The organism is Tepidimonas aquatica (genome assembly GCF_007556585.1).
GTDB classification, from domain to species: domain Bacteria; phylum Pseudomonadota; class Gammaproteobacteria; order Burkholderiales; family Burkholderiaceae_C; genus Tepidimonas; species Tepidimonas aquatica.
Genome location: NZ_VJNA01000005.1, coordinates 1 through 110939 on the forward strand (window position 1 = coordinate 1; position 110939 = coordinate 110939).

Annotated in this window: 110 protein-coding genes and 3 pseudogenes (1 of these 113 running past the window's edge); 66 read left to right on the top strand and 47 right to left on the bottom strand. The window is 70.3% G+C overall.

Annotated features, from left to right (window positions below):
- The 4 genes from Taqua_RS02475 to lptC form a co-directional block, all read left to right on the top strand.
- The coding region (locus Taqua_RS02475; protein ID WP_185969538.1) for a PD-(D/E)XK nuclease domain-containing protein at positions 1 to 749 on the top strand (749 nt) is incomplete at its 5' end.
- A 26-nt stretch (positions 750 to 775) separates the two neighbouring features.
- Positions 776 to 1774, top strand: coding sequence for a KpsF/GutQ family sugar-phosphate isomerase (locus Taqua_RS02480; protein WP_144324435.1), 999 nt, complete (start codon positions 776 to 778; stop codon positions 1772 to 1774).
- Complete coding sequence (locus Taqua_RS02485; protein ID WP_144324436.1) at positions 1774 to 2322, top strand: KdsC family phosphatase; 549 nt, start codon at positions 1774 to 1776, stop codon at positions 2320 to 2322. The genes Taqua_RS02480 and Taqua_RS02485 overlap by 1 nt, the downstream gene beginning before the upstream one ends.
- Positions 2319 to 2987 carry an LPS export ABC transporter periplasmic protein LptC gene (gene lptC, locus Taqua_RS02490; protein ID WP_144324437.1) on the top strand — a complete coding sequence of 223 codons (669 nt, stop codon included), beginning with the start codon at positions 2319 to 2321 and terminating at the stop codon, positions 2985 to 2987. Before Taqua_RS02485 ends, lptC begins: the two co-directional genes overlap by 4 nt.
- 9 nt (positions 2988 to 2996) lie before the next feature.
- Here the strand turns inward: lptC and Taqua_RS02495 are convergent, their stop codons facing one another.
- Positions 2997 to 3383, bottom strand: coding sequence for an RNA recognition motif domain-containing protein (locus tag Taqua_RS02495; RefSeq protein WP_132962501.1), 387 nt, complete (start codon positions 3381 to 3383; stop codon positions 2997 to 2999).
- 249 nt (positions 3384 to 3632) lie between these two features.
- Positions 3633 to 4100 (bottom strand): formate/nitrite transporter family protein, encoded by a 468-nt coding sequence (locus Taqua_RS02500; RefSeq protein WP_144324438.1) that lies wholly within the window; start codon positions 4098 to 4100, stop codon positions 3633 to 3635.
- 27 nt (positions 4101 to 4127) lie between these two features.
- On the opposite strand from Taqua_RS02500, the gene metX reads away from it, so the two are divergent.
- The 3 genes from metX to Taqua_RS02515 all read left to right on the top strand — a co-directional run bounded on the left by metX (position 4128) and on the right by Taqua_RS02515 (position 6483).
- On the top strand, positions 4128 to 5327 hold the full coding sequence (metX, locus tag Taqua_RS02505) for a homoserine O-succinyltransferase MetX (RefSeq protein WP_144324439.1): 1200 nt from the start codon (positions 4128 to 4130) through the stop codon (positions 5325 to 5327).
- Positions 5324 to 5911, top strand: coding sequence for a methionine biosynthesis protein MetW (gene metW, locus Taqua_RS02510; protein ID WP_144324440.1), 588 nt, complete (start codon positions 5324 to 5326; stop codon positions 5909 to 5911). Before metX ends, metW begins: the two co-directional genes overlap by 4 nt.
- Before the next feature lie 119 nt (positions 5912 to 6030).
- Positions 6031 to 6483 (top strand): hypothetical protein, encoded by a 453-nt coding sequence (locus Taqua_RS02515; RefSeq protein ID WP_144324441.1) that lies wholly within the window; start codon positions 6031 to 6033, stop codon positions 6481 to 6483.
- A 31-nt stretch (positions 6484 to 6514) separates the two neighbouring features.
- Here the strand turns inward: Taqua_RS02515 and aptA are convergent, their stop codons facing one another.
- On the bottom strand, positions 6515 to 7906 hold the full coding sequence (aptA, locus tag Taqua_RS02520) for an omega-aminotransferase AptA (RefSeq protein WP_144324442.1): 1392 nt from the start codon (positions 7904 to 7906) through the stop codon (positions 6515 to 6517).
- Between the two features lie 91 nt (positions 7907 to 7997).
- Between aptA and Taqua_RS02525 the strand changes: the two genes are divergently transcribed.
- The 7 genes from Taqua_RS02525 to cobA all read left to right on the top strand — a co-directional run bounded on the left by Taqua_RS02525 (position 7998) and on the right by cobA (position 14746).
- Positions 7998 to 8423, top strand: coding sequence for a sirohydrochlorin chelatase (locus tag Taqua_RS02525; protein ID WP_144324443.1), 426 nt, complete (start codon positions 7998 to 8000; stop codon positions 8421 to 8423).
- Positions 8424 to 8675: 252 nt separating this feature from the next.
- A complete protein-coding gene (locus Taqua_RS02530; protein ID WP_144324444.1) occupies positions 8676 to 10415 on the top strand; it encodes a nitrite/sulfite reductase in 1740 nt (579 codons plus the stop codon).
- Between the two features lie 5 nt (positions 10416 to 10420).
- Positions 10421 to 10909 carry a DUF934 domain-containing protein gene (locus tag Taqua_RS02535; protein WP_144324445.1) on the top strand — a complete coding sequence of 163 codons (489 nt, stop codon included), beginning with the start codon at positions 10421 to 10423 and terminating at the stop codon, positions 10907 to 10909.
- Entirely contained in the window at positions 10902 to 11714 is an 813-nt protein-coding gene (locus Taqua_RS02540; RefSeq protein ID WP_144324446.1) for a phosphoadenylyl-sulfate reductase, read from the top strand. Before Taqua_RS02535 ends, Taqua_RS02540 begins: the two co-directional genes overlap by 8 nt.
- Positions 11711 to 12670, top strand: coding sequence for a sulfate adenylyltransferase subunit CysD (gene cysD / locus Taqua_RS02545; protein WP_144324448.1), 960 nt, complete (start codon positions 11711 to 11713; stop codon positions 12668 to 12670). Before Taqua_RS02540 ends, cysD begins: the two co-directional genes overlap by 4 nt.
- A gap of 2 nt (positions 12671 to 12672) precedes the next feature.
- Positions 12673 to 13971 (top strand): sulfate adenylyltransferase subunit 1, encoded by a 1299-nt coding sequence (locus tag Taqua_RS02550; protein WP_144324449.1) that lies wholly within the window; start codon positions 12673 to 12675, stop codon positions 13969 to 13971.
- A gap of 4 nt (positions 13972 to 13975) precedes the next feature.
- Complete coding sequence (gene cobA, locus Taqua_RS02555; protein ID WP_144324451.1) at positions 13976 to 14746, top strand: uroporphyrinogen-III C-methyltransferase; 771 nt, start codon at positions 13976 to 13978, stop codon at positions 14744 to 14746.
- On the opposite strand, the gene Taqua_RS02560 is transcribed toward cobA, so the two are convergent.
- The 5 genes from Taqua_RS02560 to Taqua_RS02580 form a co-directional block, all read right to left on the bottom strand.
- Positions 14665 to 15477, bottom strand: coding sequence for a sulfite exporter TauE/SafE family protein (locus Taqua_RS02560; RefSeq protein WP_144324453.1), 813 nt, complete (start codon positions 15475 to 15477; stop codon positions 14665 to 14667). The genes cobA and Taqua_RS02560 overlap by 82 nt on opposite strands.
- Positions 15478 to 15573: 96 nt before the next feature.
- Entirely contained in the window at positions 15574 to 16872 is a 1299-nt protein-coding gene (locus Taqua_RS02565; RefSeq protein ID WP_144324455.1) for a glycerate kinase type-2 family protein, read from the bottom strand.
- Entirely contained in the window at positions 16851 to 17627 is a 777-nt protein-coding gene (gene hyi, locus Taqua_RS02570) for a hydroxypyruvate isomerase (protein WP_144324457.1), read from the bottom strand. Before hyi ends, Taqua_RS02565 begins: the two co-directional genes overlap by 22 nt.
- 26 nt (positions 17628 to 17653) lie before the next feature.
- Positions 17654 to 19201, bottom strand: coding sequence for a glycerol kinase GlpK (glpK, locus tag Taqua_RS02575; RefSeq protein WP_144324459.1), 1548 nt, complete (start codon positions 19199 to 19201; stop codon positions 17654 to 17656).
- Between the two features lie 34 nt (positions 19202 to 19235).
- Positions 19236 to 20036, bottom strand: a complete 801-nt coding sequence (locus tag Taqua_RS02580) for a DeoR/GlpR family DNA-binding transcription regulator (RefSeq protein ID WP_144324461.1) — start codon at positions 20034 to 20036, stop codon at positions 19236 to 19238.
- A 147-nt stretch (positions 20037 to 20183) separates the two neighbouring features.
- Here Taqua_RS02580 and glpD point away from each other — a divergent pair, with 147 nt between their 5' ends.
- The 6 genes from glpD to ugpQ all read left to right on the top strand — a co-directional run bounded on the left by glpD (position 20184) and on the right by ugpQ (position 26770).
- Positions 20184 to 21776 (top strand): glycerol-3-phosphate dehydrogenase, encoded by a 1593-nt coding sequence (gene glpD, locus Taqua_RS02585; protein ID WP_144324463.1) that lies wholly within the window; start codon positions 20184 to 20186, stop codon positions 21774 to 21776.
- A gap of 81 nt (positions 21777 to 21857) precedes the next feature.
- Positions 21858 to 23177 (top strand): sn-glycerol-3-phosphate ABC transporter substrate-binding protein UgpB, encoded by a 1320-nt coding sequence (gene ugpB / locus Taqua_RS02590; protein ID WP_246094587.1) that lies wholly within the window; start codon positions 21858 to 21860, stop codon positions 23175 to 23177.
- Positions 23178 to 23186: 9 nt separating this feature from the next.
- Positions 23187 to 24068 (top strand): sn-glycerol-3-phosphate ABC transporter permease UgpA, encoded by an 882-nt coding sequence (gene ugpA / locus Taqua_RS02595; RefSeq protein WP_144324465.1) that lies wholly within the window; start codon positions 23187 to 23189, stop codon positions 24066 to 24068.
- 13 nt (positions 24069 to 24081) lie between these two features.
- The gene (gene ugpE, locus Taqua_RS02600) at positions 24082 to 24936 is read left to right on the top strand and encodes a sn-glycerol-3-phosphate ABC transporter permease UgpE (RefSeq protein WP_144324467.1); all 855 of its coding nucleotides are present in this window, start codon (positions 24082 to 24084) and stop codon (positions 24934 to 24936) included.
- Between the two features lie 11 nt (positions 24937 to 24947).
- Entirely contained in the window at positions 24948 to 25958 is a 1011-nt protein-coding gene (gene ugpC, locus Taqua_RS02605) for a sn-glycerol-3-phosphate ABC transporter ATP-binding protein UgpC (RefSeq protein ID WP_144324469.1), read from the top strand.
- Positions 25959 to 25963: 5 nt separating this feature from the next.
- Complete coding sequence (gene ugpQ / locus Taqua_RS02610; RefSeq protein ID WP_246094588.1) at positions 25964 to 26770, top strand: glycerophosphodiester phosphodiesterase; 807 nt, start codon at positions 25964 to 25966, stop codon at positions 26768 to 26770.
- Positions 26771 to 26785: 15 nt separating this feature from the next.
- Here the strand turns inward: ugpQ and mnmH are convergent, their stop codons facing one another.
- Positions 26786 to 27832, bottom strand: coding sequence for a tRNA 2-selenouridine(34) synthase MnmH (mnmH, locus tag Taqua_RS02615; RefSeq protein ID WP_144324471.1), 1047 nt, complete (start codon positions 27830 to 27832; stop codon positions 26786 to 26788).
- Positions 27833 to 27901: 69 nt separating this feature from the next.
- Between mnmH and selD the strand changes: the two genes are divergently transcribed.
- Positions 27902 to 28978: a selenide, water dikinase SelD gene (gene selD, locus Taqua_RS02620; protein ID WP_144324473.1), complete on the top strand. Its 1077-nt coding sequence runs from the start codon at positions 27902 to 27904 to the stop codon at positions 28976 to 28978.
- Positions 28979 to 28988: 10 nt separating this feature from the next.
- On the opposite strand, the gene Taqua_RS02625 is transcribed toward selD, so the two are convergent.
- Both Taqua_RS02625 and glmS read right to left on the bottom strand, forming a co-directional pair.
- Positions 28989 to 29939, bottom strand: coding sequence for a metal ABC transporter substrate-binding protein (locus Taqua_RS02625; protein ID WP_144324475.1), 951 nt, complete (start codon positions 29937 to 29939; stop codon positions 28989 to 28991).
- A 160-nt stretch (positions 29940 to 30099) separates the two neighbouring features.
- Complete coding sequence (gene glmS, locus Taqua_RS02630) at positions 30100 to 32016, bottom strand: glutamine--fructose-6-phosphate transaminase (isomerizing) (protein ID WP_144324477.1); 1917 nt, start codon at positions 32014 to 32016, stop codon at positions 30100 to 30102.
- A 140-nt stretch (positions 32017 to 32156) separates the two neighbouring features.
- Between glmS and Taqua_RS02635 the strand changes: the two genes are divergently transcribed.
- Both Taqua_RS02635 and Taqua_RS02640 read left to right on the top strand, forming a co-directional pair.
- Positions 32157 to 32660, top strand: a complete 504-nt coding sequence (locus Taqua_RS02635; RefSeq protein WP_185969539.1) for an Lrp/AsnC family transcriptional regulator — start codon at positions 32157 to 32159, stop codon at positions 32658 to 32660.
- A 34-nt stretch (positions 32661 to 32694) separates the two neighbouring features.
- Positions 32695 to 33150, top strand: a complete 456-nt coding sequence (locus tag Taqua_RS02640) for an SH3 domain-containing protein (RefSeq protein ID WP_144324481.1) — start codon at positions 32695 to 32697, stop codon at positions 33148 to 33150.
- A gap of 24 nt (positions 33151 to 33174) precedes the next feature.
- Here Taqua_RS02640 and glmU read toward each other — a convergent pair whose 3' ends face one another.
- Entirely contained in the window at positions 33175 to 34620 is a 1446-nt protein-coding gene (glmU, locus tag Taqua_RS02645; RefSeq protein WP_281287759.1) for a bifunctional UDP-N-acetylglucosamine diphosphorylase/glucosamine-1-phosphate N-acetyltransferase GlmU, read from the bottom strand.
- Positions 34621 to 34723: 103 nt separating this feature from the next.
- Between glmU and Taqua_RS02650 the strand changes: the two genes are divergently transcribed.
- The 3 genes from Taqua_RS02650 to Taqua_RS02660 are packed head-to-tail and all read left to right on the top strand — an operon-like array spanning position 34724 to position 37451.
- On the top strand, positions 34724 to 35668 hold the full coding sequence (locus tag Taqua_RS02650) for a ketopantoate reductase family protein (RefSeq protein ID WP_144324484.1): 945 nt from the start codon (positions 34724 to 34726) through the stop codon (positions 35666 to 35668).
- Between the two features lie 46 nt (positions 35669 to 35714).
- On the top strand, positions 35715 to 36563 hold the full coding sequence (gene purU, locus Taqua_RS02655) for a formyltetrahydrofolate deformylase (protein ID WP_144324486.1): 849 nt from the start codon (positions 35715 to 35717) through the stop codon (positions 36561 to 36563).
- 15 nt (positions 36564 to 36578) lie between these two features.
- On the top strand, positions 36579 to 37451 hold the full coding sequence (locus Taqua_RS02660; protein WP_144324488.1) for a LysR substrate-binding domain-containing protein: 873 nt from the start codon (positions 36579 to 36581) through the stop codon (positions 37449 to 37451).
- A gap of 48 nt (positions 37452 to 37499) precedes the next feature.
- Here the strand turns inward: Taqua_RS02660 and Taqua_RS02665 are convergent, their stop codons facing one another.
- The gene (locus Taqua_RS02665; protein WP_144324490.1) at positions 37500 to 37925 is read right to left on the bottom strand and encodes an Hsp20/alpha crystallin family protein; all 426 of its coding nucleotides are present in this window, start codon (positions 37923 to 37925) and stop codon (positions 37500 to 37502) included.
- A gap of 187 nt (positions 37926 to 38112) precedes the next feature.
- Between Taqua_RS02665 and Taqua_RS02670 the strand changes: the two genes are divergently transcribed.
- From Taqua_RS02670 to Taqua_RS02695, 6 genes are all read left to right on the top strand, one after another.
- Complete coding sequence (locus Taqua_RS02670) at positions 38113 to 39606, top strand: FAD-linked oxidase C-terminal domain-containing protein (protein WP_144324492.1); 1494 nt, start codon at positions 38113 to 38115, stop codon at positions 39604 to 39606.
- A gap of 18 nt (positions 39607 to 39624) precedes the next feature.
- The gene (locus Taqua_RS02675) at positions 39625 to 39972 is read left to right on the top strand and encodes a CidA/LrgA family protein (protein ID WP_144324494.1); all 348 of its coding nucleotides are present in this window, start codon (positions 39625 to 39627) and stop codon (positions 39970 to 39972) included.
- Positions 39973 to 39976: 4 nt separating this feature from the next.
- Complete coding sequence (locus Taqua_RS02680) at positions 39977 to 40702, top strand: LrgB family protein (protein WP_144324496.1); 726 nt, start codon at positions 39977 to 39979, stop codon at positions 40700 to 40702.
- A gap of 75 nt (positions 40703 to 40777) precedes the next feature.
- On the top strand, positions 40778 to 42508 hold the full coding sequence (locus tag Taqua_RS02685; protein WP_144324498.1) for a sensor histidine kinase: 1731 nt from the start codon (positions 40778 to 40780) through the stop codon (positions 42506 to 42508).
- Positions 42505 to 43455, top strand: a complete 951-nt coding sequence (locus Taqua_RS02690; RefSeq protein ID WP_144324500.1) for a delta(1)-pyrroline-2-carboxylate reductase family protein — start codon at positions 42505 to 42507, stop codon at positions 43453 to 43455. Before Taqua_RS02685 ends, Taqua_RS02690 begins: the two co-directional genes overlap by 4 nt.
- A 22-nt stretch (positions 43456 to 43477) precedes the next feature.
- Positions 43478 to 43822, top strand: coding sequence for a RidA family protein (locus Taqua_RS02695; protein ID WP_144324586.1), 345 nt, complete (start codon positions 43478 to 43480; stop codon positions 43820 to 43822).
- 52 nt (positions 43823 to 43874) lie between these two features.
- On the opposite strand, the gene Taqua_RS02700 is transcribed toward Taqua_RS02695, so the two are convergent.
- Positions 43875 to 44294: an Lrp/AsnC family transcriptional regulator gene (locus Taqua_RS02700; protein ID WP_144324502.1), complete on the bottom strand. Its 420-nt coding sequence runs from the start codon at positions 44292 to 44294 to the stop codon at positions 43875 to 43877.
- Between the two features lie 151 nt (positions 44295 to 44445).
- Between Taqua_RS02700 and Taqua_RS02705 the strand changes: the two are divergent.
- Positions 44446 to 45512, top strand: a pseudogene (locus Taqua_RS02705) (ornithine cyclodeaminase).
- A gap of 40 nt (positions 45513 to 45552) precedes the next feature.
- Here the strand turns inward: Taqua_RS02705 and Taqua_RS02710 are convergent.
- Positions 45553 to 46017: an Lrp/AsnC ligand binding domain-containing protein gene (locus tag Taqua_RS02710; protein ID WP_144324504.1), complete on the bottom strand. Its 465-nt coding sequence runs from the start codon at positions 46015 to 46017 to the stop codon at positions 45553 to 45555.
- Between the two features lie 96 nt (positions 46018 to 46113).
- On the opposite strand from Taqua_RS02710, the gene putA reads away from it, so the two are divergent.
- Positions 46114 to 49716, top strand: coding sequence for a bifunctional proline dehydrogenase/L-glutamate gamma-semialdehyde dehydrogenase PutA (putA, locus tag Taqua_RS02715; RefSeq protein ID WP_246094589.1), 3603 nt, complete (start codon positions 46114 to 46116; stop codon positions 49714 to 49716).
- A 48-nt stretch (positions 49717 to 49764) separates the two neighbouring features.
- Here putA and Taqua_RS02720 read toward each other — a convergent pair whose 3' ends face one another.
- Positions 49765 to 50481: a YggS family pyridoxal phosphate-dependent enzyme gene (locus Taqua_RS02720; RefSeq protein ID WP_144324507.1), complete on the bottom strand. Its 717-nt coding sequence runs from the start codon at positions 50479 to 50481 to the stop codon at positions 49765 to 49767.
- A 69-nt stretch (positions 50482 to 50550) separates the two neighbouring features.
- Here Taqua_RS02720 and Taqua_RS02725 point away from each other — a divergent pair, with 69 nt between their 5' ends.
- Genes Taqua_RS02725 through Taqua_RS02735 form a run of 3 tightly spaced genes read left to right on the top strand, consistent with a single transcriptional unit; the run spans position 50551 to position 53730 of the window.
- The gene (locus tag Taqua_RS02725; RefSeq protein WP_144324508.1) at positions 50551 to 51594 is read left to right on the top strand and encodes a type IV pilus twitching motility protein PilT; all 1044 of its coding nucleotides are present in this window, start codon (positions 50551 to 50553) and stop codon (positions 51592 to 51594) included.
- A 56-nt stretch (positions 51595 to 51650) separates the two neighbouring features.
- The gene (locus Taqua_RS02730) at positions 51651 to 52787 is read left to right on the top strand and encodes a PilT/PilU family type 4a pilus ATPase (protein ID WP_144324510.1); all 1137 of its coding nucleotides are present in this window, start codon (positions 51651 to 51653) and stop codon (positions 52785 to 52787) included.
- Between the two features lie 19 nt (positions 52788 to 52806).
- Positions 52807 to 53730, top strand: a complete 924-nt coding sequence (locus Taqua_RS02735) for an NAD(P)-dependent oxidoreductase (protein ID WP_144324512.1) — start codon at positions 52807 to 52809, stop codon at positions 53728 to 53730.
- 46 nt (positions 53731 to 53776) lie between these two features.
- On the opposite strand, the gene Taqua_RS02740 is transcribed toward Taqua_RS02735, so the two are convergent.
- The 3 genes from Taqua_RS02740 to Taqua_RS02750 are packed head-to-tail and all read right to left on the bottom strand — an operon-like array spanning position 53777 to position 55485.
- Positions 53777 to 54439, bottom strand: coding sequence for a BON domain-containing protein (locus tag Taqua_RS02740; protein ID WP_144324514.1), 663 nt, complete (start codon positions 54437 to 54439; stop codon positions 53777 to 53779).
- On the bottom strand, positions 54436 to 55044 hold the full coding sequence (locus Taqua_RS02745) for an SIS domain-containing protein (protein ID WP_144324516.1): 609 nt from the start codon (positions 55042 to 55044) through the stop codon (positions 54436 to 54438). The genes Taqua_RS02740 and Taqua_RS02745 overlap by 4 nt, the downstream gene beginning before the upstream one ends.
- Before the next feature lie 18 nt (positions 55045 to 55062).
- Positions 55063 to 55485 carry a YraN family protein gene (locus Taqua_RS02750; RefSeq protein ID WP_425472576.1) on the bottom strand — a complete coding sequence of 141 codons (423 nt, stop codon included), beginning with the start codon at positions 55483 to 55485 and terminating at the stop codon, positions 55063 to 55065.
- Between Taqua_RS02750 and rsmI the strand changes: the two genes are divergently transcribed.
- The 4 genes from rsmI (at position 55484) to Taqua_RS02770 (ending at position 60774) form a co-directional block, all read left to right on the top strand.
- Positions 55484 to 56407, top strand: a complete 924-nt coding sequence (gene rsmI / locus Taqua_RS02755; RefSeq protein WP_185969540.1) for a 16S rRNA (cytidine(1402)-2'-O)-methyltransferase — start codon at positions 55484 to 55486, stop codon at positions 56405 to 56407. The genes Taqua_RS02750 and rsmI overlap by 2 nt on opposite strands.
- A gap of 28 nt (positions 56408 to 56435) precedes the next feature.
- Positions 56436 to 59096: a bifunctional acetate--CoA ligase family protein/GNAT family N-acetyltransferase gene (locus tag Taqua_RS02760; RefSeq protein WP_144324518.1), complete on the top strand. Its 2661-nt coding sequence runs from the start codon at positions 56436 to 56438 to the stop codon at positions 59094 to 59096.
- A 142-nt stretch (positions 59097 to 59238) separates the two neighbouring features.
- A complete protein-coding gene (locus Taqua_RS02765; protein WP_144324520.1) occupies positions 59239 to 59790 on the top strand; it encodes a phasin family protein in 552 nt (183 codons plus the stop codon).
- 132 nt (positions 59791 to 59922) lie between these two features.
- On the top strand, positions 59923 to 60774 hold the full coding sequence (locus Taqua_RS02770; RefSeq protein WP_144324522.1) for a 3-hydroxybutyryl-CoA dehydrogenase: 852 nt from the start codon (positions 59923 to 59925) through the stop codon (positions 60772 to 60774).
- 50 nt (positions 60775 to 60824) lie between these two features.
- Here Taqua_RS02770 and moaC read toward each other — a convergent pair whose 3' ends face one another.
- On the bottom strand, positions 60825 to 61346 hold the full coding sequence (moaC, locus tag Taqua_RS02775; RefSeq protein ID WP_144324524.1) for a cyclic pyranopterin monophosphate synthase MoaC: 522 nt from the start codon (positions 61344 to 61346) through the stop codon (positions 60825 to 60827).
- A 52-nt stretch (positions 61347 to 61398) separates the two neighbouring features.
- Here moaC and Taqua_RS02780 point away from each other — a divergent pair, with 52 nt between their 5' ends.
- Both Taqua_RS02780 and Taqua_RS02785 read left to right on the top strand, forming a co-directional pair.
- Positions 61399 to 63036, top strand: a complete 1638-nt coding sequence (locus Taqua_RS02780; protein ID WP_144324526.1) for a M48 family metalloprotease — start codon at positions 61399 to 61401, stop codon at positions 63034 to 63036.
- 99 nt (positions 63037 to 63135) lie between these two features.
- Positions 63136 to 63600 (top strand): DUF3717 domain-containing protein, encoded by a 465-nt coding sequence (locus tag Taqua_RS02785; protein WP_132962594.1) that lies wholly within the window; start codon positions 63136 to 63138, stop codon positions 63598 to 63600.
- Positions 63601 to 63640: 40 nt separating this feature from the next.
- Here the strand turns inward: Taqua_RS02785 and purB are convergent, their stop codons facing one another.
- On the bottom strand, positions 63641 to 65098 hold the full coding sequence (purB, locus tag Taqua_RS02790; protein ID WP_144324528.1) for an adenylosuccinate lyase: 1458 nt from the start codon (positions 65096 to 65098) through the stop codon (positions 63641 to 63643).
- Between the two features lie 129 nt (positions 65099 to 65227).
- Here purB and Taqua_RS02795 point away from each other — a divergent pair, with 129 nt between their 5' ends.
- Entirely contained in the window at positions 65228 to 65854 is a 627-nt protein-coding gene (locus Taqua_RS02795) for a glutathione S-transferase N-terminal domain-containing protein (RefSeq protein WP_132962572.1), read from the top strand.
- Between the two features lie 261 nt (positions 65855 to 66115).
- Here the strand turns inward: Taqua_RS02795 and Taqua_RS02800 are convergent, their stop codons facing one another.
- Genes Taqua_RS02800 through Taqua_RS02810 form a run of 3 tightly spaced genes read right to left on the bottom strand, consistent with a single transcriptional unit; the run spans position 66116 to position 68558 of the window.
- Positions 66116 to 67507 (bottom strand): sensor histidine kinase, encoded by a 1392-nt coding sequence (locus tag Taqua_RS02800; RefSeq protein WP_144324530.1) that lies wholly within the window; start codon positions 67505 to 67507, stop codon positions 66116 to 66118.
- Positions 67504 to 68169: a response regulator gene (locus Taqua_RS02805; protein ID WP_068607291.1), complete on the bottom strand. Its 666-nt coding sequence runs from the start codon at positions 68167 to 68169 to the stop codon at positions 67504 to 67506. Before Taqua_RS02805 ends, Taqua_RS02800 begins: the two co-directional genes overlap by 4 nt.
- Entirely contained in the window at positions 68166 to 68558 is a 393-nt protein-coding gene (locus Taqua_RS02810; protein WP_144324532.1) for a PepSY domain-containing protein, read from the bottom strand. Before Taqua_RS02810 ends, Taqua_RS02805 begins: the two co-directional genes overlap by 4 nt.
- A 92-nt stretch (positions 68559 to 68650) precedes the next feature.
- Here Taqua_RS02810 and Taqua_RS13750 point away from each other — a divergent pair, with 92 nt between their 5' ends.
- The 4 genes from Taqua_RS13750 to Taqua_RS02830 all read left to right on the top strand — a co-directional run bounded on the left by Taqua_RS13750 (position 68651) and on the right by Taqua_RS02830 (position 72484).
- Positions 68651 to 69019: a PepSY domain-containing protein gene (locus Taqua_RS13750; protein ID WP_144324592.1), complete on the top strand. Its 369-nt coding sequence runs from the start codon at positions 68651 to 68653 to the stop codon at positions 69017 to 69019.
- Positions 69020 to 69040: 21 nt separating this feature from the next.
- A complete protein-coding gene (locus Taqua_RS02820) occupies positions 69041 to 69568 on the top strand; it encodes a cytochrome b/b6 domain-containing protein (RefSeq protein WP_144324534.1) in 528 nt (175 codons plus the stop codon).
- Positions 69569 to 69599: 31 nt separating this feature from the next.
- Positions 69600 to 70874: an HD-GYP domain-containing protein gene (locus Taqua_RS02825; RefSeq protein ID WP_246094590.1), complete on the top strand. Its 1275-nt coding sequence runs from the start codon at positions 69600 to 69602 to the stop codon at positions 70872 to 70874.
- A gap of 242 nt (positions 70875 to 71116) precedes the next feature.
- A complete protein-coding gene (locus tag Taqua_RS02830) occupies positions 71117 to 72484 on the top strand; it encodes a DUF5666 domain-containing protein (protein ID WP_144324536.1) in 1368 nt (455 codons plus the stop codon).
- Between the two features lie 43 nt (positions 72485 to 72527).
- Here the strand turns inward: Taqua_RS02830 and Taqua_RS02835 are convergent, their stop codons facing one another.
- The gene (locus Taqua_RS02835; protein ID WP_144324538.1) at positions 72528 to 73253 is read right to left on the bottom strand and encodes a hypothetical protein; all 726 of its coding nucleotides are present in this window, start codon (positions 73251 to 73253) and stop codon (positions 72528 to 72530) included.
- Between the two features lie 167 nt (positions 73254 to 73420).
- Here Taqua_RS02835 and Taqua_RS02840 point away from each other — a divergent pair, with 167 nt between their 5' ends.
- The 3 genes from Taqua_RS02840 to Taqua_RS02850 are packed head-to-tail and all read left to right on the top strand — an operon-like array spanning position 73421 to position 75241.
- Positions 73421 to 73852, top strand: a complete 432-nt coding sequence (locus tag Taqua_RS02840) for a DUF1924 domain-containing protein (protein ID WP_144324540.1) — start codon at positions 73421 to 73423, stop codon at positions 73850 to 73852.
- 31 nt (positions 73853 to 73883) lie between these two features.
- The gene (locus Taqua_RS02845) at positions 73884 to 74408 is read left to right on the top strand and encodes a diheme cytochrome c (protein ID WP_132962577.1); all 525 of its coding nucleotides are present in this window, start codon (positions 73884 to 73886) and stop codon (positions 74406 to 74408) included.
- Between the two features lie 23 nt (positions 74409 to 74431).
- On the top strand, positions 74432 to 75241 hold the full coding sequence (locus tag Taqua_RS02850; protein ID WP_144324542.1) for a cytochrome b/b6 domain-containing protein: 810 nt from the start codon (positions 74432 to 74434) through the stop codon (positions 75239 to 75241).
- A gap of 38 nt (positions 75242 to 75279) precedes the next feature.
- Here Taqua_RS02850 and Taqua_RS02855 read toward each other — a convergent pair whose 3' ends face one another.
- The 15 genes and pseudogenes from Taqua_RS02855 to dnaA all read right to left on the bottom strand — a co-directional run bounded on the left by Taqua_RS02855 (position 75280) and on the right by dnaA (position 88612).
- Positions 75280 to 75549 carry a CapA family protein gene (locus Taqua_RS02855; protein WP_068607298.1) on the bottom strand — a complete coding sequence of 90 codons (270 nt, stop codon included), beginning with the start codon at positions 75547 to 75549 and terminating at the stop codon, positions 75280 to 75282.
- A 16-nt stretch (positions 75550 to 75565) separates the two neighbouring features.
- A pseudogene (locus tag Taqua_RS13765) lies at positions 75566 to 75694 on the bottom strand (CapA family protein); the annotation flags it as partial.
- Between the two features lie 10 nt (positions 75695 to 75704).
- On the bottom strand, positions 75705 to 76667 hold the full coding sequence (locus Taqua_RS02860; protein ID WP_068607299.1) for a sodium-dependent bicarbonate transport family permease: 963 nt from the start codon (positions 76665 to 76667) through the stop codon (positions 75705 to 75707).
- A 122-nt stretch (positions 76668 to 76789) separates the two neighbouring features.
- Positions 76790 to 77827: an ACR3 family arsenite efflux transporter gene (arsB, locus tag Taqua_RS02865; RefSeq protein ID WP_144324596.1), complete on the bottom strand. Its 1038-nt coding sequence runs from the start codon at positions 77825 to 77827 to the stop codon at positions 76790 to 76792.
- A gap of 52 nt (positions 77828 to 77879) precedes the next feature.
- Entirely contained in the window at positions 77880 to 78380 is a 501-nt protein-coding gene (locus Taqua_RS02870) for an arsenate reductase ArsC (RefSeq protein ID WP_068607303.1), read from the bottom strand.
- 10 nt (positions 78381 to 78390) lie between these two features.
- On the bottom strand, positions 78391 to 78810 hold the full coding sequence (locus tag Taqua_RS02875) for an ArsI/CadI family heavy metal resistance metalloenzyme (RefSeq protein ID WP_132962580.1): 420 nt from the start codon (positions 78808 to 78810) through the stop codon (positions 78391 to 78393).
- A 25-nt stretch (positions 78811 to 78835) separates the two neighbouring features.
- Positions 78836 to 79162, bottom strand: a complete 327-nt coding sequence (locus Taqua_RS02880; RefSeq protein ID WP_425472577.1) for an ArsR/SmtB family transcription factor — start codon at positions 79160 to 79162, stop codon at positions 78836 to 78838.
- Between the two features lie 85 nt (positions 79163 to 79247).
- The gene (locus tag Taqua_RS02885) at positions 79248 to 80411 is read right to left on the bottom strand and encodes a lipocalin-like domain-containing protein (protein ID WP_144324544.1); all 1164 of its coding nucleotides are present in this window, start codon (positions 80409 to 80411) and stop codon (positions 79248 to 79250) included.
- A pseudogene (locus tag Taqua_RS13770) lies at positions 80411 to 80854 on the bottom strand (FtsX-like permease family protein); the annotation flags it as partial. The gene Taqua_RS02885 and the pseudogene Taqua_RS13770, both read right to left, overlap by 1 nt.
- Positions 80855 to 81486: 632 nt before the next feature.
- On the bottom strand, positions 81487 to 82167 hold the full coding sequence (locus Taqua_RS02895; RefSeq protein ID WP_144324602.1) for an ABC transporter ATP-binding protein: 681 nt from the start codon (positions 82165 to 82167) through the stop codon (positions 81487 to 81489).
- A 6-nt stretch (positions 82168 to 82173) separates the two neighbouring features.
- Complete coding sequence (locus tag Taqua_RS02900; protein WP_132963610.1) at positions 82174 to 82935, bottom strand: cation efflux transmembrane domain-containing protein; 762 nt, start codon at positions 82933 to 82935, stop codon at positions 82174 to 82176.
- 62 nt (positions 82936 to 82997) lie between these two features.
- Positions 82998 to 83183: a type II toxin-antitoxin system YafQ family toxin gene (locus Taqua_RS13440; protein WP_246094593.1), complete on the bottom strand. Its 186-nt coding sequence runs from the start codon at positions 83181 to 83183 to the stop codon at positions 82998 to 83000.
- Between the two features lie 275 nt (positions 83184 to 83458).
- Positions 83459 to 86041, bottom strand: coding sequence for a DNA topoisomerase (ATP-hydrolyzing) subunit B (gyrB, locus tag Taqua_RS02910; protein WP_144324546.1), 2583 nt, complete (start codon positions 86039 to 86041; stop codon positions 83459 to 83461).
- A gap of 23 nt (positions 86042 to 86064) precedes the next feature.
- A complete protein-coding gene (gene dnaN / locus Taqua_RS02915) occupies positions 86065 to 87171 on the bottom strand; it encodes a DNA polymerase III subunit beta (RefSeq protein ID WP_144324548.1) in 1107 nt (368 codons plus the stop codon).
- Between the two features lie 7 nt (positions 87172 to 87178).
- Positions 87179 to 88612, bottom strand: coding sequence for a chromosomal replication initiator protein DnaA (gene dnaA, locus Taqua_RS02920; protein ID WP_144324550.1), 1434 nt, complete (start codon positions 88610 to 88612; stop codon positions 87179 to 87181).
- Positions 88613 to 88808: 196 nt separating this feature from the next.
- Between dnaA and rpmH the strand changes: the two genes are divergently transcribed.
- From rpmH to Taqua_RS02950, 6 genes are read left to right on the top strand one after another with little or no spacing between them, the layout of a single operon-like run.
- A complete protein-coding gene (rpmH, locus tag Taqua_RS02925; RefSeq protein WP_047197195.1) occupies positions 88809 to 88943 on the top strand; it encodes a 50S ribosomal protein L34 in 135 nt (44 codons plus the stop codon).
- 13 nt (positions 88944 to 88956) lie between these two features.
- A complete protein-coding gene (locus Taqua_RS02930) occupies positions 88957 to 89424 on the top strand; it encodes a ribonuclease P protein component (protein ID WP_342780894.1) in 468 nt (155 codons plus the stop codon).
- Positions 89425 to 89450: 26 nt separating this feature from the next.
- Positions 89451 to 89726, top strand: coding sequence for a membrane protein insertion efficiency factor YidD (yidD, locus tag Taqua_RS02935; RefSeq protein ID WP_221933911.1), 276 nt, complete (start codon positions 89451 to 89453; stop codon positions 89724 to 89726).
- A complete protein-coding gene (gene yidC, locus Taqua_RS02940; protein ID WP_144324552.1) occupies positions 89723 to 91435 on the top strand; it encodes a membrane protein insertase YidC in 1713 nt (570 codons plus the stop codon). Before yidD ends, yidC begins: the two co-directional genes overlap by 4 nt.
- Positions 91436 to 91472: 37 nt before the next feature.
- Complete coding sequence (mnmE, locus tag Taqua_RS02945; protein WP_144324554.1) at positions 91473 to 92903, top strand: tRNA uridine-5-carboxymethylaminomethyl(34) synthesis GTPase MnmE; 1431 nt, start codon at positions 91473 to 91475, stop codon at positions 92901 to 92903.
- Positions 92900 to 94093: a pyridoxal phosphate-dependent aminotransferase gene (locus Taqua_RS02950; protein WP_144324556.1), complete on the top strand. Its 1194-nt coding sequence runs from the start codon at positions 92900 to 92902 to the stop codon at positions 94091 to 94093. The genes mnmE and Taqua_RS02950 overlap by 4 nt, the downstream gene beginning before the upstream one ends.
- Positions 94094 to 94150: 57 nt before the next feature.
- Here the strand turns inward: Taqua_RS02950 and Taqua_RS02955 are convergent, their stop codons facing one another.
- The 3 genes from Taqua_RS02955 to recA all read right to left on the bottom strand — a co-directional run bounded on the left by Taqua_RS02955 (position 94151) and on the right by recA (position 97892).
- Entirely contained in the window at positions 94151 to 96202 is a 2052-nt protein-coding gene (locus tag Taqua_RS02955) for a methyl-accepting chemotaxis protein (protein ID WP_144324558.1), read from the bottom strand.
- Positions 96203 to 96298: 96 nt separating this feature from the next.
- Entirely contained in the window at positions 96299 to 96838 is a 540-nt protein-coding gene (recX, locus tag Taqua_RS02960) for a recombination regulator RecX (protein WP_144324560.1), read from the bottom strand.
- Positions 96816 to 97892, bottom strand: coding sequence for a recombinase RecA (gene recA, locus Taqua_RS02965; RefSeq protein ID WP_144324562.1), 1077 nt, complete (start codon positions 97890 to 97892; stop codon positions 96816 to 96818). The genes recX and recA overlap by 23 nt, the downstream gene beginning before the upstream one ends.
- 139 nt (positions 97893 to 98031) lie before the next feature.
- On the opposite strand from recA, the gene Taqua_RS02970 reads away from it, so the two are divergent.
- From Taqua_RS02970 to Taqua_RS02980, 3 genes are all read left to right on the top strand, one after another.
- Entirely contained in the window at positions 98032 to 98574 is a 543-nt protein-coding gene (locus Taqua_RS02970; protein ID WP_132963621.1) for a MarR family winged helix-turn-helix transcriptional regulator, read from the top strand.
- A 44-nt stretch (positions 98575 to 98618) separates the two neighbouring features.
- Positions 98619 to 99293: a response regulator gene (locus tag Taqua_RS02975; RefSeq protein ID WP_144324564.1), complete on the top strand. Its 675-nt coding sequence runs from the start codon at positions 98619 to 98621 to the stop codon at positions 99291 to 99293.
- Positions 99294 to 99363: 70 nt separating this feature from the next.
- Positions 99364 to 100764 (top strand): sensor histidine kinase, encoded by a 1401-nt coding sequence (locus tag Taqua_RS02980; protein ID WP_144324608.1) that lies wholly within the window; start codon positions 99364 to 99366, stop codon positions 100762 to 100764.
- Here Taqua_RS02980 and Taqua_RS02985 read toward each other — a convergent pair.
- Positions 100743 to 101399: a glutathione S-transferase family protein gene (locus Taqua_RS02985; RefSeq protein WP_132963623.1), complete on the bottom strand. Its 657-nt coding sequence runs from the start codon at positions 101397 to 101399 to the stop codon at positions 100743 to 100745. The two genes, Taqua_RS02980 and Taqua_RS02985, sit on opposite strands and share 22 nt — an antisense overlap.
- Before the next feature lie 360 nt (positions 101400 to 101759).
- Between Taqua_RS02985 and Taqua_RS13175 the strand changes: the two genes are divergently transcribed.
- Positions 101760 to 101933, top strand: coding sequence for a hypothetical protein (locus tag Taqua_RS13175; RefSeq protein WP_185969543.1), 174 nt, complete (start codon positions 101760 to 101762; stop codon positions 101931 to 101933).
- Between the two features lie 15 nt (positions 101934 to 101948).
- Here Taqua_RS13175 and Taqua_RS02990 read toward each other — a convergent pair whose 3' ends face one another.
- Positions 101949 to 104615 carry a DNA topoisomerase III gene (locus tag Taqua_RS02990; protein ID WP_144324566.1) on the bottom strand — a complete coding sequence of 889 codons (2667 nt, stop codon included), beginning with the start codon at positions 104613 to 104615 and terminating at the stop codon, positions 101949 to 101951.
- Positions 104616 to 104760: 145 nt separating this feature from the next.
- On the opposite strand from Taqua_RS02990, the gene Taqua_RS02995 reads away from it, so the two are divergent.
- The 3 genes from Taqua_RS02995 to Taqua_RS03005 all read left to right on the top strand — a co-directional run bounded on the left by Taqua_RS02995 (position 104761) and on the right by Taqua_RS03005 (position 107207).
- Complete coding sequence (locus Taqua_RS02995) at positions 104761 to 105582, top strand: biotin--[acetyl-CoA-carboxylase] ligase (protein ID WP_144324568.1); 822 nt, start codon at positions 104761 to 104763, stop codon at positions 105580 to 105582.
- Positions 105576 to 106322 carry an SPOR domain-containing protein gene (locus Taqua_RS03000; protein WP_144324570.1) on the top strand — a complete coding sequence of 249 codons (747 nt, stop codon included), beginning with the start codon at positions 105576 to 105578 and terminating at the stop codon, positions 106320 to 106322. Before Taqua_RS02995 ends, Taqua_RS03000 begins: the two co-directional genes overlap by 7 nt.
- A 72-nt stretch (positions 106323 to 106394) precedes the next feature.
- The gene (locus Taqua_RS03005) at positions 106395 to 107207 is read left to right on the top strand and encodes a TIGR00266 family protein (RefSeq protein WP_144324572.1); all 813 of its coding nucleotides are present in this window, start codon (positions 106395 to 106397) and stop codon (positions 107205 to 107207) included.
- A gap of 23 nt (positions 107208 to 107230) precedes the next feature.
- On the opposite strand, the gene Taqua_RS03010 is transcribed toward Taqua_RS03005, so the two are convergent.
- Complete coding sequence (locus Taqua_RS03010) at positions 107231 to 108460, bottom strand: threonine ammonia-lyase (RefSeq protein WP_144324574.1); 1230 nt, start codon at positions 108458 to 108460, stop codon at positions 107231 to 107233.
- A gap of 116 nt (positions 108461 to 108576) precedes the next feature.
- Here Taqua_RS03010 and Taqua_RS03015 point away from each other — a divergent pair, with 116 nt between their 5' ends.
- Positions 108577 to 109923: a glutamine synthetase family protein gene (locus Taqua_RS03015; RefSeq protein ID WP_144324576.1), complete on the top strand. Its 1347-nt coding sequence runs from the start codon at positions 108577 to 108579 to the stop codon at positions 109921 to 109923.
- A gap of 9 nt (positions 109924 to 109932) precedes the next feature.
- Here Taqua_RS03015 and Taqua_RS03020 read toward each other — a convergent pair whose 3' ends face one another.
- Entirely contained in the window at positions 109933 to 110382 is a 450-nt protein-coding gene (locus Taqua_RS03020; RefSeq protein ID WP_144324578.1) for a hypothetical protein, read from the bottom strand.
- 232 nt (positions 110383 to 110614) lie between these two features.
- Here Taqua_RS03020 and Taqua_RS03025 point away from each other — a divergent pair, with 232 nt between their 5' ends.
- A protein-coding gene (locus Taqua_RS03025; protein WP_144324580.1) for an Mpo1 family 2-hydroxy fatty acid dioxygenase crosses the window boundary here: on the top strand, positions 110615 to 110939 show its 5' portion. Its footprint extends 215 nt past the window's final position; the window shows 325 of its 540 coding nt (coding positions 1-325); it begins with the start codon at positions 110615 to 110617; its stop codon lies off the right edge, out of view.

Here is a 110939-nt window from a genome sequence, read left to right on the forward strand (position 1 = left end):
TGCTGCTGGCTGAGCGGCAGTTTCGCGCGCACTGGTTCGAGACCGGCACGCCGACCTTTTTGGTGCAGTGGTTGCAGCGCAAGGGGTTTTTTACGCCGAAGCTGGAGCAGCTGTGGGCCAGCGAGGCACTGCTGGAGGCGTTCGATGTGGACCGCATCGAGCCCGAGGCGATGCTGTGGCAAACCGGCTACCTGACGATTCGGCGCAGCGTGCTGAAAGCCGCGCGGCGCGAGTATGAACTCAGCGTGCCCAACCTCGAGGTGCGCGCCGCCCTCAATGAGCACCTGCTCAGCGCCTGGTACCCGGACGCGGCGCTGGCCAGCGTTTTGACCAGCGCCTTGTACGATATTTTGTCCAGCGGTGACGCGGCGGCACTCAGGGCGCACTTCGAGCGGCTGTTTGCCTCCATCCCGCACGACTGGTACCGTGCCAACCCGATTGCGCAGTACGAGGGCTACTTTGCCAGCGTCTGCTACAGCCACCTGGCCAGCCTCGGGGTGGAGATCATCGCTGAAGATGTCAGCAACGAAGGCCAGTGCGACCTCACCGTCAAGCACGCCGGCACCGCGTGGGTGTTCGAGTTCAAGGTCGTGGATGGCGACCAAGGCACGGGCGAGGCGCTGCGGCAACTCCAGGCCAAGGACTACGCGGCCAAGCACCGCGGCGCGCCGGGCATCCAGCGTGTGATCGAAGTCGGCGTGGAGTTCAGCCGCAGCAAGCGGCAAATCGTGGGGTGGGACGTGCGGTGACACCACCCTTGCACACTCAGGATGTCATGACCAACGACCGATTGCCTTCAAGCGACGCCGACTGGATCGCGCTGGCGCGCCAGACACTGGCCATCGAAGCCGCCGGCCTGCAAGCGATGGCCGAGCGGCTGGATCAACGCTTCGCCGACGCGGTGCGCACGCTGCTGGCGTGCCGCGGCCGCGTCGTCGTCACCGGCATGGGCAAAAGCGGGCACATCGGCCGCAAGATCGCGGCGACGCTGGCCTCCACCGGCACGCCGGCGTTTTTTATGCACCCGGCCGAAGCCAGCCACGGTGACCTGGGAATGATCACCCCGGCCGACGCGGTGCTGGCCATCAGCAACAGCGGCGAAAGCGACGAGCTGACCACCATCCTGCCGCTGATCAAGCGCATGGGCGTGCCGCTGGTGGCCATGACCGGACGCAGCGACTCGACGCTGGCGCGGCATGCCGACGTCGTGCTGGACACCGGTGTGGCGCGCGAAGCCTGCCCGCACAACCTCGCCCCCACCGCCAGCACCACGGCGCAGCTGGCCATGGGCGACGCTCTGGCCGTGGCGCTGTTGAGCGCACGTGGGTTTCAGCCGGAGGACTTTGCGCGCTCCCACCCCGGCGGGGCGCTGGGCCGCCGCCTGTTGACGCTGGTGCGCGATGTCATGCGGCCACTGGACGTGACCCCGCGCGTGGCGCCGCACGCCACGCTGCCGGAGACGATGCGGGCCATGAGCGCCGGGAGCCTGGGCGCCGCCGCCGTCGTCGACGAGCAGGGGCGTCCCATCGGCATTTTCACCGACGGCGACCTGCGCCGCCTGATCGAGGCGCGCCCGGGCGCTGACCTGCGCACGCTGACCGCCGCCGAGGTCATGCACCCCAACCCGCGCAGCGTGCACCCCGGGATGCTGGCCGTCGAAGCGGCCGACCTGATGGAGCAGCACCGCATCCACAGCGTGCTGGTGGTCGATGACGACGGCCGGCTGGTTGGAGCGCTGAACTCGCACGACCTGATGCGTGCCAAGGTGATTTGATGGACCGCCCTGTGTTGACCTTTGTCCCCGAGCTGCTGCTGCGCGCCCAGGCCGTGCGCGTGGCGCTGCTCGACGTCGATGGGGTGCTGACCGACGGGGGCCTGTGGTACGGTCCGGACGGTGAGCAGCTCAAGCGCTTTCATACGCTGGATGGCCACGGCCTCAAGCTGCTGCGCCGCGCCGGCATCGAGCCCGCGGTGGTGACCGGGCGCGATTCGCCCGCACTGCGTGCGCGGCTGCAGGCGCTGGGTGTGCGCCACGTGCGCTACGGCACCGAAGACAAACGCCCCGCCGCTGAAAGCATCTTGGCTGAACTCGGCGTGGGGTGGGACGCAGCTGCGGCGATCGGCGACGACTGGCCGGACCTGCCGGTGCTGACGCGCTGCGCCCTGGCCGCGGCCCCACCCAGCGCGCACCCGGAGGTGCTGGCGCGTGTGCACCACGTCACCGCGGCGCCCGCCGGGGGCGGGGCGGCGCGTGAGTTCTGCGACCTGCTGCTGGTGGCGCGCGGCCACTACGTGACGTTGTTGAAGGAGGCGCTGGCGTGACCCCGCGTCCGGCCCTGCCGCCCCCCCGCCCTACGCGGCCAGCGCAGCCTTGGTGGGTACGCGCGTGGGATGTAGCCTCGCTGTACCTGCCGGTGGCGCTGATGGGAACTCTGGCCCTGCTGACTTGGGCGGTCGTGCAACGCGTGCCCGAAGACCGCCCCAGCCCCAGCCGTGCCCTGGGCCAGGGCGAGCCAGACTACACGCTGCACGGCTTCACCCTGCAGCGTTGGGGTGTGCCGGGCCAACCCGACCTGCAGCTGCGCGGCCGCCGCCTGGTCCACTACCCTGCCGATGCCCGTACCGATATCGAGCAGGCGCACCTGCAGCGGGTGTTGCCGGCCGATGGGGTACGCAGCACCGTCCAGGCGCAGTGGCTGCAAACAGACGACGGCCGTGTCCACTACACGTTGCGGGGGCAGGTGCGCTACGAGCGCACCCCGATGCGCCCCGGGGCCGCACCGCGCGTCACACTGGACGGCGAGGAACTGACCTGGGACAGCGAACGTCAGCTGTTGCAAAGTGCGCGGCCGGTGCGCATCACGCGCGAGGGGGACGTGATAACGGCCAACCGGCTGCGCTACGACGAGCGCCACGGGTTGGCCGAATTACGAGGTCAGGTACGCGCCACGCTGGTGGCACGCGCGGGGCGGCAGGCGCCCCGCTGAGGCCGACGGTCAGTACCCGCCGCCGTACCCACCACGGTCATCGCGGCGACGCGGTGCACCGTAGGGGCTACGGAATTGGCCATCGCCACCGCCGAAGCCGCCTTCACGACGGCCGCCGCCAAACCCACCGCTGCGCGGCGGGCGCGGCTCCATTGGCCGGGCTTCGTTGACCACCAGGTTGCGGCCGCCCATCGACTGGCCATGCAGACCGGCGATGGCCGCCTGGGCCTCGGCATCGCTGCCCATTTCGACAAAACCAAAACCCTTGGAGCGACCGGTGTCGCGCTCCATCATCACCTTGGCGCTGGCCACTTGGCCATACGCGCTGAACGCTTGCTGCAGATCGCCGTCGCGCACCGAATACGGAAGGTTGCCGACGTACAACTTGTTGCCCATGAAGGGACTCCTCGAAAAACACACTGACACAAACGAGCGACGGAGCCCCGACGGCAAACAAACCAACTGCTGCACGCGAAACCGACCGATCACCACTGACTGGGCCGACGCCGCGAACATCGACCCGGGTCGCATTATGCGCCGATTGCGCTGCCCGTGGGGATTTTTTGATCCATACACCCCAGCCGCCACGGGAATGATGCGCCAAAACAACACCGCGCCTATCGAAACACCGTGGCGGCCCGACGTTCACGACGCTGAACCACGGCGGTAGATCACGTGGTAGGTCAACCCCACCACCACACTGCCCCCCAGCAAATTGCCACCGATCACCGGCACCAGGTTGCCCAGCATGCCGCTGAACGTCACCGGGGGTGCCGCGGGCGCACCGCCCCCGGCCTGCACCAACACCGCCAGCCCCGCGGCGCCCAGCCCATTGGCCAAACACACCCACCCCCAGTTGCGCAGCACCTCGCGGGTGCTGATGCGGCCATCGGCCCAGGCCATGGCCAGCAGGTTGTTGCCCGTGAACAGTTCGGCGCCGGCCACCACCAGCAGCAGGCCCAGTGCAAACACCAGCCCGCCCAGCCACTGCGAGGGCGCAACACCCTTTATACTGTGGTCTGCGCCGATTTGGATCCCGCTTGCGGGCGCGTAACAAGTACCGCTAAAGAGGAAGCGTCGGCCAGGCCTTGCCGGCGTCGCCACCGCGGTCACGGCGCATCAGGCAAGGAAACAAACACCGTGATCGTCACCCCCCAACGCCTTCACGTCGACACCCCGCTGCCGCTGCGCAGCGGGGCGGTGCTACCCGCTTTCGAGCTGGTGTACGAGACCTACGGACAGCTCAACGCCGCGCGCGACAACGCGGTGCTGATCTGCCACGCGCTCAACGCCAGCCACCACGTCGCCGGCCACCACGCCGACGCCCAGGGGCAACCCATCCCCAAAAGCGAAGGCTGGTGGCACAACATGGTCGGACCGGGCAAACCGGTGGACACCGAGCGCTTCTTCGTCATCTGCGCCAACAACATCGGTTCGTGCTTTGGCTCCACCGGCCCCACGCACATCAACCCGGCGACGGGCCAGCCGTGGGGCGCCGACTTCCCCGTCGTCACGGTGGAGGATTGGGTCAACGCCCAGGCACAGCTGCTGGACGCGTTGGGCATCGAGCGGCTGGCCGCCGTCATGGGCGGCAGCTTGGGTGGGATGCAGGCGCTGTCATGGACGCTGCAGTACCCCGAGCGGGTGCGGCACGCGGTGGTGGTGGCCAGCGCCCCCAACCTGACGGCCGAAAATATCGCCTTCAACGAGGTGGCGCGCCGCGCCATCGTGACCGACCCGGATTTTCATGGCGGGCACTACCTGCGCCACGGCACCAAGCCGCGGCGGGGCTTGCGCATCGCGCGCATGATCGGTCACATCACGTACCTCAGCGACGACGTGATGAACGAGAAGTTTGGTCGTCGCCTGCGTCCGCTGGCCGAGGCGCTGCGCCACGGTGACGTGGCCACGGCCGAGCGGCTGGCCTACCGCTACACCACGCAGGACGTGGAGTTCGAAATCGAAAGCTACCTGCGCTACCAGGGCGACAAATTCAGCGAGTATTTCGACGCCAACACCTACTTGCTGATCACGCGGGCGCTGGATTACTTCGATCCAGCGCGTGAGTACGACGGCGACTTGAGCGCCGCACTGCGCCGTGCGCGGGCGGACTTTTTGGTGATTTCGTTTTCCACCGACTGGCGGTTTTCGCCGGCCCGCAGCCGCGAAATCGTCAAGGCGCTGCTGGACAACCAGCGCGCGGTGAGCTACGCCGAAATCGACGCCTCCCACGGGCACGATGCGTTTTTGCTCGACGACCCCCGCTACCACGCGGCGGTGCGCGCGTACTTCGAACACCGCGTCGGCGCCCACCTGAGCTTGCCCGGAGGCACGGCATGAGTGACCGCCTGATCCAACACCTGATTGCCGAGCTTGTGCCGCACGGCGCGCGCGTGCTCGACCTGGGCTGCGGCGACGGCGCGCTGCTGGCGCACCTGCGCGATGCACGTGGCTGCCACGGCTACGGCATCGAGATCGACGACGCGCTGGTGCACGCCTGCCTCAAGCGCGGGCTGGACGTGCTGCAGTTCAACCTCGAAGAGGGGCTGTCGATGTTCGCCGACGACAGCTTCGATGTGGTGCTGCAAATCGATACGCTGCAGCACCTGCGCAACGCCGAGACGATGCTGCGTGAGACGGCGCGGGTGGGGCGCAGCGCGATCGTGGCCTTCCCGAACTTCGCGCACTGGCCCAACCGGCTGCGTGTGCTGTCCGGGCGCATGCCAGTGACCCGGCGGCTGCCTTACCAGTGGTACGACACGCCCAACATCCGCGTCGGCACCTTCGCCGATTTCGAAGTCCTGGCCGAGCGCCTGGGGCTGCATATCGACGACGCCTTCGGCATCGACCACCGCGGCCGCGTGGTGCGCCGCTGGCCCAACCTGCTGGCCAGCACGGCGGTGTTCAAGCTTAGCCAGCGCTGACACCGCCGTGCAACCCTGAAATTGACGGCGGGTCGTGCCGCTGTTTGCACGATCAGCCTGCCGTTGGTGCTGCCATCATCGGCACACTGCCTCCACGTGGGGGCAGCAGGAGGGCGATCATGCGCATCCCGGCAACCCACCCCGCCCATGCCGCCTGGCCAGCGCCCCGGGCGTCGACGACCCGCGCCACCGCTGGGGACACAGCGCCCGCAGCGACGGACAGCCCCACGGCGACGTCCAAGGCCGACGGCGCCAGCAGCGGCCCGCCCGGCCTGCAACGGGTGTTGCAGCGGCTGCAAGCCCTGCCAGCCGACACCCGCTCGCCTGGCCAGCAGCAAGCGCTGACACGCATCGAGCGCAACTTGCAACGCTACCTGGAGCATCAGGGCCTGGCCGACGGCACGGTGCGGCCGGCCGAGCAACCGGCCCTGACCACCGAGGTTGACCCGGTGGCGGTCCCGGGCCCTACCCCTGAGCCCGACGAGGCGCAAGGGAACGTGGCCTTGGCCCCCGTCACCAACGGTGAGCCGCCCCTTCCAACGCAAGCGTTGTTGGAGGCTTTGCCCGGCTGAGTCGGGTCGGGCCACCGTGCGCGCAGAGGGGTCAGTCCAACGCCCGCAGCGTCTCGCCCAGCGCGTCCACCAGGCGGTCGATCTCGGCTTCGGTGCTGATGAAGGGCGGCGCCAGTTGCACGGTGTCGCCGCCGTAGCGCACGTAAAAGCCCTTGGCCCACATGCGCATGGCCACCTCGAAGGGGCGCTTGAGCGGCTCGCCCGGCGCCGGGGCCAACGTCAGCCCCGCCGCCAGCCCGTAGTTGCGGATGTCGAGCAGATGGGGGCTGGCGCCGCGCAGGCTGTGCACCTTGGCCTCGAACACCGGGGCCAGCGCCCGCACCCGCTCGGGGGCGTTGTCGCGCTGCAGCAGCGCCATCGACGCCAAGCCCGCCGCGCACGCCACCGGGTGCGCCGAGTAGGTGTAGCCGTGCGGGAACTCCAGCGCGTACGTAGGGCCGCCAGCGTCGATGAAGGCGTCGTAAATGCCTTGGCGCACCGCCACGCCACCCAGTGGCTGCACGCCGTTGGTCACTTGCTTGGCAAAGGTCAGCATGTCCGGCACGACACCGAACGCCTCGGACCCGGTCCACGCGCCGCAACGCCCAAAGCCGGTGATGACCTCATCAAAAATCAACAAGATGTCGTGCTGGGTGCAGATGTCGCGCAGGCGCTGCAGGTAGCCTTGCGGCGGCACCACCACGCCGGCCGAGCCGGACATCGGCTCGACGATGACCGCCGCGATCGTCGAGGCATCGTGCAGCTCGATCAGGCGCAGCAGCTCGTCGGCCAGCGCCGCGCCGGCGTACAGCCCGGCGCCGTCGGCCGGTGGCTGCCCCCGGAAAAACGCCCCCGCCGGCGGCTGGGTGTGTGGCAGGTGGTCGGCTTCGACGCCCTGGCCAAACAGCTTGCGGTTGCCGACGATGCCACCCACCGACACACCGCCGAAGTTGACGCCGTGGTAGCCCTTGGCACGGCCAATCAAGCGCGTTTTGCTCGCCTGGCCGCGCACGCGCCAGTAGGCGCGGGCGATCTTCAGCGCGGTGTCGGCCGCCTCCGAGCCCGAGGCGGTGAACATCACGCGGTTGAGCCCAGCAGGCAGGTGCTCGACGATGCGGTTGGCCAGCTCGAACGACAGCGGGTGGCCGAACTGGAACGCCGGCGCGTAGTCCAGCGTGGCGACCTGGCGGCTGACGGCTTCGACGATTTCGCGCCGGCCATGGCCCAGCCCCGTGCACCACAGGCCCGACAGGCCATCGAAGACGCGCCGACCGTCGGCGTCGATCAGGTACGCGCCGTCGGCCGCAACGATCAGGCGTGGGTCGGCCTTGAATTGGCGGTTGCCGGTGAACGGCATCCAGTGCGCGGCCAGCCACGCGGCGTCGCCGGGACGCAGTTCGGCGCTGGTGGGGATGGTGTGGGTGGGGGTGTCGGACAGGTTCATGGCGGGACAGGGCAGGTCAACGGCAACGACGGGGGCGGGGCCAAGCGGCGGCGGGCCACCCAGCAACCCAAACCATGCCATTATGCGCATCATGGCCTCCGATAACCAAGCCCTGCCCGCCCCCCGCCCCGCAGCGGATACCCCTGGCCTGATCTTGCTGGCGCACGGCGCACGCGACCCGGCGTGGGCCGCGCCGTTCGAGCGCGTCGCCGCGCAGGTGCGGGCGCAGCGCCCCGGGTGGCGGGTCAGCCTGGCGTACCTGGAGTTCATGACGCCTGACCTGTTGACCGCTGGCACCCTGCTGGCGGCGCAGGGGTGCACGCGGGTGACGGTGTTGCCGCTGTTTCTGGGGGTGGGTGGGCACGTGCGCCGTGACGTGCCAGCGCTGCTGGCGCAACTGCACACCGACCACCCTGGCGTGCGCTGGCAGCTAGCTCCCGCCATCGGCGACGACCCGCGGCTGCTGCAAGCGCTGGTCAGCATCGCGTTGGGGGCGGTGCCACCCCAACCAGGTTGAGGCTGCCGGGCACCGGTGACTGGCGCGCGCTGGTGGCGGCCGCCGCATAGCACCGGCGTGGCAAGCCCCTATGCGGCCGCAAACAGGCGGGAGCGACCACCACGCAACGCCGCAGATGGCCCGCTGCAGCAGTTTTTCAACGGCCTGCTATATGCGCCCAGGTTATAGATATAAAACTATCTTTTCGTTCCATTTTTCATAACCCACACGCACAATCAGGGGCCTGACGTTTGGACGTTTGACGCCCCTGCGATGTACCGTTACACCGACTTCGACCGCCTCTTCATCCGCCAGCGCGCGGCGCAGTTCCGCGACCAGCTACAACGCCACCTGCGCGGCGAGCTCAGCGACGACGACTTCAAGCCGCTGCGGCTGCAAAACGGCTGGTACATCCAGCGCCACGCCCCCATGCTGCGTGTGGCCATCCCTTACGGCGAGCTCAGCGCCCAGCAGCTGCGCACGCTGGCGCGGGTGGCACGCGAATTCGACCGCGTGACCGAGGGCCCCTTCGCCGGGCAGGGTGGTGTAGGCCACTTCACCACACGGCAAAACATCCAGTTCAACTGGATCCCGCTGCAGCGCGCGGCCGACGTCATGGACCTGCTGGCCGAGGCCGACCTGCACGGCATCCAGACCAGCGGCAACTGCATCCGCAACATCACCACCGACGCGCTGGCCGGCATCGCGCCGGACGAGGCGGTGGACCCGCGCCCGTACTGCGAGCTGCTGCGCCAGTGGAGCACGCTGCACCCAGAGTTCGCCTTCTTGCCGCGCAAATTCAAAATCGCCGTCACCGGGGCCAGCGACGACCGTGCCGCCATCGCGTGGCACGACATCGGGCTGCAACTGCTGCGCAACGACGCCGGCGAAGTGGGATTTCGCGTGCTGGTCGGTGGTGGCATGGGTCGCACGCCGCTGATCGCCTCGACGATCGCGGACTTTGTGCCGTGGCACGACATCCTGCTGTTCCTGGAAGCTATCGTGCGGGTGTACAACCTGTACGGCCGGCGCGACAACCTGTACAAGGCGCGCATCAAGATCCTGGTCAAGGCCGAAGGGCAGGCGTTCATCGACGCGGTGCTGGCGGAGTACGAAGCCTTGCGGCGCGATGATGCGCTGGGCGCAGCGCTGCGCCTGCGCGAAGCCGATCTGCAGCGCGTGCAAGCGATGTTCGAGCCCCCGCGCGACTGGGTGGCGCGACCGCCGGCACCGTCCCCCGATGCGCCGACCATCGAAGCCGACCCGGCGTTCCAGCGCTGGCGGGCGCGCCAGGTGCACGCGCACCGGCTGCCCGGGCTGGTGGCGGTGACGCTGTCGATCAAGCGCCCTGACCAAGCGCCCGGCGACGTCAGCGCCGAGCAGCTCGACGCGCTGGCCGACCTGGCCGACCGCTTCAGCGCCGGCGAAGCGCGCGTGACGCACGAACAAAACCTGCTGCTGCCGTGGGTGCACGCCACCGCACTGCCGGCCCTGTGGCAGGCCGCGCGCGCGCTGGGGCTGGCCGGCGCCCATCGGGGGCGTCTTACCGACCTCATCGCCTGCCCGGGTGGCGACCTGTGCGCGCTGGCCAACGCGCGCACCACGCCGATCGCGCTGCAGGTGCTGCAGCGCTACCAGGACCCCGACGAACTGGAAGCCCTGGGCGACATCGCGCTGCACATCAGCGGCTGCATGAACTCGTGCGGACACCACCACAGCGGCCACATCGGCATCCTGGGCGTAGACAAGGACGGCACCGAGTGGTACCAGCTCACGCTCGGTGGCTCCGACGGCCAGGCCGCCCACGGCCCCGCGCGCGCCGGGCGCGTGGTGGGCCCGGCGTTCGCCGCCGACGAAATCGGCGACGCCCTGCAAGCGGTGCTGGACACCTACCTGGAGTTGCGTCAGCCCGGCGAACGGCTGCTGGACACCGTGCAGCGCGTGGGCGGGGCGCCGTTTCGCGCCGCCACCGACAGCGTGCGCCGCACCACCGCCGAACCCGTGGAGACCTGAACACGATGCCACAACCGTTGCTGCATTTCATCGACCCGGCGCACGATCTGTGGCGCCGCGCACCCGCCGACACCGTCGCCCCCGCGCCCCACGCCGGCCTGGTGCTGAGCGCCGAACAATGGCACGCCGTGCGCGGCCACTGGCCCGCCGAGCTGCCCGTGGGCGTGCTGTGGCCCAACGATCGGCCCATCGAGGCGCTGGCGCCGGACCTGCCCCGGCTGGAACTGGTGGCGCTGGTGTTTCCCAAGTGGACCGACGGCCGCGCCTACACCCAGGCCCGGCTGCTGCGGGCGCGCTACGGCTTCACGGGCCAGGTGCGCGCCACCGGCGATGTCATCGCCGACCAGGCGCTGCCGCTGTGGCGCTGCGGCTTTGACGCGGCCGAGCTGCGCGCCGACCAGTCCCGCGAGGTTGCGCAGCGGGCCCTGCAGTGGTTCGCAGCGTACTACCAACCCGATGTGCGCCATCCCGAGGGAGGTCGCCTCCATGCCTGAGACACCCGTTCCAACCATCGTCATCGAGCCGCCCGTGCCGGGGCGGGCCTTCAGCCTGTACGACGACCCCAGCGCCGACCACGACGACCGCGTGCAACGCAGCGTGCAATGGCTGCGTGACAGCGCGCAGCAACACCCCGGCCGCATCGTGCAGGCCACGAGCCTGGGTGCCGAGGACATGGTGCTGACCGACCTGATCGTGCGCCATGGCATCCCGATCGACGTGGCCATGATCGACACCGGCCGGCTGCACCCCGAAACCCTGGCGCTGCGTGAGCGCGCCCAAGCGCACTGGGGGATCCGCATCGAGGTCTTCGCCCCCGAGCCCGAGGCGGTGGCTGCCTTCGAAGCCGAACACGGCCCCCATGCGATGTACCGCAGCCCCGCGCTGCGCCACGCCTGCTGCGGTCTGCGCAAGCTGCAGCCGCTGCAGCGCCTGCTGGCAGGCCGCACGGCGTGGGTCACGGGCCTGCGGCGCGAGCAGTCGGCGCAACGCGCCGACGTGCCCATCGTCACCACCGACGACGCCGGCCGCATCAAGCTCAACCCACTGGCCGAATGGAGCTGGGGCGACGTGTGGCACCACATCCGCCGCCATGGCGTGCCGTACAACCCGCTGCACGACGCCTTCATGCCCAGCATCGGCTGCGCCCCCTGCACCCGCCCCATCGCGGTGGGCGAGGACTTTCGCGCCGGCCGCTGGTGGTGGGAAGATGACCACCGCCGTGAGTGCGGCTTGCACCTGCCCAGCCACGCGCGCCACGCCGCCTCCCCCATGGCTTCCACCTTGGTTCAGCCCCTATGAACGCCACCGTACACTCTGACCAACTGCTGCCCGAGATCGACTGGCGTCACCTCGATGCGCTGGAAGAAGAATCGATCGAGATCCTGCGCGAAGCCGTGGCCGCGTTCGAGCGGCCGGCGCTGCTGTTTTCCGGGGGCAAAGACTCGTGCGTGGTGCTGCACCTGGCACGCAAAGCCTTCCAGTGCCGCGGACCCGATGGGCGCTGGCACGGCACCCTGCCGCTGCCGCTGCTGCACATCGACACCGGACACAACTTCCCCGAGGTCATCGCCTTTCGCGACGCGCTGGTGGCCCGCCACGGCGACCGGCTGCTGGTGGCCCATGTGGAAGACTCCATGCGCCGCGGCACCGTGCGGCTGAGTGACCCGCTGGCGTCGCGCAACGCGGCGCAAAGCGTCACGCTGCTGGAAACCATCGAGGCGCACCGCTTGGACGTGCTGGTGGGTGGTGCGCGCCGCGACGAAGAAAAGGCGCGCGCCAAGGAGCGCATCTTTTCGCACCGCGACGCCTTCGGCCAATGGCAGCCCAAGGCCCAGCGGCCCGAGCTGTGGACGCTGTTCAACACCCGGCTGCAGCCCGGCGAGCACATGCGCGCCTTCCCCATCAGCAACTGGACCGAACTGGACGTGTGGGCCTACATCGCGCGCGAGCGCATCGAGCTGCCGTCGCTGTACTGGGCGCACCCGCGCCAGGTGGTACGCCGCGGCGGGCTGCTGGTGCCGGTCACGCCGCTGACCCCACCGCAGCCCGGCGAAACGGTGGAAACGCTGCAGGTGCGCTTTCGCACCGTGGGCGACATGAGCTGCACCTGCCCGGTGCCCAGCAGCGCCGCTACGCCCGAGGCCGTGGTGCTGGAGACGCTGCGCAGCACGGTCAGCGAGCGCGGCGCCACCCGCGTGGACGACCGCGCCAACGACGCCGCCATGGAACGCCGCAAACGCGAAGGGTATTTCTGACGATGGACACGCACCTGAACGACCACCACACCCCCGCCGAGCACGCCGCGCTGCGCTTTCTGACCGCCGGCAGCGTGGACGATGGCAAAAGCACCCTGATCGGCCGCCTGCTGCTGGACAGCCAGGCGCTGATGACCGACCAGGTGCAGGCGTTGCAAGCGCGCAGCCGCACGCCCGACGCGCTGGAGCTGGCGCTGCTGACCGACGGCCTGGAGGCCGAGCGCGAGCAGGGCATTACCATCGACGTGGCGTACCGCTACTTCGCCACGCCGCGGCGCAAATTCATCATCGCCGACGCGCCCGGCCACGAGCAGTACACCCGCAACATGGTCACGGCCGCCGCCGGCAGCCACGCCGCCGTGGTGCTGGTGGACGTCACCAAGCTGGACCTGCACGCGCCGCAGGTGGCGCTGTTGCCACAAACCCGCCGCCACGCGCTGCTGGCGCACCGCCTGGGCGTGGCGCACCTGATCTTTGCCGTCAACAAAATCGATGCCGTGACGGACCCCGGGGCGGCTTTTGCCGCCGTGCGGGCGGCGCTGCAGGCGTTTGCCCAGCAGGCCGGGCTGCAGCCGACGGCCATCGTGCCGATTTCGGCACTGCGTGGCGACAACGTCACGCAGCGCCTGCAAGCGCCGTGGTGGGACGGCCCGGCGCTGCTGGAGCTGTTGGAGCGTTTGCCGGTGCCGCAGCCGCGCAGCGATGGGCCTTGGCGCTTGTCGGTGCAGTGGGTGCAACGCGACGGCGATGGCACCGGTCACCAGGCGCGCGTGTACTGGGGCCGGCTGGCCAGTGGCAGCGTGCGCGTGGGCGACACCGTGCAGGTGCACCCCAGCGGCGAGCTGGCCCAGGTGGTGCGCCTGCTGCACCACGCCGGCGCCGAACGCCCTGAGGCCCGCGCGGGCCAATCGGTGGGGATGGTGCTGGACCGACAGCTCGACATCTCCCGCGGCGACTGGCTGGGCACCCCTGGCACGCTGCAGGCGCAGCGGCGCTTTGCCGCCACCGTGGCGTGGCTGGATCCCGACCCGGCGGCCATCGGCCGGCGCTACTGGCTGCGCCACGGCCACCGCTGGGTGCAGGGCCGCATCGCCGCCATCGAGCACCGGCTCGACATTCACACCCTCACGCCGCAGCCCGCCGACAGCCTCGGCGTCAACGAGCTGGCGCGCGTGATCGTGGACGTTGCCGAACCGCTGCCCGTCCAACCGCTGGACGGGGCCAGCCCACAACCCGGCGCCTTGATCATGGTCGATCCGGGCACGCACCGCACCAGCGCCGCGCTGCTGGTGGAGGCCTGAGGCCGTGGCCACCGTGGCCTTTGTCGGCGCAGGGCCAGGCAGCGCCGACCTCATCACCCTGCGTGGGGCACGTTGGTTGGCGCAGGCCGACGTCGTGCTGGCCGATGCCCTCACCGACCCCGGTCTGCGTGCGCTGGCACCCCAGGCCCAGTGGGTCGATGTCGGCAAGCGCGGCTTTGCGCGCAGCACCGCGCAAGAGGTCATCCACGCGCTGCTGCTGCACCATGCGGCGCGGGTGGGCTGTGTGGTGCGCCTCAAAGGCGGCGACCCGAGCGTGTTTGGCCGGCTGGAGGAGGAGCTGGCCGTCGCACAAGCGGCTGGCCACGCCACCGTGGTGGTGCCGGGCGTCACCGCCGCACTGGCGGCCGCGGCCGACGCGCAACGCCCGCTGACCCGCCGCGGCCGCGGCCGCAGCGTCGCGCTGACCACCGCGATGACACGCGAAGGCGCCCTGCAAGCGCAGCGGCACGCCGCCACCGAGGTGCTGTACATGGCGGGCAAACAACTCGGCGCGCTGGCGCGGCAACTGCGCGCCGCCGGTTGGGCCGACGACACACCGGTGGCAGTGGTGTCGCGCGCCGGCTGGCCCGACGCCATCCACACCCAGCACACCGTGGCCACCCTGGCCCAGGCCAGCGTGCTGCACAGTGGGCGGCCGACGGTGGTCATCGTCGGCACGGGGGCCTTGCCCCCTCAGGACAGCACCAGCTTGACCCCCACCCAGCTCAGCAACACCGACAGCAGCGAACGCACCAGCGCCACCGGCGCCCACTGAACCAGCCGGCTGCCCAGCCAAATGCCGGGCAGCGAGCCGGCCAACAGCCACCCGAGCAACCCCCAATCGACCGTGCCCAGCGTGGCGTGGCCCAGCCCCGCCACCAGCGTCAGCGGCACCGCGTAGGTCACGTCGGCCGCCACCAGGCGCGCCAGCGGCAGGTGCGGGTACAGCAGCATCAGCACCATCACCCCAATGGCCCCTGCGCCCACCGACGTCAACGTCACCAGCGCGCCAATGACGGCACCCATCACGACCGGGGCGCCGGGCCAGCGCGGGCGCTGCTGCTGCTCGTCGGGTAGTGCCGCGTGCACCACCGACCGGTCGGCGTGGCTGCGCCACCACCATCCCGCGCGCAGCACCTTGTAGGCGGTGGCCGCCGCCGTCAGCAGCAACATCACCCCCAGCGTGGTCTTCATGGCGCGGTGCACGGCGGGGTCGGTGGCGCCGACATGCGCCAGCACCGCCAGCATCAGCGCCGCCCCCAACACCCCGCCGGCGGTGAGCTGGACCACCACCCGCCACGGCACCAGCCCATGGCGCGCAAACGACACCGCGCCCGCGCCCTTGGTGGCGGCGGCAAACAGCAAGTCGGTGCCCACCGCCAGGTGCGGCTGCACGCCAAAGCCGTAAATCAACAGCGGTGTCATCAGCGAACCGCCGCCCACGCCCGTCAGCCCCACGATGAAGCCGACCAAGGCCCCGCCCACGATGTACGTCCATTCGATCATGGGACACACTGTAGGCGCAACGACCCCCAAAACGAACGACTTTTTTGGCGTTTGTTTATGCCTTGCCGCTATAAGGTAGGGGCGCGTCGGACGCCCTCACAGCACCAGCAGCGCACGAAAGTCGTTGACGTTGGTGTGTGTGGGCCCGGTGACCAGCAGGTCGCCCAGCGCGGCGAACAAGCTGTACGCATCGTGCGCCTCCAGGTACGCGCGCGGCTGCAGGCCGACCGCGCGCGCCCGCGCCAGCGTGTCGGGGGTCACGAACGCGCCGGCGTTGTCTTCGCTGCCATCGATACCGTCGGTGTCCGCCGCCAGCGCCCACACGCGCGGCTCGCCCTGCAGGGCCAGCGCGCAGCCGAGCAAAAACTCCGTCGCACGCCCGCCGCGCCCGGCCGGCCCGCGGACCGTCACGGTGGTTTCACCGCCCGACAGCAACACGCACGGCCCCGCCCATGGCTGCCCGCGCCGCGCCACGCTGCGCGCCAGCGCCGCGTGCACCTGCCCGACGGTGCGGCTCTCGCCCTCGATGTCATCCCCCAGCAGGTGGGCCGCCAGCCCCGCTTGGCGCGCCACCTCGGCGGCTGCGCACAGGCTGTCCCACGCAGTGGCGATCAGGTGCACTTCGGCCCCGGCCAGCCGTGGGTCACCGGGCTTGGGCGTTTCCCACTGCCCGCTGCGCCAGGCAACGCGCACCACCTCGGGCACTTCGATGCCGTAGCGCTGCACGATGGCCAGCGCCTCGGCGCAGGTGGTGGGGTCGGGCACCGTGGGGCCGCTGGCGATCACCGCCGGGTCATCCCCCGGCACGTCGCTGATGGCCAGCGTGATCACCTTGGCCGGCGCGCACGCCGCCGCCAACCTGCCACCCTGGATGGCGCTCAGGTGCTTGCGCACGGTGTTCATTTCGTCGATCGACGCGCCGCTGAGCAGCAACGCACGCCCGATGGCCTGCACGTCCGCCAACGACAGGCCCGGCAGCGGCAGCGGCAGCAGCGCCGAGCCGCCTCCCGAGATCAGGCACAGCACCAGGTCGTCGGCGGTCAGGCCCTGGGTGAGCGCCAGCATGCGCTGGGCGGCGTCCCAACCCGCTTGGTCCGGCACCGGGTGCGCCGCTTCCACGACGGTGATGCGCCCGCCGCCCACCCCCGGCGGCGTGTGGCCATAGCGCGTCACCACCAAGCCGTCCAGCGGCCGGTGCGCAGGCCAGACCGCCTCCACCACGGCGGCCATGGCCGCGCTGGCTTTGCCCGCGCCCAGCACCAGCGTGCGGCCGCGCGGCGGCGCGGGCAGCCACGCCGGCAGCACATGCGCGGGTTGGGCGCGCCGAACCGCCGCCTCGAACAGGGCGCGCAGCAGCGCGCGGGGGTCATGTTTCAGCGCCATCGTTGCATCCATCCCAAGCCGACCTCGGTGCCGGCGGCGGGGCGGTACTCGCACCCCACCCAGCCCGTGTAGCCCAGCCGGTCAAGTTCGTCCAGCACCGCGTCCCAGTGGATTTCACCGCTGCCGGGCTCGTGACGCCCCGGGTTGTCGGCCAGTTGCACATGCCCGATGCGGGGCAGGTGACGCCGCAGCGTGCCGATCAGCTCGCCTTCCATGCGTTGGGCGTGGTACAGGTCGTACTGCAACGCCACGTTGGGCTCGCCCACGTCATCCAGGATGTCCAGCGCCTGCGCGGTGCGGTGCACGAAAAACCCGGGAATGTCGAAGGTGTTGATCGGCTCCAGCAACAGCTGGATGCCATGCGGCTGCAGCTGGCGCGCGGCGTAGCGCAGGTTGTCGATCAGAACCTGGCGGGCTTCGACCTGGGGCACGTGCGCCGGCGCCACGCCCGCGATGACGTTGAGGCGCGGCACCCGCAGCGGCACCGCCCAGCGCAGGGCGTGCTGCACGCCAGCACGGAATTCGTCGATGCGGTCCGGGTGGCAGGCGATGCCGCGCTCACCCGCCGCCCACTCACCGGCGGGCAGGTTGTGCAACACCAACGGCACGCCAGCTTCGTCCAAGGCGGCGCGCCAAGCGTCGGGCTCGTGCTCGTAGGGAAACTGCACCTCGACCGCGGCAAAACCCGCGCGCACCGCCACTTGCACCCGTTGCAGCAGCGGGTGTTCGGTGAACAACAGCGACAGGTTGGCGGCGAAGCGTGGCATGGGGCGCATCGTAGCGCAGCCACGCCTCAGCCCGAGGCGCAGCCACCGGGCATGTCCACCCCCGCCAACACCTGCCGCACGGCGCGCTGCCAGCGTGCCATTTCGCCCTCGGCCCAGGCGCGCGGTCGCTGCGGTTCAAAGCGGCGCTGCACGCGCCACAGCGCGCGCAGCTCGTCCAGGCTGCGGTACACGCCGGCTTGCAGGCCGGCCAGCCAGGCGGCCCCCAGGGCCGTGGTCTCGGTCACGGCAGGGCGCAGCACGGGGATGCCCAGCAGGTCGGCCTGGTACTGCATCAGCAGGTCGTTGACGGCCGCACCGCCGTCGACACGCAGCTCGCGCACGGGGGTGCCGCCAGCGGCTTGGGCGTCGGCGTTCATGGCTTGCAGCAGCTCGGCGCTTTGCAGCGCGATCGACTCCAGCGCCGCGCGCGCGATGTGCGCCGCGGTGCTGCCGCGGCTCAGGCCCACGATGGCGCCGCGCGCGTGCGGCTGCCAGTGTGGGCTGCCCAGGCCGGTGAAGGCCGGCACCAGCACCACGCCGCCGCTGTCAGGCACGCGTTCGGCCAGCGCCTGCACCTCGGCGCTGCTGCGGATGATGCCGAGGCCATCGCGCAGCCACTGCACCACCGCCCCACCGATGAAGACGCTGCCTTCCAGCGCGTACGCCGTTGGCGCCCCCGCCTGCGCCGCGGCAGTGGTCAACAGCCCGTGCCGCGACGCGGGCCAGTGTCCACCGGTGTGCAGCAGCATGAAGCAACCGGTGCCGTAGGTGTTTTTGGCCAGCCCGGGCTCGAAGCACGCCTGCCCAAACAACGCCGCCTGCTGGTCGCCGGCCACGCCGCCAATCGGCAGCGGTGGCAGCCGGGACGCCAGCTCGGCGTCATCCAGCACGGCAGGGTCGAGCTCGCCATAGGCGTGGCTCGAAGGGTGAACGCTGGGCAGCCACGCAGCAGGCACCTCGAACGCGCGCAGCAGCGCCTCGCTCCAGGCACCGGCGCGCACGTCCCACAGCAGGGTGCGCGCGGCGTTGCTGACGTCGGTGGCGTGCACGCGCGCGCCGGTCAGCCGCCACAGCAGCCAACTGTCCACGGTGCCGCAGGCCAATTCGCCCTGCTCGGCACGGGCACGCAGGCCCGGCACATGGTCCAGCAGCCAGCGCAGCTTGCCCGCCGAAAAGTACGCATCCAGCCGCAAGCCGGTGGTGGCTTGCACCAGCGGCTGCAAGCCTTGGTCGCGCCAGCGCGCGCAGACCTCTTCGGCGCGGCGGTCTTGCCAGACGATGGCGCGATGCACCGGGTGGCCACTGGCGCGTTCCCACACCACGGTGGTTTCGCGCTGGTTGGTGATGCCCAGCGCCCGCAGCTCGCGCACGCGCGGCCCAAGCTGGCGCAGCACGTCCACCAGGGTGGCGCGTTGGGTGGCCCACAGCTCCTCGGGGTCGTGCTCCACCCAGCCGGGCTGGGGGTAGTGCTGGGTCAGCTCGCGCTGCGCCACGGCCACGATGCGCCCTTCGGCGTCGAACACGATGCTGCGCGAACTGGTGGTGCCTTGGTCCAAGGCCAGCAACAACGCCATCGGATGCTCCTCGTCGCTTGTGGGGGTGCCCGCTTCAGCCCGCCGCCGCCACGACGCAGGCCACGTCGGCCTCGCGCAGCATGGCGTCAAACGGTGCCGGCGGCGCGCGGTCGGTGTAGACCCGCGTCAGCTCGCCGATGTGGCCCACCTCCACCATGGCCGGGCGGCCAAACTTGCTGTGGTCGGCGCACAGCCAGACCTGGCGCGCGTGCTCGATGATCGTGCGTGCGACCCGCACTTCGCGCACGTCGTAGTCGCGCAGCGTGCCGTCGGCCTCGATGCCGGAGATGCCAATCAGCGCGATGTCGACGCGGAACTGGCGCAAAAAGTCGATCGTGACCTCGCCGACAATGCCGCGGTCGCGCGCGCGCACCACCCCGCCGGCGATGACGACCTCGCAGTCGGGGTTGTCGGCCAGGATGGCGGCGACGTTGAGGTTGTTGGTGATGACGCGCAGCCCCCGGTGGTTGACCAAGGCGCGCGCCACCGCCTCGGTGGTGGTGCCAAGGTTGATCATCAGCGAACAGCCCGGCGGCACGTCGCGCGCCACGGTGCGGGCGATGGCTTCCTTGGCCGCGGCGTTGGGCGTCTGGCGCTGGGTGTAGGCCAGGTTTTCCACCGTGGACACCGGCGTGCGCACCCCGCCGTGGAAGCGCGCCAACAGGCCCAGCTGCTCCAGTTGGCGCACGTCGCGCCGCACGGTTTGCAGCGTGACCCCAAAGCGCTGCGCCAGCGCCTCGATCGACAAGGCGCCGGCCTGGCGCACGGCGGCCAACAACTCGCTTTGGCGGGGGTTGAGGGCGCGTCGCCGGCGCCCGACGGTGGGTTCGTGCATGGCCTGCCATTGTGCCGCGTGGCGGGGGCAACGCCCATCGGGATACACCCCAACAAGCAACATAAACGAACATTACCGGATACAATCAAACCATCCCCGCGCGACCTCGACCTGGTTGGCGTGCCCACCTTGCGCCTGACTTCACCGATGGACACCAACGCCCCCGCGCTCCCTCTCCAGGGCCCACTGTACGACGTTGTGGTCGTCGGCGGCGGCATCAACGGCTGTGGCATCGCACGCGACCTGGCCGGCCGTGGCGCACGGGTGTTGCTGGTCGAGCAACACGACCTCGCGGCGCACACGTCATCGGCGTCTACCAAGCTGATCCACGGCGGGCTGCGCTACCTGGAGTACGGTGAGTTTGGTCTGGTGCGCAAGGCGCTGCAGGAACGCGAGGTGCTGCTGCGCGCCGCGCCGCACCTGATCCAGCCGCTGACCTTCGTGATGCCACACGACCCTGGGATGCGCCCGGCGTGGATGATTCGCATCGGGCTGTGGCTGTACGACCACCTGGCGCGGCGCGAGCTGCTGCCGGCCAGCACGGCGTTGGACCTGCGTCAGCACCCCGCCGGCCAGCCGCTGCGCGACGGCTGGACGCGCGCCTTTGCCTACGCCGATGGCTGGGTGGACGACGCACGCCTGGTGGTGCTCAACGCGCTGGACGCCGCCCAGCGCGGTGCGGTGGTGGCGCCGCGCACGCGCTGCACCGGGCTGCAGCGGCACGCGCAGCACTGGATGGTCACGCTGCAGCCCGATGGCGGCGCCCCCGCCACGGTGCGCACGCGCGCCGTCGTCAACGCCGCCGGTCCGTGGGCCGAGCAACTGCTGCGCGAACACGCCGGCCTGCCCCCGCGGCGCCACCTGCGCCTGGTGCGCGGCAGCCACATCGTGGTGCCGCGCCTGTTCGCTCACGACGCTGCGTACCTGCTGCAGGCGCGCGACCGGCGCGTCATCTTCGCCATCCCGTACGAGCAGCGCTACACGCTGGTGGGCACCACCGACGTGGAGCATCACGCCGGCCTGGACGCGGTGGCCATCGACGCCGATGAAACCGCCTACCTGTGCGCCGAAGTCAGCCGCTACTTTCGTCGCGCCATCACCCCCGACGACGTGGTGTGGCACTACAGCGGCGTGCGTCCGCTGCTGGACGACGAGCACGGCAACCCGGCGGCCGTCACGCGCGACTACCGCCTGGAGCTCGACACCGCGGGCGCGCCGTTGCTGACGGTGTGGGGCGGCAAAATCACCACCTTTCGCACGCTGGCCGAGGAAGCGGCCCAGCGCTTGGCCGCGCCGCTGGCCTTGCGCGGCGCGCCTTGGACCCGCGCGGCACCGCTGCCCGGCGGCGATCTGGAGCGCGTCGTTGGCCCGTGCGCGACGCCGATGCAGGCCCTGCAACGCTACCGCGCGCACCTGCAGCGGCGCTGGCCGTGGCTTGACGCCGCCGTGGTTCACCGTTGGGCGCGCGCCTACGGCACGCTGGCGCTGGACTGGCTGGAGCCGGCGCGCGAACCGCACGACCTCGGGCGCCAAGTCGCCCCCGGCCTGTTCGAAGCCGAGCTGCAACACCTGCACCGGCGCGAATGGGCGCGCGACGCCGACGACGTGCTGTGGCGCCGCACCAAGCTGGGGCTGCACCTGGAAGCGGCGCAGCGCGCGGCCGTGGCGGACTGGCTGCAACGCCTGCCACCCCCGGACAAACCCCTAGTTCCCTTGGAGCGCGGGGCTGGATGTCACTAAACTGTCATCCGGCGTTCGCATACTCGCGTAGCCTTTCGTGTGAAGGTTCGTTTTACATCTCTATCTGATCAAGGAGCCGTGATGACACTGCCGCTCAAGCGCCTGATGGCCGCCACGCTGGCCGCTGCTGGCATCGCCAGCGCCCACGCCCAAACCGAAATCGTCTGGTGGCACTCGATGGGTGGCGCCTTGGGCGAATGGGTCAACGACCTGGCCGCTGAGTTCAACGCCAGCCAGAAGGACTACAAAGTGGTGCCGGTCTTCAAGGGCAGCTACGACGAGTCGATGACCGCGGCCATCGCGGCGTTTCGCGCCGGCAACGCGCCGCACATCCTGCAGGTGTTCGAAGTGGGCACCGCCACGATGATGGCCAGCCGCAACGCCATCGTGCCGGTGGCCGAGGTGATGAAAAAGGCCGGCGTGTCCTTCGACCCCAACGCCTACGTGGACGCCGTCAAGAGCTACTACACCGCCCCCAACGGCCAGATGCTGAGCTTCCCGTTCAACAGCTCGACCACGGTGTTGCACTACAACAAGGACGCCTTCAAGGCCGCCGGGCTGGACCCCAACAAGGCGCCCAAGAGCTGGCCGGAGGTGGCCCTGGCCGCGGCCAAGCTCAAAGCCAGCGGCCACAAGTGCCCCTTCACGACCAGCTGGCAGAGCTGGACGCAGCTGGAAAGCTTCTCGGCGTGGCACAACGTCGAGTTCGCCACCAAGAACAACGGCTTTGGCGGTCTGGACGCGCGGCTGGCCTTCAACAGCCCGCTGCACGTGCGCCACATCGAAAACCTGGCCAACATGGCCAAACAAGGCTTGTTTGTCTACAAAGGGCGCGGCAACGCGGCCGATGCCACCTACGTCTCGGGCGAGTGCGCGATGATGACCGGCTCGTCGGCGCTGTACGGCAACGTCAAGCGCAACGCCAAGTTCGACTTCGGCATTTCCACGCTGCCGTACTACCCCGACGTGCCCGGCGCGCCGCAAAACACCGTCATTGGCGGCGCCAGCCTGTGGGTGATGGCGGGCAAAAAGGACGCCGACTACAAGGGCGTGGCCCAGTTCCTGGCGCACCTGTCCAAGCCCGAGGTGGCGGCCAAGAGCCACCAGCGCACCGGCTACCTGCCGGTGACCAAGGCAGCCTACGAGTTGACCGAAAAATCGGGCTTTTACAAGCAAAACCCCGGCACCGACGTCTCGGTGGAGCAGATGATCCGCCAAACCACCGACAAGTCGCGCGGCATCCGCTTGGGCAACTTCGTGCAGATCCGCACCATCATCGACGAGGAGATGGAGCAGGTCTGGGCCGGCAAAAAGAGCGCCAAGCAGGGGCTGGACGACGCGGTGCGCCGTGGCAACGAACAACTGGAGCGCTTCCAGCGCGCCAACCAAGGCAAACTGTGACGGCGCGGCGTGGATAAACGGGTTCACTTCCACGCCCGCTGGCTGCCGTGGCTGCTGGTGGCGCCGCAACTGGCCATCGTCGGGGTGTTTTTCTTTTGGCCGGCGGCGCAGGCGCTGCTGCAAAGCGTGCTGGAGCAAGACGCCTTCGGCGGCAGCGTCACCTTCGTCGGGCTGGACAACTTCCGCCGGCTGCTGGCCGACGAGACCTACCTGCAGTCGTTTCAGGTCACCGCGGTCTTTTCCGCGCTGGTGGCAGTGGTGGGGCTGGCGGTGTCGCTGCTGCTGGCGGTGATGGCCGACCGCGTCGTGCGCGGCGCGCGCTGGTACCGCACGCTGCTGATCTGGCCCTACGCGGTGGCGCCGGCGGTGGCCGGTGTGCTGTGGATGTTCATGTTCGCCTCGCCGATGGGCGTGGTGGCCTGGGCGCTGCAACACGTCGGCATCGAATGGAACCACCGCCTCAACAGCCAGCACGCGCTGACACTGATCGTGCTGGCCGCGGTGTGGAAGCAGGTGTCGTACAACTTTTTGTTTTTCCTGGCGGGACTGCAAGCCATCCCGCGCTCGCTGATCGAAGCGGCCACGTTGGACGGCGCCAGCCCCTGGCGGCGCTTTTGGACCATTGTCTTTCCGCTGCTGTCGCCGACGACGTTTTTCCTGCTGGTCATCAACGTCGTCTACGCGTTTTTTGACACGTTTGCCATCGTTGACGCCACCACGCAGGGCGGCCCCGGCAAGGACACCGCCATCCTCGTCTACAAGGTGTATTACGACGGCTTCAAAGCGCTGGACCTGGGTGGCTCGGCCGCGCAGTCGGTCGTGCTGATGGCCATCGTCATCGCGCTGACCGTGGTGCAGTTCCGCTACATCGAGCGCAAAGTCCAATACTGACCCCCAAAGCACCATGGTTGAACGACGTCCCTGGCTCGACGCCTTGGCCCACGCCCTGTTGCTGCTGGGCGTGGCGGTGATCGCCTTTCCGGTGTACCTGACGTGGGTGGCCTCGACGCAAAGCGCCGAACAGATCGCCACCAGCACCCCGCTGTCGCTGCTGCCCGGCGACCAGATGCTGACCAACTACCGCCTGGCGCTGCTCGGTGGCGAGACCAGCGCCGGCAGCCGCTTTGCGCCGGGACTGCCGATGATGGGCGTCAGCCTGGCGATGGCGTTGACCATCGCGCTGGGCAAGATCGCGATCTCGCTGCTGTCGGCGTTTGCCATCGTGTACTTTCGCTTCCCGCTGCGCAAGCTGGTGTTTTGGGCCATCTTCGTCACGCTGATGCTGCCGGTGGAGGTGCGCATCGGCCCCACCTACGAGGTCATCGCCAGCCTGGGGCTGCTCAACACCTACGCCGGCCTGACGGTGCCACTGATCGCCTCGGCCACGGCGACGTTTTTGTTCCGGCAGTTTTTCATGACCATCCCGGACGAGTTGGTCGAGGCCGCGCGGGTCGATGGTGCCGGCCCGATGCGGTTTTTCTGGGATGTGCTGCTGCCGATGTCGCGCACCTCGATGGCGGCGCTGTTCGTGATCCAATTCATCTACGGCTGGAATCAGTACCTGTGGCCGCTGCTGGTCACCACCGACGAGTCGATGTACCCAATCGTGCTCGGCATCAAGCGGCTCATCACCGGTGAGGCCTACACCGAGTGGAACATCGTCATGGCCACCGCGATGCTGGCCATGCTGCCACCGGCCATCGTCGTGCTGGCGATGCAAAAGTGGTTCGTCAAAGGCCTGGTGGACAGCGAGAAATAACCCCAACCCTCATGGCATCCCTGCACTTCGACAACGTCGTCAAACGCTACGAACACGGCCGTCAGCACGTCACCGCGATCCATGGCCTCAGCGCCGAGATCGGCGACGGCGAGTTCGTGGTCATCGTCGGCCCCTCGGGCTGCGGCAAATCCACGCTGCTGCGCATGGTGGCGGGGCTGGAAACCATCTCCGCGGGCACGATCCGCATCGGCCAGCGCGTGGTCAACGATCTGGAGCCCGCGGCGCGCGACATCGCGATGGTGTTCCAAAACTACGCGCTGTACCCGCACATGAGCGTGTTCGACAACATGGCCTACGGCCTGAAGCTGCGTGGCGTGCCGCGCGACGACATCCGCCGTCGCGTCGAAGAAGCTGCGCGCATCCTGGAGCTGGGCCACCTGCTGCAGCGCAAGCCGCGGCAGTTGTCGGGCGGGCAGCGCCAGCGCGTGGCCATGGGCCGCGCCATCGTGCGCCACCCGCAGGTGTTTTTGTTCGACGAGCCGCTGTCCAACCTGGACGCCAAGCTGCGCGTGCAAACCCGGCTCGAAATCCAAAAGCTGCACCGCACGCTGGGCATCACCAGCCTGTTCGTGACCCACGACCAGGTCGAGGCGATGACGCTGGCACAGCGCGTGATGGTGATGAACGCCGGCCGCATGGAGCAGTTTGGCACGCCGGAGGAGGTGTACCACCGCCCGGCGACCACGTTCGTGGCCACCTTCATCGGCTCGCCGGCGATGAACCTGTTGCACGATGTGCCCGGCAGCCAGGCAGGGCGTTGGCTGGGTATTCGGCCCGAGCACCTGCGCGTTGGCAGCGAGGGCTGGCCGGTCACCGTGGAGGCGGTGGAGCTGCTTGGGGCCGAGCGGCTGATCCACGGCCACACGCACGGGCAGGCGATCACGGTGCGCGTGGCCGAATCCGACCCCTGCCACCCGGCGCCGGGCGACGTGCTGCACGTGCAACCGCTGCCCGAGCGCGCGCACCAGTTCGACCGCGCCAGCGGCCAGCGCGTGGGGTAAGGCCCATGGCCGCCGACCTCGACGCCCCCACCACCAACGCCATGCCGGCGTGGCCGTGGCCGCGCTGGATCGCGCACCGCGGCGCCGGCAAGCTGGCCCCGGAAAACACCCTGGCTGCGTTCGAGCTCGGCTGGCGCCACGGCTGGCGCGCCTTCGAGTGCGACGTCAAGCTCAGCGCCGACGGGGTGCCGTTTTTGCTGCACGACGCGACACTGGAGCGCACCACCAACGGCCACGGCGTCGCCGGTGAGCAGGCGTGGGACGCGCTGGCCCGGCTGGACGCCGGCGGCTGGCACAGCCCCGCGTTTGCCGGCGAGCCGCTGCTGCGGCTGGACCGGCTGGTGGCCTGGGCGCTGCCGCGCGGGGCGCTGCTCAACCTGGAGATCAAGCCTACCCCCGGCACCGAGGCCGCCACCGGCGCCGCCGTGGCGCAGGCGGTGGACGCGCTGTGGCGCGACCACGGCGCGGGCACGCCCGGCGGCCCGCCGTGGCCGCTGCTGACCTCGTTCCAGCCGGCGGCGCTGCAGGCCGCCCAGGCCACCTGCCCGCACCTGCCGCGCGGGCTGCTGCTCGACACCCTGTGGCCCGGCTGCTGGGCGGTGGCGCGCAGCCTGGGCTGCGTGGCGGTGGTGCTCAACCACCGTCTGTGGACGCGCACGTTGCTGCAGCAGCAGCGCGCCGCCGGCTACCGCACGCTGGCCTACACGGTCAACAGTGCGCGCCGCGCCGATCAGCTGCTGCGCTGGGAGCTGGACGCCGTCATCAGCGACCGCATCGACGCGTTGGGGCCCGGGGCGTCCGCCGCCGGTTGACGCGGCATTCGGTCCTCAAGGGTGCGCGGCCACCCACGCACACGCGGTGGCCTGCAGCGTCGCGGGCGTCACGTCCGGCAGCGGCCACACCGTCGTGGCGACACCACGCGGCAGCGCCCGGCGGTACAGCGGGTCGTAGTGCAGCGCCATCAACTCGGCGAACAACTCGTCCAGCCGCCCCTGGCGGGCCCACTGCTGCCAGCGTTGCAGCGTGTCGTTGGGGTGCAGGCCGCGCAGGGCCGCCAGCCGCTGCGCCAGCGCCTCGGGGTCGCGGCCCAGCCAGGCATAGTCCTGCCGCACCAGCGCCAGGCGAGCGGCAAAGGGCACTTCAAGCTCGACGCGCGGCGCACGCTGGATGGCGTCGGCCAGCGTCGTGGGCAGTTGCACCGTGCCGATTTTGCGACTTTCTGCTTCAACCCACACGGGCCGCGTCGGCTCCAGGCGGCGCAGCGCGTCGACCAAGGCGCTGTCGAACGCTTTTTGGCTGGGTTGTGGCTGACCGTCGGGCCACGCCCCCAGGATCGAGCCGCGGTGATGCGCCAGCCCCTCCAGATCCAGCACCTGCGCGCCTTGCTGCGCCAGCGCGTGCAGCAGCCGCGTCTTGCCGCTGCCGGTGGGGCCGGCCAGCACCCGCCACGTCAGCCGTGGCGGCAGCGCGTCGAGCTGCTGCACCACCCAGCGCCGGTACGCTTTGTAGCCACCCTGGAGCTGCGCCGCTGCCCAGCCGATTTGCCGCAGCCACAGCACGAAGGCGCCGCTGCGCTGCCCACCGCGCCAGCAGTACACCAACGGCCGCCATGCGGCGGGCTTGTCAGCCATCAGACGCTGCACGTGCTGCGCGATGTTGCGCGCCACCCACACGCCACCCAGGCGGCGGGCCTCAAACGGACCGCGCTGCTTGTACAGGGTGCCGACAATGCGGCGCTCGTCATCGCTGAGCACCGGGGCGCTGACCGCACCGGGGATATGGTCCAGCGCGTACTCGGCGGGGCTGCGCGCGTCCAGCACGGTGTCGAACGCGTGCAGCGCGTCGAGCGTCACAATAGCGGGTGCATGGGCCATGGCTGCGATTCCAATGCGGTGGCGGGCCTGTGTGTTGACAGTCAACCTCCATCCACCCCGAGCGACACCATGTCCAGCGAAGCACGCGACCCCAACCGGCTGACCCAGTGGGCCCACGGCGGCGGCTGTGGCTGCAAAATCGCCCCCGCCGTGCTGCAACGCCTGCTGGCCCAGGTGCCGGCGCACCTGATGCCGCCGGAGCTTCTGGTGGGCACGGCCACCAGCGACGATGCGGCAGTCTACCGCCTGCGCGACGACTTGGCGCTGGTGGCCACGACCGACTTTTTCACGCCCGTGGTGGACGACGCCTACGACTTTGGCGCCATCGCCGCCACCAACGCGCTGTCCGACGTGTACGCGATGGGCGGTGAGCCGCTGCTGGCGCTGGCGCTGGTGGGCATGCCGGTCAACCAACTGCCGCACGAGGTGATCGGGCGCGTGTTGCAGGGCGGCGCCGACGTGTGCCGCCAAGCGGGCGTGGTGCTGGCGGGCGGCCACTCGATCGACACGGTGGAGCCGATCTACGGGCTGGCCGCCATCGGCACGGTGCACCCGGCGCGGCTCAAAACCAACGCCGGCGCGCAGCCGGGCGATGTGCTGGTGCTGGGCAAACCGCTGGGCATCGGGGTGCTGTCGGCGGCGCTCAAAAAGGGCCTGCTCAGCGCCGATGGTTACCAGGAGATGCGCCGCTGGACGACGCTGCTCAACCGCGCCGGTGCCACCCTAGGGGCGTTGCCGGACGTGCACGCGATGACGGACGTGACCGGGTTTGGTCTGGCCGGGCACCTGCTGGAGGTCTGCCGCGCCGCGGCGGTGCAGGCCACCGTGCAGGCCAGCGCGTTGCCGGTGCTGCCGATCAGCCGCACGTTGCTGGCGCAAGGGGTGGCCACCGGCGCTGCGGGACGCAACTGGGCCAGTTACGGCGACGCGGTGGACCTTGGCGCCGTGGCCGCGGACGAGCGCGGCACCCTGCAAGCCATCTTGACCGACCCGCAAACCAGCGGCGGGCTGCTGGTGGCGTGCGCGCCGCAGGCGCTGGACGCGGTGCAGGCGGCGTTGGCCGCCGCGCAAGGGCAACCCGGCTGGGTCATCGGCCGGGTGGAGGCGCTGCCGCCCGGCGCGCCCGCCACCGTGCGCGTGGTGTAGCGGCGCGGGCTCAGCCGCCTGCGCCGCGGATGGCCTCGGTGAGCACGCGCGTGTTGTGCCGCATCAGCGCGATGTAGTCCGGCGCCGGTCCCTCGGGGGTCGACAAGGCGTCGGAATACAACGGCTGCCGCGACGGACGCACGCCGGCTTCGCGCGCGATGCGCTCGACCAGGCGTGGGTCGCTCAAGCGCTCGACAAACACCGCGCGCACGCCCTCGGCCTTGATGTGGCGGATCAACCGCGCCACCGCCGCGGCGGATGGCTCGCTGGCCGTGCTCACGCCCTGGGCAGGCAAAAACGTCACCCCATAGGCCTGCGCGTAGTAGCGAAAGGCATCGTGCGAGGTCACCACCTTGCGCTGCGCGGCGGGGATGGCCTGCCAAGCCGCGCGGATCTCGTCGTCCAGCGCTTGCAACCGGGCGCGGTAGTCGGCCGCGCGCTGCCGGTACCCGGCGCACCCGCCCGCGTCCAGCCGGCACAGCGCCTGCTCGATGCGCTGGACGTAATGCAAAACATTGCGCACGTCCTGCCACGCGTGCGGGTCATGCTCGCCGTCATCGTGATCGTGACCGTGCGCGTGGACCGCGTCGCGCTTGCCAGCCCCGGCGGCCGGCAACGGTGTCAACCCGTCGGTGACGCGCAGCAGCTCGCCGCGGTAGCCGGCGCTGCGCATCAGCCGCTCCAGCCACCCCTCAAAACCAAGGCCATTGGCAACCAGCAAACGCGCCGCGCTCACCGCCCGCACGTCGGCCGGCGTCGGGTGGTAGGCGTGCGCGTCGGCCTGTGGCCCCACCAGCGCGCGCACCTGCACGCGCTCGCCGCCCACCTGCCGCACCAAATCGGCCAGAATGCTGAAACTGGTCACCACCGGCAAGGGCGCCTGCGCCCGCACGGGCAGCGCCACGCTCAGGGCCACCGCACCGGCGGCCGCCAGCCACGGGCGTCGGCGCACATTGGTCATCCCAAGAACATCGCCCCAAAGCTTCATGCACCGTACCTCCTGATCGGGCGCGTCGCGGATCGGCCCACCAACCAGCCCGCGGGGAACCGCCCCGCACGGCCGCCCATGCCAACGCAGCCCCACCCCACCAGCGTAGCCAAGCTGTCAAGAGGCGACCGCATCACTCCACCGTGACGCTCTTGGCCAGGTTGCGCGGCTTGTCGACATCGGTGCCGCGCAGGCACGCGGTGTGGTAGGCCAGCAGCTGCAGCGGCACCACGTGCAGGATAGGGCTGAGCGCGCCGTAGTGCTCCGGCATGCGAATCACGTGCAGCCCCTCGCTGGCGGTGATGTGGGTGTCGGCGTCGGCCAGCACGTACAGCACGCCGCCGCGCGCGCGCACTTCCTGCATGTTGCTCTTGAGCTTTTCCAGCAACGCGTCGTTGGGCGCCACCGTCACCACCGGCATGGCGCTGGTCACCAGCGCCAGCGGCCCGTGCTTGAGCTCGCCCGCGGGGTATGCCTCGGCGTGGATGTAGCTGATTTCCTTGAGCTTGAGCGCGCCTTCCAGCGCGATCGGGTAGTGCAGCCCACGCCCCAAAAACAGCGCATGCTCTTTGGCCGCGAAGTCCTCGGCCCAGCGGATGACCTGCGGCTCCAGCGCCAGCACCGCCTGCAGCGCCGCCGGCAGGTGGCGCATGGCGCGCAGGTGCTGCGCCTCTTGCTCGGGGCTGAGCCGCCCCTTGCGCTGCGCCAGCGCCAGCGTCAGCAAAAACAGCGCCGCCAGTTGGGTCGTGAAGGCCTTGGTGCTGGCCACACCGATTTCCACCCCAGCGCGCGTGACGTAGGCCAGCTCGCACTCGCGCACCATGGCGCTGGTGGCCACGTTGCAGATGGTCAGCGTGTCGGTCAGGCCCAGCGCTTGCGCGTGGCGCAGCGCGGCCAACGTGTCGGCAGTCTCGCCGCTTTGGCTGATCGTGACGACCAGCGTGCCGGGCTCGGGGACGCTGGTGCGGTAGCGGTACTCGCTGGCAATCTCCACCGTGGTGGGCACCCCCGCGATGGCCTCCAGCCAATAGCGCGCCACGCAGCCGGCGTAGTAGCTGGTGCCGCAGGCCAGGATCAGCACGCGCTGGGTGGTGTCGAACACGCGCCACGCGGCGCGCGAGCGCACGCCGTGGTCGTCGAACAGCTCGGGCACGATGCCCTCCACCCCCTCCAGCGTGTCGGCCAGGGCACGGGGCTGCTCAAAAATTTCTTTTTGCATGTAATGCCGGTAGGGGCCCAACGCCACGTCCTGGCTGCCGACCTGCACGGTCTTGATCGGCCGCTGCGCGTCGTCCAGCCGGGTGCCGTCGCGCCCCAGCACACGCCAGCGGCCCAACTGGATATCGACCACGTCGCCTTCGGCCAAAAAGACGAAGCGGTCGGTAACGCCGGCCAGCGCCAACGCGTCGCTGGCCAGGTACAGCGGCGCGGGCACGCCATCGCCCCCGGTACCCACGCCCAACACCAGCGGCGAGCCCGCGCGCGCGCCCACCAGGCGCTGCGGCTCGTCGTGGTGCAGCACGGCGATCGCGTACGCACCCTGCAAGCGCTGCGCCGCGCGGTGCACGGCTTCGGCCAGGTCGCCCGTGTACAGGCTGTCGATCAGGTGCGCGATGACCTCGGTGTCGGTCTGGCTTTCGAACACGTAGCCCAGGGCTTGTAACTCGGCGCGCAGCGCGTCGTGGTTCTCGATGATGCCGTTGTGCACCAGCGCCACGCGCGCCGGGCGCTGCCCCGCCGCGGCGCCCGGCCCATGGCTGACGTGCGGGTGGGCGTTGTGCACCGCCGGGGCGCCGTGCGTCGCCCAGCGCGTGTGGGCGATGCCGGTGGCCGCCGCCACCCCCTGCACCTGCGCGGCCAGCTCGGACACGCGCGCGGTGCTGCGCGCCCGCCACAGCCCGCGCCCCGGCGCCGCGCCATCGGCCAACGGCGCCCCCAGATGCAGCGCCAACCCGCACGAGTCGTAGCCGCGGTATTCCAGCCGCTGCAAGCCCTGCACCAGCACGCCCACAATGTCGGCGGTGGCCACCGCCCCGACAATGCCACACATAACGTTGACCTCCTTGGTGGTACGGATGGGGCGCAGCGTACGCCGGCCAACCCGACGTGTGTTTTTGATTAATGCTTGTTTTTGGAATAATATTTCGTGAAGATAGAATTTGTACTTAATATTTTACCAAAGACATTTCCATGAAAGATTCTTCCATCGATGCGATCGACATCGCGCTGCTGGACGCGCTGCAAGACGATGCCAGCCTGTCGTGGGCGGCGCTGGGGCAACGCTGCGGCGTGTCAGCCCCCACGGCGCTGCGGCGGATACGCCGGCTGCAGCAGCTTGGCCTGATCGAGCGCCACACCGTCGTGCTGCGCCCCGAGCGCTTGGCCGCCTGGCTCGGGCAGGGCCTGACCGCCATCGTCGAAGTGGCGCTGGAGCAACAGGGCGCGGAGCACCTGCAGGCGTTCGAGCAACGCGCCGTGGCCGAACGCGCGGTGCAGCAGTGCTACCGCGTCAGCGCCGGGCCGGACTTCGTGCTGGTGGTCGCGGTGCCCGACATGGCCGCGTACCACGCGCTGGCGCAGCGCCTGTTCACCCAGGCTGGCAACGTGCGCCACGTCAAGGCCTACTTCAGCGTGCACCGTGCCAAATTCGACCCGCGTCTGCCGCTGCCCACGGCCATGGTGGGTGACGTATGATGATGCGGAGTTCGGTCACCGGTGGAGGCACACGATGAAACACTTGACCGGCTGGGTGGGCCACGCCGCATTGGTCGTGGCGCTGCTGGCGGCGCCGCTGGTCACCGCCGCGCAGGAGCTCGTCAGCGTGCGTGCCGCGGTGGCCAACCTGCGTGCGGGGCCGGGCACCGACACCGAGGTGCGCTGGCAACTGCGCCGGGGCTTCCCCTTGCAGGTGCTGCAACGGCAAGGCAGCTGGCTGCAGGTGCGCGACTTCGAGGGTGATGAAGGCTGGGTGGCCGCGGCGCTGACCGGTCCCGCCCGCCATCATGTGGTGCGGGCGCGCGTGCTCAACCTGCGCAGCGGGCCAGGCACCCAACACCCCGTGGTCGGCACGGCACGTTACGGCGACGTGCTCCCCACGCTGCGCCGCGCAGGCGACTGGGTACAGCTGCGTGGCCCCAACGGCCAGCCGGTGTGGGCCGCCGCGGAGTACCTATGGGGCTGGTAAGCACGGCGCGGCGCACCGGCACCGTCAGGATGATGCGCTGCCGCCCTTGCGCGGGCGCTGCCAGCCCGGCACCGTGACGGGCTTGGCGCGCGCCACGGTCAGCGCCCCCGGGGGTGTGTCCTTGGTGATCGTGCTGCCGGCGCCGATCGTGCCCCCCGCCCCCAGCGTCACCGGCGCCACCAGCACGCAGTTGCTGCCCACGTGCACGTCGTCGCCGATGACGGTGCGGTGCTTGCGTGCGCCGTCGTAATTGGCGGTGATGCTGCCAGCGCCGTAGTTGACGCGCTCGCCCACGGTGGCATCGCCCAGGTAGGCCAGGTGGTTGGCCTTGGCCCCTGCGGCCAGCGTGCTGTTTTTGATCTCGACAAAGTTGCCCACGTGCACCTCCGGGCCGAGCTGCGCGCCCGGCCGCAGGCGGGCAAACGGTCCCACCTGGGCGCGCGGCCCCACCACGACGCCTTCGCGCCCGCCGTCGATGTGCGTGAACGGGGCGAGCTGCGCGCCGGCCTCGATGCGGGCGTTGGCCACGACGCAGTACGCACCCACGCGCACGCCCTCGCCCAGTTCGACGCGGCCTTCAAAGACGCAGCCGACGTCGATGTCGACATCGGGCGCGCACACCAGCTCGCCACGCACGTCGAGCCGCGCGGGGTCGACCAGCCGCACCCCTTGCGCCAGCAGCGCCTCGGCCACGCGACGCTGGTGAGCGCGCTCCAGCGCCGCGAGCTGCGCCGGACTGTTGACGCCAGCCACCTGCACCACGTCGTCGATGCGGTGCGCCACCACCGCCGCGCCGTCGGCCACCGCGTGGCGCACCACATCGGTCAGGTAGTACTCGCCCTGGGCGTTGCGGTTGTCAAGCCGCTGCAGCCATGCCCGCAGCCGGGCTGCCGGGGCGGCCAAGATACCACTGTACACCTCGGTGATGCGGCGCTGCTCGGCGCTGGCATCCTTCTCTTCGACAATGGCGGTGATGCGCCCCTGCGCATCGCGCAGCACGCGCCCGTAGCCGTGGGGGTCGTCCATCGTCACCGTCAGCAGCGCCAGCGCGTGCTGGGCACCGGCCGCCGCCTGCGCCTGCAGCAGCGCCTGCAGCGTGGCCGGTGCGGTCAGCGGCACGTCGCCGCTGAGCACCAGCACGACGCCATCGTCGTCCAGCACCGGCATGGCCTGCTGCACCGCGTGGCCCGTGCCCAACTGCGGCTGCTGCAACACCGGGCGCACCGCCAGGCCCGGCGCCAGCTGCGGCAGCGCGGCCTGCACGGCTTGGGCTTCGTGCCCCGTGACCACCACCACCTGCCGCGCCGCCAGCGCCTGCGCCAGCCCCAGCACGTGCCCGAGCAGTGGCCGCCCCGCCAGGCGGTGCAACACCTTGGGCGTGCGGCTTTTCATGCGCGTGCCTTTGCCCGCCGCCAAAATCACCACGTCCAGCGGCACCGGCGGCCCGTACCCAGTGTGTTCCTGGCTCAACATCAACCTCCTTGTACGATGGGCGACGCGCAGCCCGGTGGGCTGGCGCACGCCAACCGCATTATCCTAAGCAGTCTCACCCTACACCTGCGGCACCACACCCATGAACACCCACCCCAACCCCACCGCCCCCTGGCCGCGCTTTGCCGTGTTGGGCGCAGGCGCCGTCGGCGGCTACTACGGCGGCTTGCTGGCGCGCGCGGGCGTGCCGGTGGTGCTGATCGGACGGCCGGCCTTCGTCGCCGCGGTGCAAGCGCAGGGTGGCCTGCGGCTGCACACCGCCACGTTCGACGCCTGCATCCCCGTGGCGGTGGCCAGCGACGCGCAGGCCGCCGCCGGCGCCGACGTGGTGCTGGTGTGCGTCAAATCCGGCGACACCGAAGCCGCGGGCGCGGCGCTGCGGCCCCACCTGGGCGCCGACACGGTGGTGCTGAGCCTGCAAAACGGCGTGGACAACGCCCAGCGGCTGGCGCGCGTGCTGGGGCGGCCCGTGGTGCCGGTGGTGGTGTATGTGGCCGCAGGCGTTGAGGCGCCGGGGTACGTGCGCCACCACGGGCGCGGCGAGCTGGTGCTGGCGCCGTTTGCAGGCGCCGAGCGCGTGCAGGCGGCGCTGGCGCACGCGGAGGTACCGACCTCGGTGTCGACGCAGGTGCCGCAGGCGCTGTGGTCCAAGCTCGTCGTCAACTGCGCTTACAACGCGCTCTCAGCCATCGCCGCACGGCCTTATGGCTGGCTGTGGGCGCAGCCAGGCGTGCCGGCGCTGCTGGACCAGGTGGTGCAGGAGTGCGTGGCGGTGGCCGCGGCCGAGGGCATCGCACTCGACGCTGCGGCGCTGCACACCGAGGTCGAGCGCATCGCCCACAGCATGGCCACCCAGTTGTCGTCCACCGCGCGCGACCTGCTGCGCGGCCACCCCACCGAGATCGACCATCTCAACGGCCACGTGGTGGCACGGGCGCACGCGCACGGCATGAGCGCGCCGGTCAACCAGGCCCTGACCACGCTGGTGCACGTGCTGCAGCGCGCCCGCGCCGAAGCCGCCGCGTAACGCCCCGCCCGCACTGCGGGACGGCGCTGCTGCGACAATGGCGGGTATGCAAGATACGTACGTACTGACCCTTTCGTGCCAAGACCGGCCGGGCATCGTGCACGCGGTGTCGGGCTTTTTGCTGGAGCTGGGCGGCAACATCGAAGAGGCCGCGCAATTCAACGACCGCGACAGTGGGCGCTTTTTCATGCGGGTGCAGTTCACCTGCCCCGGGCAAGAGGTGACGTCCCTGCGCGGCGCGGTGCAGGACTTTGGTCACCAGCACGGCATGGACTGCCGGCTGCACCCCTGGCACGAACCCATGCGCACCGTCATCTTCGTCAGCCAGCAGGGCCACTGCCTCAACGACCTGCTGTTTCGCTGGAAAAGCGGTCTGCTGCGGCTGGACATTCGCGCCATCATCAGCAACCATCGTGACTTTTACCAGCTCGCGGCCAGCTACAACGTGCCGTTTCACCACATTCCGGTCAGCCCCGGCATCAAGGCGCAGGCCGAGGCACGCCAGCTCGACATCATCGAATCGGAACAAGCCGAGCTGGTGGTGCTGGCACGCTACATGCAGATCCTCTCCGATGGCATGTGCCAGCACCTGGCGGGCCGCGCCATCAACATCCACCACAGCTTTTTGCCCAGCTTCAAAGGCGCCAAGCCGTACCACCAGGCGCACGAGCGCGGCGTCAAACTGATCGGGGCCACCGCGCACTACGTCACCGCCGACCTGGACGAAGGCCCCATCATCGAGCAGGATGTGGCGCGCGTGGACCACAGCATGACGGTCGAGGACCTCACCGCCATCGGCCGCGACACCGAAAGCCAGGTGCTGGCGCGCGCCGTCAAATGGCACAGTGAGCACCGCGTGCTGCTCAACGGCCAGCGCACCGTTGTGTTCCGCTAAACGGCCCCCGCCCCCATGCCCGCGCCCCGCATTCCGCCCATCCAGTGCCTGTTGACGTTCGAAGCCCTGGCGCGGCTGCGCAGCGTCACGCAAGCGGCCGACGAGCTGTGCGTCACCCCCAGCGCGGTCAGCCATCGCATCCGCCAGCTGGAGGAGCAACTGGGCGTCAAGCTCTTTGGTCGCGCCGATTTTTCGCTCACCACCGAAGGCAGCGAATACCTGGCGCAGGTGCGCGAAGCCTTGGCGGCGCTGCAGCGCTTTCCGAGTCGGCACGCCGCGCCCGGACGGCGCAAGCTGAGGCTGGCGGTCACGCCCACGTTTGCGCGCTCCATCCTGATGCCGCGACTGCACCAGTTTGCCGAGGCTTACCCCGAGATCGACCTCACGCTGCAGGTCAGCATCCCGCTGCTGGACGTGGTGGCCGAAGACGCCGACCTGACGATCCGCTTCGGCACCGGGCGCTACCAGGACGTGGAGTTCATCTGCATCCTCAAGGATGTGGTCACCCCGGTCGCATCGCCAGCGTTCGTGCGCCAGCACGGCCCGTTCGAGACGCCGCAGGACCTGCAGGGCGTGCCGCTGCTGCGCAGCCCGTTGGAGCCGTGGCGCACGTGGTTTGCCGCGCACCATTTGGACTGGCCCGAGCCGACCGACGGCTCGCAGTTCAACGACATCGGCTTGATGTGCGACGGCGCCGCCGCCGGTATGGGCGTGGCGCTGGTGCGACTCAAACTCGGCGCGCCGTGGCTGAACCATGGCACCCTGGTGCGGCTGTACCCGCACAACGTGCCCAGCCCGCACGCCCACTACCTGTGCTGGCGCGCCGGGGCGATGGAGCGTTGGGAGTGCGCCACTTTCGCAGCCTGGCTGCGTCAGGCGCTGGCCTGACGCCGGTGCAGCCGCCGATGCCCGGGCCGCACCGGCCACCGCGGCGCATCACTCGATGCGGATGCGCTTGCCGGCCACCGTCACCTTCTTGGGCAGGGTCAGCGTCAGCACGCCGTTGTCGTACTTGGCGCTGGCCGCGGACTCATCCACGTCGCTGGGCAGCGCAAAGCTGCGCGACACCTGGCCGTAGTAGCGCTCGCTGTGCAGCACCTTTTCGCCGTCGCGCTGGGCGTCTTCTTGCTTGACTTGAGCGGCGATGGTCACCACGTTGTTTTCCACCGTGATGTGGATATTGTCCTTGCCCACCCCCGGCATTTCGGCCGAGATGATATAGGCTTGGTCGTTTTCCTTCACATCGACCTTGATTTGCTGCGGCAGCGGATCGCCGTGCAGCGGCCGGATGTAAAAGCCCGGCGCCAGGTCGCGGAAGAATTCATCGAACAGGCTCATACGGCGCGGCAACAGGTTGCTCATGTTCAACTCCTCTCGTTGGCAATCGATGGTGGAGGCACCCAGTCCCCGGCACCGCGCGCGGCCTCCACACCAGCGGGCGGCACCGTCATTCGTCTGACGATTACATAGCGTCCGTGGCGGCCATTTCAAGGGGTTTTGGCAAAGATTTCAGCCCCATCGCGGCGCGCACTGCCCTACACTGCGGCCCATGAACGCTGCCCTGCCCCCCGACGCCGCCGAACGCGCCGCCCGCCAGGCCGAGGTGGTGCGCGCGCTGCAAGCGGTGCTGCCGGCCCACGCGTTGCTGTGGACCGACGAGGACACCACGCCTTACGAGTGCGACGGCCTGACCGCCTACCGCCAGCGCCCGCTGGCCGTGGCGCTGCCCGAAACCGAAGACCAGGTGCAAGCTGTGCTGCGCGCGTGCCACCTGCTCAAGGTGCCGGTGGTGGCCCGCGGCGCGGGCACGGGCCTGTCAGGCGGGGCCATGCCGCACCCCATGGGCGTGACCTTGAGCCTGGCCAAGTTCAACCGCATCGTCGCCATCGACCCCCTGGCGCAAACCGCCACCGTGCAAGCGGGCGTGCGCAACCTGGCCATCAGCGAAGCGGCTGCCCCCTACGGCTTGTATTACGCGCCCGATCCCAGCAGCCAGATCGCCTGCACCATCGGCGGCAACGTCGCCGAGAACTCTGGCGGCGTGCACTGCCTCAAGTACGGCCTGACCGTGCACAATGTGCTGCAGGTACGCGGCTACACGGTGGCCGGGGACCCGGTGACCTTTGGCAGTCGCGCCCCCGATGCGCCGGGGCTGGATCTGTTGCCGCTGGTGGTCGGCTCCGAAGGCATGCTGGCCGTGGTCGTGGAAGTGGTGGTGCGCCTGATCCCGCGGCCGCAGCTGGCGCGCTGCATCATGGCGAGTTTTGACAGCGTGCGCGCCGCCGGCGACGCGGTGGCGGCCATCATCGGCGCGGGCATCATCCCCGCCGGCCTGGAGATGATGGACAAACCGATGACCGCGGCGGTGGAGGATTTCGTGCACGCCGGCTACGACCTCGACGCCGAGGCCATCTTGTTGTGCGAGTCCGACGGCACGCCGGAGGAAGTGGCCGAACAGATCGAGCGCATGAGCGCGGTGCTGCGCGCCGCCGGCGCCACCGCGATCGCCGTCAGCCGCGACGAAGCCGAGCGGCTGCGCTTTTGGAGCGGGCGCAAAAACGCCTTCCCGGCCAGCGGGCGCATCAGCCCGGATTACATGTGCATGGACTCCACCATCCCGCGCAAACGCCTGGGCGAAATGCTGCAGGCCATCGCGGCCATGGAGACGAAGTACGGGTTGCGCTGCCTCAACGTCTTTCACGCTGGCGACGGCAACCTGCACCCGCTGATCCTGTTCGACGCCAACGACCCGGACCAATTGCAACGCGCCGAAGCCTTTGGTGCCGACATCCTGGAAACGAGTGTGGCGATGGGCGGCACCGTCACCGGCGAGCACGGCGTCGGCGTCGAAAAACTCAACAGCATGTGCGTGCAGTTCAGCCCCGAGGAACGCGCGCAGATGCAGGCGCTCAAGCGCGCCTTCGACGAACACGAACTGCTCAACCCAGGCAAGGTCATCCCCACCCTGCACCGCTGCGCCGAGTACGGCAAGATGCTGGTGCGCGGCGGGCGGCTGCCGTGGGCCAACCTGCCGCGGTTTTGATCCGGGCCCCATCGGACCATGCAAGTGCTGCAGGGCCTGACGTGGTTGCTGGCGTTGCAAGGCGTCGGCGAGCTGTTGGTGCGCGCGCTGCAGCTGCCGTTGCCTGGCCCCGTGGTCGGCATGGTGCTGATGCTGGGCGCACTGCGGTGGGCACGCGTGCGCGAGCCTGTCGCGGCATGCGCCAACCTGCTGCTGGCCCACCTATCGCTGCTGTTCGTGCCGGTCGGCGTGGGCGTTGTGACGCACTTGGGCCTGATCACGCAGCACGGCGTGTGGATCTTATTGGTCGTGATCGTATCGACGTGGATCGGTCTGGCCGTGACGGCGTTGGTCTTGCGCGCGCTGCTGCGCGCACAGGGTGAGTAGAGCCATGCCCCGCTTCGTCGAACTCTGGGTGTACCTGTCGAGCACGCCGCTGTTCGGCCTGACCGCAACCCTGGCCATCTACACGCTGGCCCATGCTTTTTACACCGCGCGCCAGCACACCCCGTGGGCCAACCCGGTGTTGTGGACGGTGTTGGCCATCGCAAGCATGCTGCTGATCACCGCCGTGCCTTACCCAACGTATTTCGCCGGCGCACAGTTCATCCACTTCTTGCTCGGCCCGGCGGTCGTGGCGCTGGCATGGCCGTTGTGGCAGCGCCGAGCCCAGCTGCGCCGGCACATGGGGCCGTTGTTGGTGGCTGCGCTCGTGGGTGGCACCGCCGCCGCGGGGTCGGCCTGGCTGCTGGGGTGGGTGTTGCAGCTGCCCAACGAGGTCTTGCGCTCGCTGACCACCAAATCGGTCACGGCGCCGGTGGCCATGGGCATCGCCGAGCAAATCGGCGGTATCCCCGCGCTGGCTGCGGTGTTCGCGGTGCTCACGGGCATGGTGGGGGCCATCAGCGGTAAATACCTGTTCGATGCGCTGCACGTGCCGACGTCGGGGGCAGGATGGACCGTGCGCGGCTTCGCACTGGGCACGGCGTCCCACGGCATTGGTGCGGCACGCGCGCTGCAGGTCAACGCCGACGCGGGTGCTTACGCCGGGTTGGCGATGGGTTTGCAGGCGGTGCTGGCCGCGCTGCTCATCCCGCTGGTCGCGCAGTGGTGGTGAGGTGGACTTGCCGCAGTGCACCGTTCAAGGCACGAACGGCGCGGTACCGGCTGCGCATGCGCTACAGTAGTCGGCATGCAGCTGCTGCCGCGCGACCCCTGGCCCACCCACCTGCCACCGGCGTTTTTTGCCGCCCTGCACGCCGACCACGCGGCCGAGGGCGATGCACCTGCGCCCGACGCGCAGGCCATGGCATGGCGCTGCCTGCAGGCGCTGCCCGACGGCGTCGTGCTGCTGGATCGCCAGCTGCGCGTGGTGGCGGTCAACCCGCACGCCCAGCCGTTGCTGCGCCCGCACCTGACGCCGCCCAGCGCCGCAGGCCTGCCGTGGCACGAGGCGCTGGATGACCTCTGGCTCGACACCCTGCTGCCGTGGGTCAGCCCGGCGCTGCTGCGCGGCGAAGCCAGCCGTGTCGCGGTGCAACGCGGCCCGGGTGACACCGCACGCCATTGGCAGGTGACGCTGCTGCCGGACGTGGCCGATGGCGCCGTGCGCGGGCTGTTCGTGCTGCTGCGCGACGAAACCGCCCAGCAGCGCGCCGCGGCACACCAGGCCGACCAGGAGCAAGCCCTGCGCCAGCAACTGCAGCAGCAAGACGCACACCTGCTGTGGCAGCAAACCCGCTGGCAGGCTTTGTCCGACGCGCTGCGCGACGCGGCGGTTTATTTCCTCGACAACGACGGCGCCATCCACGACTGGCCGGCCAGCGCCGAGCGGCTGCTGGGCTACCGCGCCGCAGACGCGCTGGGCACCCGCGGCCCCGACGCCCCGGACCGCCCGCATCCACTGCCTGCCGATGCCGCGCAGGCGCTGGAGCGTGCCGCGCTGCTGGGCCAGAGCGAATCGACCGGCTGGGTGCGCCGGGCCGACGGCAGCCGCCTGTGGGCGCACAGCGTCTACACCGCCTTGGCGGGCCCCGGCGGCGAGGCGCTTGGCACCGCCTGCTTGGTGCGCGACATGACCGAAGTGCACCGCCTGGAGGAACTGCTGCGCGAACTCAATGCTGCGCTGGAACGCAAGGTGCAGGAGCGCACCCGCGCCCTGCAGGCCGCCATCGACGACCTGGAGGCCTTTGCCTCGTCGGTGTCGCACGACCTGCGTGCACCGCTGCGCCACATCACCAGCTACGTGCAGCTGCTGCGCGAGGACCTGGGTGAGCCGCTGGCGCCCGACGTCGCCGAGGACTTGCGCACGATCGACGAAGCCGCCGTCCACATGGGCCGACTGATCGATGGTTTGCTGGCCTTCGCACGCCTGGGCCGCGCCGCGTTGCGGGTGCAACCGGTGGACATGCTGGACCTGCTGCGCGCCAGCCTCAACCGCGTGCAGCACGACCCGGCGCTGCGGCGGCCGACCGACGCCTGCCAGGTGCACCTGCCGGCGCAGTTACCCGCCGTGCAGGGCGACCCACTGCTGCTGGCGCAGGTGTGGGACAACCTGCTGGCCAACGCGTTCAAATACACCCGCCCGCGCACGCCGGCCATCATCGAAGTGGGTGGCCACGTGGCGCACCCCGAAGGCGCCGCGCCCGAGGCGGTGTTTTGGGTGCGCGACAACGGTGTTGGCTTCGACCCCGCACGCGCCAAGCGGCTGTTTGGCATGTTCCAGCGCCTGCACCGCGCGCAGGATTTCGAAGGCACCGGCATCGGCCTGGCGCTGGCACGGCGCATCGTCGAGCGGCACGGCGGCCGCATCTGGGCCGACGCGCAACCCGGCCACGGCGCCACCTTTTACTTCGCCCTGCCGCTGGCCCCCACCCCGCCGCACGAGCCGGACGCACCGGCCAACGAACCGACCACGGCATGAACACCCCGCACTCGACACCCGTAGCATGGCTGGACGCCGCCGCCACCGCTGCGGCGCTGCCGTACCCCGCGTTGGCCGACGCCATCGAGGCGCTGTTGCGCGACGACAGCGTGACCGTGCCGCCCCGGCTGATCCAGCCGCTGCCCGCCGGTGGCAGCTTGTTTGTCATGCCCGCCACCGATACCACGGTGGCCATCACCAAACTCATCACCTTTGTGGCGGACAACCCGGCGCGCGGCCGCCCCGCCATTCAGGGTGACATCGTCGTATTCGATGCGCGCGACGGCCGACGGCGCCTGCTGCTCGACGGCCCCACCGTGACCGCGCGGCGCACGGCCGCGGTGTCGCTGCTGGCCGCGCGCCGACTGGCCCGGCACCGCGACGGCCCGCTGCTGATCGTGGGGGCTGGCGTGCAGGGCCGTTCGCACCTGGAGGCGTTTGCTGCCGGGCTGGGCGTGCGCGCGGTGCAGATTGCCTCACGCAGCCGCGCCAGTGCCGACGCGCTGGTGGCACACGCGACGGCACTGGGGCTGGACGCGCGGCGCGTCGACGACGCCGACGCCGCCCTGGCCGACTGCCCGCTGGTGGTCAGCTGCACCTCCGCGCAGGCGGTGGCGCTGCGCGCGCGACCCCGGCCGGACGCTTTTGTGGCCGCGGTGGGCGCCTTCACGCCGCGCATGGTGGAATGGGCACCGGCGGTGTGCCGTCATCTGGCCGCCACCGGCACGCTGGTCGTGGACACGCGCGACGCCGACCACGAAGCGGGCGACCTGTTGCAAGCGGGGCTGGATGTCGGCGGCCTGCCGACCTTGGCTGACGTGGTGCGCAATACCCCGGCCTGGCAGCGCGCGCGACGTGCTGACGGCCCGGTCTTTTTCAAAAGCTGTGGTTGGGCCGGCTGGGACCTGGCGGCCGCCCGCTGCGTGCTGGCCGCGCACGGCCACTGACAACCCTTGAGGAGTTTGGATGATGGTGCAACGTTTCGACGTCGGACCGCGTTTGTCCGAAATGGCCATTCACAACGGTACCGTGTACCTGGCCGGGCAGGTGCCGGATGACCCCAGCCAAGACATCGAGGGCCAGACGCGCCAAGTGCTGGCCATGGTTGACGCGCTGCTGGCGCGCGCCGGCACCGACAAAACCAAGCTGCTGATGGTGCAGATTTACTTGGCCGACATGGCCGACTATGACGGCATGAACCGCGCCTGGGACGCGTGGGTCGCGGCCGGCCACACGCCGCCACGCGCCACTGTGCAAGCCAAGCTGGCCCACCCGGACTGGAAAATCGAGGTCGTCGCCACCGCGGCGTTGTGACCACCGGCGCCCCCCGCCGTCGCACCGCCGCCGATGGGGCGTGCACCCGCCTTCAGCGGTAGGTGCGCAGGTGGATGCTGGTCTCGGTGCTGTGGATCCCTTTGATGAGGCGGATGCGCTCCAGGATGTCTGACAGCTCGTGCATCGAGGTGGCCTCCAGCTCGGCCAACAGGTCCCAACGGCCATTGGTGTCGTGCAGCTTCACCACCCCCGGCTCGCCCAGCAGGCTGGCGATCACCGCCCGCGTTTGGTTGCCTTCCACCAGCACGCTCATCCAGGCGCGAATACGTTCCGGCTCCGATTCGGGCCGCAGCCGCACCGTGTAGCCCAGGATCACACCGGCGTCCTCCAGCCGGCGCATGCGGTTGGTCACGGTGCCGCGCGACACCTTCAGTTTGTACGCCAGGTCGGCCACGCTCAGGCGTGCGTTGCGCCGCAGCAGCGCGATCAGGGCCTGGTCCAGCTCATCCACAGCCATCCCCCATTTTGACGTTTTGACTATCAGACTCTGTCATTTCGTCAGGTTATCACCAAATCGTCAACATTCTGTCGTTTTACATTGTCGCCGACACGGTTAACACTGCCATCCATCCGCAACCAACCCGACGACAGGAGACCGCACGATGTCCCACCCAACCCCCGCGCGCGTGGCGACGCGCTACCTCAGCGCCCCGGCCATGGTCCGTCTGGTACAGACCTTGGGCATCGAAGCGTGCTTGCGCGGCATCGCCGAGTGCATCCGCGCCGACTTTGGCCGCTGGCCCGACTTCGACAAAACGCCCGCGTCGCCAACCACTCGGACGTTGGCGTCATCGAGCTGATGCCGATCGCCGACGACACGCTCTACAGCTTCAAATACGTCAACGGCCACCCCAAAAACACCCGCGAGGGGCTGCCCACCGTGATGGCCTTTGGCGTGCTGGCCGACGTGGCCACCGGCGCGCCGCTGCTGCTGAGCGAGCTGACGCTGACCACCGCCCTGCGCACGGCCGCCATGTCGGCCGTCGCCGCCCAGGTTTTGGCCCGGCCAGACAGCCGCGTCATGGCGCTGATCGGCAACGGCGCGCAGGCGGAGTTCCAGGCGCTGGCCTTCCAGCATCTGCTCGGCATTGGCGAGCTGCGCCTGTTCGACACCGACCCCGCCGCCACCGACAAACTGATGGCCAACCTGCGCGGCAGCGGCTTGACGTTGACCCGCTGCGGCAGTACGGCCGAGGCGGTGCGCGGCGCCGACATCGTCACCACCGTCACCGCCGACAAGACCAACGCCACCATCTTGACGCCGGCGATGGTCGAGCCCGGCATGCACATCAACGCTGTCGGTGGCGACTGCCCCGGCAAGACCGAGCTGCACCCCGACGTGCTGCGCGGCGCGCGGGTGTTCGTGGAGTACGAACCGCAGACCCGCATCGAAGGCGACATCCAGCGACTGCCCGCGGACTTTCCGGTCACCGAACTGTGGCAGGTGCTGACCGGCCAGGCCCCCGGCCGCATGGACACCGCCGAGGTGACGGTGTTCGACTCGGTCGGCTTCGCGCTAGAAGACTATGCCGCGCTGCGCTTTGTGCACGCGCAGGCCCAGCGGCTTGGCTTGGGCGAGACGCTGGACCTGATCCCTGAGCTGGACGACCCCAAAAACCTGTTTGGCCTGTTGCAACCGCGCGCGGCGGCGCTGCGCCGCGCGGTCTGAGCCCGCCGCCAATGGGCCGCTGCACGCCCTCCGCCGCCCGTCAGAACAACGGCAGGCGGTGGGTGTGCTTGACCTCCTCCATCACCGCGTAGGTGCGCGTCTCGCGCACGCCGGGCAGTTGCCACAGCACGTCACCGGCAAAGCGACGGTAGTCGGCCATGTCGGCCACGCGCGTCTTGACCAGGTAGTCAAAGCCGCCGGCCACCATGTGGCATTCCAGCACCTGCGGCGACGCCTGCACCGCCGCCTTGAACTGTTCGAACACGTTGGGCGTGGTGCGGTCCAGCAGCACCTCCACAAACACCAGCAGCCCCGCACCCAGCTTCGCGGGGTTGAGGCGCGCCTCGTAGCCCAGGATGTAACCCTCGCGCGTCAAACGCTGCACGCGCGCCAGCACCGCCGTGGGCGACAGGCCCACCGTCTCGGCCAGCTTCAGGTTGGTGATGCGCCCATCGCGCTGCAGGGCGTCGAGGATGCGCAAATCGATGCGGTCAAGGTCGTCCATCCTGAGATTTTCACTAAACATTGGCCTAACAATAACATTTCATTCGTTTGAAAGCGCATCACACTTGGGTCATCGTCAATGACCACACGCCCCGCCATGGACACCCTGGCCGACACCGCCCACCTGCAACCCGTCCCGTCACCGCTGGCCGATGGCCCCATCGCCCGCGCGCCGACGATGGCGGCGCTGCCCGCCCTGCACCGCGCACCCGAGCCCGAGCTGCTGGCGTCGCTGCTGCCGCGCGCGCGCCTGGACGACACCCAGCGCGTGCGCATCACCGCCTTGGCGCAACGGCTGGCAGCCGGCCTGCGTGAACGCGCCCCGCAAGCGGGGCGGAAAGGCTTAGTGCAAGCCCTGCTGCAAGAGTACGCACTGACCTCGCACGAAGGTGTGGCACTGATGTGCCTGGCCGAAGCGCTGCTGCGCATCCCCGACGCGGCCACGCGCGACGCGCTGATCCGCGACAAAATCGGGCGTGGCGACTGGCGCGCGCACCTGGGCCACAGCCGTTCGCTGTTCGTCAACGCAGCCACCTGGGGACTGCTGCTGACCGGCAAGCTCACCGCCACCCACAACGAGGCGGGCCTCGGCGCGGCGCTCAAGCGCGTGCTGCGCGCTGGCGGCGAGCCACTGGTGCGCCGCAGCGTGGACCTGGCGATGCGGCTGCTGGGCGAGCAGTTCGTCACTGGCCAGACCATCGACGAGGCGCTACGTCGTGCCCAGCCGCGCGAGGCGCAGGGTTTCCGTTACTCCTACGACATGTTGGGCGAGGCCGCGCTGACCGCCGCCGACGCGCAGCGTTACTTCGACGCCTACCGCACGGCCATCGATGCCATTGGCGCGGCCAACGCCGGGCGCGGCCCGATCGACGGACCGGGCGTGTCGATCAAACTGTCGGCGCTGCATCCGCGCTACAGCCGCGCGCAGTACGCGCGCGTGATGGACGAGCTCTACCCGCGCCTGCGCGCGCTGGCCGAAGCGGCGCGGGCGGTCAACATCGGCCTGCACATCGACGCCGAGGAGGCCGACCGGTTGGAGCTGTCGCTGGACCTGCTGCAGCGGCTGTGCCACGAGCCGTCGCTGGCCGGCTGGGACGGCATCGGGTTTGTCATCCAGGCCTATCAAAAGCGCGCGCCTGCGGTGGTGGACCACGTCATCGCCCTGGCACGGCGCAGTGGCCTTCGCCTGCTGGTGCGGCTGGTCAAAGGCGCCTATTGGGACAGCGAAATCAAGCGCGCGCAGCTGGACGGCCTGGACTACCCAGTCTACACCCGCAAGGCCTACACCGACGTGGCCTACCTGGCCTGCGCGCGGGCCCTGCTGAACGCCCCGGATGCGGTCTTCCCACAATTCGCCACCCACAACGCGCAGACGCTGGCCGCCATCCACGAAATGGCCGACCCAGCCCGCTGGCACCCGCACCAGTACGAATTCCAGTGCCTGCACGGCATGGGTGAGCCCCTGTACGAGCAGGTGGTCACCCCGGTCAGCGCCGGCGGGCTGGGGCGGCCCTGCCGCATCTACGCGCCGGTGGGCACGCACGAAACGCTGCTGGCCTACTTGGTGCGCCGCTTACTGGAAAACGGCGCCAACACATCGTTTGTGCACCGCATCGCCGACCCCCGGGTCCCGCTGGACGCGCTCGTCGAAGACCCCGTGGACACGGTGCGAGCCTGGGCGCGCACCGAAGGCGCGCTGGGCCTGCCGCATCCGCGCATCCCCGCGCCCGCCGCGCTGTACGGCGCGGCGCGCCCCAACAGCACCGGCTGCGACCTGGCCGACGAGGCCACGCTGCGCACACTGTCCGAGGCACTGCACGCCAGCCGGGCCACGCCAGTGGCCGCGCAGGCGTTGTTGGCCGACGGCCGCACCGCCAGCGGCACGCCACGCAGCGTCAGCAACCCCGGTCAGCACGACGACATCGTCGGCCACGTACGGCAGGCCGGCGCCGCCGACGCCGCCCACGCGCTGGCGCTGGCCCAGCGCGCGGCGGCCTCATGGGCCGCCACCCCGGCACCTGAGCGCGCCGCGCGGCTGCGACGCGCCGCCGATGCCCTGCAGGCGGACCTGCCAGCGTTCGTCGCGCTGCTGATGCGCGAAGTCGGCAAGACCGCCGCCAACGGCGTGGCCGAGGTGCGCGAGGCGATCGACTTTCTGCGCTTTTACGCCGCCCAAATCACCGACCCGCGCTGGCCTGCCAACGCCAAACCACTGGGTCCGGTGGTGTGCATCAGTCCCTGGAACTTTCCGTTGGCCATCTTCACCGGGCAAATCGCTGCCGCGCTGGCAGCTGGCAACCCGGTGCTGGCCAAACCCGCCGAACAAACGCCGCTGGTGGCCGCGCGCATGACGACGCTGCTGCACGCCGCCGGCATCCCCCGCGACGTGCTGCAACTGCTGCCCGGCGAGGGCGAAACGGTGGGCGCGGCGCTGGTGGCCGATGCGCGCACGGCGGGCGTGCTGTTCACCGGCTCCACCGAGGTGGCCAAGCACCTGCAGCGCACGCTGGCTACACGGGTGCACGCCGGCGCCGACGGCCGGGCCACCCCGATCCCGCTGGTGGCCGAAACCGGTGGCCAAAACGCGATGGTGGTCGACAGTTCCGCACTGGCCGAGCAGGTGGTGCAGGATGTGCTGACCTCGGCCTTCGACAGCGCCGGTCAGCGCTGCTCGGCGCTGCGCGTGCTGTGTCTGCAAGACGACATCGCCGACCACGTGCTGTACATGCTGCGCGGGGCCATGGCCGAGCTGCGCATCGGCCCCGCCACGCGGCTGAGCACCGACGTCGGCCCGGTCATCGACGCCGCGGCGCGCGACGCCATCGTCGCACACATCGAGGCCATGCGCGCGCGCGGCTGCCGCGTCTGGCAAGCGCCGTTGCCCCCGCAGGCCGAGCGCGGCACCTACGTCGCCCCGACCCTGATCGAACTGGACGGGCTGACGCTGCCCGAACGTGAGGTGTTTGGCCCCGTGCTGCACGTGGTGCGTTGGCGCCGTGGCGAACTCGATGCACTCGTGGCCGCCATCCACGCCACCGGCTACGGCCTGACCTTTGGCGTGCACAGCCGCATCGACGAAACCATCGACCACCTCACCCAGCGCGTGCAGGCCGGCAACCACTACGTCAACCGCAACATGGTCGGCGCCGTCGTGGGCGTGCAACCGTTTGGGGGTGAGGGCCTGTCCGGCACCGGACCCAAAGCCGGTGGCCCGCTGCTGCTGTACCGGCTGCTGGCGGACCCGCCCGCCGATGCCGTGCAGCGCCCGCTGGCCTTCGTCGGTGCGGACGACACCGCCGACTGGCGCGCGCCCGTGGTGCTGCGCGGCCCCACCGGGCAGCGCGACACCTACCGTCTGCTGCCGCGTACGCAGGTGTTGTGCCTGGCCAACGACCCCGCCACCGCCGAGCGCATGGCACATGCCGTGCGCGCGCTGGGGGCGCACCCCCTGGTGCCGGACACCACCGACCCCGCGAATTGGCTGTCGCGCCAGCCGACGCTGCCCGAGGCTGCCCTGCTGGCCACAGCCCCCGCCACCGCGCTGGCCTGGCAACAGGCGCTGGCCGCGCATCCCGGCCCGGTGGTGCCGCTGTACGCCTGGCGCGGTGAGCCGCTGCCCGCCGGGGCACTGAGCGAGCGCAGCCTCAGCGTCAACACCGCCGCGGCCGGGGGCAACGCCAGCTTGATGAGCCTGGACTGACGCCGCGCCGCCTCGGGGTGTTGTGGCGTGCCGCCGAGCGGTGCCCGCTCAACCCCGCCCCGCGTACACGCGTCGTCCAAAAATCGCGCTGCCTACGCGCACCATCGTGCTGCCAGCGGCGATGGCTTGTTCCAAGTCGTCGCTCATGCCCATCGACAGCGTGTCCAGCTCCGGCGGGTGGCCCAGCGCCGCACGCAGCGCGTCGAACAGACGGGCGGCTTGCGCGAACACCGCGCGCATGGCCGCCGCGTCGGGCTGGGGGTCGGGTATGCACATGATGCCGCGCAGGCGCAGCCGCGGCAGGGCCACCACCGCCTGCGCCAGCGGCACCAGTTGCTGCGGCGCCACACCCGCCTTGGTCGGCGCGCCATCGACATTGACCTGCAAACACACCTGCAGCGGCGGGCGGTCGGCCGGGCGCTGGTCGCTGAGCCGCTGGGCCACCTTGAGCCGATCGACCGACTGCACCCAGTCGAAGTGCTCGGCCACCAGGCGGGTTTTGTTGCTCTGCAACGGCCCAATGCAATGCCACTGCAGGCCATGCACGCCGGCGTGGCGCAGCGCAACGATTTTGTCCACGCCCTCTTGCACGTAGTTTTCGCCAAAGGCGCGCTGGCCAGCCGCGGCGGCCTCGGCCACCGCCTGCGGCCCAAAGGTCTTCGACACCGCCAGCAGCGTCACCCCGCTGGGGTCGCGCCCGGCCGCAGCGCACGCCCGCGCGATGCGCTCACGCACGGCTTGGAGATTGTCTGCAATCGTTGCCATAATGAGTCCGTCAATCAACCTGCAGCGGCAGTCCTTGTGGGGCCGCCGCTGCCCACGGTGAACTACGGGATGGACGTCACCCAACTGCTGGCCTTTGCGGTCAAAAACAAGGCTTCCGACCTGCACCTGTCGTCTGGGCTGCCACCAATGATACGGGTGCACGGCGACGTGCGCCGCATCAACGTCGAGCCGCTGGACCACAAGCTGGTCCACGCGATGATCTACGACATCATGACCGACGCCCAGCGCAAGGCGTACGAGGAGTTTTTGGAGTGCGACTTCTCGTTCGAAATCGCAGGCTTGTCGCGCTTTCGTGTCAACGCCTTCACCCAGCACCGGGGGGCGGCGGCGGTGTTTCGCACCATCCCGTCCAAGGTGCTGACGCTGGAAGACCTCAACTGCCCGCGCATCTTTGCCGACCTGGCCATGAAGCCACGCGGGCTGGTGCTGGTCACCGGCCCCACCGGCTCGGGTAAATCGACCACGCTGGCGGCGATGGTCAACCACCGCAACGAACATGACCCCGGCCACATCCTCACCATCGAAGACCCGATCGAGTTCGTGCACGAGTCCAAAAAGAGCCTGGTCAACCAGCGCGAAGTAGGGCCAATGACCCACTCGTTTGCCGCGGCGCTGCGCTCAGCGCTGCGCGAGGACCCGGACGTGATCCTGGTCGGCGAGATGCGCGACCTGGAGACCATCCGCCTGGCCATGACCGCCGCCGAAACCGGCCACCTGGTGTTTGGCACGTTGCACACCTCCAGCGCGGCCAAGACCATCGACCGCATCGTCGACGTGTTCCCGGCCGAAGAAAAGGACATGATCCGCGCGATGCTGTCGGAGTCGCTGGTGGCGGTGATTTCGCAAACGCTGCTCAAAACCGCCGATGGCAAGGGCCGCGTCGCCGCGCACGAAATCATGATCGGCACCCCTGCGATCCGTAACCTGATCCGCGAAAACAAGGTCGCCCAGATGTACTCGGCCATCCAGACCGGGCAGCAGTACGGCATGCAAACGCTGGATCAGGCCTTGCTGGAGCTGGTGCGACGCAACGTGATCAGCGCTGCCGAAGCACGCAGCAAGGCCAAAAACCCCGACAACTTCCCGCTTTGACGGCGGGTGTGCCTGCGCACGGCCGTGCACCACCCCGCCCTACCGGAGCGCCCACCATGGAACGCGATCAAGCGAGCAATTTCATCCACGAGCTGCTGCGGCTGCTGGTCAGCCGGGGCGGCAGCGATCTGTTTCTGACGGCGGATTTCCCTCCCGCCATCAAGGTCGATGGTGTGATCCAGAAGGTGTCGGCGCAGCCGCTGACCGGGCAGCACACCCAGGCGCTGGCGCGCGCCATCATGAACGACAAGCAGGCCGCCGAGTTCGAGCGCACCAAGGAGTGCAACTTCGCCATCAGTCCTGCCGGCATCGGGCGCTTCCGTGTCAACGCCTTTGTGCAGATGGGCAAAGTGGGCCTGGTGCTGCGCACCATTCCGTCCAAAATCCCCACCATCGACGACCTGGGCCTGCCGCAGATCCTCAAGCAGTTGGCGCTGGCCAAGCGCGGCATCTGCATCGTCGTGGGCGGCACCGGCACCGGCAAGTCGACCACACTGGCCGCGATGGTGGACTGGCGCAACGAGCACACGCACGACCACATCGTCACCGTGGAAGATCCGGTGGAGTTCGTGCACCAGCACAAAAACTGCATCGTCACCCAGCGCGAAGTTGGCCTGGACACCGACAGTTGGGAGATCGCACTGAAAAACTCGCTGCGCCAAGCGCCCAACGTCATCCTGATGGGCGAAATCCGCGACCGCGAGACGATGGAGCACGCGATCGCGTTTTCCGAAACCGGTCACCTGTGCCTGGCCACGCTGCACGCCAACAGCGCCAACCAGGCCATGGAGCGCATCATCAACTTCTTCCCGCACGACCGGCATCCGCAGTTGCTCAAGGACGTGTCGCTCAATCTGCGCGGCATGGTGGCGCAGCGCCTGCTGCCGCGCGAGGACGGCAAGGGGCGCGTGGCCATCGTCGAGGTACTGCTCAACAGCGCGCTGATCGCCGACCTGATCATGAAGGGCGAGGTCCAGGAGATCAAGGAGGTCATGAAACGCAGCACCGAAATCGGCATGCAGACCTTCGACCAGGCGCTGTTCGACGCCTTCGAGGCGTACCAGATCTCCTACGAGGACGCGGTGCGCAACGCCGACTCCCAAAACGACATCAAGCTGCGCATCAAGCTGGAAAGCCAGCGTGCCCGCAACAGCGACTTGGCCGCGGGTACCGAGCACCTGCAAATCATGTAACCCTTGCACGAGGTTCGCGATGCCCAACGTCAACCCAAAAACCACCTACGATTCGTGCCCACCGCAGCGCGTGGCCTTCATCGGTCTGGGGGTGATGGGCTGGCCAATGGCCGCGCACCTGGCGCTGGCCGGCCACGACGTCACCGTGTACAACCGCACCGCGGCCAAGGCCGACGCGCTGGTGCGTGCGCTGGCCGAGCGCGGCGTGGCGCGCGTGCGCACGGCCCCAACGCCGCGCGCGGCCGCCCAGGGTGCTGGCTTCGTGATGGCGTGCGTCGGCAACGACGACGACCTGCGCAGCGTCGTGTTGGGGCCTGACGGCGCGCTGGCGGGCATGGTGCCCGACGCGGTGTTGGTGGACCACACCACGGCGTCGGCCGAGGTGGCGCGCGAGCTTTACGCCGCCGCCCAGGCGCAGGGGGCGCACTTCATCGACGCGCCCGTCTCCGGTGGGCAAGCCGGCGCCGAAAACGGCATGCTCACCGTGATGTGCGGCGGTGACGAAGCGCCGTTCGGGCGCGCACGACCGGTCATCGCGGCCTACGCCCGTGCCGTCACACGCATCGGGGCCAGCGGCGCCGGGCAACTGGCCAAGATGGTCAACCAGATCTGCATCGCCGGGCTGGTGCAGGGCCTGGCCGAGGCCATCGCCTTTGGCCAACGCGCCGGGCTGGACATGAAGCTGGTGCTGGACGTCATCGGCAAGGGTGCCGCGCAAAGCTGGCAAATGGACAACCGCGGCAAGACGATGGTGGACGACCGCTTCGACTTTGGCTTTGCAGTGGACTGGATGCGCAAAGACTTGGTGCTGTGCCTACAGGAAGCACGCCGCAACGGCGCGCGCTTGCCGGTGACGGCGTTGGTGGACCAGTTTTACGCCGACGTACAGGCCATGGGCGGCGGGCGCTGGGACACCTCCAGCCTGATCCGCCGCCTGCGCTGAGCGTCCGGGCGCAGCCTGCCGGGCCGCACCACGGCCACCGTCGCCATCACGGCTGCTTGGTTGGGGCGTCGGCCGGCTTCGGGGCGGGCTGCAGCCGCGCGAGATCCGCCTCACTGATCAACTCGAACACGCGCACCACGCGCTGCACGCCGGGCACAGCACGGGCCACCTCGGCGGCGCGCTGCGCCTCGCGCGCGGTCACCAGCCCCATCAGGTACACGGTGCCACGCTCGGTCACCACCTTGATGGCGTTGGCCGACAGGTCCTTGGCGTCGACGAAGGCGGCCTTGACGCGCGCCGTCACCAGCGCATCCGACGAGCGCGCGGTCAGCGACGGCGAGCCCATCACCGCCAGCTCATCGACGACGCCGGCCACGTTGTCGACGCCCTGCACGATGCGCAGCACCCGCTGACGGTCGGCCTCCGAGGCCACCTCGCCGGTGAGCAGCACCTTGCGGTTGAAGCTGGTGGCGTTGACCCGCGCACGCTCGCCCAACTGCTCGCGCACCCGCGCCGCCACCTTCAGCTCGATGGTTTCGTCCTCCAGCTGGGTGCCGGTGGTACGGCGGTCGCTGGCCACCAGCACCGTGCCGCCCAACGCCGCCCCCGCCACCAGCGGGGCGCAGCCCGGCATCGTCGCGCCCAGCACCACCGCCACCACCAGCGCCGTACCCAGGCGCAACCCCCGTCCATGCTTGTCGGATGTCATGTCGTCACCGTCTCCAGCTCGTCGTCGCCCAACAACTGGGCATCCAGCGCGTCGCACAGCGCGTGCAACGCGACCAACTGCGCCTCCAGCACGCGCGGCGCACGCTCGGCGGGCACGGCCGCCCACACGTCGCCGTCACGCAGCGCGTCGGGCAGATCCCCCACGCGGGCGCCGCTGAGCACCACCACCGCGATGTCGCGCTCGTGGGCCGTGTCCACCAGCGCCAGCGCGTCGGGTCCGGGCAGACCCGCGCACACCAGCAGCAGCACGTCACCAGGCAGCCCCAGCGCCCGCAGCTGCCGCACCGCGCTCCCCCCGGCTGCGTCGCCCACCGTGGTGGCCGACGCCAGCGTCGCGTCGGTGCCCAGCACCAGCGCCGCCAGCTCCGGGCGTTCGCGCTCAAAGCGCCCCACCAGCTGAGCCACCAGCGCCTGCGCCAACGCCGCCGCCACCCCTTGCCCCCACGCCAGCACCTTGCCGCCGGCGGTCAGCCCATGCAGCAGCACCTGCGCCGCCGCTTCCAACGGCGCCCCCAAGGCCTGCGCGCACTGGTACTGCACGTCGGCGCCCTCGATAAAGTGCTGCTGGATGCGGGGCATGAGCATGGGCGCAATCTTAGCCGGTCAATCCCACGCGCCGGCCTCGAACGCGCCGCGCAGCCACTCGATGCGAGGCGGCGGCTGGCCGCCGAGTTCCCCGTCGATGACGACAACGTCGAAACGGCACGGCGGCACCTGCGCCAGCCGCGCCACAAAGTGCCTTGCCGCAAACACGACACGCCGCTGCTTGGCCCACCCCACACTGGCCGCGGCCCCACCGTGGTCGGTGCGGCTGCGCTGACGCACCTCGACGAACACCAGCGTGCCGTCGGGCTCGGTCATAATGAGGTCGACCTCGCCACCGCCGCGGCCCGGGCTGCGCACGTTGCGCCGCACCAGGCGCAAGCCATGGGCCTGCAAATGGCGCAACGCCAACGCTTCGGCGGCGTCGCCGCGCGCCTTGGTGGTGGGGCGCGCCCCCTGACGTTGCGATGGCATCACCGACATGGACCAATCCCTCCCTGCCCCGCACGGCCTCGATGCAGCCCATAACATGCACCGGCTGGCGGCCGAACAACATTATCCGGCGCAGGCGTTGTACGTGGTGGCCACACCGATCGGCAACCGGGCCGACATCACGCTGCGCGCGCTGCACGTGCTGGCGCTGGTCGACGCCGTGGCCTGCGAAGACACGCGCCATACCGCCCAACTGCTGCGCAGCTACGGTTTGCAGCGCCCGCTGCTGGCGGTGCACGAGCACAACGAAGCCAGCGCCGCCCACGAGGTGGTGCAGCGGCTGCTGGCCGGCCAGCGCGTCGCCTACGCCAGCGACGCCGGCACCCCTGGCATCAGCGACCCCGGCGCCCGGCTGTGCGTGGCGGTGCAAGCCGCGGGGCTGCGCTGCATCCCGGTGCCGGGTGCCAGCAGCGTCACCGCGCTGCTCAGCGTCGCCGGTCTGACCGACGGGGCAGTCACGTTGGCAGGCTTTTTGCCGCCCAAGGGCCAGGCGCGCGCCCAGGCGCTGCAGCGCTGGCTGGCGCTGCCCACCGCGGTGCTGCTGCTCGAAGCGCCGCACCGCATCGTGCGGCTGGCCGACGAGCTGCACCCGCTCGGCGCACGCCAGGTAACGGTGGGGCGCGAGCTGACCAAGCAGTTCGAGGAAATCGCCACGCTGCCGTGCGCCGAGCTGGGCAACTGGCTGGCCGCGCGGCCCGAGCGGCTGCGCGGTGAATTTGCGCTGGTGCTTCATGCCCCCGTCACACCCGGCGGGCAAGCTGCGCCAGAACTCGACGCCGAGGCACGCCGCGTGCTGGCGCTGCTGCTGCAGGAGCTGCCGGCCGCGCGGGCGGCGCGGCTGGCCGCGGCCATCACCGGTGCGCCGCGCGACGCGCTGTACGCCGCCGCCCATGCACCCGCACCGCCCGGTTGACCCTAACCCCTTCAGGGAGGAGCCCACCATGACGATTCGCAACCTCGATGCGTTGCTGCAACCACGCCGCGTGGCGGTGCTGGGCGCGTCGGACCGGCCCGGCAGCGTCGGCGCCACCGTGTGGCGCAACCTGCACGGCCGCTTCCAGGGCGAGCTGTACGCCGTCAACCCCCGCCAACCGGCGCTGGGCGTGCCGGTGGCGCGCAACGTGGCCGAGCTGCCGCACGCGCCGGACCTGGCGGTGATCTGCACCCCGCCGGCCACCGTGCCGGGGCTGATCGCCGAACTGGGCGCACGCGGCACCCGCGCCGCCGTCGTCGTCACCGCGGGGCTGGACGCCACGCTCAAGCAAGCCATGCTACAGGCCGCGCGCCCGTACACCCTGCGCATCCTGGGCCCCAACTGCATCGGCATGCTGGTGCCGCACCTGGGCCTCAACGCCAGCTTTGCGCACGCGCACGCCCAGCCCGGGGCCATCGCGTTCGTCTCGCAGTCCGGGGCACTGGTCACCGCGGTGCTGGACTGGGCCAACGACCGCGGCATCGGGTTTTCGCACTTCGTCTCGTTGGGTGACCACGCCGACGTGGACTTCGGCGACATGCTGGACTACCTTGGCAGCGACCCGCGCACCCGCGCCATCCTGATGTACGTGGAGTCGATCACGGCGCCGCGCAAATTCATGTCGGCTGCGCGCGCCGCAGCACGCAACAAGCCGGTGGTGCTGGTCAAGGCCGGGCGCTCGGCCCAGGGCAGCCGCGCCGCCGCCTCGCACACCGGTGCGCTGGCCGGTGCCGACGATGTGTTCGACGCCGCCATCGCGCGCGCCGGCATGCTGCGCGTCAACACGCTGCAGCAGCTGTTTTTGGCCGTGGAGGTGCTGGCGCGCTTTCGCGACAACCGTAGCGAGCGGTTGCTGGTGTTGACCAACGGCGGCGGCGCCGGTGTGATGGCCGCCGACGCGGCCGCGCACATGGGCGTGGCGCTGGCCACGTTGGCCCCGCCGCTGCAGCAGGCGCTGGACGCCACACTGCCGCCCAACTGGTCGCACGCCAACCCGGTGGACATCATCGGCGACGCGCCCGCGCAGCGCTACGTGGAGGCGCTGCGCATCCTGCGCCAGGACCGCGACAGCGCGATCCTGTTCATCCACGCCCCCACCGCCATCGTGCCGGCCGACACCATCGCCGAGGCCTTGCTGCCACTGGCCACCGAACGCCCCCCGCGCGTGCTGGGCTGCTGGCTGGGCAGCGGCGCGGTGGCCGAGGCACGGGCGCGCTTTCGCGCCGCTGGCGTGCCGGACTTTGCCACCCCCGAAGAGGCGGTGCGCGCCTTTGCCTACCTGCGCCAGTACCACCGCCATCAGGAACAACTGCTGCAAACGCCGCCCGCGCCCCCCGGCATCGGGCTGGACCTACCCGCCGTTCGGGCCCTGGTGGACCAGGTGCTGGCCAGCGGGCGCGAGTGGCTGACCGAACCCGAAGCCAAACAACTGCTGGCGCACGCCGGCATCCCCACCACGCCGGTGCGCACCGTGGGGCCCGACCCCGACGCGGCGGCGCACGCCGCGCAGGCGCTGGGCTTTCCGGTGGTGTTGAAAATCCTGTCGCCCGACATCACGCACAAGTCCGACGTCGGCGGCGTGCGCCTCAACCTGCACGACGCGGCCGAAGTGCGCAGCGCCGCCCAGGCCATGCTGCAGCGCGTGGCCAACACCCGGCCCGACGCCCGGCTGGAGGGCTTTGCGCTGCAGCCGATGGTGCAGCGCCGCAACGCGCACGAGCTCATCGTCGGCGCCACCATCGACCCGCTGTTCGGGCCGGTGATCCTGTTTGGCGCCGGCGGCACGGCGGTGGAGGTGCTGGGCGACCGCGCCGTGGCGCTGCCCCCGCTCAACGTCGCGCTGGCCGAGGCGCTGATCGAACGCACCCGGGTGGCGCGGCTGCTGCGCGGTTGGCGTGACGTGCCGCCGGCGCACCGCCCCAGCATCCACGCCGCGCTGCTGGCGGTGGCGCAACTGCTGGCCGACGTGCCGGAAATCGCCGAAATCGACATCAACCCGCTGGTCGTTGATGCCCAAGGCGCCGTGGCGCTGGATGCGCGCGTGCGCGTCAGTGCCCAGCGCCCCGGCGGCGCGGCGCGCTTTGCCATCCGCCCCTACCCGGCCGAGCTGATCGAAGTCATCCCCTGGGGTGGCGACACCCTGACGCTGCGCCCCATCCGCCCCGAGGACGAGGCCCAGCACCTGGCGTTCCTGGAACGTGTCGACCCCGAAGACATCCGCATGCGCATCTTCTACAGCCGCCGCAGCATCGAACACACCGAACTGGCGCGGCTGACCCAAATCGACTACGACCGTGAAATGGCCTTCATCGCCACCCGCGTGCGGCCCGACGGGGGCGAGGAAACCCTGGGCGTCGTGCGCGGCATTTGCGACCCCGACAACGACAGCGCCGAATACGGCATCCTGGTGCGCTCCGACCTCAAAGGCCGTGGGCTGGGCCGCATCCTGATGGACAAACTCATCCGCTACCTACGCGCGCACGGCACGCGGCGCATCGTGGGGCAGGTGCTGCGCGAAAACACCCCGATGCTGGCGCTGCTGGCGCGGCTGGGCTTTGCCATCGCCCCGCATCCGGACGACCCCGACCTGCGCCTGGTCGAGCTGCCGCTGCAAACCCCGGCGCCCTGATCGCCCACGCCCGGCCTGGCGGGGTTGACCGTTCGTCGGATTTTTGTTGCAGTGCAGCAAACTGCCCTTGTGTTGTCACACAGAATCCCTATACTTCGTTTTGTTGCACTGCAACATGACCTCACACACAAGGAGTCCTGCCATGATCACCGCCGACCAACTCGTCGCCCTGCACAAAAAAAATGTCACCACCGCGTTCGACCTGGCCGACAAAACGTTGGCCGGCGTCGAAAAGCTGGCCGAGCTCAACCTGCAGGCCATGAAGACGCTGCTGTCTGAGTCGGCCGGGCACGCCGAAGCCGCGCTGGCCGTCAAAGACATGCAAGACCTCGTCGCGCTGCACAACGCCATCGTGCAACCGGTGGGCGAAAAGGTGGCCTCCTACCACCGCCATGTGTACGACATCGCCTCGGGCGTGCAGGCCGAAGTGGCCAAGGTGCTGGAAGCCCAGGCCCAGGAAGCGCACAAGCAGTTCCTGGCGCTGCTGGACGGCATGGTCAAAAACGCCCCGCAGGGCACCGAGCCGGCCGTGGCCGCCGTCAAGCAAGCGGTGAGCACCGCCGCCGCGGCGATGGAGTCGGTGCAAAAGGCCGTCAAGCAGGCGGCCGAATTGGCCGACGCCAACCTGAAGGCCGTGGCCAGCACCGCGGTGGCCGCCACCAAGGCCCCGCGTGCCGCCAAGGCGTCGGCCTGACGCGCTGCGCACGATGGCGCCGTGGCCCAGCCGCGACGCCTGGATGACCGACCGCGCCCTGGGGGCGCGGTTGGTGTTTGTTGCGCCGCCGCATAATAGGGTCCTCCCCACCCCGGCACAGGAGGAACCTGCATGACCCTGCAAACCATCGGCATCATCGGCGCTGGCACCATGGGCAACGGCATCGCCCAGGTCTGCGCCACCCACGGCCTGGACGTCGTGATGGTCGACATCAACGACGCCGCGCTGCACAAAGGTCTGGCCACCATCACGGCCAGCCTGGAGCGGCTGCTCAAAAAAGAAAAGCTCACCGCCGCCGAGCGCGACGCCGCCTTGGCCCGCATTCGCACCTCAACGAACTACGACGACCTCAAGGGCGCGCAGCTGGTCATCGAAGCCGCCACCGAAAACCTCGAGCTCAAGATCAAAATCCTGCGCCAGCTCGACGCGCTGCTGGCGCCCGAGGTCATCGTCGCCACCAACACCAGCTCCATCAGCATCACGCAGCTGGCGGCGGTCACCGGGCGAGCCGACCGTTTCATCGGTATGCACTTCTTCAACCCGGTGCCGCTGATGGCGCTGGTCGAGATCATCCGCGGCCTGCAAACCAGCGACGCCACCCACGACACGGTGCGCGACTTGGCGCTCAAGCTCGGCAAGACGCCCATCACGGTCAAGAACTCGCCCGGCTTCGTCGTCAACCGCATCCTGGTGCCGATGATCAACGAGGCCTTCTTCGTGCTGGCCGAGGGGCTGGCCAGCCCGGAGGACATCGACGCCGGCATGAAGCTGGGCTGCAACCACCCGATCGGGCCGCTGGCGCTGGCCGACATGATCGGGCTGGACGTCTGCCTGGCCGTGATGAACGTGTACTTTGCCGAGTTCAACGACAGCAAGTACCGCCCCTGCCCGCTGCTGAAGGAAATGGTGGCCGCCGGCTACCTGGGCCGCAAAACCGGCCGCGGCGTCTACACCTACGCCTGAGCGCGCACGGCCGCGCCGCGCGTGCGGGCCGCCCGCGCAAGCGGCGCGCCCTACACCACGGACGGCCGCGGCGCGGCCACGTAGTGACCGGATTTACCACCCTGCTTTTCCAGCAGCCGTACATCGCCGATCGTCATGCCGCGGTCGGCGGCCTTGCACATGTCGTAAATCGTCAGCAGCGCCACCTGCACGGCGGTCAGCGCCTCCATCTCCACGCCGGTCGGCCCCACCGTCTCGGCGGTGGCCTGCACCCGCACCGCCGGGCCATCGGGTTCGATGGCAAAGTCCAGCGCCACGCGCGTCAGCGCGATCGGGTGGCACAGCGGAATCAGCTCCGCCGTGCGCTTGGCGGCCATGATGCCAGCGATGCGCGCCACCCCCAGCACGTCACCCTTGCGGGCCGTGCCGCGTTCGATCAGCGCCAGCGTGGCTGGCTGCATGCGGATGCGCCCTTCGGCCACCGCCACCCGGTGCGTGGCCGCTTTGGCCCCCACATCCACCATGTGGGCTTGGCCTTGGGCGTCGAAGTGCGTCAGGGGTGAAGCTGGGGTATCGGCTGGACGGGAGCTCATGGTTGCCTGCGTGGGTCGGGAATTCGGCACGAACACGCGGCATCATACGGCCATGCGACCCCTCACAGGCACCCCACAGGCATCCCCCACCCCCACGCACGGGTGTGCGCTGCGCCCGTGGGCCTGCACACGGCGCCATTGGCTGACGCAAGCCCTGCGCAGCGCCTTTGCCGTGCCGGTGGCGGCGGCGCTGTGGCCATGGCTGCCCACAGCAGCCCACGCGCAGACCGCGCCCCTGCCGGCGCTGGGCGACGGCGGCGACATGACGCTGGCCGAAGAACGCGAACTGGGCGACCAGATCGCCCGCGCCATCTACCGCGACCCGGCCTACCTGGACGACCCCGCGCTGGCCGAGCTGCTGCAGGCGCTGTGGCAACCGCTGCTGGCCGGCGCACGCCAGCGCGGCGAACTCAGCGACGAGCTGGCGCAGCGCTACGCTTGGCGGCTGCTGCTGGGCCGCGACCCCACCGTCAACGCCTTTGCGCTGCCGGGCGGCTACCTGGGCATCCACCTGGGCTTGATCGGGGTCACGCAACGCGCCGACGAACTGGCCAGCGTGCTGGCGCATGAAATGAGCCACGTCACCCAGCGCCACATCGCGCGGCTGCTGACACGCCAAAGCCAGCAGGCCCCGCTGGTGCTGGCCGCGATGATCCTGGGAGCGCTGGCGGCCAGCGCGGCCAAAAACGCCGACATCGCCGGCGCGGCGGTGGCCGGCGGCCAGGCGCTGGCGGTGCAAGGGCAGCTCAACTTTTCGCGCGACATGGAGCGCGAAGCCGACCGCATCGGGCTGGCGGTGCTGCAGGCCGCCGGCTTCGACGGCCAGGGCTTCATCGGCATGTTCGAGCGGCTGCAACAGTCGGCCCGCCTCAACGACGACGGCAGCTTCCCGTACCTGCGCAGCCACCCCCTGACCACCGAGCGCATCGCCGATATGCGCGCGCGGCTGCAACTGCAGCCCGCCAACCCGCCCACCACCAGCGTTTCGCCGCAGTGGTATGCCGCGATGGCCGCGCGCGCGCGCGTGTTAGCCGACCCGGCGCCCGACCGACTGCGCACCCACGCCCGCGCGCTGCGCCCGGACGACCCCGCCAACGCCTACGCCGCGGCGCTGGCGCACGGCCTGCTGCGCGAGCCCGCCGCCGCACTGGCCGCCCAGGCCGCGCTGCAGCGCAGCTTGCCCGCCGACGACGCCGCCGCGCAGCGCGCCGCACGCTGGCTGCGGCTGGAGCTGCTGACGCTGCTGCACCCCGAAGCCACGCTCGACCCCGCCGCGCGCGCCAGCCTGCCGGCGCTGGCGCGCACGGCGCTGGACGACGGTACGCGCGCCGGTCTGCTGCTGGCCGCGCAGGCCGCCACCCGCGGCGGCGACGGTGAGCTGCGGCGCGCGTGCGCGCAGCGGCTGCAAGCCTGGTGCGTGCAACGCCCCGACGACGCCCAGGCCTGGGAGGTGCTGGCCGGCGTGCAGCGCGCGCTGGGCTACCCCGTGCGGGCCGGCCGCGCCGAAGGCGAAGCCCGGCTGGCGCTGCTGGACGAAACCGGCGCGCTGGACCGCTTTCGCGCCACCCAACGCCTGGCGGCCCAACAGCGCAGCGACGATTGGCAGGAGCTGGCGGTGCTCGACGCCCGCGTGCGCCACGTCGAAGCCGTGCTGCGCGAGCGCGAAGCCGCGCTGCGCCGCCAGCGATGATGCGGGTGGCACCGCAGGCACGCGCACCGGCCACGTGAGCCGCAGCGGCTATCATGCGCACCCTTGGTGAGCACGACTTTGCGAGCGACAACCCCACCCATGGCCGGTATCCACATCACGGACATCGAAGCCGCGATCAACTACTGGCGCGCCCGCCAGCCGTCGCCCGACGGCGTCACGCTGCCTGCGCCGCTGCGCGCGTTGGCCGAGGTGTACGCGCTGATGATTCACTACGGCGAGGACGAGGCCGACGAGCACACCATGCCACGCCCCGCCTACGAGGCCTGGCGCGCCTGGTACGACACCACGCCGGACACACCCTGCATCGCCATTTGCTCCACCAACCAGGGTGACGCCGTCTGCAAGGGCTGCGGGCGCACGCACGACGAGGTGACCCGCTGGCCGGCGCTGACCCCCGGCGAAAAGCGCGCCGTGTGGCGGCGCATCACGCGCGAAGGCAGCGCGTGGCGCTTCAACGTGTACGCCGAGCGGGCGCTGGAGCAGCGCAGCACAGACGCGCCACCCGCGGCCACGCCGGCCGCACCGCCTGCCCCGACGCGCTGAAGCTGGGCAGCACGCAGCGGCGCGTGCCCCGGCTGTACGCTCAGATACGCTGCGCCAGCCGCGCCGCCTGGCCGGTGTAGGCCGCTGGCGTCAGCGCGCGCAGGCGGGCTTTTTCGGCCTCGGGGATCGGCAAGCCGTCGATGAGCGCGTGCAGCGCCTCGCGCGTGACGGCCTGGCCGCGCGTGGCCTCTTTCAGCCGCTCGTAGGCGCCGGGCACGCCGTAGCGGCGCATCACCGTCTGGATCGGCTCGGCCAGCACCTCCCAGGCCGCATCCAGGTCGGCCGCCAGCGCCGCGGCGTTGAGCTCCAGCTTGCCCAGCCCCGTCAGCAGCGATTGATGCGCCAACACCGCGTAGCCCAGCGCCACGCCCATGTTGCGCAGCACGGTCGAGTCGGTCAGGTCGCGCTGCCAGCGGCTGATCGGCAGCTTGTCGCTCAGGTGGCGCAGCAGCGCGTTGGCCAGGCCCAGGTTGCCCTCGGCGTTTTCGAAATCGATCGGGTTGACCTTGTGCGGCATCGTCGACGAGCCGATCTCACCCGCCTTCAGCTTTTGCTTGAAGTAGCCCAGGCTGATGTAGCCCCAGACGTCGCGCGCCAGGTCGATCAGGATGACGTTGCTGCGCGCCACGGCGTCGAACAGCTCGGCCATGTAGTCGTGCGGCTCGATCTGAATGCTGTACGGCTGGAACGTCAACCCCAGCCCGATCGGGGCGTCGGGTGGGGTATCGGGCCCCGGCGCTGGCGTTTCCACCACGCTGCGCGCAAAGGCTTCCCAATCCACCTGCGGGTACGCCGCCAGGTGCGCGTTGTAGTTGCCCACCGCGCCGTTCATCTTGGCCAGCAACGGCACCGCCGCGATGCGCGCGCGCGCCGTTTGCAGCCGCGCCACCACGTTGGCCAGCTCCTTGCCGACCGTGGTGGGGCTGGCGGTTTGGCCGTGCGTGCGGCTCAGCATCGGCTGCTCGGCCCAGGCGTGCGCGGCGTCGCGCAGGCGCTCGATGATGGCGTCCAGCCCCTGCAGCAGCACGGCACGCCCGGCTTGCAGTTGCAGCGCGTGGCTGGTGTTGTTGATGTCTTCGCTGGTGCAGGCAAAGTGCACGAATTCGCCGGCGCGCTGCAGTTCCGGCCAGCCTGCAAACACGCCCGGCACGCCCAACTCGGCGTGGCCGCGGATCCAGTACTCCACCGCCTTGACGTCGTGGTTGGTGGTTTTTTCAATGGCCTTGATGGCGGCCGCATCGGCCGGCGAGAAGTCGCGCACGACACGCCGCAGGTGCGCGCGCGCCGCTGCCGACAGCGGGGCAAACTCCGGCAGGCCCAGGTCGCTGAGCCGCTCGAACCACGTCAGCTCCACCTGCACGCGGCGGTGCATGAAGCCGTATTCGCTGAAAATGGGGCGCAGCGCAGCCAGCTTGGCGGTGTAGCGCCCATCCAGCGGGCTCAGGGCGGTCAGGGCGGCATCCGCCGCGGCAAGGGAGGCGTCAGCGTGGGCTTGCATAGTAGCTCGCGATTGTAGGCGCCTACCACCCCCCGCCAGGCGCCGCGCGCAGCCAATCCGTACAATCGGCAGCCCGGCGCCCCGCCCGGTTGCGGGTGGTGGGCGCGGCCACAGCGGATCCTCGACACCATGAAACTCAAGCTCATCGGCAGCCTCACCAGCCCCTACGTGCGCAAGGTGCGCATCGTCATGGCCGAAAAAAAGCTCGACTTCCAGCTCGAGCTGGCCGACCCCTGGGCCGCCGACTCCACCGTACCCGACGCCAACCCACTGGGCAAAGTGCCGTGCCTGGTGATGGAGGGGGGCGAGGCGGTGTTCGACTCGCGCGTCATCGTCGAGTACTTGGACACCCTGTCGCCGGTGGGCAAGCTGATTCCGGCCGCCGGGCGCGAGCGTGCCGAGGTCAAAACCTGGGAGGCGCTGGCCGATGGCGTGCTCGACGCCGCCGTGGCCGCCCGCATGGAGCAGGCATGGGTCGGACGCAGCGACGCGCAGCGCTGCCAAGCCTGGATCGAGCGCCAGCTCGCCGCGGTGCAGCGTGCGCTCAAGGCCATGAGCCTGGGGCTGGGCGACCGCCCCCACTGCCACGGCGTGCACCTGACGCTGGCGGACATCGCGGTCGGCGTGGCGCTGGGGTACTTGGACTTCCGTTTCCCCAGCATCGACTGGCGCACCACCTACCCCAACCTGGCGCGGCTGTACGAGCGGCTGATGCAGCGCCCCAGCTTTGCCGATACCGTGCCGCCGCGCGCCTGACAGCCGCCCGGGGCCGGGCGCCGAACATAAAAAAAGACCGCGAAGCCCCGGCCGAGACAACAGGAGGAGGGAGGGAGGAGGAGAACCGCCCCGGTCGGTCGTTCTGGCAAGTGGCGTTGCAACCAGCCGCCCATTGCCGCGCTTCGCGGTCACGTCAAACCCAACGACGACGCACGCTGCGTGGGAGCCGCGCACGCTGGCCAAAGTTCCCGGTGGATGGCAACGCCGTGCCGCCGTTCGTCGCCCCGACGGACGGCACGCTCACGCCGCGGCGGGCAGGCGCACCTGCACCGCCAGGCCACCCCAGGGCGAACGTTGCAACTGCAACTGTCCGCTGTACAACGACACCACCTCGCGCACGATATCCAGACCCAAGCCGGCACCGGGGGCGCGTTCGTCCGCGCGCACGCCGCGCTGCAGCACGGCCGCACACTGCTCGGGCGTCAGCCCCGGGCCGTCGTCTTGCACGCACAGCACCCACCACGGCCCCTCCTGCCAGGCCCGCACCTCGACGCGCGTGCGCGCCCATTTGCCGGCGTTGTCCAGCAGGTTGCCGGCGATTTCCTGCAAATCATGCGCTTCGCCGGCAAAGGCCAGGCCGGGCGGCGTGACCTCGACATCCCACGCCAACTCGGCCCCCTCGTCGGGGCGCTGCGGCGCATGGGCGTGCACCTTGCGCATCACGCGCAGCAGCCCCTCCAGCACCGGCTGCACCGGCGTGGGACGCGCCGGGTGGGCAGCGCTGGCGGCGCGCGCGCGGCGCAGGTGCCAGTCCACCTGTTCGCGCAGGCGCTGCACCTGCTCCTGCAGCGCGGTGGCGAGGGCCGGCTCGCGCGGCTGCAACTCCTCGGCCAGCGTGCCGATCACCGCCAGCGGGGTCTTGATCGCGTGCGCCAGGTTGCCGGCCAGCCGCCGCGCGCGCTCCACGCCCTGCTCGTCGTGCGCCAGCACGCGGTTGAAGTCCTCCACCAGCGGCTGCACCTCGGCCGCGAACGCCCCCTGCAGCCGCGTCTCATGACCGTCGCGCACACGCTGCACGGCATGCTGCAGCGCACGCAGCGGCCGCAGGCCCAGCCACAGCTGCGCCGCCACCGCCGCCAGCAGCGCCGCGCCCAGCCCCGCCAGCGACCGCGCCAGCGCACCGTGAAAGGCGCCCAGCGCCTGCTCCAGCTCGCGCGTGTCGGCGGCGACGACGACGCGCCAGCGCGGCCCGTGATCGCCCCACTGGACGGCGCGCTCCAGCGCCCGCAGCCGCTGCCCGGCTGGCCCGGGCAGCGCATGCCGGTGCAACGCGCCGTCCGGCAGCGTGTCGTCGGCCAGCGGCAGCCGCTCGTCCCACAGCGAGCGCGAGCGCAGCGCCGGCTCCGCCTCGGCGCGCCCCACCGCCTGCACCTGCCAGTACAGGCCGCCATAGGGGCGCTGCCAGCGCGGGTCGGCCAGCGGCCGCGCCAGCACCGGCTGCCCGTCGGCATCCGGCTCCAGCGCCGCCAGCAGCTGCGTCAGCTGGTCCTGCAGCCGCAGGTCGAACTGCTGCGTGACGTGGCGCTCGAACAGCCGCGCGATCGCCACCCCGGCCAGCACCAGCGCCAACGACACCGCCAGCAGCGCCGCCAGCAGCAGGCGCCAGCGCAGCGAGGCGGCCCAGCGCCTCATCCGCCGGCGGCCTCCAGCCGGTAGCCCAGGCCCCGCACCGTCTCGATGCTGCCGGGCGGCAGCTTGCGCCGCAGCCGGGCGACGAACACCTCGATGGTGTTGGAGTCGCGCTCGGCGTCGCTGCCGTACAGGTGCTCGGCCAGCTCGGTGCGCGGCACCACCTGGCCGGCGCGGTGCATCAGGTACGACAGCACGCGCAGCTCCTGCGCCGTCAGCACGAGGGGCTGGCCCGCCACGCTGGCGCGCTGCTGGCGCGTGTCCAGCTCCAGCGCGCCGCAGCGCAGCACCGGGTGCGCAGCACCATGGGCACGGCGGATCAGCGCGCGCACGCGCGCCAGCAGCTCCTCGGTATGGAACGGCTTGGTCAGGTAGTCGTCCGCCCCGGCGTCGATGCCGGCCACCTTGTCCTGCCAGGCGTCGCGCGCGGTCAGAATCAGCACCGGCGCCGTCACCCCCTCGGCGCGCCAGCGCTGCAGCACCGTCAGTCCGTCCAGTTGCGGCAGGCCCAGGTCCAGCACGATGGCGTCGTAGGGCTCCACGCCGCCCAGCTCCCACGCGCGGCGGCCGTCGGCCGCCACGTCCACCGTGTAGCCGGCCGCGCGCAGGCTGGCCGCCAGCCGCTGCGCCAGCGCCGCCTCATCTTCCACCAGCAGCACCCTCACCGCTTGCCTTTCTTCACTTCGGTCTTGAGCACGCTGCCGTCGCGCGCATCCACATACCACTCGACCAGCCGCCCGTCGGGGCGCAGCACCTTGAATTCGTACACCCAGCGGCCGTGCTCGCGCTCCAGTTCGGTGGCGATGACCTCGCCGCCCAACTGCGGCTGCACCCGCTGCAGGATCTCGGCCAGCGGCCGAATCTCGCCGGCCAGCACGGCTTCGCGCGCGCGCCGCTGGTCGCCGCCGCCATCGGCCCACGCGCCCGACCAGGCGACGGCCAGCAGCGCGGCCGCCAGCCCCACGGCCCCGGCGCGCGCCCCCCATGCCACCCGCCCGGGGGCGTGGACCCGGCGCTCGCGCGGGGGGGCATCGGGGGTTACTTGCGTACGCATGCCGGCATGGTAGCGGCGCACGGCTGAACCGGGCATGAACCGCATGGCGTGACGGAGCGATGGGCCGGCCACGAGCCGTGCCTGAACGGTACATGGCCGTGTCGTTCACGCGCCGTTCAGGCACGGCGGCGCACACTGGCCGCCGTGGGTTGATCTCGACTCCCACGGTTCCCTCTGACCTGTTCCAAGGAGTTTTTCATGCGCATCGTTGCCCCCTCGCCGCTCTGTCGCTGACGCTGGCCGCCGGCGCCGCCCTGGCCGGCCCCCAATGCAACGCCCCCAAAGACAAATGGATGAAGGAAGCCGACTTCCGCGCCATGGTGGAAAAGCAGGGCTACCAGATCAAGACCTTCAAGGTCAGCTCCGGCCAGTGCTACGAGATTTACGGCCACGACAAGGCCGGCAAGAAAGTCGAGATCTACTTCGACCCCGCCACCGGCGCCGAAATGCAGCGCAAGTAAGCCCCCCGCAGGAGCCCTGTCATGCAACGCCCCGCTTCGCTGTACGTCTGGGATCCGGTCGTGCGCCTGTTCCACTGGAGCCTGGTGGCCTGCGTGCTGCTCAACCAGTTCGTGTTGGAAGCCGGTGAAACCCCGCACCGCTGGGTCGGCTACGCAGCGGCGGCCCTGGTGGGGTTGCGCCTGCTGTGGGGCGTGATCGGCAGCCGCCACGCCCGCTTTGCGGACTGGTGGCCCACCCCGGCGCGGCTGCGCGCCCATGTGCGCGGACTGCTGGCCGGCCAGCCGGACGACCATCCGGGCCACAACCCGCTGGGCGCGCTGATGATGCTGGCACTGATGGCCCTGGTGCTGGCGCTGGGCGTGACGGGCTGGCTCCAGGGCACGGACGCCTTTTTTGGCGAGGAGTGGCTGCAGGAGCTGCACGAGGGACTGGCCAACACGCTGTTGATGGCCGCGGGCGTGCATGCGGCGGCCGCGCTCGTGATGGGCCGCTTGCAGCGCGTCACGCTGGTGCGCGCCATGGTCACCGGTGTCAAGCGTTACGATTGACCCCGTCCGCCCGCCGACCAACCGCCGCCCCATGGCCAGCACCCTGCGCACCTACCGCCGCCTCGTTGCCTCGCGCATCGCGGCGGTGTCCCTGATCGTGGCGGCGCTGGTGTCGGCGTTGGCGTGGGTCGTCTCGATCGAAAACCTGGAGGAAGAAGCGGTCGGCCTGGCGGTGGAAGAGTCGCGCCGCGCCGTGCTGCAGATGAACGCCGGCGACACCGCGCGCCCGCTGGTGGAGCGCGCGGAAGAAGCCGCGCGGCTGCTGACCGGCGGCTTTTTCGACATCGCCGAGATCTACGACGAACGCGGTGAGCGCTTGGCCGAGCACGCCACCGCGCGCGGCGAGGCGGTCGAAGCCCAGTTGCAGCGCCACGCCCGACCGCAACACACCCACCCCGGTTACGAATCGATGCACCTGCCCGACGGCCGCTGGGTGCTGCGCGTGTTCGTGCCGGTGTGGCGCGACGCGCAGCAACCCGGCTCAGGCCTGCTCGGCTATGTGGAGGGCGTGCGCGTTGTGCCCGACTGGCAGCGCGACCAACTGCGCGGCGACGCGCTGGGCGCTGCGGCCCTGGCGGCGCTGGCGGCCATCCTGTGCGGGCTGGTGATCACGCCCATCGTCATGCACCTGTCGCGTGACAACGAACGCAAAGCGCAGCAGGTGCTGGCCTCGCACGTGGCGATGATGGAGGCGCTCGGCCGCGCCATCGCCAAACGCGACTCCGACACCGGCGCGCACAACTACCGCGTGGCCTGGATCGCCGCCCGGCTGGGCGAGACGCTGGGCTTGCGCGACGATGCGATGCGCGCGCTCATCATCGGCAGCTTCCTGCACGATGTCGGCAAGATCGGCATCCCCGACCGCATCCTGCTCAAGCCCGGCCGCCTCGACGACGACGAGATGCGCGTCATGCGCACCCACGTCGCGCTGGGCGAGGAAATCGTCGCCGACATCCCGTGGCTGGCGGCCGCCGCACAGGTGGTCGCGTGCCACCACGAGAAGTGGGACGGTTCCGGCTACCCGCGCCGGCTGGCCGGCGAGGCCATCCCGCTGGCGGCGCGCATCTTCGCCGTGGCCGACGTGTTCGATGCGCTGTGTTCGCGCCGCCCGTACAAAGAGCCGATGCCGTTGCCCCAGGTGCTGGACATCCTGCAGCGCGACGCCGGCAGCCACTTCGACCCGCAGGTGGTGCGCACCTTCGTGCCCATGGCCGCAGAACTGCACGCGCGGCTGGATGGGCGGGACGAGGCCGCCTGCCGCGCGCTGTTGCACGAGCGCATCACGCACCACTTCGGCTTTGCCTGAAGGCCGCCTGACGGCGGCGTTCATCATCGGTTCAGCCACCTGAGGCCACCATGCCGGCAGCGCTACACCGGCGCATGCACCCCGCAACAACAGGAGCCCCGCGATGTTTAAATGGTTCAAGTGGTAAAATCAATAAGGCGCATGCACCCCGCAACAACAGGAGCCCCGCGATGACCCTCCCCCTCGATACAACCTCCTCAACCTCCTGGACCCGCCGCGCTTGGCTGGGCGGAGCCCTCGGCTTGGCCACGGCCCCCTGGCTGACCGCCTGCGGTGGTGGTGACGGCACCGCCACCGGTCCCACCACGCCCACCCCGAGCGGCAGCGCCGTGCTGGCCTACGGCAGCATCAGCGGCTTTGGCAGCGTGATCGTCAACGGCGTGCGCTACGACGACGGCCAGGCACGCTACCGAAGCGAAGACAGCGACGTCTTCGACCGCCGCGACCTCGGCCTGGGGATGGTGGCGCGCGTGGAAGGCAGCCTCGGGCCGGATGGCACGAGCGGCATGGCCAGCGTCATTGAGGTGGGCGCCACCCTGCGCGGCCCGGTGACCGCGGTCAACGCCGGCGGCACCTTCGCAGTGCTCGGCATCCCCGTCACCCCGAGCGCCGCCACGGTGTGGGCGGATCTGGCCAGCCCGGCGACGCTGACCGTCGGCCAGTGGGTCGAGGTGCACGGCCTCGATGGCGCCGACGGCTCGGTCACCGCCACCCGGGTAGAGACCAAGGCGGCCGGCATATTCGCGATCCGTGGCCCCGTCAGCGCGGTACAGGGCAACGTCGTGACCGTGCGCGGCGTCACGGTGCAGTGGCCGGCGACCGCCAGCTTGCCGACGGCGGGCCAGTGGGTCAAGGTGCGCGGCACCACCACCGCCACGCCCACACTGCCGCTGGTGACCACGGAGGCGCGCATCCTCGGCACCCGGCCCACCGGCCAGCCGGTCAGCGACCTGGCCGCCGTCGTCGAACTCGAAGGCTACGTGCAGAGCGTGCAGGGCACGACGGCCGTGGTCTCGGGCGTGCGCTGCGACTTGAGCACCCTGCCCCCGTCACCCGCCGGCGCGCTGCAGGTCGGCAGCCGGGTCGAGCTGCACGGCCAGTGGCAGGCCGACGGCAGCCTGCGCGTGCTGCGCCTCAAACTCGAGGAGAGCCGCGAGGAAGAACGCGGCGACCGCCTCGAGCTCAAGGGCATCATCAGCGCCGCCACCGGCGACACCCTCACTGTGCTGGGGCAGACCGTCGTCGTGCAGCCGGGCACGCTGGTCACCGGCGGCCCGCGCACGCTGCTGGTGGCGGGCACCTACGTCGAGGTCAAGGGTCGCTACGTCAACGGCCAGTTGCTGGCCAGCCAGATCGAGATCAAGTCCAGCGGCGGCTCCGGCGGCTCGACCACCTCGCCGACCTACGGCACCGTCAAGCGCAAGGGCTGGGTGACGGCGGTCAGCGGCACCACGCTGGTGCTGGACGGCGCGCTCACCGTCGACGCCAGCCAGGCCTACGTCGAGCACGGTTCGCTGGCGCAGATCCGCACCGGCCTGCGTCTCGAGGTCAAGGGCACGCTGGATGCCAGCGGCGTGCTGCGCGCCTACAAGATCGAGCTGGACGACTGAACCTGACGGCGCCCGCGCGGCCGGGGGCCGCGCGCGCCGCGGGTCAGCCGAACTTGACGAACAGGCGCGCGTAGGGCCCCTTCAGGCCGCCCAGCGCCTTGCGCACCGCGTCGGCGTCACCCTGCCGCAAGGCCTCGCGCAGGGCCTGCACCGAGGCCTGCACACCCTGCAGCAGCGGGCCGAACTCGGGGTCGGCGCGCAGCGCCGGCGGCGCCAGCGCCTGCAGCCGCTGCGCCAGGTGGTGCAGCACGCCGGCGTGCTCGGCCAGCGCCAGCCGGCCCTGCGGCTGCTCCACCAGCTTCGGCCCCTGCTCCAGCAGCGCCTCCATCGCCTCGTGGTAGGCGTTCATCGGGTCGCTGAAGACCGTGACCTGGTTGCGCAGGCGCAGCGCGGCCAGCAGGTCGCGCACGGCCTCCAGCCGCTCGTGCGCCTGCGGCAGCCGGCCCGCCTCCACCCGCGCCGCGGCGTCGTCCAGCACCTGCGCCACCTGCTGCAGCGTGCGCCCGTACTCCGGATCGCCGGCGTACGGCACGGCGGGCTGGGCGTGCTCGCGCAGCACGCGCTGCCAGGCGGCGCGGGCCTCGGCCACCGCGGCGCGCGCCGCCACCACGTCGCTCTGGTTGGTGCGAAACAGCGCCATGCGGTACGGCGCGTAGGCCTGCTGCATCGCGGCGGTGATCGGATCGGCCGCATGCAACGGGCCGGCCAGCAGCGCACCGAGGCCGACGACCGCCCCGATCACGCGCCCCCTCGTCAGGATGACGTTCATGTTCGACTCCTTGGCGGGCAGCCCCCGCCCCGTGCCCCGGCCCCGTGGCCGGATGGCCGCAAGGCTGCCCCCGCCAGCTTAACCGCCGATGAACGCCGCGTTCACGCTGGCGACGGCCCCCTGCCGGCATCCTGCCCGCATCCGAACCGCGATGCCAGGAGCCGACCATGACCCTCCCGATCCGATGCCCCCGACCGACCCGCAAGGCCGCCGCGCGCGCGGCGCTGGCGACCATCCTGGCCCTCTCCGCCGTGCTGGCCCGCGCCGGCGACACCACGCCGGCGGCGGAGCTGGCCCGCTTCGAGGCCGAGGCCGGCCGCGCCGGGGACGCCGCCGCCGGCCAGCGCCTGTTCACGCAGCGCCACGGCGGCGAGTGGTCGTGCAGCAGCTGCCACGGCGAGCCGCCGACCCGCGCCGGCCGCCACGCCAGCACCGGCAAGACGATCCCGCCGCTGGCCCCCGCCGCCAACCCGGACGCGCTGACCGAGCGCGCCAAGGTCGACAAGTGGCTGCGGCGCAACTGCGGCGACGTGCTCGGCCGCGCCTGCACCGCCGCCGAGAAGGCCGACGTGCTGGCCTGGCTGACCCGCCTGCGCTGACCCCGCCCGGACGCCCGAAGGAGCCCCGACGATGACCACCCCCTCGACACGATCGCGCGCGCGGCGCCTCGCCGCCGCCCTGCTGACCGCCCTGCCAGCGTGGCCGGCGCTGGCCGACGGCGTGCGCCTGCCGGCCCAGGTGCCCCCGGCCTACCGCAGCGAGTGCGGCGCCTGCCACGTCGCCTACCCGCCCGGGCTGCTGCCGGCGGCGTCGTGGCAGCGGCTGATGGGCAGCCTCGAGCGCCACTACGGCACCGACGCCTCGCTCGACCCCGCCACGGTGCGGCAGCTTGCCACCTGGCTGCAGGCGCACGCCGGAACGGGCAAGCGCGTCGGCCCCGAGCCGCCCCCGCAGGACCGCATCACGCGCAGCGCCTGGTTCGAGCGCAAGCACCGCCAGCTCGACGACGCCGTCTGGCGCCTGCCCAGCGTCAAGAGCGCGGCCAACTGCGCCGCCTGCCACGGCGGCGCCGAGCAGGGCCGCTTCGACGCGCACGACCTGCGCATGCCCGCCGGCCTGCCGGCGCGCTACCACCGCGCCTTCCTGGACGACTGATCCCTTTTGCCGGAGCCGACGCCATGTTCGCCACCACCCGACCCGATCTCCCCGAGCGCCCCACCGGCGCCGCCGCGGCCACCCCGCCGGCCCCCGGCCGGCGCGTCACCGACGCGCCGACGCGCGCCTTCCACTGGCTGTTCGCGCTCAGCTTCGTCGGCGCCTACCTCACCGCCGACGGCGAGCGCTGGCGGCTGGTGCACGTCGTGCTCGGCTACACGATGGCCGGGCTGCTGGGCTGGCGCGTGCTGTACGGCCTCGTCGGCCCGCGCCACGTGCGGCTGGCGGCGCTGGCGCGCAAGCTCGCCGCCGCCCCCGGGTGGGCGCGCGCCACGCTGCAGGCGCTGCGCACGGGGGACTGGAACGCGCTGGCCGGCGCTGGCCGGCAGGGCCAGAACCTGGCGCTGGCCGGCGTCATCGCCGCGCTGCTGCTGGCGGTGCCGCCGCTGGTGGCCAGCGGCGTGGCCACCTTCCACGACTGGGGCGGCGAGTGGCTGGAGGAAGTGCACGAGTTTTTCGGCAACGGGATGCTGGCGCTGGTGCTGGCGCACCTAGGGCTGCTCGCCGCGCTGAGCGTGTGGCGGCGGCAGAACCTGGCGCGGCCGATGCTGACCGGCCGCACCCCGGGCCGCGGCCCGGATCTGGTCACGCGCAACCACGGCGCGCTGGCGTTGCTGCTGGTGCTGGCGGTGCTGGCCTACTGGGCGTGGGAGTGGTCCAACGCCCCAACCCGCACGGCGCCGGGGGGCACTGCCACGTCGGGCTGGACGCTCGCGGCGCCGGGGGCATCGGCCAAGGGCCGGCACCACGACGACGAGGACGAGGACGACTGACACCGGGCCGGTGCGTCACGCACCAATGGCGCCACGGATCAGCGGGGCGGGATCGGCACCGGGCAGCGCACGGCCTCTGCGCTGCCGCGCGCCCAGCACCACCCGGGCCGATCGGCCTGGGGATGTGGCGCCCCGTGGCGGTCCAGGCGCACGTCCATCGCCGTCCAGCGAACGGCACCCTGGCGATCGACGGTCAGGCGCACCAGCCAGCCGGTCGTCGTCTCCGGGGCACGAAAGCCGTCGAACACGAAATTGCCCAGGCCGTAGATGATCGGGCGACCTTGGTAGACCTCGGTGTCCTGGGCCACATGGGGATGCCCCCCCGATCACGGCATCGGCGCCGACATCGATCATCCACCGGGCCAGGGCGCGCTGGCGGGCGCTCGCCCGCGGTTCGTATTCCCAACCCCAGTGCATCACGGGGATGACCACATCGGCCCCGTACACCTGCCGCGCACGCCGATCAGCCGAGCACCGCGCGCGCCACCTGGGTGTACAGCGGGATACCGATCAGGATGTTGAACGGGAACGTCACCCCCAGGCTCAGCCCGAAGTACAGCGCCGGGTTGGCCTCCGGGATCGCGTAGCGCAGCACCGCCGGCACCACGATGTACGAGGCGCTGGCCGACAGCACCATCAGCAGCACCGCGTCGCCCACCGGCATGCCCAGCACGGTGGCCAACCCCAGCGCGATGCTGGCGTGCACCAGAGGCGCCAGCCCCGCATAGGCCAGCAGCACCGGCGACGCCTTGCGCGCCTCGCGGAAGTTGCGCGCCACCATCAGGCCCATGTCCAGCAAAAAGAACGCCAGCATGCCCTTGAACAGATCGCCCGAGAACGGCTGCATCACCGCCTTGCCGGTCTCGCCGCTCAGGTAGCCGATCACCATCGACCCCAGCAGCAGCATCTGTGCGCCGTCGGTGAAGGATTCGTGCAGGATGTGCCCGATGCGCAGATCGGGCGAGCCGTCCACCCCGCGCTCCTTGCGGATGGCGTTGGCCAGCAGCACGGCGACGATGATGGCCGGCGACTCCATCAGCACCATCGCCACGGTCATGTGGCCGCCGGGGGCCAGCCCGGCGCTGGTCAAAAACTGCGTCGCCGTGACGAACGTCACCGCGCTGACCGACCCGTAGCACGCCGCCACGGCCGCCGCGTCCAGGCGCGAGACGTGGCGGCGCAAAAACGCGTAACCCATCAACGGCACGATCACCGCCATGGCCATGGCCGCGCCGATGCCCAGCAGGATCTCGGGGTTGAAGCCCGCCTGCGCCAGCGCGAACCCGCCCTTGAGCCCCAGCGCCATCAACAGGTACAGCGACAGGAACTTGGCGATGGCCGGCGGGATCTCCAGGTTGGAGCGTACCGCGCCGGCCAGCACACCAAAGACGAAGAACAGGATGGCGGGATCGAGCAGACTTTGCATGCGGACCTTCAGTCAAACGACGTCAAACGTTCAACTGTAGCCGCGCTCAGGCATGCGGTTCCATCGATTTTTTTGGTGGAAACCATCGATGGAAGACGATGATTTACGACCCATCAACCCCGTCACGCCCGTGATGGGCGGATACCCGACTCGTACCATCCCTTGCTGCGGTTGACGATCGACACCACCGCCAGCATGACCGGCACTTCGATCAGCACCCCCACCACGGTGGCCAAGGCGGCACCGGACTCGAAGCCGAACAGGCTGATCGCCGCCGCCACGGCCAGCTCGAAGAAATTGGACGCACCGATCAACGCCGACGGGCATGCCACGGCGTGCGACTCGCCCACGCGCCGGTTGAGCCAATACGCCAGCGACGAGTTGAACGCCACCTGGATGAGGATGGGAACCGCCAGCAGAGCGATCACGAGCGGCTGCCGCAGAATCTGCTCGCCCTGAAAGGCGAACAGCAGCACCAGCGTCGCCAGCAGCGCCGCGATGGAGCACGGCCCCGTGCGGCGCATGGTGGCACCCAGAACCTGCGGTCCGCGCGCGAGCAGCCGGCGCCGCCACGCCTGGGCCAGCAGCACGGGCACCACGATGTACAGCCCCACCGACACGAGCAAGGTGTCCCACGGCACGGTGATCGCCGACAAGCCCAGCAAAAAGGCCACCAGCGGCGCGAAGGCAAACACCATGATGGTGTCGTTGAGGGCCACCTGCGACAGCGTGAACAGCGGGTCGCCGCCGGTCAGACGGCTCCAGACGAACACCATCGCCGTGCACGGCGCGGCCGCCAGCAAGATCAGGCCGGCCACATAGCTGTCGATCTGCTCCGTGGGCAACCAGGGCGCAAACCACTGGCGCACGAACAACCAGGCCAGAAACGCCATCAAAAACGGCTTGACCAGCCAGTTGACGAACAGCGTCACCCCGATGCCGCGCACATGGCGGCGCACCTGTCCCAGCGCGCCAAAGTCCACCTTCACCAGCATCGGGATGATCATCACCCAGATGAGCAGGCCCACCGGCAGGTTGACGCGCGCCACCTCCAGCCGCCCGATGGCCTGAAACAGGCCCGGCAACCATTGCCCGAGGGCGATGCCCACCACGATGCAAACCGCCACCCAGAGCGTCAGGTAACGCTCGAACGCGCTCATGGGCGCGCCAGCCGCCTGCTTGGCGGCAATGTCACACTGCGCGCTCACGGCCTCAGCTCCCGGCCAGGGCGCGCGCGCTGTCCTGCAGCAGGGCGCGCGCCAGCTTCTCGGGTGGCAATTGCGTCAGCATCTCCAGCCGGCGCTTCATCAGCTGCATGGTGCGGCGGAAGGCCTCGTGCTTGACCTCGCCCGGCTCGTCACCCGCGGACGGATCGGCGTAGCCCCAGTGGGCCGTGGCCGGGTGTCCGGGCCACACGGGGCAGACCTCGCCCGCCGCGTTGTCACAAACGGTGATGATCAGATCCATCTCGGGCGCGTCGGGGCCGGCAAACTCATCCCAGCTTTTGCTGCGCAGCCCATCGGTGGCAATGCCCGCCTCGCGCAGCACGGCCAGCGCCAGGGGGTGGGGCTGCTGGTTCGGGCGCGGGCTGCTGCCCGCCGAATAGGCCCGAAAACGCCCGCGGCCCAGGTCGTTGAGCAGCGCCTCGGCCAGGATGCTGCGGGCGGAGTTGTGGGTGCACAAAAACAGCACGTTCAGGGGGCGGGAGGTCATGGCCTCATCCTCAGCAGCAGGCCGCCGCGCAGCAAGCGCCGGAGGCGGCATCCGCCTCGCGGAAGACGGCAATGTCGCCCAGGGTGTGGAAATGCTCCCAGGCGATGCCCTGGGGGTCGGTCACCCAATGCTTTTCGCTGCGGGCGTAGCAGCAGGTGGTGGCCCCTTCGTCGAGCAGGGCCATGTCCGCGGCCTGGGCGCGGGCCTTGAGCTCGCCCAGCTCCGACGCCTCGTCCACCTGAAAGCCCAGGTGATCCCCCCCCGGCGCCGCGCCGCGCGTGGAGATCGCGAAGTTCAGCCGCGGATCGTCGAGCATCCATTTGGCGTAGTCGCGCTCGACGCGCACCGGCGCGGCCGCGAACAGGCGCGAGTAAAACGCAATGCTCTGGTCCAGATCCTGGACATGCAGATGGACGTGGAAGCGCTTCACGGAATTCTCCTTCGAAGGGCGGGGATCAACAATCGCAGGCCAGGGCGTCCGGGGTGATGCAGGCGTCGCCCCGGCAGCAGTTTTCGGTGAGGTAGGCGAGCAGTTCTTGCATCGCATCGAACGCGGCCCGGTAAATCAGATGCCGGCCCTGCCGCTCCTGCGTCACCAGGCCGGCATGCAGCAATTCCTTGAGGTGAAACGACAGCGCGCTGGGGGCCGCCCCCAGCGCCTCGGCCAGGGCGCTGGGCGTCAGCCCCTCGCGCCCCGCCACCACCAGGGCGCGAAACGCGCGCAGCCGCACGGGCTGGGCCAGGGCGGCCAGGGCTTGGACGGTTTGGGCTTCGGTCAGCATGAAAGCCATCATACAACATTTCAATAAATGTTTAACTATTGAATTGATGGCATCTCCTATCCCCAACACCATGGCCGCCTTGTGCTCACAGCCGCAGGGCGCCCCCGTAGCCGGTCAGCTCCAGATACCCGCGTCCCACGCGGCGACCATCCAGGGTGCGCAGCTCGCACAAGCCCTCCCAGTAGAGGGCGCCGGTGCTGGCCCGGCTGTCCAGCTCCTGGTCGTCCGCCAGGGCGTGCACCTCGAACACCCCTGCGGGGGTGTGCACGCGCCATTGCACCGGGTAGCGCACGGCAGTGCGCGGGCTGGTCCAGTGCCGCAACGGCTCGAAAGTCACCTCCCCCGGGGCGAAGGCCCGCGTTGCCAGCGGTGGCTGGGCGGCAGGCCCCGTCCGCATGGAGCCGCCCGCCCACAGCGCGCGGCCGTCCGCGCGGCGCAGCCGGAACGCGGTCAGGCTGCCGCCGTCGTCCAGGTTCATGCCCATCCAGTCCCACCCCACGGCGTCGGGGTGCAGCAGCGCCTCGCTCCATTCGTGGTCCAGCCAGCCCCGCCCGGTCACCTCGGCGGTGCGGCCGGCCAGCGCCAGCCGGCCGGTCATGCGCAACTGCGGCTGGCTGTAATAGAAGCTCGCCTGATGGGGCTCGGGCCCCTTGCGGGACCACCCGGCCTCGCCCTGCAGCAACAAGGGCTGGGTCGGCGTGGCCTGCAGGTCGAGCGCCCAATCCCCCGCGGCCACCCGGGCCTGGTAGCTGCCGTCCGGGGCGCGCCGCAGCACGGCGTCACGGATGCGCACGTCGGTATCCCCCGTGCGCGCGACGGCGGTCACCGGTTCCGCCCCGGGCGGGGGATCGCGCCCATCCCAGCGGGCCGTCATCTGGTGGTGGTACAGGCGCCCAGCCGCGACATCGGTCACCGCGGCGTGGGCGAACAGCAACTGCCGCGCCGCGAGCCGGCTGTGCAGCGCCTGCGTCGCCGCCACCCGCGAGCGGAAGAACGTCACCTGAAACCCCCACAGCGCCCCCTGCGGGGCCTGCAGCCAGCCCGTCAGGTACCACCATTCGGTTTGGGTGTCTGGGTGGCTGCCGTGGTCGCGCGGAAACACCAATGGCCGGCGCCCCAACTCCCCAGGCGCGGCCTGCGCCCACCGCGGCCAGCCGCCCACCCATGCGCCAGCCCACAGGCCTGCCCACGCGCCCACCGCCAGTCCCTGCAGCAGGCGTCGGCGCGGTGGCGGGGTGCGCGGGTCCATCACGCTTCCTCCCGCACGGCCAGCACCGCCTCACGGCGCACCGCCAGCCGTCCGCTGGCCCAGGCGGTCAGGGTCCCCGCCGCGACGACGGCCAGAACCAGCGCGGCCAGGCGACCGACGGGCACGGCCAGCTCCATGGTCCAGTGAAAACTCTGCGGATTGACCACGTGCACCAGCACCGCACTCACCGCCAGGCCCAGCGCCAATCCGGCGACGGCGCCCAGCACGGTCCACAGCGCCCCTTCTGCCGCCACCAGGCCCAGCACCTGCGCCCGCGACAGCCCCAGGTGGCGCAGCAGCCCAAACTCGCGCCGCCGCACCAGCACCTGGGCGCTGAAGCTGGCCGACACCCCCATCAGCCCCATGCCGATGGCGACCGCCTGCAACCAGTACGTCACCGCAAAGCTGCGATCGAAGATGTTCAGCGATACCTGCCGGATCGCCAGCCGCGACACCTGGTCGCCCCAGCCCAATCTGTCCTGCAGCGCGGCCACGTCCGCCACCAGCAAGGGGCCGCCCGGCAGCGCCACCTGCCCCGCCACCCGCCAGCGGTGCCCCTGCAGTCCGACCTGCAGCTCCACGGTATCGGTCGCGGTGCCCAGCGCCGCCTGCGCCGCGGGATTGCCAAACACCGCATCGGGGGCCAACACATCCAGCCGATCCCCGCCCTCGCGCACCCGCAGCCCGGCGTCGGGCTGCAGGGCCGGCCAGACCAAGGCGTCCACCCCCAGCAACCGCACCGGCACGCGGTGGCCGTCGGGCGTCACCGCCACGCCCTGGGCTTCGATCACCGGCATGGCGGCGCGCACCTGGGGGTGAGCCAGGGCGCGGTCCAGCCAGCGCGCATCCAGCCGGTCCAAGGGGCCACGCAGGCGGACATCCGGCTCGCCGTTCACCCCCCGCACCGCGGCCGAAAACTCCGCCAGCGCCGACGCGTTGATCGGGTGCACCGCCAGCGCCAGCCCCACCCCCAGCATGATGGCCAGCACCGCCACCGCATGGCGCCAGGGGTGCAGGCGCCACTGCGGCCACGAGAACGCGCGCCACAAGTCCCACCCGCGCGGGCGGGGCGCGATCACAGCGGCCGCATGCCCTCGCACGTCAGCTCCAGGCGGCGGTCGGCCTGCTCCGCCGCGGCGTGGGAATGCGTCACCAGCACCAGCGCGGCGCCGTGCGCGCGGGTCTGCGCCTGCAGCAGCGCCAGCACCTGCGCCGCGGTGCGCGGGTCCAGGTTGCCGGTCGGCTCATCGGCCAGGATCAAGCGCGGCCGGTGCGCCAGCGCCCGCGCAATCGCCACCCGTTGCAGTTGTCCGCCGGACAGGGTTTGAGGCAGGCGCTCGCCCAGGCCTCCCAGGCCGACCGCGTCCAGCACCTGCGCCACCCGCTCGGCATCGGGCCGGCCCAGCAGCACCAGCGGCAAGCCCACGTTCTGCGCCACCGTCAGGTGCGGCAGGATGTGGAAGGCCTGGAAAACGAAGCCCAGCTGGGTGCGCCGCCACGCGGCAGCCTGCGGCTCGGACAGCGCCGCCCAGTCCTGCCCCAGCACGCACACCCGGCCGCCATCCACCGCATCCAACCCGGCCAGACAGTTGAGCAGCGTGGACTTGCCCACGCCCGATTCGCCCAAAATGGCCACGAACTCCCCGGGCGAGACGGCCAGATCGACACCGGCAAACACCACCGCGTCGCCATAGCGTTTGACCAAACCCGTGGCCAGCACGCACGGCGCCGGGGCGGGGTCACGGGCGGGCGGCATGGGCATTCAGCGCAGCGCCAGTATCCGCCGCGCCCCGTCGAGCACGACCAACCCGATCACGCCCCCGATGACCAGATCGGGCACGCGCGAGCCGGTCCACGCCACCAGCAGGCCCGCCACGATGACCCCCAGGTTGGCGAGCACGTCGTTGGCGGAGAAGATGTAACTCGCCTTCATGTGGGCGCCCAGCCCCCGGTGCCGCGCCGCCAGCCACAGGCAGGCCACATTGGCCACCAGGGCCACCACCCCCACGCCCATCATCAGCGCCGACACCGGCTCGCTGCCCTGCACCCAGCGCCGCCCCACCTCGGCCAGCGCGAGCAAGGCCAGCGTCAGCTGCAACCACCCCGCCAGATGCGCCGCCTGCACCTTGCGGGCGGCCGAGCGGCCGACGGCAAACAACGCCACGCCGTACACCGCGGCATCGGCAAACATGTCCATCGCGTCGGCCAACAGACCGGTGGACTGGGCCACGATGCCCACCCCGATTTCCAGCAAAAACATGGCCCCGTTGATGGCCAGCAGGGTCCACAGCACGCGCGACTCGGTCGCGTCGGTCGACGCCGGCGGGGCGGACGGCTGCGCTACCGGCTCGGTGTGCGCCAGACGCGCGCCCAGGTTCAGCCGCTCCAGCCGGGCCAGCACCGCCTCGGCCGGCCCCGGGTGCTGCACCGTCAGACGGCGCTGCGCCAGGTCGAAGGCCAACACCACGTCCGGCAGGTCGCGCAACGCCATGCGGATGAGGTTTTCCTCGGACGGGCAATCCATCTTCGGTACGGAAAATACGCTGCGATTCCACATGGGTGTCACACCAAACCCTTACACACGGATCACTCCTCGAACAAATCCGAGTGCGTGCCCGCCCGCACGAAGACGATGGCGTTGCCCTCCAGGCGGTAGATCAGCAGGAAGTCGCCGCCGATGTGGCATTCGCGATGATCCGCCCACTCGCCCTTCAGCGGGTGATCCAGCCATTCGGGCCCCAACGGCGCATCGTTGCCAATCAGCAGCAACATCGCCTCCTTCAGCCGCTTCAGGTCGTAGCGGCCCCGAGCGCGAAAGGCGCTCCCAGTCTTTGAGGAACGCCTTGGTGTAGTCGCTCACCCGCGGCAACGGCGCCCGCTTACTGCTGGCGGGCTTTGATTCCACCCGAACGTGCAGCATCGAGGTCTGGGCCATGAACGAATCCTCCTTGGGCCCGATTTTGTCTCTCACATGCGATACGGTCAGGTGATTGTATCACTCCACCACCTTGGGCACTCCAGGTGGTGTTGGGGCAGACGCCGCTCACTCACACATCGATATTCGCCGCCCGCAGCGCGTTGGCCTCGATGAACGCGCGGCGCGGCTCGACCTCGTCGCCCATGAGCATCGTGAACACCTTGTCGGCCTCGATGGCGTCTTCGATGCGCACCTGCAGCAACCGGCGCACCTCGGGGTTCATCGTGGTTTCCCAGAGCTGTTCGGGATTCATCTCGCCCAGGCCCTTGTAGCGCTGGCGGCTGGTGGTGCGCTCCGCCTCGGCCAGCAGCCAGCGCATCGCGGCGCGGAAGTCGTCCACCGCCGCTTCGCGCGTGCGCTCGCCTTCGCCGCGCTGCACCTTGGCGCCCTCGCCCAGCAGGCCGCCCAGCGTGTGCGCGGCCTGCGCCAGCGCAGCGTAGTCCTCGCCGTGCACAAAGTCTTGCGTGATGACGCTGGCGCGCACATTGCCGTGGTGGCGCCGGCTGATGCGCAGCAGGGGCTTGTCGGTGCGGGGGTCGCGCTCGGCCACCACCTCAGGCGCGCTACCGTTGGTGGCGCCCGCGCGCAGTGCGGCCTGCAGCGCTTCGGCGCTGGCTTGGGCGTGCGCCATATCGTCCAGGTTCAACGCCACACCGTCGGCGATGGCCCGCAGCGCCTCGGCGTCCATGACGGCGCTCAGGCGCGCGATCACGGCCTCCGCGGCCTGGTGGCGCGCCGCCAGCTCGGCCAGCTCGTCGCCCTGCAGCACACGCGGCTGCGCCCCGCCGGTGTGCACGCGCGCATCCTTCAGCGCCACCCGCAGCAGCCACGCCTGCAGCGCCGCGTCGTCCTTGAGGTACAGCTCCTCTTTGCCGGACTTGACCTTGTACAGCGGCGGCTGCGCGATGTAGACGTGCCCGCGCTCGATCAGCTCGGGCATCTGGCGGTAAAAAAACGTCAGCAACAGCGTGCGGATGTGCGCTCCGTCGACGTCGGCGTCGGTCATCAGGATGATGCGGTGGTAGCGCAGCTTGCTGATGTCGAAGTCGTCGCCGCCGTTGGCCTTGCCACGCGCGGCGTCGTCGGCGCTGCTGCGTCCGATGCCAGTGCCCAGCGCGGTGATGAGGGTCAGGATTTCGTTGCTGGCCAGCAGCTTTTCGTAGCGGGCCTTTTCGACGTTGAGGATTTTGCCGCGCAGCGGCAGGATGGCCTGGAACTTGCGATCCCGCCCCTGCTTGGCGCTGCCACCGGCCGAGTCACCCTCGACGATGTAGATTTCGGACAGCGCCGGGTCTTTTTCCTGGCAGTCGGCCAACTTGCCGGGCAGGCCCAGGCCATCGAGCACGCCTTTGCGGCGCGTCATTTCGCGCGCTTTGCGCGCCGCCTCGCGCGCGCGCGCGGCCTCGACGATCTTGCCGCAAATGATTTTGGCGTCGGCCGGGTGCTCCTCCAGGTAGTCGGTCAGCGCCTTGGCGACGATGTCCTCCACCGGCGCGCGCACCTCCGAGCTGACCAGCTTGTCCTTGGTCTGGCTGCTGAATTTGGGCTCGGGCACCTTGACGCTGAGCACGCAGCACAGGCCCTCGCGCATGTCGTCGCCGGTGACATCCACCTTGGCCTTTTTGGCCAGCTCGTTGGCTTCGATGTACTTGCCGATCACGCGCGTCATCGCCGCGCGCAAGCCGGTCAGGTGCGTGCCCCCGTCACGCTGCGGGATGTTGTTGGTGAAGCACAGCACGTTTTCGTTGTAGCCATCGTTCCACTGCATGGCCACTTCGACGCCGATCTCGGTGCCCGGGATGCCACCGTAGTCGGCCGCCGGTCGGCTGCCGGTGGCGTGGAACACGGTCGGGTGCAGCACTTTTTTGCCGGCGTTGATGAACTCGACGAAGCCCTTGACCCCGCCGGCGCCGGAAAAGTCGTCGCTCTTGCCGGTGCGTTCGTCGATCAGGCGGATGCGCACGCCGTTGTTGAGGTAGCTCAGCTCACGCAGCCGCTTGGCCAGGATTTCGTAGTGGAAGTCGTGGTTTTCGCGAAAGATCTCGGTGTCGGGCAAAAAGTGCACCTCGGTGCCACGCTTGTCGGTCGGCCCCAGCACCCGCATCGGCGACACCAGCACGCGGCTGCCGTCGGGCGCCGTGGCCTCCTCGACGACACGGCCCACCACCGCGCCGCGGGCAAATTCCAGGTGGTGCACCAGGCCGTCGCGGCGCACCGTCAGGCGCAACCAGCGGCTCAGCGCGTTGACGCAGCTCACCCCCACGCCGTGCAAGCCCCCCGAGACCTTGTAAGCGTTTTGGTTGAATTTGCCGCCGGCGTGCAACTCGGTCAGCGCGATTTCGGCCGCGCTGCGCTTGGGCTCGTGCTTGTCATCCCACTTGATGCCGGTGGGGATGCCGCGCCCGTTGTCCACCACGCTGATCGAGTTGTCGGTGTGGATGGTCACCACGATGTCGTCGCAGTGGCCGGCCAGCGCCTCGTCGATGGCGTTGTCCACCACCTCGAACACCAGGTGGTGCAGGCCGGTGCCGTCGGAGGTGTCGCCGATGTACATGCCGGGGCGCTTGCGCACCGCCTCCAGGCCTTCGAGGATCTGGATGGCGTCGGCGCCGTAGCCGGTGCCCGGCGGGGTGTGCGGTTGCGGTTCGCTCATGAACAATGGACCTGGGCCTTGCTTCAGATGCGCATCGGCATCACGACGTATTTGAAGTGCTCGTCGCCCGGCACCGTGATCAGCGCCGACGCGTTGCCGTCCTGCAGTTCGATGCGCACGTGCTCGGCGCTGACCGCCCCCAGCACATCCAGCAGGTATTGCACGTTGAAGCCGATGTCGATGACATCGCCCGTGTACTCGATGTCCAGCTCGTCCACCGCCTCTTCCTGCTCGGCGTTGTTGGCCGCCACCTGCAGCAGGCCCGGCTCCAGGTGCAGCCGCACCCCTTTGAACTTGTCGCTGGTCATGATGGCCGCGCGCTGCAGCGCCGCTTGCAACGGGGCGCGCCCCAGCACCACGACGTTGCGGTGCGCGGTGGGGATGACGCGCTGGTAGTCGGGGAATTTGCCCTCCACCAGCTTGGTCACGAACTCCAGCGCGCCCAGCGTCAACTTGGCCTGGTTGGTGGCAAAGCGCATCTCGATGGTGCCGTCTTGCTCGGTCAACAGCCGCTGCAGCTCCAGCACCGTCTTGCGCGCCAGGATCACCTCCTGGCGCGGCACCTCGACATCCAGCTCGGCGCTGGCCAGCGCCAGGCGGTGGCCGTCGGTGGCCACCAGCGTCAGCCGCCGCCCTTCGGCCACGAACAGGATGCCGTTGAGGTAGTAGCGGATATCCTGCACCGCCATGGCAAACGACACCTGCGCCAGCAACCGCTTGAGCACCTTTTGCGGCACCGCAAACGATGGGCCGTAGGCCGGCGCCTCTTGCACCTGCGGAAAGTCCTCCGCCGGCAGGGTCTGCAGCGTGAAGCGGCTCTTGCCGGCCTTGAGCACCAGCCGCGCGCCGCTGGCGTCCAGCGCCACGTTGTGCTGCGGCGACAAGGTGCGCAAGATATCGAGCAGCTTGCGCGCGCCCACCGTGGTGGCCAGCGGCCCCGGATCGCCGTCGAAGTCGGTCGTGCAGCGAATCTGGATTTCCAGGTCCGAGGTGGTCATCTGCAGCGTGGCGCCGTCGCGCCGCAGCAGCACATTGGCCAGGATCGGCACGGTGTGGCGCCGCTCGACGATGCCGCACACCGCTTGCAGCGCGGCCATCAGCCGCTCTTGCGTGGCTTGCAGGACGATCATGCCCGTCTCATCCTTTCAGGGTTTGCTCCAGCACGTGGAGCTGCTGGTTGAGCTCGCTGTCCACCTGGCGCTCGGCGGCCACCTTGCGCACCGCGTGCAGCACGGTGGTGTGGTCGCGCCCACCGAAGAGCTCGCCGATTTCGGGCAGGCTCTTTTGCGTCAGCTCCTTGGCCAGGTACATGGCGATCTGGCGCGGCCGCGCGATGTTGGCCGGGCGCTTTTTCGAGTACATGTCGGCAACCTTGATCTTGTAGAAGTCGGCCACCGTCTTTTGGATATTCTCGACGCTGATCTGGCGGTTTTGAATGTTGAGCAGGTCCTTGAGCGCCTCGCGCGCCACCGCGATCGAAATATCCTTTTGGTTGAAGCGCGCGTAGGCCAGCACCTTGCGCAGCGCCCCTTCGAGCTCGCGCACGTTGGAGCGCACGTTTTTGGCGACAAAAAACGCCACGTCCTCGGGCATCACCGCCCCTTCGGCGCGCGCCTTGCTGATCAGGATGGCCACGCGCATTTCCAGCTCGGGTGGCTCAATGGCCACCGTCAGGCCCGAGTCGAAGCGCGACACCAACCGCTCGTGGATGTCCGTCAACCCCTTGGGGTAGGTGTCGCTGGTCATCACGATGTGGCTCTTCTTGGCCAGCAAGGCCTCGAAGGCGTTGAAAAACTCCTCCTGCGTGCGGTCCTTGTTGGCAAAAAACTGCACGTCGTCGATCAGCAGCAGGTCCAGGCTGTGGTAGCGCTGCTTAAAAGCGTCGAAGGTCTTGCGCTGGTAGGACTTGACCACGTCCGACACGAACTGCTCGGCGTGGATGTACAGCACCTTGGCCTCGGGGCGTTCGGCCAGCAGGTGGTTGCCGATGGCGTGCACCAGGTGCGTTTTGCCCAGCCCCACGCCACCGTAAATGAACAGCGGGTTGTACATCTGCCCGGGGCTGGAGGCGACGTGCAGCGCCGCGGCGCGCGCCATGCGGTTGGCCGACCCCTCCACCAGCGTGGCAAACGTCAGGGCCGGGTTGAGGCGCGTGTGGTGCTGCGGCGCCGCTTCGGGCGACGCCAGCGGCGCTTCGGGCAGCGGGGGCAGTACCGCCTCGGTGCGCAGCGGCACGGCCACGCGCGGCGCCGCCACCCGGGCCGTGCCGGCGGGCGCCTCGCGCGGGGCCAACACCAGCTCCAGCGTCACCGGCTGGCCGGCGATGGCCTGCAACGCCGCCCCGATGCGGCCCGCGTACTGCGCACGCACCCAGTCGAGCTTGAAGCGGTTGGCCACCGCCAGCGTCACGCGCGAGCCGTCGTCGGCCACGCGCGCCACCAGCGGCCGCAGCCAGGTGTTGACCTGCTGCGCGGGCAACTCCTGCGCCAGCCGCTCGAGGCACGCCGACCACAGGTCGGGCGCCTGCGGCTCGCCGGCGGCAGGGTCGGAAACGGTGCGTGGGGAACTCATGACTGACCGGGATTGTACCGATGCGCCACCAGTTATCCACAGCGGGCAACCTCGCTTGACAGCCGCCTGGGCGTGCGTTCCAGGGCCAGCCACCGCGGTCTGGGCGCCGCCGGCCGGGCGCCCGCGTTGGCACTTCAGCACGGGATTTGCCATAATTGAGGGTTTTCGATCCGCAACCACATTTGTTTGGTGGAATATGAAGCGCACCTACCAGCCCTCCAAAGTTCGCCGCGCCCGCACCCACGGCTTTCTCGTTCGCATGAAGACGCGCGGCGGCCGCAAGGTCATCAATGCGCGCCGCGCCAAGGGCCGCAAGCGCTTGGCGGTCTGACGCCACCGCCGCCGTGGTGCGCGCCCGGCCGGTGCCGCCGTCCTCGCCGACGCTGAAGCGCGCGCGTGTGCAGCCGCTGCGGCGGCGCGCGCAGTTCGAAGCGGTGCTCGCCTCGCCCCCGATGGTGCAAACGGCGCACTTCGCCCTGCATGGCCGGCTGTGGTCGGCCGACGATGCCGCGTGGCGCGCCACGTTCGGTGCGCCCGGGCCGTGGCTGGGCGTGGTGGTGCCGCGGCGCTGGGCGCGCCGCGCGGTCACGCGCAACGCCATCAAACGGCAGGTGCGCGCGGTGGCGGCTCTGCACCCGCCGCCGGCCGGCGCGTGGGTGGTGCGCCTCAAGCGTGCGTGGCCGACGAGCGAATTCCCCAGCGCCACCTCGGCCCCGCTGCGCCGGGCCGTGCGCGCCGAACTGTTGCAACTGCTGGCGCAGCGGCTGCCCCAGCGGTTGACCGCGCACCGCGCGCAGGAGCCGGCGTGTTGAACCGCTGGCTGCCCGAGCTGGCCCGGCTGCCGCAGCGGCTGCTGATCGGCCTGGTGCAGGCCTACCGTGCGCTGCTGAGCCCATGGCTTGGGTCGTCGTGCCGCTTCGAGCCCACCTGTTCGGCGTACGCGCTGCAGGCGCTGCAGCGCCACGGCGCCGCCGCCGGCAGCTACCTGGCCGCACGGCGCATCCTGCGCTGCCACCCGTGGTGCGCCGGCGGCCACGACCCCGTGCCCGCACGCGCGCCGCGCCTGTTCACAGGCGGCGCTCCCTCCCCGCATGATCCCCCGACCACGTCATGAACGACATTCGCCGCTCCATCCTGTGGGTGATCTTTGGTTTTTCGCTGATCCTGCTGTGGGACCGCTGGCAGGTGCACCACGGGCAGCCCGCCACCTTCTTCCCCTCGGGCACGCCGCGCCCGGCCGCCACCGCCCCGACGGAGCCCTCGAAGGACGTGCCGCAGCCTAGCGTGGCGACCTCGGCCGCCCCGCCCGCGGGCGGGGCGGCGCCCGCGCCGAGCGTGCCGCGCCAGCGCCATACGGTGCGCACCGACGTGCTGGAGCTGACGCTGGACAGCGTCGGCGGCACCGTGGTCGAAGCCAAGCTGCTCAAGCACGCCACCGAAACCGGCAAGGCGCTGCGCCAGGGCTTCACGCCGCTGACGCTGCTCGTGGACGATGGCCAGCGCACCTACGTGGCGCAGTCGGGTCTGGTGGCCGAAGGCCGCGCGGCGCCCACCCACAAAACCCCGATGCGGCTGGTTGAGCCTGCGGCCGCCGTCGGCGCGCCGCTGGCGCTGGCCGACGGGCAAGACGCGCTGACCCTGGTGTTCGAGTCCGAACCGGTCGACGGCGTCGTGCTACGCAAGCGCTACACGTTCAAGCGCGGCAGCTACGCCATCGCCGTGCAGCACGAGGTCGTCAACCAAGGCGACGCGCCGGTGCAAGTACGGCCGTACCAGCAGTTGCTGCGCGACGGCCTCAAGGCTGGCAGCGAAACGCCGTTTTACTCCACCTTCACCGGGCCGGCCGTCTACAGCAGCGCGGCCAAGTACCAAAAGGTCGAGTTCGCCCACATCGACAAGGGCAACATCGACATCCAACGCCAGGCGGACGACGGCTACGTGGCGATGGTGCAGCACTACTTTTTCAGCGCCTGGCTGCTGCCGCAGGGTACACCGCGTGAAAACTTTGTGCGCAAGGTGGACAACCTGTACGCGGTGGGCCAGATCGGCCCGGCGCTGGCGGTTGCCCCAGGCGCGACCAGCTCCACCGCCGCGGCCACGCTGTACGTCGGCCCGCAGGAAGAAAAAGTCCTGCGCGAGGTCGCCCCGGGGCTGGAGCTGGTCAAGGACTATGGCTGGCTGACCATCATCGCCAAACCGCTGTACTGGCTGCTGGAAAAGATCCACACGCTGGTGGGCAACTGGGGCTGGGCCATCGTGCTGCTGGTGGTGCTGATCAAGGCGGCGTTTTACTGGCTCAACGCCAGCGCCTACCGCAGCATGGCCAAGATGAAGGCGATCAACCCGCGCATCATGGAAATGCGCGAGCGCCTCAAGGACAAGCCGCAGCTGATGCAGCAGGAGATGATGCGGCTGTACCGCGAAGAAAAGGTCAACCCGCTGGGCGGCTGCCTGCCGATCCTGATCCAGATCCCGGTGTTCATCGCACTGTATTGGGTGCTGCTGGCCAGCGTCGAGATGCGCAACGCCCCCTGGGTGGGCTGGATCGAGGACCTGTCGTCGCCCGACCCGTACTACGTGCTGCCGCTGATCATGGCGCTGACGACGGTGGTGCAAACGGCGCTGAACCCGCTGCCGCCCGATCCTTTGCAGGCCAAGATGATGTGGCTGATGCCGATCATCTTCAGCGTGATGTTTTTCTTCTTCCCGGCCGGCCTGGTGCTGTACTGGATCGTCAACAACGTGCTGACCATCGCGCAGCAGGCCTACATCAACCACACGATGGGCGTGCCGCTGAAGTTCAACCTGCCCAGCTTCAAGTGAGCGGCTGGGGCGCGCCAGCCCCACCGCATGGCCCCGTATGCTGCCGCGCCACCATGAACCGATCGTGGCCATCGCCACCGCGCCGGGGCGGGGCGCGGTGGGTATCGTGCGCCTGTCGGGGCAGGGGTTGGCGGCGCTGCACGAGCCGCTGACCGGACGTACCCTGACGCCCCGCCACGCCCACTACGGGCCGCTGCGCGGCGCCGACGGCACGGCGCTGGACCACGGGCTGGCGCTGTGGTTTCCGGCGCCCCATTCGTACACCGGCGAAGACGTGCTGGAGCTGCACGCGCACGGCGGCCCGGTGGTGCTGCAGTTGCTGCTGCAGCGCTGCCTGCAAGCCGCCGCCGAGGCCGACCCCCGCACCGGCCGGGCGCGGCTGCCGGGCCTGCGGCTGGCGCAGCCGGGCGAGTTCACCGAACGCGCGTTCCTCAACGGCAAGCTGGACTTGGCGCAGGCCGAGGCGGTGGCTGACCTGATCGACGCCAGCACCGAAGCGGCGGCGCGCAGTGCAGCGCGCTCGCTCGGCGGGGCGTTTTCGCAGGCGGTGCAGGCGCTGCGCGACGACCTGGTGCACCTGCGCATGCTGGTCGAGGCCACGCTGGACTTCCCCGAGGAAGACATCGACTTCATCCGCCAAGCCGACGCGGCGGGGCAACTCAACACGCTGCTGCAGCGCGTTGACGAGGTGTTGGCGCGCACCCGCCAAGGCGCGCTGCTGCGCGAGGGCATGCACGTTGTCATCGCTGGACAGCCCAACGCCGGCAAAAGCTCGTTGCTCAACGCGCTGGCGGGGGCGGAGCTGGCCATCGTCACGCCGGTGGCCGGCACCACGCGCGACGTCGTGCAGCAAGCCATCCAGATCGAGGGCGTGCCGCTGCACGTGATCGACACCGCCGGGCTGCGCGACGGCGAGGGCGTCGACGAGGTCGAGCGCATCGGCATCGCGCGCGCCTGGCAGCGCATCGAAGGGGCCGACGCCGTGCTGTTCGTGCACGACCTCACGCGCCGGCACGACCCCGCGTACCAAGCGGCCGACGCCACCATCGCCGCACGGCTGCAGCAGGTGCTGGCGGCCAACGTGCCGGTCATCGACGTCTGGAACAAAGCCGACGCCGCCCCCGACGCGCCCGCCTGCGGCGAGCACGGTGACCACGGCGTGGTGCTGTCGGCCAGCACCGGCGCCGGGTTGGATGCGCTGCGTCAGCGTCTGCTGCGCACGGTGGGTTGGCAGGGCCAGACCGCCGAGGGGCTGTACAGTGCGCGCCAGCGCCACGTGCAGGCGCTGCAGCGCGTGCGCGCGCACCTGCTGGCCGCGCAGGCCGAGTTGGACAGCCCTGCGCCCGCGTTGGAACTGCTGGCCGAAGAGCTGCGCCTGGCCCACGACGCCCTGGGCACGATCACCGGTGCGTTCGGCGCCGACGATCTGTTGGGCGAAATCTTTTCACGCTTTTGCATCGGCAAATGACCCACCCCACCCCCAGCGCACGCGCCCAGCAGGTGGCGCCCTTCCTCGTCATGCAGGTGGCCAAGGAAGCCGCGGCCCTGCAAGCCACGCGCTCGCCCGGGGCGCCACGCATGCTGTACCTGAACATCGGTGAGCCGGACTTTGTCGCGCCGCCGGTCGTGCAGGCCGCGGCCGAGCAGGCCATCCGCGCCGGGCGCACGCAGTACACCCCGGCGCTGGGGCTGGACGCGCTGCGCCAGCGGCTGTCGGCCTGGTACGCCCAGCGTTGGGGGGTGGAGGTGTCGCCGCAGCGCATCGTCATCACCGCGGGGGCCTCGGCCGGGCTGCAACTGGCGGCGATGGCCCTGTGGGACGCCGGTGACGACGTGCTGCTGCCCGACCCCTGCTACCCGTGCAACCGGCAAATCCTGACCAGCCTTGGGGTCAGCGCGACCACGGTGCCGACCACCGCCGCCACGCGCTACCAACCCACGCCAGCGCAACTGGAAGTGGCGTGGACGACCCGTACACGCGGCGTGATGCTGGCCTCACCAGCCAACCCGACCGGCACCTCCATCGAGCCCGAGGCGCTGCGTGGGGTGCTGGAACTCGTGCGCCGCCGCGGCGGCGCGCTCGTCGTCGATGAAATCTACCTCGGGCTGTCGTTCGACACGCGCTACGGCCGCACCGCGCTGGCGTTGGGCGACGACGTCATCAGCGTCAACAGCTTTTCCAAATATTTTGGCATGACCGGCTGGCGGCTGGGCTGGCTGGTGCTGCCCGAACCGCTCGTGCCGGTGGTGGAGCGGCTGGCGCAAAACCACTACATCTGCGCCAACGCCGTCGCGCAGCACGCGGCGCTGGCGTGCTTCGACGCGGATGCACTGGCCGAGTACGAGCGCCGCCGCGCCGCATACGCCGCACGGCGCGACGCGTTCGTGCCCGCGCTGCGCACGCTGGGCTTGGCGGTGCCGGTCGAGCCGGACGGTGCGTTTTACGTCTGGGCCGACGCCGGTGCGCAGCTGGCCCGCGCCGGTGCCGCCGACAGCACGGCGTTTGTGCGCGCCATGATGCACCACGCACGCGTCGTGGCCACCCCGAGCGCCGATTTCGGACAGGCCGACGGCGGGCGGTTCGTGCGCTTTTCGATCGCCACCGCGCGCGCCGACCTGGACGAGGCGATCGAGCGGCTGCGGCGCTGGCTCGGCTGACATCCCGGCACGCGCAACGCCGGCGCGCGTCGGCACCCGCACGCCGTGCGGGGGCGTTCAAAAGGTCTCCCAATCCCCTTCGGCGGCGCCGCCGGCCGGTGCGGGTGCGGCCGCCTTGCCGCCGGCTGGCAGCGCACGCGGCGCGGGCGACGCGGCGTGGCGCTGCTGCAGCGCCGCCGACTTGACCGCCCCCGCCACCGCGGCCTTGAGTTGTTGCAACGTCGCCACCACCGCACGACCCGCGCGGATGAACGCCGACTCGCCCTGCAGCAGCCGGTTGGCCTCCTCCGTCTTGCCCGCATTGACGAGCTCGGCGATGTGACCGGTTTCCTGGTGGAACTTTTTGTGCTGCTCCACCAGCGTCGTGAACAGCGGCAGGCTGCCGTAGCGCTGGCCGCCCGCGCCGTAAATCCATTTGCCGACCGCGCAGCAGTCGTCGCGGCGGATCGTGGCCACGTCGAGCTTGTCGCCCTTGAGGATGGCGTTGCGCAGTTTGATGCGCCACTGCTGGTGCGCTTTGATCGCGGCGTCAAAGTCGAATTGACTGGGGTCGTCGAGCGCCTGCGCCGCCTTGCGCAACGCCGTGGCGTCTTCCTTGACCAGCAGCTTGTCCTTGGGCGTAAGCCGAAACACCCGGATCGTGCCGTGCACGACCTGCACCTGCTCGTCCAGCGACACAGAGGCCGCCGCCATCTCTTCCACCATGGCGGCGTTTTGCTGCGTGATCGAGTCGAGGTTGGCGATCGCTTCGGCGATCTGCGCCACCCCCTGCTTTTGCTCGTTGGCCGAGTGGTGCACGTCCTCGAACACCCGCGCCACGCGCTCGACGGCCTCCATCATCGCGGTCATGCGCTCGTTGGCCTCGGCGGTGCGGGCGTCGCCCGCCAGCACCCGCTCGCGCGACTCGGTGATCAGCTGGCGGATCTGCTTGGCCGCTTCACCCGTGCGCTGGGCCAGCGCCCGCACTTCGCCGGCCACCACCGCAAAGCCGCGGCCGGCTTCGCCCGCGCGCGCGGCCTCCACCGCGGCGTTGAGCGCGAGGATGTTGGTCTGGAACGCCACGCCTTCGATGACCTGGATGATGTCGGTGATGCGCTGCGAGGATTCGGTGATCTCGCGCATCGTGCCCGAGAGGGCCCCGACCGCCTCGCTGCCGGTGCGCGCCAGCTCCAGCGTCTGGCGCGCCAGCGCCACGCCTTCATCGGCCAGGCGCGCCGTCTCCTGTGTCGTGCCGTTGATTTCCTCCATCGACGCCGCGGTCTGCTCCAGGCTGGCCGCGGCGTTTTCGGTGCGACGGGACAGGTCTTGGTTGCCCGCGGCGATTTCCTGCGTGCCGCCGCGCAGGTTGGCCACTTCGTGGCGGATGTCGCGCACCACGGTGCGCACACCCACCTTCAGCTGCTGCAGCGACAGTTGGATGCGGCGCAGTTCTAACCCGGTGTCCACCGTGATCGGCTCGACCAGGTCGCCCGAGGCCAACTGCTCGGCCTGGCGCACGATGCGCTGGATCGGGCGCATCAGGTGCAGCTCCGTCAGCACCGTTACCGCAGCCACCACCGCCAGGCCCGCCGCCCAGACCACCCACACGGGCGCGCCCAGCGTGGCGGTGACCATCGGCGCCAGCGCCGCAGCCAGCGTGCCCAGCGCGATGCGCCCGCGCAAGCCGGGCTTGAGCGCGCGGCCCAGCGCGAACAGCCAGCCCGCGCGCACCACCTCGCCCCCCTGCAGCCGGGTGCTCAGGCGGCCGCGTTCGGCCTCGGCGCGCATGCGGGCGTACAGCGCCTCGGCGGCTTCGACCTCCTGCGCGGTCGGCTTGGTGCGCACCCAGTAGTGGTCGCCGTTTTTGCGCCGGTTTTTGACCAAGCCGGTCCACGGCCGCCCTTCCTGCAGGATGGTGTGCCACATGTCGCGGAAGGCTTCTTCCGGCATGTCCGGGTGGCGAATGATGTTGTGCGGCTGGCCCAGCAACTCGTCGCGCGTGTAGCCGCTGACGGCGACAAAATTGTTGTTGGCGTAGGTGATGCGACCCTTGACGTCGGTGACCGAAATCAGGGTCTGGTCGGCGGGGAAATCGTAGGCTTTTTGGGTAACAGGCAAATTGACACGCATGGGCAGGCCCCTTCGGCGACGAGTCACCCGCTCGCGGACGACCCGCCGTGCTCGTCTCATGAGAGCGTGGCGGTGGAAGGCTTGTGCACCTTGGCATCAGCCGTCGTCCCCTGGGGCACCGTCGCCGCCATCGACGACCTGTGGCACCACGCGGCGCACAACCTCGGGCGCAAAGCCGCGCGCGAGCAAAAAGCGCTGCTGTCGCGCTCGCTCGGCGACGTCGCGCGGCGGTTGGCCAAAGCGGTGTGCCCACACGGCGTGTGCGCGCTGCGCCTCAGTGGCTTCGGCCCAGGCGCGGGCCTGGGCCAGCGCTTCACCATCCACCCCACGCGCGCGCAGCTCGGCGCTCAGGCGCGCCGCGCCAAGGCGCTGGCCACGGCGGTGCAGGTGGGACTGCACCGCGCGCTGTTCGTCCAGCCAGCCCTTGGCCGCGCATTCGTCCAGCACCGCCTGCAGCGCGGCCTCGTCATCAGCGTAGGGGGCCAGGCGCTGCGCCAGCTCGGCGCGGGTGTGGTCGCGGCGCGCCAGCAGGCGCAGCGCACGCGCGCGCAGGCTGGGGCCATCGCGGCCGGTGCGCCCGGGTTCGGCAGGCGCGTGCGGGTCGTGCGCGGCCTCAGACCTCGTCAAACGCCGCATCGGGCTCGACCTCGTCGTCGGGCGCGGTGCTGGGCAACGCCGCCACCCCCACCAAAGCGCGGATTTTGTTTTCGATTTCGTGCGCCAGGTCGGGGTTTTCTTTCAGGAATTCGCGCGCGTTTTCGCGCCCCTGGCCGATTTTTTCACCGTTGTAGGCGTACCAGGCGCCGGACTTTTCGATGACCTTGTGCTGCACACCCAGGTCCACGATTTCGCCCTCGCGGCTGATGCCTTCGCCGTACAGGATGTCGAAGTCGGCCGTCTTGAACGGCGGCGCCACCTTGTTTTTGACCACCTTGACCTTGGTTTCGCTGCCGATGACCTCGTCGCCTTTCTTGATCGATCCGGTGCGGCGGATGTCGATGCGCACCGAGGCGTAGAACTTGAGCGCGTTGCCGCCGGTGGTGGTTTCGGGGCTGCCAAACATCACGCCGATCTTCATGCGGATCTGGTTGATGAAGATGACCATGCAGTTGGTCTTCTTGATGGTGGCGGTGAGCTTGCGCAGCGCCTGGCTCATCAGGCGCGCCTGCAGGCCCGGCAGGCTGTCGCCCATGTCGCCTTCGATTTCGGCTTTGGGCGTGAGCGCCGCCACCGAGTCCACCACGATCAGGTCCACGGCGCCGGAGCGCACCAGGCTGTCGACGATTTCCAGCGCCTGCTCGCCGGTGTCGGGCTGGCTGATCAGCAGGTTGGACAGGTCCACGCCCAGCTTTTGCGCGTACTGCACGTCCAGCGCGTGCTCGGCGTCGACGAAAGCGCAGATGCCGCCCTGCTTTTGCATTTCGGCGATCACCTGCAGCGTCAGCGTCGTTTTGCCCGACGACTCGGGGCCGTAGATCTCGATGATGCGCCCGCGTGGCAGCCCGCCCACGCCCAACGCCAGGTCCAGCCCCAGCGAGCCGGTGGACACCACCTGGATGTCCTCGACCTTCTCACCTTCGGCCAGGCGCATGATGGTGCCTTTGCCGTACTGCTTTTCGATCTGCGCCAGCGCCGCGGCCAGGGCCTTGGCTTTGTCGGGGTCCGGGGTGCGGGTGGTGGTGGCGTTCATCGTTGGGGCCTCCTTGCGGTGGGATGATGGGTACAGCGGCGGGTGAGGGTGCCTCAGCGCGGCTGCGTGGGACACAGTGTAGCGCGGACTACATCTTCAAAAACCTATTTTTTGGTCAGTTTGCTTTACTATATGGCGTATGACCACCCTGTCCTACGGCGTTGACGAGCGCTGGCGCCTGACGCACCTGGGGCGGCTGCTCGGCCACGCACGGCGCCGCTTCGATGAGCGGGTGCTGTGGCTGATGGCGCACAGCCCACACGCGCCGCTGGCGCTGTCCAACCTGGCGGCGCGCCAACGCATCAGCGCGGCCATCGTGCACATCACCCGCCACCTGCCGCTGGCGGGCGCGCGCCTGAGTGAGCTGGCCGCCAGCGCCGGCATGACCAAGCAGGCCATGGGTGACTTGGTGGACCAGTGCGTGGCGTGGGGGCTGGTGCGCCGCGAGCCAGACCCGCGCGACGCGCGGGCGCGGCGCATCGTCTTCACGCCGACGGGCCTGGACTGGCTGCAGGCGTTTCGCCGCGCCGTGGAGCAGGCCGAAGCCGAGTTCCGCGCCGCGGTGGGCGACGCAGTGGCGGCGGTGGTGCTGCTGGGACTGGAGGCCTACGCCGACGGCGACCCTGCACCGCCGCGCCGACAACGCCCCTACAATGTTCGTGACCGCGACCAGGCGCCCTAAAGCAGCGCCGGTGGCCGCGTGCCTGCTGCTTTAGGGTCGATACGATGCGCATCCTCATCGCCGAAGACGACCAGGTGCTGGCCGACGGGCTGCAGCGCACGCTGCGCGCCGCCGGCGCGGCCGTGGACCATGTGGCCAGCGGCGACGCCGCCGACGCCGCACTGCTGGTCAGCGACAACTTCGACCTGCTGATCCTGGACCTGGGGCTGCCGGGCATGGGCGGGCTGGAGGTGCTGCGCCGCCTGCGCGCGCGCGGCTCGCGGCTGCCGGTGTTGATCCTGACCGCTGCCGACAGCGTCGAGGACCGGGTGCGCGGGCTGGACCTGGGCGCCGACGATTACATGGCCAAGCCGTTTGCGCTGGCCGAGCTGGAAGCGCGCGTGCGCGCGCTGGTGCGCCGCGGCAACGGGGCGGCCTCCAGCCTGATCCAGCACGGGCCACTGACCTACGACCAAGCGGGCCGCGTCGTCACGATCGATGGCAAGATGGTCGAGCTGTCCGCGCGCGAACTCAGCCTGCTGGAGGTGCTGCTGCAACGCGCCGGGCGCCTGGTCAGCAAGGAACAGCTCGTCGAGCGGCTGTGCGAGTGGGGCGACGAAGTCAGCAACAACGCCATCGAGGTGTACATCCACCGTCTGCGCAAAAAGATCGAGCGCGGCCCGATCCGCATCGCCACCGTGCGCGGACTGGGGTACTGCCTTGAAAAAATCCCGTCCTGAGGGCCGCGGCGGCGGGCGCACGCTGTGGCAGCGCGAGCAGCCCAGCTTGTTTGGCGAAATCCTGGACTGGATGCTGACGCCACTGCTGCTGCTGTGGCCGCTGTCGCTGGGGCTGACCTGGTTTGTGGCGCAAAGCATCGCCAACCGGCCGTACGACCGCGCGCTGGAGTTCAGCCTGCAGGCGCTGACCCAGTTCGTCACCGTCGACAGCGGGCGTGTCACCTTCACGCTCACCCCGCAGGCGCGCGACCTGCTGCGCGCCGACGGCACCGACCTCGTCTTTTACCAGGTGGTCGACGGCGACGGCCGCCTGGTCAGCGGCGACCCGGATCTGCCGCCGCCCCCGGCCGACGTGGCGCCGCGCCCGGGGGTGGTGGTGCTGCGCGACGACATCGTGCGCGACGAGGACGTGCGCGTGGCCTACACGTGGTTGATGCGCGCCGACCAACGCAAACCGATGGCGCTGATGCAGGTGGCCGAAACGCGCGGCAAACGCTCCAAACTCGCCACCGAAATCATCAAGGGGGTGATGGTGCCGCAGTTCATCATCCTGCCGCTGGCGGTGCTGCTGGTGTGGCTGGCGCTGGTGCACGGCATCCGGCCGTTGAGCGCGCTGGAGCGCCGCATCCGCTCGCGCCGCCCCGACGACCTCAGCCCGATCGACGAGGCCGAGGTGCCGCAGGAGGTGGCGCCGCTGGTGTCGTCGATCAACGACCTGCTGCATCGGCTGGGCACCACGCTGTCGAACCAAAAGCGCTTTTTGGCCGACGCCGCGCACCAGCTCAAAACCCCGCTGGCAGGGCTGCGGCTGCAGGCCGAAATGGCGCAAATGCAACTGCCCGCCGGCGCGGGCGAAGACATCGAGCGCACCCTGCGCCAGATCGCCAACTCCAGCGTGCGCGCCACGCACACCGTCAACCAACTGCTGGCGCTGGCACGTGCCGAAGCCGCCGGCCAGGCGCTGCCGCGCGAACCGGTGGACCTGCTGACGGTAGCCCGCCAGGTGGTCGAAGACCTGGTGCCGCTGGCGTTGGACAAGGGGCTGGACCTGGGCTTTGAGTCCCTGCCCGCGCCCGAGATGCTGCGCGGCGCGCCGCCGCTGCGGCTGTGGGGCAACGCGGTGCTGCTGGCCGAACTCGTGCGCAACCTGACCGACAACGCCTTGCGTTACACGCCGCGCGGCGGCGTGGTGACGGTGCGTGTGCTCAGCGACCCGTGGGGCGGCGTGCAGTTGCTGCAAATCGAGGACGACGGCCCCGGCATCGACCCGGCCGAGCGCGAGCGCGTGCTGGCGCCGTTTTACCGCGCGTTGGGCACCAACGTCGAAGGCTCCGGGCTGGGACTGGCCATCGTGCACGAGATCGTGCGCCAACACCACGCCACCCTGAGCATGGAAGAGGCCCACCCCGGCGCCGGCGCGCGCCGCGGCCTGCGCGTGACGGTGCGCTTTCAGGCCGCCGCGGGCTGGTAGACGTTGAGCTGCAGCCGCTCGCGCTCCACCACGCGCGCCACCGGCGGTAGCGCCGCGAACGACTGCGCCAGCGCCCAGGTGTGCGGCAGCGTGGTCGGGTCGATGCCGGCAAAGCCACCCCAGCGCAGCAGCGTCAGCGCGTAGGCGTCCAACAGGCCAGGCGACGCACCGCCCAACCACGGCCCCGAGCGGGTGGTCACCATGGCCTCCAGCTCCTCGAGCAACGCCCGGTAGCGTGTCAGCGCATGCGCCTTCACGCTGGCCTGCGCCGCCGCGTCGTCGGTGAACTTGGCCGGCATGAACACGTGCGTGAACGTCGGGTGCACGGTGTTGTTCATCCACGCCAGCAGCTCCAGCGCGCGCGTGCGCGCCAGCCCCTGCGGCGGCAGCAGTTGCGCCTGCGGAAAACGGGCGTCCAGGTGCAACCCGATGGCCACGATCTGCGTGATCGCCTGACCATCGTCCACCAACACGGGCACTTGCCCGCGCGGGTTGATGGCACGAAACGCGGGGCTGTGGTGCTCGCCCTTATGCAGCTTGACCAGCACCGGCTCGAAGCTGGCGCCGGCCAGCTCCAGCGCGGCATGGGGCACGAACGAGCACGCCCCGGGGGCGTAGTACAGTTGCAATGGCATGGTGTCTCCTTGGCAGGCGGGTACGGCAGCGCCCTATGATAGCCACGCCCGCCCTCAGCCCCAAGCGCCCGATGTCACCCACGCCCGCCCCGCCCACCGCTGCGCCACTACCCGCCTGGCTGACCGCCGCACATGTGCAGGCGCTGCCGTTGCTGCTGGACGACGCTGCGCTGGACGACGACATCACCGCGCAGGCGTTGGCGCGCCTGCCGCGCCCCACACGCTGGCGTGCGTTGCGGCGCACGGCTTCGGTGGCGTGGTGCAGTCGCGCCGGCTGCAGGTGCCGCTGGCGCGCGCGCAGCTGCCGCCACCCCTGGACGCCCAGGTGCCCACGGGCGGGCTGGTGTTGGGGACCTGACCGTGCGCGGGCGCGCCGCCGGGGTGTTGTGGGTCGACGGTGGTCTGGGCGCCCCGGCGCTGAGCGACGCGCAGTACCAGGGCGTCAAGCGCCTGACCGTGCACCTGGCCCGCGAACTGACGCGGCTGCTGGTGCTGCAACAGCGCCGGGGCACCGCACCCGCCGGTGGCGGGTGAAGGCGGGTGTTCGGGTCAACCCGCGCTGCGGCGGCCGCGCGTCGCGCTGGCCGCCCGCGGACGTGCGCTGGGCGCGCGCGGCTCGAACTCGAACCCCACTTTGCCGGCGCTGGCGTCCCACACCAAGCGCGCCTTGAAGCACCGCCGCGTACGGTTGGAAACAAACCCCTCCAGCCAGTCGGTGTGGCCTTCGCGCAGCAGCTTGCTCATCTGGTCCGGCGCCACCGGCTGCTGCAGGATCGTGGTGGCGCTGCGAAAGTCGCAGCCCGGTTGCGACTGCTGCGCGGTCGGCACGGCGCGCATGCAAACGTATTGGTTGCCCAGCGCCACCACGGGGCTGCCGCACTTCGGGCACGGCCCCAGCGAGGGCAGCGCGGCCACGTCCACCGCCTCGCCGCCGTCGGAGCCGGCGCTGGCGTCGTCGCCAAAGTCGAACGCCAGCTTCCACTGCCCATCGGCGTCGGGCTTGAGCAGCAATTCGGCTGAAAACGGCCGCCCCATCTTCGAGCGAAATCCCTCCAGCGGCCCCAGGCGGTGTTGGCGCAGCAGCGCTTCGGCCTCGTCCGGCGCCAGGATGCGCCCCCCCGGTGCCTTGCCGAACGAAAACCCACACCCGGCCCCACGGCCGTCGGCGCCGGTGCAGGCGTAACGGCGGTAGTTTTCCTTGACGATGCCACCGCACTGCGGGCAAGGCGTCTGCAACGTGGCGTAGTCACCCGGCACGCTGTCGCGGTCGAACGACTTGGCCTTGTGCACGATGCGCTCGGTCATCGCGGCAATGTCGCGCATGAAGGCCTCACGCGACAGCTCGCGGCGCTCGATTTGTGCGAGCTTGTATTCCCATTCGCCGGTCAGCTCCGGGCGCGTCAGCTCCTCCACGCCCAGCCCGCGCAACAGCGTCATCAGCTGGAACGCCTTCGGCGTTGGCACCAGCTCGCGTCCCTCGCGCACCAGGTATTTTTCCTCCAGCAGCCCTTCGATGATGGCCGCGCGCGTGGCCGGCGTGCCCAGCCCTTTGTCGGCCATCGCCAAGCGCAGCTCCTCGTCCTCGACACGCTTGCCGGCCGACTCCATCGCCGCCAGCAGCGTGGCTTCGGTGTAGCGCGCCGGCGGGCGCGTCTGGCGCTCCTGCACGGTGGCTTCTTCGGTGCGCACGGTTTCGCCGGGCTGCACCGGCACCAGCGGCTGGCCCTTGTCGCCCGCTTGCGCGCCCTCGACGTCGGCGGCCGCTTCACGCCCGTACACCGCCATCCAGCCGGCATCGACCAACACGCGGCCTTCGGTCTTGAAGTGGTGCTCGACGCCACCCGCACACGCCACGCGCGTGATGCGCGTGGTGACCAGGAATTGCGCCGCCGGGAAAAACACCGCGATGAAGCGACGCACCACCAGGTCGTACAGCTTTTGCTCGGCGTCGCTAAGGCCCTGGGGCAATTGGCCGGTGGGGATGATGGCAAAGTGGTCGCTGACCTTGGCGTCGTCGAACACGCGCTTGGTGGGTCGCACCCAGTCGTTGTCCAGCGCCTTGCGGGCGTGCGGCGCCAGGTGCGGCAGGTCGCTGTCAGCCAACGCGCGCAGCGTGGCACGTACCGGCCCCAGGTAGTCGCTGGGCAGCGCGCGTGCATCGGTACGGGGGTAGGTCAGCACCTTGTGCTTTTCATACAGCGCCTGCGCCAGCGCCAGCGTCGTCTTGGCCGAAAAGCCGTAGCGTGCGTTGGCTTCGCGCTGCAGGGTGGTCAGGTCGTACAGCAAGCCGCAGGCTTGGGTGGCGGGCTTGCTCTCCTCGGTCACGCTGGCGGGCTGGCCCCGCACGGCGTCGGCGATGGCGCGCGCTTGCGCTGCGTCCCACAGACGCTCGGGGCGCAGCTCGGCATCGGCGTCGTCGCCGGTGGGTTTGCGCCAGGCCGGGTCGAACCAGCGCCCGGCGTAGCTGCCCGCCTGCGCGGCGAAGGTGGCGTGCACCTCCCAGTAGTCGCGCGCGCGGAAACGCCGGATCTGCTCCTCACGCTGCACCACCAGCGCCAGCGTGGGCGTCTGCACACGCCCGACGGTGGTCAGGAAAAAGCCACCGTCACGGCTGTTGAACGCGGTCATCGCGCGTGTGCCGTTGATGCCGACCAGCCAGTCGGCCTCCGAGCGGCTGCGCGCGGCATCGGCCAGCGGGCGCATCTGCTCGTCGCTGCGCAGGTGTTCGAAGGCCTCGCGAATGGCCTGCGGCGTCATCGACTGCAACCACAGCCGCTTGACCGGCTTGCCCAGCGGCTTGGGCTGGCCGCCCTTGTCGGTGCCGCCGGCGTACTGCTCGATCAGCCGGAAAATCAGCTCCCCCTCCCGCCCCGCGTCGCAGGCGTTGACGAGTTCGGCCACGTCCTTGCGCCGCGCCAGCTTGACGATGGCTTGCAGCCGGCCCTTGGTCTTGTCCAGCGGCTTGAGCTCGAAGTACGGGGGTATCACCGGCAGGTGGGCAAAGCTCCACTTGCCGCGCTTGACCTCGTAGGCCTCGGGCGCGGCGATCTCCAGCAAATGCCCCACCGCCGAGGTGACGATGTAGCGCTCGTTTTCGTAGTGGTCGTCGTGTTTGTCGAACTTGCCGGCCACCGGCGTGAGCGCACGCACAATGTCCAGCGCCACCGAAGGTTTTTCGGCGATGACCAGGGTTTTGGCAGCAGAGGTTGCGTTCATTGTTCCTACAATGCATGACAGCCGTGGGGCCGGCCCGCGGGGCGATGCCAGCCCCGCTGAACTGGAGGGTGGACCTGCCCTCGCGCGTGCGCACGCGCGCCCACACATGTCAACACCATAGCAAACTTTGCCCGCCGCCACGCCGATGAACGACCGCACCGCCACCGACCCAGCCCTGCTGCGCCGTCTGCACGCCGGGGCTGAGGCCCTTTGGCAAGCGCTGGTGCCGTTCGAGCCAGGCCTCACCGTCGAGGTCGTGCCGCACATCGACTCCACCAACGCCGAGCTGTTGCGCCGCGCGCGCGCCGGGCAAGCCGCCCCCACGGTGTTGGCCGCGCTGACGCAGACCGCGGGGCGGGGTCGGCGCGGGCGGCCCTGGGTCACCGTGCCGGGCGCGTCGCTGGCGTTTTCGGTGGGGCTGCCGATGGCCCCGGCGCAATGGGCCGGGCTGTCGCTGGCGGTCGGCGTGGCCGTGGTCAGCGCGCTGCCACCCGGGGTGCGGCTCAAGTGGCCCAACGACCTGTGGTGGCACGGGCGCAAACTCGGCGGCATCCTGATCGAAACCGCTGCGCTGCCTGACATGCAGCCGCGCTACGCGGTCATCGGCCTGGGTCTCAACCTGCACACGCCACAGCTGCCCCCCGAAGCCGCGCTGGATGCGCTGCCACCAGTGGGGTTGCGCGAGCTTCCGGCCGATGGCCAACCGCCGCTGGACGACGCCGGCGTGTGGCTGGCGCGCCTGGCGCCGGCCATGGTGCACGCGGCGCGTTCGTTCGAGCGCGAAGGCTTCGGCCCCTGGCAGGCGCGCTTTGGCGCGCTGGACGCGCTGGCCGGGCGTGCCGTGGTGACCAGCGACGGCTTGCATGGTGTGGCCGACGGTGTCGACGGCGACGGCGCGTTGCGCATCCGCACGCCACAAGGCGTGGTACGGGTGCAGCACGGTGAGGTGAGCGTGCGGCCATGCTGAGGGTGCTGGTGCTGCTGTTGCTGCTGGCCAACGCCGCGTTGGCGGCGTGGCAGTGGGGCTGGCTGGGGGCCCCGCCCCCGGCACCCGCGCAGGCCGCCAGCGAGCCGCAGCGGCTCGCACAACAGATCGAGCCCGAGCGGCTGCGGCTGCTGAACCCACCGGGCCAAGCCGGCCACGCCACGGAGCCTACCCCGCCACCGCAGCAGGAGGCGCCACCACCCGTGCCGACCACGCAGCCCACCGACACGCCCACGCCGCCCGGGGCCGTGGCTCGCGAGGCGCGGCGTTGCTGGCAACTGCCACCGCTGCCGCTGGAGCAGGCCCAGGCGTTACGCCGCAGCGCCGAAACGCAGGCCGACCTGCGCGGCCGCCACACCGAAACGCCGGGCACGCTGCCGGTGCGTTGGTTGGTGTACATTGGCCCGCTGGCCGAGGCCGACCTGGCCGCGCGCCGTGCCGCGCTGCGACTGCAAGGGCTGGATCACCGCACGGTCGAAGTCCCTGGCACCGGCAGCGGGCTGGCGCTGGGCACCTTCTCGACCGAAGACGCCGCGCGGCGCGCCCTGGCCGAAGTGCAACAGCGTGGCGTGCGCGACGCGCGCGTGGTGCGCGAGCGCCCGCCGGTCAACGTGCTGACGCTGCGCTGGCCCGACCTGACCGACGCCGAACTGGCGCGCTTGCGTACGGCGCTGGGCACGCAAGCGCGTAGCCTGGCGGCGTGCCCCGCCACGGGCGGTTGAGCCTCGGGCCCGGCGATCCCCACATCCTGATTCCGCTGAGCAACCCACGACAACCTCACCAGGAGCCACCCCATGGGCATGGACGTCATCGATTACGACATCCGCGGCGCGGAGATGCAGTTTGTCGAGATCGAACTCGACCCCGGCGAAGCCGCCATCGGCGAAGCCGGCAGCCTGATGATGATGGACGACGGCATCGTGATGGACACGGTGTTGGGCGACGGCAGCGCGCAGCAGGGCGGTTTTTTCGGCAAGCTGCTGGGGGCGGGCAAGCGTCTCATCACCGGCGAGTCGCTGTTCACCACCGTCTACATCAACCAGGGCAGCGGCAAGCGGCGCGTGGCGTTTGCTGCGCCCTACCCCGGCAAAATCCTGCCGATGAACCTGCGCGCGCTGGGCGGCACGCTGATCTGCCAAAAGGACAGCTTCCTGTGCGCGGCGCGTGGCGTCAGCCTGGGCATCGCGCTGCAGCGCAAGCTGTCGGTGGGCTTTTTTGGCGGCGAAGGCTTCATCATGCAGCGCTTGGATGGCGATGGATTGGCGTTTGTGCACGCGGGCGGCACGGTGGTCAAGCGCGAGCTGGCCGCCGGCCAGGTGCTGCGCGTCGACACCGGCTGCGTGGTGGCCTACACCGCGCAGGTCGATTTCGACATCGAATACGTAGGCAAGATCAAAACCGCGCTGTTCGGTGGCGAGGGCCTGTTTCTGGCGCGGCTGCAAGGCCCGGGCACGGTGTGGCTGCAAAGCTTGCCGTTTTCGCGCCTGGCCTCGCGCGTGTTTGCCGCCGCGCCGCAGTTGGGCGGCCGGCGCGAGGAAGGCTCGCTGCTGGGCGGTTTTGCCGCCGGCGGCGCGCTGGGGGGCCTGCTGGGCGGCGACGACGAGTAAGCGCCACGCCACCCGGGACCGCTTCAGCGCCGGGCCACTTCGAACCCGGCGGCCTGCAGCGCTTGCATGACGTCGTGCACGTGTTGCGGGCCGCGCGTTTGCAGCACGAGCTCGATTTCCACATTCTGCGCGGCCAGCAGCGTGAACGCGCGCTGATGGTGCACCTGGTCGATGTTGGCGCCGGCCGCGGCCACCACCTGGGCAATGCGCGCCAGTTGGCCCGGCAGGTCGCGCGTGCTGACCACCAGCCGCACCAGACGCCCGCTGCGCACCATGCCGCGCTCGATGATCGACGCCAACAGCAGCGGGTCGATGTTACCCCCGCACAGCACCAGCCCGACGCGCCGCCCCGCAAAGCGCTGCGGGTCTTTCAGCAGCGCCGCCAAGCCCGCCGCCCCGGCGCCTTCGACCAGGGTTTTTTCGATATCCAACAGCAGCACGATGGCTTGCTCGATGTCCTCATCGTCGACCACCGCCCAGCGGTCCACGTAACGCTGCGCCAGCGCCAGCGTGTGCTGCCCCGGTGCGGCCACCGCAATGCCCTCGGCGATGGTGTTGCCGCCCAGCGGCCAGTGGCTGCCGGTCAGCGCGTTGACCATCGCGGCAAAGCGCCGCGTCTGCACCCCCACCACCTCGATGTCGGGCTTGATGGCCTTGGCCGCTGCAGCCATGCCACCAATCAACCCGCCGCCGCCCGCGGCCACCACCAGCACCTGCAGCTCGGGCTGCGCCTGCAGCATCTCCAGCGCCACGGTGCCCTGGCCGGCGATGACGGCCTCGTCGTCGTAGGGGTGCACGAAGGTCAGGCCCTGCTGCGCCGCCAGTGTGAACGCGTGCTCGCGCGCCTGCTCCAGCGTGTCGCCGTGCAGCACCACCTCGGCCCCCAGCGCGCGCGTGCGCTCCACCTTGACGCCGGGGGTGAAGCGCGGCATCACGATCACCGAGCGCATGCCCAACCGCTGCGCGTGGTACGCCACCCCCTGCGCATGGTTGCCCGCCGACATGGCGATGACGCCGCGCGCGCGTTGCTCGGGCGTGAGCTGCACCAGCTTGTTGCACGCCCCGCGCTCCTTGAACGACGCCGTGTACTGCAGGTTTTCGAACTTCAAAAACACCTGCGCGCCGGTGATGTTGGACAGCGTGCGGGACTCCAGGCACGGTGTGGTCAACACCTGCCCCCGCAGGCGGGCCGCCGCCGCCTGCACCTCGGCCAAACCGATCATCGTCGATGCCTCCTTGTGGGTTGCAGGCATGCATTGTCGCGCCCCGGGGGCAGCCAGTGGCGCCTGGGCAGGTCGCGTGCGTGGACCTTGCGCCGACCGGCGCCGCACGCATACTTCGCAGCCATCAAGACCCAACGCTGCAAGCCATGACCGCCGACACCGCCGCCGCCATCGAACGCTGGCTCGATCAGCACCGCATCACCGAGGTCGAGTGCCTCATTCCCGACATGGCCGGGCAAGCACGCGGCAAAATCGTGCCGCGCCACAAATACCGCCCCGCCGAGGGGCTGCGGCTGCCGATGGCGGTGTTGGAAATGACCGTCACCGGCGCCTACCCCGAGCAGGACTTCACCCCGGTGGCCGACCCCGACATGCGGCTGCTGCCCGACCCCGCCGCGCTGCGCCTGGTGCCATGGGCCAAGGAACCCACCGCGCAAATCATCCACGACTGCGTGCGCTTCGATGGCACGCCGGTCGAGCTGGCGCCGCGCAACGTGCTCAAGCGCATCCTGGCCGAGTACGAGGCCGACGGCCTGCAGCCCATCGTCGCGCCCGAAATCGAGTTCTACCTCGTGCAAATCGAGCCCGACGAGGACATCCCGCTCAAGCCGCCCGTGGGCCGCACCCAGCGCACCGAAGCGGGCATGCAAAGCTTTTCCATCGACGCGGTCAACGAATACGACGACATCTTCGACGTCATCTACGACTGGTGCGAAGCCCAGGGTCTGCAGCTCGACACCCTGATCCACGAAATGGGCACCGCCCAAATGGAGGTCAACCTCGACCACGGCGAGCCGCTGGCGCTGGCCGACCAGGTGTTTTTGTTCAAACGCACCGTGCGCGAAGCCGCCATCCGCCACGGCATGTACGCCACCTTCATGGCCAAACCCATGCAGGGTCAGCCCGGCAGCGCCATGCACCTGCACCAAAGCATCCTCGAGCGCGCCAGCGGCCGCAACGCCTTTTCCAACCCCGACGGCAGCCCGTCGGAGGCGTTTTTCCACTTCATCGGCGGGCTGCAAACCTACCTGCCGGCGGCCATGCCGTTTTTTGCGCCCTACATCAACAGCTACCGCCGCCTGTCGCGCCACACCGCCGCCCCCATCAACCTGAGCTGGGGCTACGACAACCGCACCTGCGGCCTGCGCGTACCCAACGCCAGCCCTGACGCGCGCCGCGTCGAAAACCGCCTGGCGGGCGTGGACGCCAACCCCTACCTGGTCATCGCCGCGAGCCTGGCGTGCGGGCTGCTGGGCATGCGCCAGCGGCTGCAGCCCAGCGAGCCACTGTCGGGCAGCGCCTACGAGCAACCCCACCAACTGCCGCGCCACCTGGACGACGCGGTGGAGCGGCTGATGGCCTGCCGCCCGCTGGCCGAGCTGTTTGGCGAGCACTTCGTGCAAGCCTACGGGGCCATCAAGGCCGCCGAGTACGCCGAGTATTTCGACGTCATCAGCCCGTGGGAGCGGCGCTACCTGCTGCTGAACGTGTGAGTCGCCGCGCTACGACTGCGCGGTCGGCCGGGACGCTGCGCCCGGATCGGCGCTGCCCGGGTGGTCGCGCTCGTAGTGCCAACGCGCCACCTCCAGCCACACCGCCGCACGCGCAAACAGCTCGGGCCGGCGCCGCAGCAGCGCGGTCAGGTGGATATCGTCGGGGTTGAGCCGCGCCAGCAACTCGACGTGCTGCTCCACGTAGGCGGCGGCCTCGTCCTCGGGCCACGCGCCCAAATTGGCCGGCACCCCCACCAGCAACCCCTGGCGGGCATGTTGCAGCACCCGCTGCACGTCAGCCTCGGCACGCTCCAGCAACACCTGCAACGACTGTCCCACGGCGCGCAAACGCTCGTCGCTGTCCACCAACAGCTGCTGCATCACCCTGCGCACGTCGGCCAACCCATGCAAATGCTCGGGCTTGCCTGGCGCGGGCGACCAACCCGACCCCATGCCCATCGCGTCACCCTCCGCGCATGAACCGGGCGGCTTTGCGCCCCCACGGTACACCCCCATTGTTGCCCCAAGCGGCGCGCGCCGTACCCAGCGTTTACCCCAACCCGCAGCCACACCGTGGTCATGGTGCCCGCCGACAGGTATGCGGGTAAACCCCAATGAAGCGCGCTACCCCGCCTGCTACGCTGCGTCCGAGTATTCCCCGTTGACCTGCAAGCCCGGCAAGGAGTCGGCCATGCCATCGCCCCTGCGTCACGCCAGCGAACTGCTGGTCCAGTACGCCGCGTACCACCGTGATCGGCGCAACATCGCCACCCACTTCGTCGGCATACCCATGATCGTCTTCGCGCTCAGCGTGCTGCTGGCCAAACCGGCATGGTCCCTGGGCGGCGCGTCCGTGCCCGTCATCGCCGTGGTGTGGCTGCTGTCCACCCTGTGGTACCTGACGCGTGGCTTGCCGACGCTGGGTGTCGCAACCAGCGCCGTCAACGGCTTGCTGGCGCTGGCGGCCATGCCGCTGGCCTCGCTGCCGACAGCCTCTTGGGCGGCATGGGGCATCG

Excerpts from the sequence above, each read along its gene's own strand:
- Taqua_RS02480 (WP_144324435.1), top strand. The coding sequence starts at position 776 with ATGACCAACGACCGATTGCCTTCAAGCGACGCCGACTGGATCGCGCTG.
- Taqua_RS02485 (WP_144324436.1), top strand. The coding sequence starts at position 1,774 with ATGGACCGCCCTGTGTTGACCTTTGTCCCCGAGCTGCTGCTGCGCGCC.
- Taqua_RS02495 (WP_132962501.1), bottom strand. The coding sequence starts at position 3,383 with ATGGGCAACAAGTTGTACGTCGGCAACCTTCCGTATTCGGTGCGCGAC.
- metW (WP_144324440.1), top strand. The coding sequence starts at position 5,324 with ATGAGTGACCGCCTGATCCAACACCTGATTGCCGAGCTTGTGCCGCAC.
- Taqua_RS02515 (WP_144324441.1), top strand. The coding sequence starts at position 6,031 with ATGCGCATCCCGGCAACCCACCCCGCCCATGCCGCCTGGCCAGCGCCC.
- aptA (WP_144324442.1), bottom strand. The coding sequence starts at position 7,906 with ATGAACCTGTCCGACACCCCCACCCACACCATCCCCACCAGCGCCGAA.
- Taqua_RS02525 (WP_144324443.1), top strand. The coding sequence starts at position 7,998 with ATGGCCTCCGATAACCAAGCCCTGCCCGCCCCCCGCCCCGCAGCGGAT.
- Taqua_RS02530 (WP_144324444.1), top strand. The coding sequence starts at position 8,676 with ATGTACCGTTACACCGACTTCGACCGCCTCTTCATCCGCCAGCGCGCG.
- Taqua_RS02535 (WP_144324445.1), top strand. The coding sequence starts at position 10,421 with ATGCCACAACCGTTGCTGCATTTCATCGACCCGGCGCACGATCTGTGG.
- Taqua_RS02540 (WP_144324446.1), top strand. The coding sequence starts at position 10,902 with ATGCCTGAGACACCCGTTCCAACCATCGTCATCGAGCCGCCCGTGCCG.
- cysD (WP_144324448.1), top strand. The coding sequence starts at position 11,711 with ATGAACGCCACCGTACACTCTGACCAACTGCTGCCCGAGATCGACTGG.
- Taqua_RS02550 (WP_144324449.1), top strand. The coding sequence starts at position 12,673 with ATGGACACGCACCTGAACGACCACCACACCCCCGCCGAGCACGCCGCG.
- Taqua_RS02560 (WP_144324453.1), bottom strand. The coding sequence starts at position 15,477 with ATGATCGAATGGACGTACATCGTGGGCGGGGCCTTGGTCGGCTTCATC.
- Taqua_RS02565 (WP_144324455.1), bottom strand. The coding sequence starts at position 16,872 with ATGGATGCAACGATGGCGCTGAAACATGACCCCCGCGCGCTGCTGCGC.
- hyi (WP_144324457.1), bottom strand. The coding sequence starts at position 17,627 with ATGCCACGCTTCGCCGCCAACCTGTCGCTGTTGTTCACCGAACACCCG.
- glpK (WP_144324459.1), bottom strand. The coding sequence starts at position 19,201 with ATGGCGTTGTTGCTGGCCTTGGACCAAGGCACCACCAGTTCGCGCAGC.
- Taqua_RS02580 (WP_144324461.1), bottom strand. The coding sequence starts at position 20,036 with ATGCACGAACCCACCGTCGGGCGCCGGCGACGCGCCCTCAACCCCCGC.
- glpD (WP_144324463.1), top strand. The coding sequence starts at position 20,184 with ATGGACACCAACGCCCCCGCGCTCCCTCTCCAGGGCCCACTGTACGAC.
- ugpB (WP_246094587.1), top strand. The coding sequence starts at position 21,858 with ATGACACTGCCGCTCAAGCGCCTGATGGCCGCCACGCTGGCCGCTGCT.
- ugpE (WP_144324467.1), top strand. The coding sequence starts at position 24,082 with ATGGTTGAACGACGTCCCTGGCTCGACGCCTTGGCCCACGCCCTGTTG.
- ugpC (WP_144324469.1), top strand. The coding sequence starts at position 24,948 with ATGGCATCCCTGCACTTCGACAACGTCGTCAAACGCTACGAACACGGC.
- ugpQ (WP_246094588.1), top strand. The coding sequence starts at position 25,964 with ATGGCCGCCGACCTCGACGCCCCCACCACCAACGCCATGCCGGCGTGG.
- mnmH (WP_144324471.1), bottom strand. The coding sequence starts at position 27,832 with ATGGCCCATGCACCCGCTATTGTGACGCTCGACGCGCTGCACGCGTTC.
- selD (WP_144324473.1), top strand. The coding sequence starts at position 27,902 with ATGTCCAGCGAAGCACGCGACCCCAACCGGCTGACCCAGTGGGCCCAC.
- Taqua_RS02625 (WP_144324475.1), bottom strand. The coding sequence starts at position 29,939 with ATGACCAATGTGCGCCGACGCCCGTGGCTGGCGGCCGCCGGTGCGGTG.
- glmS (WP_144324477.1), bottom strand. The coding sequence starts at position 32,016 with ATGTGTGGCATTGTCGGGGCGGTGGCCACCGCCGACATTGTGGGCGTG.
- Taqua_RS02635 (WP_185969539.1), top strand. The coding sequence starts at position 32,157 with ATGAAAGATTCTTCCATCGATGCGATCGACATCGCGCTGCTGGACGCG.
- Taqua_RS02640 (WP_144324481.1), top strand. The coding sequence starts at position 32,695 with ATGAAACACTTGACCGGCTGGGTGGGCCACGCCGCATTGGTCGTGGCG.
- Taqua_RS02650 (WP_144324484.1), top strand. The coding sequence starts at position 34,724 with ATGAACACCCACCCCAACCCCACCGCCCCCTGGCCGCGCTTTGCCGTG.
- purU (WP_144324486.1), top strand. The coding sequence starts at position 35,715 with ATGCAAGATACGTACGTACTGACCCTTTCGTGCCAAGACCGGCCGGGC.
- Taqua_RS02660 (WP_144324488.1), top strand. The coding sequence starts at position 36,579 with ATGCCCGCGCCCCGCATTCCGCCCATCCAGTGCCTGTTGACGTTCGAA.
- Taqua_RS02665 (WP_144324490.1), bottom strand. The coding sequence starts at position 37,925 with ATGAGCAACCTGTTGCCGCGCCGTATGAGCCTGTTCGATGAATTCTTC.
- Taqua_RS02670 (WP_144324492.1), top strand. The coding sequence starts at position 38,113 with ATGAACGCTGCCCTGCCCCCCGACGCCGCCGAACGCGCCGCCCGCCAG.
- Taqua_RS02675 (WP_144324494.1), top strand. The coding sequence starts at position 39,625 with ATGCAAGTGCTGCAGGGCCTGACGTGGTTGCTGGCGTTGCAAGGCGTC.
- Taqua_RS02680 (WP_144324496.1), top strand. The coding sequence starts at position 39,977 with ATGCCCCGCTTCGTCGAACTCTGGGTGTACCTGTCGAGCACGCCGCTG.
- Taqua_RS02685 (WP_144324498.1), top strand. The coding sequence starts at position 40,778 with ATGCAGCTGCTGCCGCGCGACCCCTGGCCCACCCACCTGCCACCGGCG.
- Taqua_RS02690 (WP_144324500.1), top strand. The coding sequence starts at position 42,505 with ATGAACACCCCGCACTCGACACCCGTAGCATGGCTGGACGCCGCCGCC.
- Taqua_RS02695 (WP_144324586.1), top strand. The coding sequence starts at position 43,478 with ATGGTGCAACGTTTCGACGTCGGACCGCGTTTGTCCGAAATGGCCATT.
- Taqua_RS02710 (WP_144324504.1), bottom strand. The coding sequence starts at position 46,017 with ATGGACGACCTTGACCGCATCGATTTGCGCATCCTCGACGCCCTGCAG.
- putA (WP_246094589.1), top strand. The coding sequence starts at position 46,114 with ATGGACACCCTGGCCGACACCGCCCACCTGCAACCCGTCCCGTCACCG.
- Taqua_RS02720 (WP_144324507.1), bottom strand. The coding sequence starts at position 50,481 with ATGGCAACGATTGCAGACAATCTCCAAGCCGTGCGTGAGCGCATCGCG.
- Taqua_RS02725 (WP_144324508.1), top strand. The coding sequence starts at position 50,551 with ATGGACGTCACCCAACTGCTGGCCTTTGCGGTCAAAAACAAGGCTTCC.
- Taqua_RS02730 (WP_144324510.1), top strand. The coding sequence starts at position 51,651 with ATGGAACGCGATCAAGCGAGCAATTTCATCCACGAGCTGCTGCGGCTG.
- Taqua_RS02735 (WP_144324512.1), top strand. The coding sequence starts at position 52,807 with ATGCCCAACGTCAACCCAAAAACCACCTACGATTCGTGCCCACCGCAG.
- Taqua_RS02740 (WP_144324514.1), bottom strand. The coding sequence starts at position 54,439 with ATGACATCCGACAAGCATGGACGGGGGTTGCGCCTGGGTACGGCGCTG.
- Taqua_RS02745 (WP_144324516.1), bottom strand. The coding sequence starts at position 55,044 with ATGCTCATGCCCCGCATCCAGCAGCACTTTATCGAGGGCGCCGACGTG.
- rsmI (WP_185969540.1), top strand. The coding sequence starts at position 55,484 with ATGGACCAATCCCTCCCTGCCCCGCACGGCCTCGATGCAGCCCATAAC.
- Taqua_RS02750 (WP_425472576.1), bottom strand. The coding sequence starts at position 55,485 with ATGTCGGTGATGCCATCGCAACGTCAGGGGGCGCGCCCCACCACCAAG.
- Taqua_RS02760 (WP_144324518.1), top strand. The coding sequence starts at position 56,436 with ATGACGATTCGCAACCTCGATGCGTTGCTGCAACCACGCCGCGTGGCG.
- Taqua_RS02765 (WP_144324520.1), top strand. The coding sequence starts at position 59,239 with ATGATCACCGCCGACCAACTCGTCGCCCTGCACAAAAAAAATGTCACC.
- Taqua_RS02770 (WP_144324522.1), top strand. The coding sequence starts at position 59,923 with ATGACCCTGCAAACCATCGGCATCATCGGCGCTGGCACCATGGGCAAC.
- moaC (WP_144324524.1), bottom strand. The coding sequence starts at position 61,346 with ATGAGCTCCCGTCCAGCCGATACCCCAGCTTCACCCCTGACGCACTTC.
- Taqua_RS02780 (WP_144324526.1), top strand. The coding sequence starts at position 61,399 with ATGCGACCCCTCACAGGCACCCCACAGGCATCCCCCACCCCCACGCAC.
- Taqua_RS02785 (WP_132962594.1), top strand. The coding sequence starts at position 63,136 with ATGGCCGGTATCCACATCACGGACATCGAAGCCGCGATCAACTACTGG.
- purB (WP_144324528.1), bottom strand. The coding sequence starts at position 65,098 with ATGCAAGCCCACGCTGACGCCTCCCTTGCCGCGGCGGATGCCGCCCTG.
- Taqua_RS02795 (WP_132962572.1), top strand. The coding sequence starts at position 65,228 with ATGAAACTCAAGCTCATCGGCAGCCTCACCAGCCCCTACGTGCGCAAG.
- Taqua_RS02800 (WP_144324530.1), bottom strand. The coding sequence starts at position 67,507 with ATGAGGCGCTGGGCCGCCTCGCTGCGCTGGCGCCTGCTGCTGGCGGCG.
- Taqua_RS02810 (WP_144324532.1), bottom strand. The coding sequence starts at position 68,558 with ATGCGTACGCAAGTAACCCCCGATGCCCCCCCGCGCGAGCGCCGGGTC.
- Taqua_RS13750 (WP_144324592.1), top strand. The coding sequence starts at position 68,651 with ATGGCCGTGTCGTTCACGCGCCGTTCAGGCACGGCGGCGCACACTGGC.
- Taqua_RS02820 (WP_144324534.1), top strand. The coding sequence starts at position 69,041 with ATGCAACGCCCCGCTTCGCTGTACGTCTGGGATCCGGTCGTGCGCCTG.
- Taqua_RS02825 (WP_246094590.1), top strand. The coding sequence starts at position 69,600 with ATGGCCAGCACCCTGCGCACCTACCGCCGCCTCGTTGCCTCGCGCATC.
- Taqua_RS02835 (WP_144324538.1), bottom strand. The coding sequence starts at position 73,253 with ATGAACGTCATCCTGACGAGGGGGCGCGTGATCGGGGCGGTCGTCGGC.
- Taqua_RS02840 (WP_144324540.1), top strand. The coding sequence starts at position 73,421 with ATGACCCTCCCGATCCGATGCCCCCGACCGACCCGCAAGGCCGCCGCG.
- Taqua_RS02845 (WP_132962577.1), top strand. The coding sequence starts at position 73,884 with ATGACCACCCCCTCGACACGATCGCGCGCGCGGCGCCTCGCCGCCGCC.
- Taqua_RS02850 (WP_144324542.1), top strand. The coding sequence starts at position 74,432 with ATGTTCGCCACCACCCGACCCGATCTCCCCGAGCGCCCCACCGGCGCC.
- Taqua_RS02860 (WP_068607299.1), bottom strand. The coding sequence starts at position 76,667 with ATGCAAAGTCTGCTCGATCCCGCCATCCTGTTCTTCGTCTTTGGTGTG.
- arsB (WP_144324596.1), bottom strand. The coding sequence starts at position 77,827 with ATGAGCGCGTTCGAGCGTTACCTGACGCTCTGGGTGGCGGTTTGCATC.
- Taqua_RS02870 (WP_068607303.1), bottom strand. The coding sequence starts at position 78,380 with ATGACCTCCCGCCCCCTGAACGTGCTGTTTTTGTGCACCCACAACTCC.
- Taqua_RS02880 (WP_425472577.1), bottom strand. The coding sequence starts at position 79,162 with ATGCTGACCGAAGCCCAAACCGTCCAAGCCCTGGCCGCCCTGGCCCAG.
- Taqua_RS02885 (WP_144324544.1), bottom strand. The coding sequence starts at position 80,411 with ATGGACCCGCGCACCCCGCCACCGCGCCGACGCCTGCTGCAGGGACTG.
- Taqua_RS02895 (WP_144324602.1), bottom strand. The coding sequence starts at position 82,167 with ATGCCGCCCGCCCGTGACCCCGCCCCGGCGCCGTGCGTGCTGGCCACG.
- Taqua_RS02900 (WP_132963610.1), bottom strand. The coding sequence starts at position 82,935 with ATGGATTGCCCGTCCGAGGAAAACCTCATCCGCATGGCGTTGCGCGAC.
- Taqua_RS13440 (WP_246094593.1), bottom strand. The coding sequence starts at position 83,183 with ATGTTGCTGCTGATTGGCAACGATGCGCCGTTGGGGCCCGAATGGCTG.
- gyrB (WP_144324546.1), bottom strand. The coding sequence starts at position 86,041 with ATGAGCGAACCGCAACCGCACACCCCGCCGGGCACCGGCTACGGCGCC.
- dnaN (WP_144324548.1), bottom strand. The coding sequence starts at position 87,171 with ATGATCGTCCTGCAAGCCACGCAAGAGCGGCTGATGGCCGCGCTGCAA.
- dnaA (WP_144324550.1), bottom strand. The coding sequence starts at position 88,612 with ATGAGTTCCCCACGCACCGTTTCCGACCCTGCCGCCGGCGAGCCGCAG.
- rpmH (WP_047197195.1), top strand. The coding sequence starts at position 88,809 with ATGAAGCGCACCTACCAGCCCTCCAAAGTTCGCCGCGCCCGCACCCAC.
- yidC (WP_144324552.1), top strand. The coding sequence starts at position 89,723 with ATGAACGACATTCGCCGCTCCATCCTGTGGGTGATCTTTGGTTTTTCG.
- mnmE (WP_144324554.1), top strand. The coding sequence starts at position 91,473 with ATGCTGCCGCGCCACCATGAACCGATCGTGGCCATCGCCACCGCGCCG.
- Taqua_RS02950 (WP_144324556.1), top strand. The coding sequence starts at position 92,900 with ATGACCCACCCCACCCCCAGCGCACGCGCCCAGCAGGTGGCGCCCTTC.
- Taqua_RS02955 (WP_144324558.1), bottom strand. The coding sequence starts at position 96,202 with ATGCGTGTCAATTTGCCTGTTACCCAAAAAGCCTACGATTTCCCCGCC.
- recX (WP_144324560.1), bottom strand. The coding sequence starts at position 96,838 with ATGCGGCGTTTGACGAGGTCTGAGGCCGCGCACGACCCGCACGCGCCT.
- recA (WP_144324562.1), bottom strand. The coding sequence starts at position 97,892 with ATGAACGCCACCACCACCCGCACCCCGGACCCCGACAAAGCCAAGGCC.
- Taqua_RS02970 (WP_132963621.1), top strand. The coding sequence starts at position 98,032 with ATGACCACCCTGTCCTACGGCGTTGACGAGCGCTGGCGCCTGACGCAC.
- Taqua_RS02975 (WP_144324564.1), top strand. The coding sequence starts at position 98,619 with ATGCGCATCCTCATCGCCGAAGACGACCAGGTGCTGGCCGACGGGCTG.
- Taqua_RS02980 (WP_144324608.1), top strand. The coding sequence starts at position 99,364 with ATGCTGACGCCACTGCTGCTGCTGTGGCCGCTGTCGCTGGGGCTGACC.
- Taqua_RS02985 (WP_132963623.1), bottom strand. The coding sequence starts at position 101,399 with ATGCCATTGCAACTGTACTACGCCCCCGGGGCGTGCTCGTTCGTGCCC.
- Taqua_RS02990 (WP_144324566.1), bottom strand. The coding sequence starts at position 104,615 with ATGAACGCAACCTCTGCTGCCAAAACCCTGGTCATCGCCGAAAAACCT.
- Taqua_RS02995 (WP_144324568.1), top strand. The coding sequence starts at position 104,761 with ATGAACGACCGCACCGCCACCGACCCAGCCCTGCTGCGCCGTCTGCAC.
- Taqua_RS03000 (WP_144324570.1), top strand. The coding sequence starts at position 105,576 with ATGCTGAGGGTGCTGGTGCTGCTGTTGCTGCTGGCCAACGCCGCGTTG.
- Taqua_RS03005 (WP_144324572.1), top strand. The coding sequence starts at position 106,395 with ATGGGCATGGACGTCATCGATTACGACATCCGCGGCGCGGAGATGCAG.
- Taqua_RS03010 (WP_144324574.1), bottom strand. The coding sequence starts at position 108,460 with ATGCCTGCAACCCACAAGGAGGCATCGACGATGATCGGTTTGGCCGAG.
- Taqua_RS03015 (WP_144324576.1), top strand. The coding sequence starts at position 108,577 with ATGACCGCCGACACCGCCGCCGCCATCGAACGCTGGCTCGATCAGCAC.
- Taqua_RS03020 (WP_144324578.1), bottom strand. The coding sequence starts at position 110,382 with ATGGGCATGGGGTCGGGTTGGTCGCCCGCGCCAGGCAAGCCCGAGCAT.